We start from the raw sequence: 115343 nt of genomic DNA, 5'->3' as shown, positions 1-115343 counted from the left end.
CCCGGAACGCGCTCACGTTGGCGTTCTCGAGCTCGGGGGCCAGCACCGGCGACTGGTGGCCGACCGTGGAGGCGCGCCAGACCTGCGACTTGCCGCCGGCCGTCTCGACCGCCCAGACCTGGCCCTCGCGGTCCCACGACGGCGGCGTGAGACGGCCCTGGGCGTTGATCCAGCGCTGCCACGGGCTGCCGGCCACCATCTGGGTGACCCAGACCCCCGTCTCGTCGCCCATCAGGGCGGCCACCTGGTCGCGGCCCTCGGCGGAGACCGCGCCGTGGTTGAACGGCCGGGTCGGCTGCCCGGCCGCGCCGAGCACCGCCGCCGGCTGCTCCTCGTCCTTGCCCGCGACCCGGAACATCCGGCCGTCGCGGACGAAGTATCCGGCGGCGTCGCCGGTGATCACCGACGGGTTGTAGGTCGGGTATTCGGTCGGCTTGAAGCGCATGCCGCCGCCGGGGAACGCCTCGCCGTTCACCAGGATCTCGATGTAGCGGCCGCCCACCCGGTCGGTGCCGAGCGACCAGGCGAGCTGCGCCTTCATCGCCTTGATGCGGTCGGGGCTGTTGCGCAGGGCCGCGATCGGCGAGGAGAAGTCGACGTAGAGCGTGTCGCCCTCGATCTCGATCCCGTTCAGCTCGGTGCCCTTGGGGTAGACGTTCTCGACCGCGCCGGACAGCGGGCCCGTCGGGCCGCGCAGCAGGGTCCGGATGAGCGACTCGGGCAGGCCCCGGCTGGGGTCGATCGGCACCCGCACCCGGTCGGCCACCAGGCCGTTGAACGACGGGTTGGGGAAGTAGATCTCCACGGGGGCGTACGCCCTCGTGAGGTCGGTGCGGAGCAGGATCAGGCCCTGGGGGGCCTCGGCGATGCGCCACTCGCCGTTGACCCGGACCAGCGTGAACGCCTCGTCGAGGGTGCCCTCGGAGGCCGCGCGGTAGCGGCCGCCCGCCTCCAGGGTGCCGACCTGGCGGCCCTTGAACGACACGATGAACTTCTCGGCGTCCTCTTCGGGCAGGTCGTCGGCGAAGCGGCAGTCGCAGACCCGCGTCGCGGCGGCCCAGGGTTGCCAGGACGCCGCCGCCGCGCCCGTCAGGTACTGCCGGGCGATCTTGCGCTGGGGGTCGTCGAAGCTGGCCATCGCGGCCTGGAAGCCGCGCACGATCTCCACGGCGGTCGCGTCGGGCCGGGGCGGCGAGGCCAGGATCCGTACGTAGGTCTGGCTGAGGATGTCGCCCCCGCGCTCCTCCTCGCTGGCCGTCGGCGGGTTGCCGCTGGCCGGCACGATCGTGCAGCCCGTGAGGGTGGCGAGCGTCGCCACCATCGTCAGCACACGTCGCTTAGTCGACATCGAACACCCCCGACTCCCCCGCCGCGGCCGACAGCACGGGCGTGGCGTGCCCGCGCCAGGTCCGCCGCATCTCGACCTCCGGCGGCACCAGGGGCAGCGGCGACCCCTTGAGCACGCTCCCGGCCGTACGCGGCAGCGAGAGCCGGAACTGGGTGCCCTCGCCCGGCGAGCCCCAGGCCTGCAGCCAGCCGCCGTGCAGGATCGCGTCCTCGCGGGAGATGGCCAGGCCCAGGCCGGTGCCGCCGATGGTGCGGGCGCGGGACGGGTCGGCCCGCCAGAAGCGGTCGAAGACCATGTTCTCCTCGCCCGCGCGCAGGCCCACGCCGTGGTCGCGGACGGCCACGGCCACCGCGTCGCGGTCGGCCCCGAGGGTGACCACGATGTCCTTGCCCTCGCCGTGCTCGATCGCGTTGAACAGCAGGTTGCGCAGGATGCGCTCGATCCGCCGGGTGTCGCACTCGGCCATGCACGGCTCGGTGGGCAGCCGCAGCTCGAAGCGGGTGGCGTGGCGTTCGGCCAGGGCCTCGGAGTCGCCGACCGCGCGCAGCACGACGTCGCGCATGTCGACCGACTCGAGGTCGAGGGTGGCCGCGCCGGCGTCGTAGCGGCTGATCTCCAGCAGGTCGGCCAGCATCGACTCGAACCGTTCGAGCTGGGCCTGCATGAGCTCGGCCGAGCGGGCGGCCATGGGGTCGAAGTCCTCGCGGGCGTCGTACAGGAGATCGGCGGCCATGCGGACGGTGGTCAGCGGGGTGCGCAGCTCGTGGGAGACGTCGGAGACGAACTGGCGCTGCACCTGGGAGAGCTCCTCGAGCTGGTGGATCTTGAGCGCGAGGTTGGAGGCCATCTCGTTGAACGAGGTGGCGAGGCGGGCCAGGTCGTCTTCGCCGCGGACCTTCAGGCGCTCTTCGAGGCGGCCGGAGGCCAGCCGCTCGGCGGCCTGGCGGGCCAGCCGTACGGGCGTGACGACCTGGCGGGTGACCAGCGAGGCGATCGCGGCCAGCAGCAGCACCAGGCCGGCGCCGACCAGCACGAGGAGCTGGAGGACCGAGCTGAGGGTCTCCTCCTCCTCGTTGAGCGGGAACAGGTGGTAGACCTCGTAGGTGCCGTTGGCGCCGCCGAAGACCCGCGACCCGATGACCAGCCCCGAGACGGTCTCACCGCTCAGGTAGCGCAGCGGGCTGTAGCGCGAGGCCGTCTGGTCGGCGGTGCCGGTGCGCACCTGCTCGCGGAACCCGCGCGGCACGCTCTTGTAGGCGTCGATGTTGAGGGTCGCCCGGTCCTGCCCGACGATGCCGTCGTTGAAGATGACCACCGCGTAGCGCGCCCCGGCGCGCTGGGCCAGCACGTTGATGGCCTGGTCGGCGGGGTCGAGCATGGTCTGCGTGGCGGGGTCGGACTGCTCGCCCGGGTCGGGCTCGGCGGCGCTCGACAGGTAGTCGGAGACCGTCAGCACGTTGGCGCGGGCCTCGGCGGTGGCGGCGTCGGTCCGGCCGGCCAGCATGGTCTTGTTGATCGACTGGAACAGGAAGACGCCCAGGACGGCCACGACGACCATCGAGATCAGCAGGGTGGAGGTGACCACCCGCATCTGGAGGGAGCGCCGCCAGGCCGAGCGCGCCCGGCCCGCGATCCGCCGAGCACGGCGACGGACCCCCCGGGCGATCTGCCGGGGAGTCCGTCGCTGCCGCTTCTTGACCATTCAGATCAGACGAGGATCAGGCTGGGCCGGCTTTGTACCCCACGCCGCGGACCGTCACGACGATCTCGGGGTGCTCGGGGTCCTTCTCGATCTTCGCGCGGAGCCGCTGCACGTGGACGTTGACCAGCCGCGTGTCGGCGGCGTGGCGGTAGCCCCAGACCTGCTCCAGCAGCACTTCACGGGTGAACACCTGGCGCGGCTTGCGGGCCAGCGCGACGAGCAGGTCGAACTCCAGCGGCGTGAGGTTGATCGTCTCGTCGAACCGCTTGACGGAGTGGCCCGCAACGTCGATCGTGATGTCCCCTATCTGCAGGATCTCGGGGGTCGGCTCGTCGGTGCGGCGCAGCCGCGCCCGGACCCGGGCCACGAGCTCCTTGGGCTTGAAGGGCTTGACGATGTAGTCGTCGGCGCCCGACTCGAGGCCCAGCACCACGTCGATGGTGTCGCTCTTGGCCGTGAGCATCACGATCGGGACGCCGGACTCGGCGCGGATGCGCCGGCAGACGTCGATGCCGTCGGCCCCCGGCAGCATCAGGTCGAGCAGCACGAGATCAGGGCGGGTGTCGCGGAACGCGTCGAGCGCCTTGTCGCCGTCTGAGACGAAGGACGGTTCGAAACCCTCCCCGCGCAAGACGATGCCGAGCATCTCGGCGAGAGCGGCGTCGTCGTCGACGACCAGCACGCGTCCTTTCATGGCCCCTCATTCGTTACTTCGGCGCAGCTAAGGAGGTATTTGGGCGATTTATCGGAAGGTTACCCGTGACCCTGTGGTAGATGAAACACGGCCGTGACAAAGGACGAAGTTTAGGCCCAAATAGCCGGGCGTGCCGCTACCGTAACGAGAATCCCAAGAACAGGTCACGTTCCAAGTGTGCTCCATGCCGACCTGCGGCGGGGGCCGCATCATGCCAGGATTGGGACATGACAGACGGCCCCGGCGATCGTGAGCAGCCGCCCCCCGGCTGGTCCCCCACGCAGCCCCCCGCTTACGGTTCGCCCGGCCCCTGGGCCGACCCCAACGCCCCCGGTTCCTATCCGCCGCCCGGCGGCGGCCACTATCCGCCCCCGCCGCCTCCCCCGCCCGGCGGCTACTACGGCGGCGGCCACTACGGCGCGCCGGTGCTCAAGCCCGGCATCATCCCGCTGCGGCCACTGCAGCTGGGTGACCTCTACAACGGCGCGGTGTCGTTCATCCGGGCCAACCCGAAGGCGACTCTGGGGCTGTCGGCGCTGGTGGTGACGATCGCCGAGATCATCACGCTGGCGATCCAGCTGCCCACGTTCGGCCCGCTCGCCGACGCTGCGCTCAGCACCGGGGCGACGACGGCCGACGACTTCGAAGCCCTCCTCGGCCCGCTGGCCGCGCTCGTCGGCAGCGCGCTGCTGAGCAGCGTCGTGACCGCGGTGGCCATGGTCGTGCTGACCGGCATGCTCACCGGGATCATCGGCCGGGCCGTCTTCGGCGAGCAGATCTCGATCGGCCAGGCCTGGAACATCGTCAAGGGCCGGGTGCCGTCGCTGCTCGGGCTGGCGCTGCTGCAGTCGCTGATCGTGTTCGGCGTCTTCCTGGGGCCGGTCGTCCTGCTGGTCATGCTGGCTGCGGCGGGAGCGCCGGAGGGCGCGGTGGCGCTGCTCGCGCTGGTCCTGATCACCGGCGGCGTCTGCCTCGCGGTGTTCCTCTACACCAAGCTCAGCCTGGCCGGCTCGGCGATCGTGCTGGAGGGCCTCGGCGTCGGCGCCGCGATGAGCCGGTCGTTCCGGCTGGTCAAGGGCGACTTCTGGCGGGTGTTCGGCATCCTGCTGCTGACCGCGATCGTGGTCGGCCTGGTCGCCGCGGCGGTGTCGGCGCCGTTCTCGCTCTTCACCTCGATCGGCGACCCCAACGCACCGGTCACCAACGGGCAGTTCTACATCGCCGCGATCCTCGGCGGCGTCGGCGCCATCATCGCCGGCACCATCACCAACCCGTTCTCCGCCGGGGTCACCACCCTCCTGTACGCCGACCGCCGCATGCGCGCCGAAGCGTTCGACCTGGTTCTCCAGACCGAGGCCGTGGAGCGCCAGCAGGGCGCCCCCGGCACCGCCCCCGAGAACCTGTGGCGCCCGCGCAACCCATGGTCATAGACGTCCCCGTCGAGATCGGCCGGGAGGCCGCCAGAGAGGCCGCCGTCCGCGAGCTCTCCGATCCGGCCTACCCGAAGCCGTCGTGGGTCGACCGGCTGCTCGACCGGCTCTGGGAGTTCATCAACGACCTGATCGAGCGGGCCACGGGCGTTCCCGGCGGCTGGCTGACGCTGACGGTGCTCGTGCTGATCCTGGCGGTCATCGTGTTCGCGCTGGTCCGGGCGGCCCGCAAGGCCCCACGCAGCCGGCGGCCGGGCGACGGCGGCCTGTTCGGGGAGACCCGGCTGGGAGCCGCCGAACACCGGGCCCTGGCCGAGCGGCACGCCGCGGCCGGAGAGTGGGCCCAGGCGATCCGGGAACGCCTCCGCGCCATCGCCCGTGAGCTGGAGGAACGCACGATCGTGGAACCCATGCCGGGGCGCACGGCCACCGAGCTGGCCGCCGAGGCGGGCCGGGCGCTGCCCGCGCTGGCCGCCGACCTCGATCAGGGCGCCCGGACGTTCGCCGACGTCACCTACGGCGAGCGTCCGGGCACCCCCGAGGGGTACGCCGCGCTCACCGACCTCGACACGGCGGTCCGCCGGGAGAAGGCGACCCTGCGATGACGTCCATCACCCCGACGATCACCGAGAGGTGGCGCTCCTGGCGCGGCGTGCTGGGCGCGCTCGGCGCGATCGTGGTCGTGGCCACGCTGATCGTGCTGGTCAGCGGCACCCGCAACGGCGGGCGGCTCGACGTCGAGGCGACCACGCCCCAGGGCGCCCGCGCGCTGGCCGAGCTGCTGCGCGCCCAGGGCGTCGAGGTGAACCAGGTGACCACGTTCGACGACGCCATCGAGCAGGCAGAGGGCTCGCTGCTGGTGGTGGCCCGGCCCGAGTTCCTGGTCGACGCCGCCAGGCTGGCCGAGCTCGCCGGGCGGCCGGGGCCCCGGCTGCTGATCGCGCCGACCCGGCCGGTGCTGCAGGCGCTGGCGCCCGGGGTGGTCGCGAGCCCCGGTTCGTCCGAGGTGGTCCGGGCGGCCGGCTGCGACCTGAAGGCCGCCGTGCTGGCCGGAGACGCCCTCCTCGGCGGCTGGTCGTTCGGCGGCGCCACCTGTTACCGGGGCACGGTCGCCGTGGTCGGCGACGCCACCCTGGTCGGGTCGGGGTCGTTCATGACCAACGAGAAGCTGGCGCAGAACGGCAACGCCGCGCTGGCGATGAACCTGGCGGGCACCCACCGGCGGGTCACCTGGTTCGCGCCCCGCTCCCCGCTCGGGGTGCCCGAGGGCGGCGGGAAGTCGATCGAGCAGCTGATCCCGGCGAACGTCGGCTGGTTCACCTGGGCGCTGGGCCTGGCGGTGCTGCTCACCGCCCTGTGGCGGGGCCGTCGTCTGGGGCCGGTGGTCGAGGAGCGGCTGCCGGTGGTCGTCCGGGCCGCCGAGACCGTCGAAGGACGGGGCCGCCTCTACCGGGCCCGCTCGGCCCGCGACCGGGCGGCGCTGGCCCTGCGCGAGGCCGCCCTGGCGCGGATGACGCCGCGGCTGGGGCTGGCCGCGACGGCCGGCCAGAACGAGATCGTTACGGCGATCGCCGCCCGGACCGGGCAGGATGGCGGACAGATTCACCGGATCCTCTACGGCGAGGCCCCCACGGGAGACGCCGCACTGGTCGCCCTCGCACGCGACCTCGACACCATCGAAAGGCAGGTACGGGACTCGTGACGACACCCGACACCTGCCCGCAGGCTTTGACGACGCTTTTCGCGAAGACCGCGGCAGGCCCGACCGAAAGGCAGGAACGAGACTCGTGACGACACCTGACGCCTCCAGGGAGGCGCTGGCGGCTCTACGCGCCGAGGTCGCGAAGGCCGTGGTGGGGCAGGACGCCGTGGTCTCCGGGCTGGTGATCGCGCTGCTGTGCCGGGGCCACGTGCTGCTCGAAGGCGTGCCGGGTGTGGCCAAGACGCTGCTGGTGCGGACGCTCGCGGCGGCGCTGTCGGTCGACTTCAAGCGGGTGCAGTTCACCCCCGACCTGATGCCGGGCGACGTGACCGGATCGCTGGTCTACGACGCGCGTACCGCCGAGTTCGAGTTCCGGTCGGGGCCGGTGTTCACGAACCTGCTGCTGGCCGACGAGATCAACCGCACGCCGCCGAAGACCCAGGCGGCGCTGCTGGAGGCGATGGAGGAGCGGCAGGTCAGCGTCGACGGGACGCCCCGGCCGCTGCCCGACCCGTTCATTGTGGCGGCGACCCAGAACCCGGTGGAGTACGAGGGGACCTACCAGCTCCCCGAGGCGCAGCTCGACCGGTTCATGCTGAAGCTGACCGTGCCGCTGCCGGGGCGCGACGACGAGATCGCGGTGCTGCGGCGGCACGCCGACGGGTTCGACCCGCGCGACCTGTCCCACGTGAAGGCGGTGGCGAGCGCGGCCGACCTGGCGGCGGGCCGAAAGGCGGTCGCCGAGACCCACGTGTCGCCCGAGGTGCTCGCCTACATCGTCGACCTGGCCAGGGCGACCCGGCAGTCGCCGTCGCTGGGGCTGGGCGTCTCGCCGCGCGGCGCGACCGCGCTGCTGGCGGCGGCTCGCGCATGGGGCTGGCTGTCGGGGCGCGACTACGTGACGCCCGACGACGTGAAGGCGCTGGCCCGGCCCGCGTTGCGGCACCGGGTGCAGCTGCGTCCGGAGGCCGAACTGGAGGGCGCGACCGCCGACGGGGTGCTCGACGGCATCCTGGCGTCCGTCCCCGTGCCGCGCTGATGGCGCTGACCGGGCGGGCCGCGCTGCTGGCGGTGGCGGGGGCGCTCATCGTGCTCGCCGCGCCCGCGCCCGCTCTCGCGTTCTGGCTGGTCGTCGCGGTGATCGTGCTGGCCGTCGTGGTCGACCTGGCGCTGGCGGGCAGTGTGCGGGCGCTGCGGTTCGAGCGGTCCGACGATCAGCGGGTACGTCTCGGGGAGACCGCCGAGATCACCCTGCTGGTGGCCAATCCGGGCCGCCGCCGGGTCCGGGGCCTGCTGCGCGACGCGTGGCCGCCGAGCACCCGTCCGGCCCCCAGGGAGCACGACCTCGACGTCCCGGCCGGAGAACGCCGCCGGGTGACCACGACCCTGCGTCCGCTCCGCAGGGGCGATTTCACGGCCGCCGCGGTGACCGTGCGGGCGCTGGGGCCGCTCGGCGTGGCCGCGCGGCAGGGGTCTCACCGGGTCGACGGGCGGGTCAGGGTGCTGCCGCCGTTCCTGTCCCGCCGCCACCTGCCGGCCAAGCTGGCCCGGCTGCGGGCGATCGAGGGGCTGAACCCGGTCCAGATCCGCGGCCAGGGCACCGAGTTCGACTCGCTGCGCGAGTACGTCGTCGGCGACGACGTCCGGTCGATCGACTGGCGGGCCACCGCGCGCCGGGCCGACGTCGTGGTGCGCACCTGGCGGCCCGAACGCGACCGGCGGGTGCTGATCGTCCTCGACACGGGCCGCACCTCGGCGGGACGGGTGGGGGTCGACCCGGCGTCGGGCGACCCGAGCGGCTGGCCCCGGCTCGACTGGGGCATGGACGCCGCCCTGCTGCTGGCCGCGCTGTGCGCGCGGGCGGGCGACCGGGTCGACTTCCTCGCCTACGACCGGACGATCAGGGCCCAGGTGGCCGGCGGCGGCCGGGGCGACCTGCTGCCCGGCCTGGTGACCGCGATGGCGCCGCTGGAGCCGGAGCTCGTGGAGGCCGACGCCCACGGGATGGTGGCCGCCGTGCTGGCCCGCGCGAAGCGGCGCTGCCTGGTGGTGGTGCTGACCGACCTCAACGCGACCGCGCTCGACGAGGGCCTGCTGCCGGTCCTCCCCCAGCTCGCCTCCCGGCACCTGGTGCTGCTGGCCGCCGTGGCCGACCCCCGGGTGGCCGCGCTGGCGGCCGGGCGCGACGGCGCGGCGGAGGTGTTCGAGGCGGCGGCGGCCGAACGCCAGCAGGTCGAACGCCGCCAGGTGACCGCGCGGCTGCGCCGTCACGGGGTCGAGGTCGTCGACGCCCTGCCGGGCGACCTGGCCTCGGCGCTGGCCGACGCCTACCTGAACCTGAAGGCGGCGGGCCGGCTCTAGGCCGTCGGCACGTAGTCGGGGGCGTCGGCGATGTCGCCCGTCTCGCCCGCCCTCGCGGCGCGGCGGCCGAAGTGGACGACGTACAGCAGGAAGGCGAGCTCGGCGGCGGCGCCGATCGAGACGCGGGCCCAGGTCGGCAGCGGCGAGGGGGTGACGAGGGCCTCGACGAGGCCCGAGACCAGCAGCACCACCGCCAGCCCGAGCACCACCGCGACCACCGCGCGCCCCTGTTCGGCGAGCACCTGCGCGCGGGGGCGCGGGCCCGGCGCGATCAGCGACCAGCCGACCCGCATGCCCGCCCCGGCGGCCAGGAACACCGCCGTGAGCTCCAGCAGCCCGTGGGGCGTGATCAGCCCGAAGAACACGTCGCCCCGGCCCGAGTCGATCATGATGCCGCCGACCAGCCCGAGGTTGGCGGCGTTCTGGTAGAGGATGTACGGGATGAGCACGCCCCCGATCGCCGCCGAGGCGATGCACTGGGCGGCCACCCACGCGTTGTTCACCCACACGTGCGCGGCGAACGACCCGGCCGGGTTCTCGCTGTAGTAGTCGGCGAAGTCGTGCTCGACCAGCTGCCTGATCTCCTCGGGGGTGCCCATCGCGGCCCGCACGTCGGGGTTGGCGGCCACCCACACCCCCACGGCCGCCGCGACGACCAGCGAGGCCACGGCCGCGCCCAGCCACCACCGCCACGACCGGTAGCAGACCACCGGGAACGAGACCGTCCAGAACCGGAGGAACTCCCGCCATGCGGGCGCGTGGGCGCCGGTGACGGCCGACCGCGCGCGGGCCACCAGCGCCGACAGCCGCCCGGTCAGCACGCCGTCTCTGGACGTGGAGCGGGCGATCGACAGGTGGGTGGACACCCGCTGGTAGAGCTCGACGAGTTCGTCGACCTCCGGCCCGGTCAGCCTGCGCCGCCGTTTCACCAGCTCGTCGAGCCGGTCCCAGGTCGGCTGGTGGGCGGCACGGAAGGCGTCGATGTCCACGATCGCGAGCCTAGTAGGGTCAGGACATGTCCGATGTGCCGCGCCCTGACCTCGTGACCGGCGACGCCGTGGCGCTCGACGTGCCGCTGGCGCAGTTGCCGATCCGGGTGGTCGCCTTCCTCATCGACCTCATCGTGCAGATCGTGCTGCTGGTCGGGGCTCTGCTGCTGATCGCGTTCGCGCTCGGCGACATCGACGAGTCGCTGGCCACCGCGCTGATCATCGTCTCGATCGTGGCGGTCGTGGTCGGCTACCCGGTGACCTTCGAGACCCTGTCGCGCGGCCGCAGCCTCGGCAAGATGGCCCTCGGCCTGCGGGTGGTCGCCGACGACGGCGGGCCCGAGCGGTTCCGGCAGGCGTTCTTCCGCGGCCTGACGTCCGTCGTCGAGATCTACATGCTGACCGGCGCCCCGGCGGTGATCTGCGCGCTGGTCAACCAGAAGGGCAAGCGGCTGGGCGACCTGTTCGGCGGCACCGTCGTCATCTCGGAGCGGGCGCCCAAGGACTCGGAGACCCCGCCCGAGATGCCGCCGCAGCTCGCCACCTGGGCGGCCACGCTGGAGCTGACCGGCCTCACCGACGACCTGGCCACGGTGGCCCGGCAGTACCTGACGCGGCTGCCGCAGCTCTCGCCGCACGCCGCTCACGAGATGGGTTTGCGGATCGCCTCACAGGTCTCCGCACGCGTCCAACCCCCGCCCCCACCTGGGGTTCCGCCCTACGCCTACCTGGCCGCCGTGCTCGCGGAACGCCGCCGCCGCGACATCGCGAGGTTTAGCCAAAGACGCCAGGGGCAGTTGTGACGAACGCAGGCATGGGGCACGCCTGCAGTGGGGTTGGGCGGGTACGTCCGGAGCGCAGAGGGAGAGGCGAACCGGTCGTACCCGCCCGTCATCTCGGCTCAGGTGACTGGCCTGGAGCGAGCCGAGTGATATGACCGTAGTACGGCAGATTGCCGGTATCCATGGGGTAACACAACTGTTTCTACGAACCTGAACGCCAGCTGTGCAGGTAGGCCTCCTGCTCGGCGGTCAGCCCGTCGATCGTGATCCCCGCCGCCGCCAGCTTCAGCCCGGCGACCCGCGCGTCGATCCCGTCGGGCACGTCGTAGACCCCCGGCTTGAGCGACGCGTGCTCGGCCGCCAGCCACGCCACCGCGAGCGCCTGGGCGGAGAACGACATGTCCATCACCGCCGCCGGATGGCCCTCGGCCGCCGCCAGGTTCACCAGCCGGCCCTCGGCCAGCAGCAGCAGCCGACGGCCGTTCACGACGAACTCGTCGGTGTTGGGCCGCACCTGGTAGTGGACCTCCTCGGCCATCGACTCCAGGGCCCGTACGTCGATCTCGACGTCGAAGTGGCCCGCGTTGGCCAGGATCGCGCCGTCTTTCATGACCGCCAGGTGTTCGGCCCTGATCACGTCGCGGTTGCCGGTGACCGTGACGAACACGTCGCCGATCTCGGCCGCCTCGGCCATCGTGGCCACGCCGTAGCCGTGCAGCGAGGCGTCGAGCGCCTTCACCGGGTCGATCTCGGTCACGATGACCCGCGCGCCCATGCCGCGGGCCCGCTCGGCCACGCCCCGGCCGCAGAAGCCGAACCCGGCCACCACGACCGTCCGGCCCGCGATCAGGGTGTTGGTGGCCCGCATGATGCCGTCGAGCGTCGACTGGCCGGTGCCGTAGCGGTTGTCGAACATCCGCTTCGTACGGGTGTCGTTCACCGCCACCATCGGGAACTTCAGCGCCCCCTCGGCGGCCATCTGGCGCAGCCGGATGATCCCGGTCGTGGTCTCCTCGCAGCCGCCCTTGACGACCAGGTCGGAACGTTCCGTGTGCAGGATGTTGACCAGGTCGCAGCCGTCGTCGAGGACGATGTCGGGCCCGATGTCGAGGGCCCGGTGGATGTGCCGGTAGTAGGTGTCGCGGTCGACCCCCGCCCTGGCGTGCACGGCGATGCCGTAGTCGGCCAGGGCGGCGGCGACGTCGTCCTGCGTCGAGAGCGGGTTGGAGGCGGCCAGCGCGATCTCCGCGCCGCCCGCCTTCAGCGCGCCCAGGAGCACCGCCGTCTCGGCCGTGACGTGGAGGCAGGCGGCGACCTTCAGCCCGTCGAGCGGGCGGTCGCCGCCGAACCCCGCGCCGATCGCGGTGAGCACCGGCATGGCGCGCGAGGCCCACCCGATCCGGCGCTCCCCGGCCTCGGCCAGAACGGCATCCATGATCAGTAGCGGTAGTGGTCGGGCTTGTAGGGGCCCTCGACGTCGACGCCGATGTACTCGGCCTGCTTCTTCGACAGCACCGTCAGCTTCACGCCGAGCGCGTCGAGGTGGAGGCGGGCGACCTTCTCGTCGAGGTGCTTGGGCAGCACGTACACGCCGATCGGGTAGTCGTCGGTCTTGGTGAACAGCTCGATCTGCGCGATCACCTGGTTGGTGAAGGAGTTCGACATGACGAACGAGGGGTGGCCGGTGGCGCAGCCCAGGTTCATCAGACGGCCTTCGGCGAGCACGATGATCTGCTTGCCGTCGGGGAAGCGCCAGGTGTGGACCTGGGGCTTGACCTCTTCCTTCTCGATGCCCGGGATGCGGGCCAGACCGGCCATGTCGATCTCGTTGTCGAAGTGGCCGATGTTGGACACGATCGCGTTGTGCTTCATCTGCGCCATGTGGTCGGCGGTGATGATGCTGAAGTTGCCGGTCGTGGTGACGAAGATGTCGGCGATGCCGACGACCTCCTCCAGAGTGGTGACCTGGAAGCCGTCCATCGCGGCCTGGAGGGCGCAGATGGGGTCGATCTCGGTCACGATCACGCGGGCGCCCTGGCCGCGCAGCGCGTCGGCGCAGCCCTTGCCGACGTCGCCGTAGCCGGCGACCACGGCCACCTTGCCGCCGATCAGCACGTCGGTGGCGCGGTTGAGGCCGTCGATCACCGAGTGGCGGCAGCCGTACTTGTTGTCGAACTTCGACTTGGTGACCGAGTCGTTCACGTTGATGGCCGGGAAGAGCAGCTGGCGGTTGTTGAACATCTCGTAGAGGCGGTGGACACCGGTGGTGGTCTCCTCGGTGACGCCCTTGATCGCCTCGGCGGTCTTGGTCCAGCGCCGGTCGTCGTTGACCGTGCGGCGGAGCAGGTCGAGGATGATGCCCCACTCTTCGGGGTCGTCTTCGGAGGCGGTCGGCACGACGCCGCCGGCCTTCTCGAACTCGGCGCCCTTGTGGACGAGCAGGGTGGCGTCGCCACCGTCGTCGAGGATCATGTTGGGGCCGGTGCCGTCAGGCCACTGCAGCGCCTGGTCGGTGCACCACCAGTACTCCTCCAGCGTCTCGCCCTTCCAGGCGAAGACCGGCACGCCCTTGGGCTCCTCGACGGTCCCCTCGGGGCCGACGACGACCGCGGCGGCGGCGTGGTCCTGCGTGGAGAAGATGTTGCACGAGACCCAGCGCACATCGGCGCCCAGGGCGACCAGCGTCTCGATCAGGACGGCGGTCTGGATGGTCATGTGCAGCGAGCCCATGATCTTCGCGCCCCGGAGCGGCTGGGAGGCGGCGAACTCCTTGCGCGTCGCCATCAGGCCCGGCATCTCGTGCTCGGCGAGGCGAATCTCCTTGCGGCCGAAGTCTGCGAGCGACAGGTCGGCGACCTTGAAGTCCATCTTGGGGTGTCCCCTCTCGTAGCGTCCTCTGCCACTGTAGAGGCGAACACCACCCGCGAGCGCCGAACCTGACACAAGAATGTAAGAATGGGCTCATGCGCATCACGGAGGCCGCCGCCAAATTGGGCATGTCGCCCAGAATGCTGCGATATCGGGAGGCGCTCGGGCTGCTGCCGCCCGTCCGCGACGCAGCTCCCAGGCAGATTCATGGCGCGAGCCATGGGCGGCCTCCGGCCGTCCACGTCTCGCGCTCACACCGCCGCTTCGGCGACGAGGAGCTCGCCGCCGTCACCCAGGCGATGGAGCTGGAGAAGAGGTTCGACGTCTCGCCCGGCGAACTCGCGTTCGCGCTGAGGGCGCTGTCGGAACCCGCCGTCGCCCAGGCCGTGCGCGACCTGGGCGTGCGGATCGGGCGCATCCAGGCGCCCCGCAGGGCGCTGGACTTCGAGAAGGAGAAGGCGCTACGCCTGCTGCGCGGGCGCTGACGACTCGATGGCCGGTTCGAGGTAGATGATCCGGGCGATCGGCACGGCCGCGCGGATGCGCTGCTCGGCCTCGTCGATGCCCCGGGCGACCTCGGCGGCGGTGTCGTCGTGCTGCACGGCGATCTTGGCGGCGACGAGCAGTTCCTCGGGGCCGACGTGGAGGGTGCGCATGTGGATGACCCGGGTCACCTCGGGCGCGCTCTCCAGGGCCTCGCGGATCTGCGCGTCGACCTCGGGGCCGGCGCTCTCACCGATGAGCAGCGACTTGGTCTCGATGGCCAGCACGATCGCGATGGCGCCGAGCAGGACACCGATCATCACGGTGCCGATGCCGTCCCAGACGCCGTTCCCGGTGACGACGGCCATGGTGACGCCGAAGAGGGCGAAGATCAGACCGAGCAGGGCGCCCAGGTCTTCGAGCACGATGACGGGCAGCTCGGGCGACTTCGACCGGCGGATGAACTGCCACCACGTCAGGTTGCCCTTGTGCGGCAGCGACTCCTTGATCGCGGTGCGGAAGGAGATCGTCTCGGCGATGATCGCGAAGATCAGCACGCCGAACGCCCACTGCGGCGACCTCAGGTCTTCGGGGTGCTGGAGCTTGTGGTAGCCCTCGTACAGCGAGAACAGCGCGCCGATCGTGAACAGCACGACCGCGACCACGAACGAGTAGAAGTAGCGCTCACGGCCGTAGCCGAACGGGTGCTGCTCGGTGCGTTCACGGGCCGCCCGCTTGCCGCCCAGCAGCAGCAGCGCCTGGTTCCCCGAGTCGGCCACGGAGTGGACCGACTCGGCGATCATGGACGACGATCCGGTGAACAAGAAGGCGACGAACTTCGCCACGGCGATCGACAAGTTGGCGACCAGCGCCGCGACGATCGCCTTAGTTCCGCCACTGGCGCTCACGATGACACTCCCTCAGGTTTTCGGCCAGAAGATCCTAACGGGCAATTCTGGCCTTCAACTCCCTGACCGCGCTCACCGGAGTGGGATCGATTCCATAACCAAGTGCCAGATAGACGCTGGCGAAGTCGGCCAGCCCGATGAGCGTCGCCAGCCGTTCAAGCGGATGACGCCCCTCGGCCATCAGCTCCGACACCCGCACGTCGCGGTTTTCGGCCAGCCGGACCGTGGTGCCCCGGGTGCGGGTCTCGCGCTCGTCTTCGTCGATGTCGCGGAGCACGAACAGCCGCAGCTGGCGGCCCTGTGTGTCGGCGAAGATGTCGCGCTCGGCGAGCGGGCCGTCGAACGCGGCCACCTGGTTGTGGGCCGCCTCGGGCAGCTCGCCGAAGATCGCCGGGTATTTGGCGTTCTCGTAGAGCTGGTGGACCAGCCGGTGGGCGGCGACGATCGGCAGGGCCGAGGAGCCCCACACCATCGGCACCGACTCGGCCAGCTCCATGGCCAGCGTCTTGCCGGGGTTGATGAACGTGTCGCTCGACGGGCGGCACCGGTGGGCCAGGTCTTCGAGCAGGGTGGCGGTGGCTTCGTACACCGGCTCGGGGACGTCGGCGAGGCCCAGCGACGACGCCGCCACGATGAGCGGGACCGTCAGCGCCCACAGCGCCGCGCGGGCATGGCCCTGCGCGGCCTCGACCGGGACGAACGGCGCCCCGCGCTGGGTGCACAGCGACTGGAGCGGCGAGCCGGGACGGCCGACCCCGACCAGACGGCAGCCGCGCCGGGCAGCCTCCCAGGCCAGGCCGAGGGTCTCCTCGGTGGCCCCGGAGGCCGACACGGCGAACACCAGGTCGTTGGCGCCGATCCAGCCGGGCAGCCGGTGGCCGCCCACGGTCGTGATCGGGATCGGCGCGCCGTTGCCGCAGATCGCCCGGAGGATCTCGCCCGACACGCCGCTGACGCCCATGCCGAGCGTCACGACGGCCCTCGGGCGACCCTCGGTGGCGACCACCCCCGCGCCCGCCTCGGCGGCCAGGCGGCGGCCGGTGCGGATCTGGGCGGCCGCCGAGGCGACCGCAGGAAGCATGCCCGAGGGATCGGCCGCGACCAGATGGCTCTGGTCGTCGAGCAGCTCAGGCTCCCAGATCATGCCTTCCGTGCCTCGTCGACCAGCAGCACGGGAATGTCGTCGCGAACCGGGTAGACCAGGCCGCAGCTCTCGGAGGTGCAGGCCAGTTCGTCGGCCTCGGCCCGGAGCGGGGACTTGCACGCCGGGCAGGCCAGGATCTCCAGCAGCCAGTCGTCGATCTTCAAATCCCTCGAACCTCTTTCAGAACGTCGTCGCGCACACCGGCCATGGTCACCTCGTCGTCGCCCTCGGCGTTGAGCCGGAGCAGCGGTTCGGTGTTGGACGGGCGCAGGTTGAACCACCAGGTCGGACCGGTGACGGTCAGGCCGTCCAGCTCATCGAAGGTAACACCCTCGCGGGACCCGAACACCTCGCGCACCTTGGCGGTGGCGGCGGCCTGGTCGGCGACGGTGCTGTTGATCTCGCCGGAGGCCGTGTAGCGCGCGTAGGCGGCCAGCACCTCCGACAGGGGGCGGTCCTGCTCGCCGAGGGCGGCCAGCACGTGGAGGGCGGCCAGCATGCCCGAGTCGGCGTACCAGAAGTCGCGGAAGTAGTAGTGGGCCGAGTGCTCGCCGCCGAAGACGGCGCCCGTGCGGGCCATCTCGGCCTTGATGAAGGAGTGGCCGACGCGGGTGCGGACGGGCACCCCGCCGTTCTCCTTGATGATCTCGGGGACGCCGCGCGAGGTGATCAGGTTGTGGATGATCGTGGCTCCGGGGTGCTTGGCCAGCTCGCGGGCCGCCACGAGCGCGGTGATCGTCGACGGGGAGACCGAGGCGCCCTTCTCGTCGATCACCCAGCAGCGGTCGGCGTCGCCGTCGAAGGCGATGCCGATGTCGGCCCTGTGCTCCAGGACGGCCTGCTGCAGGTCGACCAGGTTGGCCGGCTCGATCGGGTTGGCCTCGTGGTTGGGGAAGGAGCCGTCGAGCTCGAAGTAGAGCGGCACGAGGTCGATCGGCAGCCCGGCGAACACCTCGGGCACGGTGTGGCCGCCCATGCCGTTGCCGGCGTCGACGACGACCTTCAGCGGCCGGCTGCCGGCCAGGTCGACGAGCGACTTCAGGTGGTCGGCGTAGCCCCTCAGCAGGTCCTGGGTGGTGACGCCGCCGGTCGGGTCGTGGGCCGGGGCGCCCAGCAGGCCGAGCGCCCGGTCGCGGATCTCGGTCAGGCCCGTCTCGGAGCCGATCGGCACGGCGCCCGCGCGGCACATCTTCATGCCGTTGTACTGCGCCGGGTTGTGGCTGGCGGTGAACATGACACCCGGCAGGTTCAGGGTGCCGCTCGCGTAGTAGAGCAGGTCGGTGGAGCCGAGTCCGGCGTTGATCACATCGGCGCCCCGGGAGGTCGCGCCGCGGGCGAAGGCCGCCGCGAGCGGGCCGGAGGACTCCCGCATGTCGTGGGCGATCACGATCCGATCGGCCCCCACCACTTCCGCGAAGGCCGCCCCCACGGCCTCGGCGATCTCCTCGTCGAACTCGTCCGGTACGACACCGCGTACGTCATACGCCTTGAAGATCTTGGCGAGGTCGCCCAATTCCGCCCCTATATGTCGCAGATCCCTAGGGTTTGAAGCCTAGTGGCCGCGCGCCTTCAGCGGTCGCGATTGGACTTGAGGACCCGGAGGTGACCACGACGGCCGACCTCGACGGCCTGACCGGTCGGCTCGCCCGGCGCGGGGGCCGGACGGGCGGCCTCGCGGACGGCGTTGGCGAGGGCCTCCAGGTCGTCTCCGGACGGCGCGCCCGGCTCGTAGGGCAGCCGCACGACCTCCCAGCCGCGGGGCGCGGTGAGCCGCTCGGCGTGTTCGGCGCACAGGTCATAGCAGTGCGGCTCGACGTACGTCGCCAGAGGGCCAAGAACCGCGGTCGAGTCGGCGTAAACGTACGTGAGTGTGAAGACGGCAGGCTGCCTGCAGGCGGTACGGGAACAGCTGCGGACGGGGCTCACGGAGGGACCGTATCCGGTCCGCCCGCACATTGCCACCACCCCGCCCCTCTTAACGAGCGTGTCGCCACAATCCGGACACCACCTGAACATGGTCGGAGCCCTAAGCTGACCTGATGACTCCTCGACGACGGGACCGCCACGGGCGCGGCATGCGGGGCCCCCTCGCGCCGTCCCACGTGCCGATCGCCAAGTCGCGCGGCGAGCGGTTCGACGACCTCGTGCTCGACGCCGTCGACCGGCTGCGCGTGCGGTGGGCCAAGGAGCTCGCGGCGGTCGACTTCGGCGTCGAGGAGGTGCCCCCGGTCGCCGAGCTCCTCGACGGCCCGGCGCGGCTGGCCTCCGACCCGATCCCGTTCGGCCGGGCCGAGCCGGCGCTGCGCGGCGACCCGGCGATGGTCGTGGTCTACCGGCGCCCGCTGGAGGCCCGCGCGCGCGACCGCGAGAGCCTCGCCGCGCTGGTGCACACCGTCGTGGTCGAGCAGGTCTCCACGCTCCTGGGGCTGACCCCCGAACAGGTCGACCCCGGCTACGACGGCTGAGACAGCACCGCCGAGGGCTCCTCGGCGACCGGCGGCACCAGCGTCCAGGTGCGCGCCACGGCCAGCGGCTGCGCGGTGACGAGCTGCCCGCCGGCGGCGCGCTCCTCCATCACCCGCCCGCCGTAGACGGGCCCGGAGCCGGTCTTCGGCGTGACGACCACGCTGAACCCCTTGGCCGGGCCCTTCAGGATGATCTCCTTGGTACGCGCGGCGGGGATCGCGACCTCGATCGGCTCCGGCGCCTTCCCCTCGCGCGGCAGCAGCGTCACCGTGACGTCGGCGGCCTTGTCGGGCGCGCTCAGGATCAGCCGCGAGGTGACGTCCTTGGTCGAGCGGGCGTCGGCGACGACGCTCCCTAGGTCGATCGAGGGCGCCCCGGCGGTGAACGCGACGTCGGTCCGGCCGCCGGTGCCGACGATCTTCAGCCCGGCCACCACGGGGGTCTCGGAGGTCAGCACGATCGCGGCGGGCTGGCCGGTCACCCCGGTCGACAGGTCGAGGGTGACGACCGATCCGGCGGGCACCTCGACGGTCTCGCGGTTCTCCAGGGCGTAGGAGCCGTCTTTCAGCACGGCCTTGACGTGGACGACGGCGTCCGACTCGCCGGGGGCGGCGACGTAGAGCTCGCGGCGGCCGGCGCTGCCGGGCACGCCCGGCACCACGACCCGCTCGGCCGGCTGCGTGGTCTGCGGGAGCCAGTCGACGCCCTCGGGGGTGGCCGCCTCGACGGCGGCCGCGACGCGGCCCCGGCCGGTCGACACGTTCAGCGCCATGACCAGGGGCGAGGGCGCGACCTTCTTGAGGTCGACGACGCGGTGCTCGCCCGGCTTGAGGAGCATGCCGCTGGCCCGGTCGGCGATGACCTGGCCCTCGCCCGAGTAGACGACCAGCGCCACGTCGGCCGGGGCCGACTCGACGTTGGCCAGGTGGAGCTTGAGGTCTCCGGCGGCCGGGCCGGGCCCGACGAACCAGGCGTCGGCGCCGGGGTCGACGCAGCGCACCCCCGCCAGGCCCCGGGCCGCGCCGGTCAGCGCGCGCCGGGTCTGGGCGGCCTCCAGGCCGGCGGCCATCGCGCCGGTGGCGTGCACCCGCATCGGGTCGGTGCCGGAGGCCATGGTCTTCTGCCAGAGCTTGCCGGGCTCGTCGACGGTGGCCGGCTCGTCGCCGTCCTCGATGAGGGTCTGGCCGCCGCCCTCGGCATTGGGCGGCGTGACGGCGGTGACCGTGGCGCCGCCCGGGTCGGGGCAGACCGTGGAGACGGCCGCGATGGGCGCCCGCACCGGTTCGGCCTTCACCGGGGCCACGGGGGCGGGGCGGCTGACGAACGCGACGCCGTAGACCGCGCCGAGCGCGATCAGCACCAGCGCCAGCATGCCGAACCGGTTCTCGATGAGCCGTCTCACACCGCCACCCGCTCTCGGCCGGCCGGGATCTCCTCGGGCGCCTCGGCCTCGGCGGTACGCGCCCCCGGCGCCGCCAGGATCAGCACGATCACCACGAGCGCCCCCTGTCCGTAGAGCCACCATCGGTGCCACGCGTCGTCGGCCGGCGGCCGTTCGGGGGTGACCGTCCCGGTCATCCGCCAGAGTCCGGCCCGGTCCGTGAGGGTGACCCGGGCCATGGTCGGCTCGGAGTCGAGGGCCCGCCGCAGGGCGGGGTCGATCGGCGCCGGGACGCTCACGAACGCGATCCCCCGGCCCGCCAGCTTGGCCGCGTCGGTGCCGCCCCGGCCGGAGGCCAGCCCCGCCACGGCGTCGGTGAAGTCGGAGCCGTACGCGGCCCGCTCCGACTCCCCGATCACCGGCGTGCGGCCGTGCAGGACCGTGTAGGTCAGGCCGCCGGTCGATCCACCGGCGGCGGCGCGGATCAGCAGCGTGCCCTGACCGGGCTTCGACTGGGCCTCGGCGATGGCCGGAAGCGGCGACCGTACGCCGCGTTCCAGCGGCCCCTCCGCCCGGTCCATGATCCACAGGGTCGCGGCGGCGACCGGGGTCGCGAAGGCGACCAGCACGATGAGGAACGCGCCGGCCTTCCGCAGCCCGCCGGCTTTGCGGAACTCGGCGACCCGGTGGGCGGCCAGCGCGGTCGACACCAGCAGCCCGGTCGCGGCGAACGCCAGCGGCACCCCAGGCCAGGTCGACATGCGGCTCACCACGGTCGCCGCCAGCACGCCGACGATCGCCACCCCCCACCCGACGGCCACGATGAACTGGTGGCGGCGCAGCAGCAGCGCGCCCAGGGCGACGGCCAGCAGCCCGGCGGTGGCCCAGATCGGCGGGGTGCCGGGCCCGCCCGGGTTGAGGGTGAGCAGCGCCTCGGGGGCCAGCCGGGGCGAGGAGGTCATCGGCAGCCCGGCCTCCCGCAGGATGCGGACCGGATCGCGGACGATCGTGGCCAGCCAGGGGCCGAGCAGGAGCAGCGGGGCGCCCAGGGCGATGAGCAGGTTCCCGCCGACCCCGCGCTTGACTCCCCCGAACGACAGGGCGGCGAGCAGGCCGAGGACGGCGACGAAGACGTACAGGATCGGGGCGAACGCGGTGCCCACGGCCAGCAGCAGGCCCAGGCCCCAGGCCGCGCGGCGGGCCACGCGGTTGAACGACACAGGGCGCGTGTCGGCCAGCACCTTCGTGGCGAGTGAGGCGTAGACGGGCAGCAGGATGAACACCACCGCCGAGCCGATCCGCCCGCTCGCCACCACGCCGGTCGCGACCGGGAGGAGCGCGTAGGTGGCCGCCATCCACACCCGGGCGGGCCGGTAGGAGACGAAGCTCCTGGTGGCGAGGTAGGCGCTCAGCCCCGACAGCGGCACGCAGCCCAGCAGCAGGATCGACACCGCCAGCCAGGTCTTGCCCAGCGTGACGGTCGACAGCACGGCCAGCACCGCGACGTAGGGCGGCGCCCACTCGCCGGTGTAGAACGCCCACAGGTCGGAGGCGCCCCCGGCGACCGGCACCAGCGCGCCGCCGCCGAGCATGCCGCCGGTCAGCAGGTCTCGCTCGGCCGCGATGGCCACCGCCGTGAGCAGCACGAACAGCCGCACTCCCGGGCTGGCGAAGGTGCGCCGCAGGAACCCGTCGTCGTCGTTGAGCAGCTCGTCGCCCTCTTCGGCGCCCGGCTGCTGCACGGCGTGGTGCCGGCCGGCCGAGTCCATCGGGCCGCCGCCGGACAGCTGGTTCTGGACCATCTCCCAGATCCGCCGGAACGCCAGGCTCGGCGGGCTGAACATGGGCTTGACCAGCTGATATCCGGCCCGGCTGGCCTTGCGCGCCTTCCTGGCCCGGCGCAGCCGCAACGGATGGAACAGCACGGAGCCGATCGCGGCGAGTTCGTCGACGGCGTGCGCGGGCTGTTTGGCGACCAGGAACAGCACCGTACGGATCAGCGACCCGACCGTGTTGCGGACCAGCGACCAGAGCATCGTCCAGAAAGGCAGGTTGGCCATCAGCACGAACAGCGAATAGCGCCGGGCCAGCCGCCGGGGGTGGTCGTCGCTGGCGGCGATGCGGCGGCGGCGCTTGGACGACGCCTCGGCGTGCCAGGCCACCGCGGCGGTCACCGCGAGCACCCGGTGCCCGGCGGCGCGGGCCCGCCAGCAGAAGTCGAGGTCGTCGCGGAACAGCGGGAGCTTGGCGTCGAGGCCGCCGAGTTCGTCCCAGACGTCGCGGCGGATCAGCATCCCGGCCGACGACACCGCCAGCACGTCGCGCACGCCCCGGGGCTCGGCGTCGTGCTGGCCCTGGTCGTATTCGCGCGCCTCCAGCCCGGTCTCGCGGCGGCCCGAGCGGGCGACCGTGACACCGACCTCCAGCAGCAGCTTACGGTCGAGCCAGTCGCGCAGTTTCGGACCCAGGACGGCGGTCTCGGGGTACTCGTCGGCGGCGTGAAGCAGGAACTCCAGGGCGCGGGCGTCGGGGGCGCAGTCGTCGTGGATCAGCCAGATCCACTCGGTGTCGCCGGGCGCCTTCGGAAGCCGCCGGACGACCTCGTGCACGGCTTCGGCGAAGCCGCTGCTGCGCGGCATCTGCACGACGCTGTGTTTGCCGAACGCCTCACCGAGGAGGTCGCGACTGCCGTCGCGGCTGCCGTTGTCGACCCCGACGCCCCGGTCGATCGGCCGGGTCTGCGCGAGCACCGCCCGGAGGGTGTCCCGGAGCCAGCGGGAGCCATCATGGGCGACCACGATCGCGGTGACCGAGTGCACGGCGGGATCCTTGGGGGTATGTGCGGCTTTTGCGCGCCAACACTACGGCACGTCGCACCGGCCCCCGACCCAAATGACAAGCGGAGGCCACAAATGTGACCCCCGCGTGTCGTTGCCCTCAGCGCGCCACGTCCGGCCTTCGGCCGGCCGCGGCTCGCGTCTCTTGCGGCAGATTCCTAGCGCGAGCCACGTCCGGCCTTCGGCCGGCCGCGGCTCGCTTATTTATGCCTCAAACGGCCTGGCGCTTCATGCGTCGGCGCTCGCGCTCCGACAGTCCGCCCCAGATACCGAATCGTTCGTCGTGTTCCAACGCGTACTCAAGGCACTCCGCGCGCACTTCACACGCACGGCACACCTTCTTCGCCTCTCGGGTGGAGCCGCCCTTTTCTGGAAAGAACGCCTCCGGGTCGGTCTGAGCGCACAATGCGCGCTCCTGCCAACCCAGATCTTCACCGTCGAGCGCCTGTGCGATGACCAGCTCGGTCACGGCACACCTCCCTGTCGCCCGCCCGTCACCAACCCCGAAAGTTGGTGCCCCCCTATGGACGCCCTCCCCTTACCCACCTCGGAGAAGGCGTAACAACATGGCTGTAATTACACGCGTGTAAGTCGTGCCCCGTCAAGCGCCATGGGGATACCGGGGGAAAGGGCTGGTCTTGTCGCCCCCAGCTCGGATCAGCGTTCCCGGCGGTCCGGACTGTACCAATGAGCGGTGACGTCCGAATCGAGAGATGCCGGATCGGCAGGAAGACCTTCCCCGGTCTTTGCCGGGCGGTAGATGGCGACCGGGTCGATCGGGTCGAGCAGGTCTTCGGCGCGGAGCGGGTCGCTCAGCGGGTCACCCTGGTAGCGCTGCGGCTGGGCCGGCTGGGGGTACCCGAACGGGTTGCTCTGGCGGTAGGCGTCGGGGTGCTGCTGGTAGCTCTGCGCCTGCTGGTAGGCCTGGGCGAGCTGCTGCTCTCTTATGTCGCCCTCGTAGCCGGGCTCGTAGGGCGCGCCGTAGACGGGCGGCTGCGTCACGTAGGCGCTCTCGCGGGCCGGGGGCTCGTAGCTCGGTTCGAGCACCGGGGCGCCATACACCGTCTCGTTCGCGGACATGTCGTAGCCCGTGTCACGAGCTGGGATGTCGTAGACCGAATCCCGGACGGAACTTTCCCGGGCCGGCGGGTCGTACGCGGCCGCCTCGCGCCCCGAAACCTCGCGGACGGAACTGTCGAACGGCGTCTCGATGACGGGAAGACGCGGCGCGGGGGCCGCCTCCGCCGCCGGGGGCTCGTAGGCCTGACGGGCGAACTGCGGGCCGGAGAAGCCGGAGAACGGCGAGGAGTCCCACGAGGCCGGGGTGTCGTCGTAGACCGGCTCGGGGTAGGAGTAGCGCTCGGCCTGCTGGGCGACCGGCGTCACGGGGACGACCGGGGTCACCGGCGGCAGCGGCGTCTCCTCGACGACCTGCTGGCCCGCGTAGCCGTTCTGGTCGAAGACCGGGCCCTGCGGATAAGGGGAGTAGTCGGGCTCCGCCGGCGAGTTCTGCACCGGATGCGCGTCGCCGGTCTGCGGGAACGGGATGGCCGGGGGGACGACCGAGAGCCGCCGCGACTTCTTCGGTTTGGCCGCGCCCGCCGGCAGCGGCGACACCATGGTCAGCACATAGACCAGGGCGAGGCCGGTGATGGCGAAGGTCGGCACACCGAGCAGCAGCGTCTCGAGCTTGCCGCCGAAGCCGAGCCCGCTGAACAGCGAGCCGAGCAGGCTGATCGCGCCGAAGAGCGTGGCCACGGCGAGGGTGCCGGCCCCGCCCATGGTGATGAGACCGCTCTTGGGGGTGGGGGCGCCGCCGAAGCGGGTGGAGAGGAGGACCGCGCCGACGACCAGCGCGGCGTTGACCGGAGAGGTCAGTTCGGACAGGGCGACGACCGACCGGATGCCGAACTCGGCCGCTCCCCCGAGCGGTGACGAGTCGCCGAAGACGAGTCTGACGACGCCGACCAGAACGGTCGTGCCCGCGGCTGCCACAAGGAGCCACGCGGCGGGCTCTCTGAGCCTCACCGGGTCAACCTTCACCACAGTTACCCCCAGGAATTCATGCGGCTTATGGGAACTGAGTTTTGCATATGCCTGACATGGATGCCCGGCGACCCATCAATCTCGCGTTTCGCATGGAATGCCAGACTGTCAGGCATGCGCATCGTGTCCCTCGCGGGCGGAATCGGCGGGGCCCGGTTCCTCCGCGGCCTCAAGGCGGCGGCCCCGGAATCCGACATCACCGTCATCGGCAACACCGGCGACGACATCACCCTGTTCGGCCTGCGGGTATGCCCCGACCTCGACACCGTGATGTACACCCTCGGCGGCGGCATCAACGAGGAGCAGGGCTGGGGCCGCGCGGATGAAACGTTCACCGTGAAAGAGGAGCTGGCCGCCTACGGGATGCAGCCGCAGTGGTTCGGCCTGGGCGACCGCGACTTCGCCACCCACATCGTGCGCACCCAGATGCTCGCGGCCGGCTACGGCCTGTCGGCGGTGACCGAGGCGCTGTGCGACCGCTGGCGGCCGGGCGTGCGCCTGCTGCCGATGACCGACGACCAGACCGAGACCCACGTAGTGATCGAAGACGAGCGGGGCCGCCGCGCGGTGCACTTCCAGGAGTGGTGGGTGCGCCTGCGCGCGTCCACGCCGGCGCTGGAGATCGCCCTGGTCGGGGCCGCGTCGGCGACCCCCGCGCCGGGGGTGCTGGAGGCGCTGGAGCGGGCCGACGTGGTGATCCTGCCGCCGTCGAACCCGGTGGTGAGCATCGGGACGATCCTGCAGATCCCCGGCATCCGCGAGGCGGTGGCCGCCAAGACCGTGGTCGGCGTCTCCCCCATCATCGGCGGCGCGCCCGTACGCGGGATGGCCGACGCGTGCCTGACCGCGATCGGCGTGGAGACCTCGGCGCAGGGCGTGCTGGAGCTCTACGGCGCCGACCTGCTCGACGGCTGGCTGGTCGCGGAAGAAGACGCCGCGACGTCGCTGGAGGGGGTGGCGGTGGAGGCGCGGCCGCTGCTGATGTCCTCGCCCGAGGCGACGCGCGACCTGGCCGCCGCCGCGCTCGAACTGGCCGGGAAGGTGGCGGCGTGATCACCATCAGCGGGGTCCAGGGGCTGCCCGAGATCGGCTACGGCGACGACATCGCGGCCCTGATCGTCAAGGCCGTACCGGGCCTGGCCGACGGCGACGTGGTCGTGGTGACCTCGAAGATCGTGAGCAAGGCCGAGGGCCGGGTGGTCCGGGCCGACGACCGCGCGGAGGCGATCGAGGCCGAGACGGTCCGGGTGGTCGCGCGGCGGGGCGAGACCGTCATCTCCCAGACGCGGCACGGCTACGTGATGGCGGCGGCCGGGGTCGACGCGTCCAACACCGCGCCGGGGACCGTGCTGCTGCTGCCCGAGAACCCCGACGCGTCGGCGTCGGCGATCCGGCGGCGGCTGGCCGAGCTCACCGGAGCCCGGGTCGGCGTGATCGTCTCCGACACCTTCGGACGCCCCTGGCGGCACGGCCTGACCGACGTCGCGCTGGGCGCCTCGGGCGTCCGGCCGCTCGACGACCTGCGCGGCACCACCGACGCCTACGGCAACCCGCTGAACGCGACGGTGACCGCCCTGATCGACGAGATCGCGGCGGCGGCCGAGCTGGTGAAGGGCAAGCTGAGCGGGGTCCCCGTGGCCGTCGTCTCGGGGCTGGGTCACCTGGTGACCGACTCCGACGGCCCCGGCGGGGCGTCGCTGATCCGCCCCGCCGACCAGGACATGTTCCGCTACGGCTCGGCCGACGTCGTGTTCGCCCGGCGCACCATCAGGAAGTTCTCCGGCGAGACGGTCGACGGAGAGGCGGTCCGCCGCGCGGTCGCCGCCGCCATCTCGGCCCCCGCGCCCCACCACACGACGCCGTGGCGGTTCGTGCTGCTGGAGAGCGCGGCGGCCCGGCGCGAGCTGGTCGACGCGATGCGCGAGGCGTGGATCGCCGACCTGCGCGGCGACGGGTTCGCCGAGGAGTCGATCGCCAAGCGGATCAGGCGCGGCGACGTGCTCCGCGACGCGCCCTACCTGGCGGTGCCGTGCCTGGTCATGGACGGCTCGCACACCTACCGCGACGACCGCCGCAACGCCTCAGAACGGGAGATGTTCGTGGTCGCGACCGGCGCCGGGGTGCAGAACTTCCTGGTCCAGCTCGCGGTCGAGGGGCTGGGATCGGCGTGGGTGTCGTCCACGATGTTCTGCCGCCCGGTGGTGCGCGAGGTCCTCGGCCTGCCCGGCAACTGGGACCCGATGGGCGCCGTGGCCATCGGCCACGCGGCCGAACCGCCGAGACAGCGCCCGCCGAGGTCGGCCGAGGACTTCTACGTCACCCGTTAAACCACGGGCAGCACCCGCCGCACGCTCGCGCACACCCCGTCGCTCGCCTCCGCCGCCGCCAGGCGCTCGGGCGACGGGGCGCCGTAATCGGTGGTGCGCTGGCGCAGCGGACGTCCGCTGACCTCGACCATCGCGCGCAGTTCGGAGATGGTCTTGTACGACCCGTTCTCCGACCCCGCCATGCGGCTGATGGTCTCCTCCATCAGGGTGCCGCCGATGTCGTTGACTCCTCCGGCCAGCACCTGGCGGCACAGGTCGTCCTGCAGCTTCACCCACGAGCACTGGATGTTGTGGATCGCCCCGTGCAGCAGCAGCCGGGACACCGCGTGGACCGCGCGGTTCTCGGCGGCCGTCGGCCCCGGGCGGGCGATCCCGGCCAGGTAGATCGGGGCGCTGTGGTGCACGAACGGCAGCAGGACGAACTCGCTGAAGCCGCCGGTCTCCTCCTGGAGCCGCCGGATCAGCCGGATGTGCTTCACCCAGTGGGCGTGGTTGTCGACGTGGCCGTACATCATCGTCGAGGTCGTCGGGATGCCCACCCGGTGGGCCGTCGTGATGACGTCGATCCACTCGCGGGCGGGCAGTTTGCCCTTGGTCAGTACCCAGCGGACGTCGTCGTCGAGGATCTCGGCCGCCGTGCCGGGCAGGGAGTCGACGCCGGCCTCGCGGGCGCCGGTCAGCCAGTCTTCGATCGACAGGTTCATCCGGCTGGCCCCGTTGATGACCTCCATCGGGGAGAAGGCGTGCACGTGGATGCCGGGCACCCGGGTCTTGACCGCCCGCGCGATGTCGAAGTAGGCGCTGCCGGGCAGGTCGGGGTGGATGCCGCCCTGCATGCACACCTCGGTCGCCCCGGCCGCCCAGGCCTCCTCGGCGCGGTCGGCGACCTGGTCGAGGCTCAGGGTGTAGGCGTCGGCGTCGGTGCGCCGCTGGGCGAAGGCGCAGAAGCGGCAGCCGGTGTAGCAGACGTTGGTGAAGTTGATGTTCCGGTTGACGACGTAGGTGACGTCGTCGCCGTTGACCTCGCGGCGCAGGCCGTCGGCCAGGGCGCACAGTTCGTCGAGGGCCGGGCCGGTCAGGCTCAGCAGCGCCTCGGCCTGGGCGTCGGTCAAGGCCAGGGGGTCGCGGGCGGCCTGGCGGAGCGCCTCGGCGCCGTCGCCGGTCATCGAGACCGCCGTCGGGAGGCGGTCTTTGAGGGCGTCCCAGTCGCCGTAGACGTGGTCGAAGTCATCGCGCCGGTCGCTGGTGCGGCCCGTGGTGTCGACCTCGGTGTGCAGGTCGACCCGGCCGACCGAGACGAAGCCGCCGTCGGGCTCCTGCCAGGGGCGGCCCGTCGGATTCACGTCGAGCGCCATGCCGTCGCCGGAGGCCAGCGCCGACACGTGGGCGCTCAGGCGGGGGTCGAGCCAGGGTTCGCCGGCCCGGACGTACTCGGGGTAGATCGTCAGGCGTTCCCGCAGGTCGAAGCCTGCTTCGGAGGTGCGTTCTGCGAGGGCGTCGATCATCGGCCACGGGCGTTCGGGGTTCACGTGGTCGGGGGTCAGCGGGGAGACGCCGCCCCAGTCGTCGATGCCGGCGCGGATCATCAGGGCGTACTCGTCGCCGATGAGGTTCGGCGGGGCCTGCACGCGCATGCGGGGGCCGAGCACCATGCGGGTCACCGCGATCGTGGCGGCCAACTCCTGCAGGTCGGCGTCGGGCATGCCGCGCATCGCGGTGTCGGGCTTGGCGCGGAAGTTCTGCACGATGACTTCCTGGACCCCGCCGTACTCCCGGGCCACGCGGCGGATCGCGAAGATCGACTCGGCCCGGTCGAGGATCGTCTCGCCGATGCCGATCAGGATGCCGGTGGTGAACGGCACGTTGGAGCGGCCGGCGTCTTCGAGCACGCGCAGGCGGACGGCCGGGTCCTTGTCGGGCGAGCCGTAGTGGGCGCCGCCCTTCTCGGTGAACAGGGCCGTCGAGGTCGTCTCCAGCATCATGCCCATCGACGGCGCGACCGGCTTGAGCCGCTGGAAGTCGCGCCAGGTCAGCACCCCCGGGTTGAGGTGGGGCAGCAGGCCGGTCTCCTCCAGCACGCGGATCGCCATGGCGCGCACATAGGAGAGGGTGTCGTCGTAGCCGTGGGCGTCGAGCCACTCGCGGGCGGCCGGCCAGCGGTCCTCCGGGCGGTCGCCCAGGGTGAACAGGGCCTCCTTGCAGCCCATGGCCGCGCCCTCACGGGCGATGGCCAGCACCTCGTCGGGAGACAGGAACGCGCTCGGCAGTTTGGCGGGGGCGGTCGCGAAGGTGCAGTAGCCGCAGCGGTCGCGGCACAGCCGCGTCAACGGGATGAACACCTTGCGGCTGTAGGTGATCACTCCGGGGCGACCCGCCGCTTCCAGGCCCGCGTCGCGGACGCGGGAGGCGTGGTCGAGCAAGGCGTCCAGGTCGGCGCCGCGGGCCTCCAGGAGGATGGCCGCCTCGGCCACGTCGATCGTCTTGCCGTCGCGCGCGCGTGCCAGCGCCCGCCGCATTGCTGCCGTCATACCTGCACACTACGTTGATCAGAAATTGCGGTAGTCGCGGGGAGCCATGCGCGGGCCCCGGCCCGGCGGTCGGCGTCCGCTGAGCTCGATCAGGCGGACCACCCGGTGGCGGTGCCCGGCGAAGGGTTCGAGCAGCCGGAGCATGCCCTCGTCGTCGGTCTTCTCTCCGGTGAAGGCGAAGCCGACCAGGCCGGGAATGTGGAAGTCGCCCACGCTGGGGGCGTCGGCGTCGCCCCAGGCCCGCTGGCGGATCTCGGCGGAGGTCCAGACGCCGATGCCGGGCAGGGCTGTGAGCAGGCGGTCGGCCTCCCACGTGGTGCTCGCCGTCTCCAGCTTCCCTTCGTGGCGGGCCGCGTTGACGATCGTGCGGGCCCGTACGGCCTCCGCCCCCGCCCGGTGCCAGTCCCACGACGGCACGAGCCGCCAGGTGCCGGGCGACGGCGGCACCCGGAGCCCTTCGGGGCCCGGCCCGGGGGCGGGGTCGCCGTACTTGCGGACCAGCCAGCGCCAGGCCCGGAACGCCTCCCGGCCCACCACCTTCTGCTCCAGGACGGCGGGCACCAGCGCCTCGAAGACCCGCCCGGCCCGGCCGATCCGCAGCCCGGCCGCCCGCAGGTGCAGCCCTTTGAGGAACCCGGCGACCGGGTCGTCGCCCATCGCGTCGAGCAGCGCGCCGAACCCGGCCGGGTCGTCGGCCGCGCCGAGCAGGTCGGGCATCGTCTCCAGGAGCCATTCGGCCCCGAGCCCCCACGCCAGGCCGTGGACCTGACCTGCGACGACGGAGATCCTGAGCGTTCCGGGGCCTTCAGGGGTCCGGCAGGCGCGCCAGAGCGCCCCGTCGGGCGTGGTCTGCCAGACGGGGTCGCCCGAGCCGTGCCGGTGCGGCGCCACCGTCAGCCCCAGGTTCAGGGGGCCGTCGGGGCGCCAGCTTCGTTCAGGCATCGCTGGAGAATCTCACCGCGCATTCCGGCAGGTCGACGCCGGGCCAGACCCGCGCTCCCGCCGTCAGTTCGTTGCGCGCCCCGATGGACGCCCGGTCGCCGACGACCGCCTCACGCACCTCGGCCCCCTCGGCGATCACGGCGCCCGCCCCGATCACCGAGTCGATCACGGTCGCGCCGGGGGCGATGGACGCGTCGTCGGCCACCACGCTACCCCGCACGGTCGCCCCGGCTCCCACGGTGGCCCTGGCGCCGATCACCGAACCGCCGGTGACCTTGGCCTCCGGCGAGACGGTCGCGCCGTCGAGCAGCAGCGCCTCTCCCGGTGAACCCGGGAGGGCGGGGGAGGCCAGGAGGCCGCGTACGAGATCGGCGGAGCCCTGGACGAAGGCCGCCGGAGTGCCCACGTCGAGCCAGTAGGAGGAGTCGGCGAAGCCCAGGACCGTGTGGCCCGACTCGATCAGGCCGGGGAAGGTCTGCCGTTCGACCGAGACGACCTCGCCGAACGGGATCGTGTCGATCACCGACCGCGTGAAGACGTAGCAACCGGCGTTGATCCGGTTCGTCACGGGATTGGGGGTCTTCTCCAGGAACGCCGTCACCCGGCCCCGCTCGTCGGTCGGCACGCAGCCGAACCGCGACGGGTCGTCGACCTCGGTGAGATGGAGCGTGACAGCGGCGTCGTCGTCGACGTGCCGGGCGATCTGGGCGGAGATGTCGTGACCCGAGAGGATGTCGCCGTTGAGCACCAGCACCGGCGCGTCACCCGGAACGGTCAGCGCCTCGGCCGCGTTGCGGATCGCCCCGCCGGTGCCGAGCGGGGTCTCCTCGGTCATGTAGACGATCTCGAGACCGAACGCCGACCCGTCGCCGAAGGCTTCGGCGAACATCTCGGCCTTGTACGACGTCGCGAAGACGATGCGGGTCACCCCGCACGCCCGCGCCTTGGCGAGCTGGTGGGCGAGGAACGGCACTCCCGCCGTGGGCAGCAGCGGTTTGGGGGTGAAGAGGGTCAGCGGGCGTAGCCGCGTCCCCTGCCCGCCGACCAGGAGAATCGCCTCAAGCTGACCGGGTTGGGGCAAAGAAGGCTCCGTCACATGGGCGAGGCTAACTCAATGTTCCATCGCACGCTGATAGGAAACCAGATGTGCGTGCGCGGACATCTGCCACGTGAATTCACGGCTTCTCGCCAGCCCCGCGGCGCCCAATTCGACGCGTCTGGCGGGTGAATCGAGCAGCGCCCGCAGCGCCGCCCCGATGCTCTCGGAATCGGGTTCGGTGTAGGCCACCGCGTCCCCGCCGACCTCCGGGAGCGACGTGCGCCGCGTCGTCAGGACCGGGGCCCCGCACGCCATCGCCTCCAGCACGGGCATCCCGAACCCCTCGCACCGCGACGGGAACGCCGCCGCCAGCGCGCCGCCGTAGAATCCGGCCAGATCGCCGAACGGCAGGTAGCCGGTGCGCACGACCATGACGCCCTCGGGCAGCGACCGCATGGCCGCCTCGACCTCCCGGCCGCTCTCGGCGGGCCCGGCGATGACCAGGGCGGGCGGGTTCTCCCGGCCCTCGACGGCCCTGGCGAAGCCCCTGATCAGGTTGGGCGCGTTCTTGCGCGGTTCGGCGGGGCCGACGAACGCGATGTAGGGGCGGCCGTGGATGCCCAGCCGGCTGGTCACCCGGCGGATCTCGGCCTCGGCCGGCGGGTGGAACAGGTCGGGGTCGACGCCGTGGTAGGCGACGTCGATGCGGGTGGGGTCGGCGCCGACGACCCGGATGAGCTCGTCGCGGGTGGCCTTCGACGGGGTGATCACCCGTCGGGCGGCCCGGACGGCGGTCCTGGTGGCCGAGCGGAAGAAGGCGGCGCGGTCGGACTCGTACTGGTCGGCCTCGGTGAAGCAGGCGACGTCGTGGACGGTCACCACGCTCGGCACCTCGGAGCGCAGGGGCACCGAGTAGTAGGGCGCGTGGATCACGTCGGCGCCGACCTTCTGGGCCAGCAGCGGCACGCCGGTCTGCTCCCAGACCAGGCGGGCGCCGCGGTTGGCGATGGCGTGGGGGCCGGGCATGATCGTCGCGCCGGGGGCGAGCCGGGCGTACCGTTCGGCGTCGGCCCGCTGGCAGACGATGACGAGGTCGGCGCCCTGCTGGTCGAGCGCGGCGAGCAACCCGTCGACGTATCGGATCAGGGCGCCTCGGTCGGCCGGTACGGCCGCGGCGTCAACGAGCACTCGGGGTTTCAACGAGATCGCTCCCCTCAACGCGCGGCGAAGGAGGAACGTGACGGAAGGCCCCGATCTCCTTCGCCCTCGCCTCTCACTGTAGGCCGCCCGGAACGCCCATCCTGAGCGAAATCACACGATTCGCCGCGTTCCAGGAACGGATTCCGTAGCTATTCCACGGTTTTTTCCGTTTTGCCGGCCCGCCAACCCGCGAAGGCCGCACAGACCAGATCGCCCACCGAGACCACCACGCGTGACACCAGCGCCGCCGCGATGGCCGACCCCTGGTCGAGCACCGGGGCCAGCGCCGCCACCATCGCGACCTCGCGCACCCCGGCCCCGGCCGGGGCCAGCACGAACACGAACCCGAGGCACCAGGCGAGCGCGAACGCCCCGAAGCTGAGCACGACGGCCCTCGGCCCGGTCGCCCCCAGCCCGTGGACGATCACCGCGAGCTGCGCCCCGTAGGCGGCCCACCCCGCGAAGGCCCACCCGGTGGAGGTCAGCACCCCCCGGGCGGTCAGCGGCCGTTCCAGCGGCGACCGCCTGAGCAGCCGGAACCCCAGGTTCAGCACCCCGTTGACGACCTTCGGAAGCAGCCCCACCGCGAGCACCGGCAGCAGGAGCAGCAGCCAGGCGTACCCGGCGACCGAGTCCCCCGCGAAGGCGGGCAGGGTCGCGACGGCGACCAGCAGCCCGGTGGCGAGATAGATCGGGTACGTCAGGAAGAACGCCGCCGCGCTCCTGGCCCTCGGGATGCCGTGGTCCTTGCCCATCTCCATCTGGGCGAGCACGGGCCAGACCGACCCGGGGATGTACTTCCCGAGCTGCCCGATGAAGAAGATCTTCGCCGCGTCGGCGAGCCGCAGCGGCGACCCGAGATCGGCCAGCAGCGCCCGCCACATGAGCATCCCGGCCAGCAACGCCCCGACGACCGCCACCAGCGACACCCCGAGCAACGGCCACGAGAGCCGCGCCAGCCCGGCGCCGATCGCGTCCCACTGGGACACGACCGCCCAGACCCCGAACCCGAGGGCGACGGCGAGGAACCCGAACCGGACGACCCTTTTGAGCACCGGCTTCCGCGGTGGCGACACCTCGACGGTCTCGCCCTCGGCTTTCACGACGTCGAGGATCGGGTCGGGACCGACTCGGGCGGCTGGGGCAGCGCGATGCCCGACGGGCGGCGGGCCGACTTGGTCGCCACCCAGATGTACGTCGGCACGATCGGCAGCAGCGCCCGCAGCGCCGGCCGGGGCGCCTTCTCCAGGGTCGCCTTGGCCGCCCGCCCCGCCGCGCCCGCGAACAGCTCCCCGCCCTCGAACGCCTCAGGCGTGGCCAGGACCGGGAAGGTGTAGTCCCACACGTGGAAGTCGGCCAGCATCCGGCGCAGGCCGGCGCGCGTACGGAAGCGCTCGTAGTAGTTGTCGGCCCGGCCGAAGGCCCGGACGTACCGGTCGGCGGCGCGGGGCGGCAGGTAGGACAGGAACGGCAGCTTGTAGTGCGGTTCCATGATCCCCAGGCGGTTGCCGAGGCCCAGGTAGAGGACGCCGTCGTCGGCCAGCACCCGGTGCATGTCGGCGATCACCGCGTCGGGGTCGACCACGTGCTCGTAGATGTGGTTGAAGACCAGGACGTCCACGGAGCCGTCGGGGAACGGGAGCCGGGTCCCGTCGCCGCACACGAACGCCACCCGCTCACCGAACCGCCCGGCGGCCTTGCGCAGGCCCGGGACGTCGATGTCGATCCCGAACGTGTGCCGGGCCCCGGCCAGGGCCAGTTCGTCGGCGATGAACCCGGCCGAGCAGCCGATGTCGGCGACGGTCAGGCCCTCAAGCGGGCGGTCGCCCCGGCCCAGGAAATGGGCCAGCACCGCGATGATCTTGGCGGCCTTGCGGCGGCGCTTGGCCTCGTCGAGCATCGCCGACTGGAACTCGGAGTACTCCAGTTGCGCGGCGCGTTCGGTGCCCACGGGCGTCCTTCCTCTTGCTGAACCTGCTGAACGGTCAGAGCGCGGCCAGGTAGGCGGACCAGTACGGCTCGGGGTCGACCGCCTTGACCCCCGCCCGGAGACGCTCGGGGGTGCCCGGTTCGTAGAACCGGCGCAGGGCGTCGGCGAGCGCGTCGGCGGAGCCCGGCTCGACCAGCAGGCCGTCGACGTCGTCGGTCACATTGTCGGCCAACGCGCCGACTCGTGTGGCGATGACCGGAACACCGTGTTCGTGCCCGAGCCACACGTTCTGGGAGGCGGTCGCCGACCGGTAGGGCAGCACGAGCGCGTCGGCCCCGGCGAACAGCTTCGGCACGTCGTCGGCCGGGACGTAGCCGGGCCGCAGCTCGACCCGGTCGGTCAGGCCGAGCTCCCCGATCAGCGTCGTGGTGGCCTCGGTGCCGCCCCAGAACTCCCCGGCCACGGTCAGGCTCACGTCGGGAACCCGGGCCAGCGCCCGGAGCAGCAGGTCGAGGCCCTTGTACGGCCGGACGATCCCGAAGAACAGCAGCCGCCGGTTCAGCCCGCCCGCACCGGTGACCCCGGCCGACGGCAGGTGCGGCGGCAGGGGCGCCACCTTCACGAACGGCTGGCCCAGCTCCCGGGCCAGCGCCGCCTGCGCCTCCGAGTGCGCCAGCACGCCGTCGACCCGTTTGAGCAGCGCCTTCATCAGCGGCCGGTCGTAGGGTTTGGTCTCGTGCGGCAGCACGTTGTGGCAGAGCGCGATCACGCGCGCCCGCCGGCGCAGGCCGTGGAGGATGCCGAGGTAGGGCGGCACCTGGACCGGGCTCAGCACGGTGAGGATCACCAGGTCGGCGCCGCGCAGGCGACGGCCGCAGGCGATCCAGCCGTCGGGACGGCGCCAGTCGAGGATCCGCCGGGTGCCCGGGTAGGGCTCGCCCTCGGGGGTGTCGATCGTCTGCACGCCCGGATAGAGGAACGACGGATACTGCGCCTTCCACGACTCGATCACGACGTCGTACCCGGCCCGCGCGAGACGGTGGGCGAGCTCGGTCGTGTGCTGGGCGCCGCCGCCCTTGTAGGGGAAGGTCGGCCCGACGATCGCGACGCGCATCACTCGGTGCCGCGGGATCGCACGATCAGGTCGGCCAGCAGCGCGACCGAGCCGATGAGCATCCCGGACAGGAAGATCACGATGGCGTTGCTGGTCAGGTAGAAGCCGTAGTTGACCACGTCGTAGGCGCCCTTGACCAGGCCGATGCCGACCAGCCACAGGGCCGGCGGCATGAGGACCTTGAGCGGGTTGAAGTACATGATCATCCGCAGCACCTGCAGGATGTAGCGGTAGGCGTCGCCGAAGAAGCTGAACTTCGACTTGCCGGCCCGCTTGGCGTAGTCGATCGGCAGGTAGTAGACGTCGTGCTGGTTCGACAGGAACGCCAGCGTGATCGTCGTGACGCACGAGAACCCGGGCGGCAGCAGCCGCAGGTAGGGCTTGGCGACCGACTTGCGGAACGCCCGCAGGCCCGAGTTGAGGTCGGGGATCTTCTGCCCGGCCAGCCGCTCGGCGACCTTGCGGATCACCCACTTGGCCGGCACCCGGAGCAGCTTGTGCGAGCCCTCCTCGGAGGTGCGGGCCCCGACGACCTGGTCGACCGTCGGATCCTTCTCGAGGATCTGGACCAGCTCGGGGATGCGCTCGTTCGGGTAGGTCATGTCGGCGTCGGTCCACACGACGATCTCGCCGCGGGCCTCCTGCGAGCCGATGCGCCGGACCGTGCCCGAGCCGCCGTTGCGGTGGAAGGCGCGGATGCGCATGTTCGGGAAGCGCGGCGCGGCCTCGCGGAGCCGCTCCAGCGTCGCGTCGGTCGAGCAGTCGTCGACGGCGACCAGTTCGTAGGTGTAACCCGAGGAGTCCATGGCCGCGCTGATGCGCTCGACCTCGTCGATCACATGGTCCTGCTCGTTGTAACAGGGCAGCACGATCGTGACGTAGGGGTTGTCGCTCACCAAGGGTCCACTCTCCGGGGGCATGTCCACGTCGGAAGAGGGTACTCTGCCCAGTCGCACGCCGACCTATTACTTGAGTCAGATTCGATGCGCGAGCCACGGCCGGCCTTCGGCCGTCCGCGTCTCGCTTCAGGGCACGGCGAGCCAGACGTCGACGCTGAGCGACCACGTTCCGTCAGGGGCCTTGACAAGAGAACGCTCGTCCTGACGGGTCCGCAACGCCATGACCTGCCTGGGCGTGCCGTAGGCGGTGAGCTGGCCGGGTTCGGCCGCGAGCAGCACGGGGTCATGCGTTTTGGCGATGATCCGGCGGACGTCGGCTTCCAGCGGCAGGTCCGTCCCCTCCGGGTAGGCGACCCTGGCCGTCGGGAACCCGCACTGGCCTCTGACCACCTGGGTGAGCCGGTCGCCGGTGACCCGCTCGACGATCAGCACCGTCGAGCCCTTCGGGATCGCGTCGCACATCTTCTGTACGGCGGCCAGTTCGCCCCGCTCGATCGGGGTGAACGCGGTGCCGATCGAGACGATCACGGGCGGGATGACCAGCAGCCCGGCGGTCGCCCAGACGGGCAGCTTCCGCGCCCCCCACACGGCCAGCAGGATCAGCCCCGGGATGATCACCGGGACGAGGCGGCGGGCGGCGAACGGGTGGTCGGCCGTGATGGCCGGGCGGTAGAGCGTGGTGACGGTGGTCCACAGGATGATCGCCGTCGGCAGCAGCCACGGCTTCTCCATCCTGCGCGCCAGCGTGAAGACGCCGAAGGCGGCCAGGACGAGGGCCGGGAGGCCGACGTACCAGATGACCCAGTAGAGCGAATCCTCGTAATACAGACGTGTGGGATCGATCGGGAGCCCGTTGGCCTTCTGCACCGCTCCGATCAACTCGGCGGTGAGCGCGTCGTCGGGGTTGGTCACCGGCCGTCGCACGGTCTCGACCAGGGGCCTGACCGCGAAGGCCAGCACCCCGAGCACCACTCCGGCCGCCGCGACGTTGGGCAGCCATCGCGGGACCCTCCGCACGAACGGCGCCGCGACCAGCACGACCGCGCAGATCGCCAGCAGCGGCAGCAGCGATCCGCTCAGGTAGTCGAAGTAGGGCCGCGACAGCACGAACCCCGCGCCGAACCCGATCCCGCCTCCGACGAGCACCCCCGCCAGCAGCTTGCGCTGCGCGACCATCCCGAAGACCAGCACGGGCAGGATGTCTCTCAGCCCGTCGATCCGGATGAGCAGCGCCAGCCCGAACACCAGCCCGGCCACGAACATCCGCCGCCCGGCCAGCACCAGGGCGATCCCGCCGAACAGCAGGACCAGCGACGGGATCTCGCTGAACGTGGTGCGCGAGGTGTAGAGGATCGGCAGGGCGACCGCGAACGCCAGCGCCCCGATCCAGGCGAACCGCGCGTGGACGAGCCGGGCGGTCACCCCCCCGACGGTCAGCACCGCGAGGGCGCCGAGGATCGCCGGGGTGAACCCGGAGGCGTAGAGGATCGGCGCACCCGGCATGAACTGCGGCACGATCGCGCCCTCATGGGCGTAGAACCCCATGCTGGCGAACCTGAGCGCGGCGTCGCCGCCCCCGAAGGCCCCGGCGCTCTCGGGGATGGGCAGGCCGCCGTGCTCCCGCAGCCAGATGGCGTATTGCTGGTAGGTGGCCGGATCGCGGCGGACGATGTACTGCTGCGCGGCGTAGACGGTGTTGAACACCCCCGACGCGACGGCGACCAGGAACACCGACCCGGCCTGCCACCACGTCGACTCGACCGTGTCCTTCGGCCACCCCGCCCAGACGAACAGCGCCGCCGCCGGCACCCCGAGCAGGATCAGCTGCCAGATCCCGAACCAGCCGAGGAAGACCAGCAGCAGCCCCGCCAGCAGCCACCCCGACAGGGCCAGCGCGGGCAGGACGGAGCCGACGGCCAGCAGCCGCCCGGGTGACAGGTCGATCCTCAGCGCGCGAATGGGCCAGAGCCTAGCGGTGTACCGTGGCCGGGCGACGCGCCCCTCCGACCGGCCCTGACCTGGAGCCCGATGAACGACCACCGCCCACCCGGCCCCCCGGCACCCCCGGTGCCGGACCGCCGCGCGCCGACCGTCTCGGTCGCCGCTGCCCCGGGTCGGTCGCGTGACCACTGAGGATGTGAGCGCGGAGCGCCGGGTCGCGCCCGCGACGCCGTCGCGGGTCGGCCGGGTGCTCGGATGGGTGCGGGAGAACCCCTGGTTCACCGGGGTGCTCGGAGCCGGGGTGCTGCTGCGGGTGCTGGCCGTGGTCGGCTATCAGCCCGCGCTCTGGTTTCCCGACACCTACACCTATGTCGTGACGGCGATCAGGCCCCGGCCCGATCTCGTCCGGCCGGCCGGGTACTCCTTCTTCCTTCGTCTGTTCGAGCCGTTCCACAGTTTCGGGCTGGTCGTCGTCGTGCAGCACGCCCTCGGGCTGGCGACCGCGGTGCTGATCTACACCGCGATCCGGCGGAAGGCCCTCGGGGTGGTCGCGGCGGCGGTGGTGCTGCTGGACGCGTACCAGATCCAGCTCGAACACCTGCTCGTCTCCGACACGCTCTTCCTGTTCCTCGTGGTCGCCGCGACCGTGCTGGCGTCGCGGCCGGTCACGTGGCGTGCGGCGCCGGCCGTCGGGGTGCTGCTGGCGGCGGCGACGATCACCCGCACCGCCGGGCTGCCGTTGATCCTCGTCTTCCTGGTCTTGTACGGATGGCGCGCCCGGAGACTCACGCTGATGTTCGCGGCCGGGGCGCTGGTGCCGGTCGTCGCCTACGGGGTGTGGTTCCACGCGGCGCACGATCGGGTGGGACTCGTGGGGGCCAACGGGGCCTTCCTTTACGTCCGCGTCATGCCCTTCGCCGAATGTCAGGTCATGAAGCCGCCCGCCGACCTCGCCGTGCTCTGCGACGACCGCGACCCGAGGCCGCCCGCCCAGGACTACGTCTGGGACCCGACGTCTCCGCTGGTCAGACTGCCGGGCGAGACCTTCGCGGCCGAGAACGACGCCCTCGCGCAGCGGTTCGCGCTGCTCGCCATCACCCGGCAGCCGGGCGACTACCTCGCGGCGGTCGCCCGCGACCTGGTCAGGGCGTTCGAGCCGGGCCGGCCGGTCTACCCCAACCCCGAGGTGTACGCCGCCTACGAGTTCCCGGTGAGCGTCCCGGCCGAGCCGCAGACCCGGGACACACTTGGGGTCGAACTCGCCCGCCGATACGAAAATGGGCCGATATCCACGCAAGTGATCGAACCAGTGGCGGGCTGGCTCCGTAACTACCAGAGTGTGCTGGCGCTACCGGGGCCACTGCTCCTGCTCGTCCTGCTCGTACCCGTCATCGCGATGCGGCGTTCGGACGTCCTCATACCGTGGGCGGTCGCATGGGCGCTCCTGGTCGTCCCGGCCGCAACGGCGGTCTTCGATTACCGGTACGTTCTGCCCGCCGCCCCCCTGGCGTTCCTGGCCGCCGCGCTGGCCCTTTCACCTGCGACGTCAGTGAAATGCAAGTAAAGCTCAGTACAACCGCATACCGTGAAATGTCCGCAAATGAGTATGCTGTCCGCCAGCCCAAATCGGAGATCGCTGGGCCGGGCGACCGCATCGTGACCTAATCTCGAAGGCGCAATGAGCGAGCGAATCATCGACGACGCCTCCGCCTTCGACACGTTTTCAGTCGAGGAGACGGTATGAGCGACCACCGGCACGTCCCCTCCTCCGACCAACCCGGTTGGGGCACCGGTGCTTACTCCTATGGGGGCGGCAACCCCGGCCCCCCGCAGCAGCCCGCGTTCGAGCCGCCGCCCATGTACGGCGAGCAGTCCTCCCGCCGCCGCGAGACCGAGGGCGACCCCGACTTCGACGAGCACCGCTGGGGCGTCGGCGACCGCTGGGACGATGACGACGACGAGCCGCGCCGGTTCCGCTGGCTGAAGCGCCGCAAGAACGACGACGAAGACGACCTCGACGACGTCCCCGCCGCGATCGGCGGTCCGCCGGTCCCCTCCGCTCATCAGGCGGCCTACACCGCGCCCGCCGCGCATCCGGGCATGGGCGCGCCGCCCGGTCCCCCGCCCCAGGCCCCCAAGAAGGGCGGCGCGGGCGGCGGCCGGGCCAAGGCAGGCCTGGGCGCCCTGGGCTGGGTGAGCGTGGTGCTCACCACCGTGCTGGTGGCCGGCAGCCTCACCGCCTACACGGTCTACCGCCGCACGCTCGGCAACATCGAGACCACCAACGTCACCGACGAACTGGGCGAAGACCGCCCGCAGAACCAGACCGGCGCGCTCAACGTGCTGCTGGTCGGCTCCGACACCCGGCAGGGCGACAACGCCCGCTACGGGCAGAAGGCGGCCCGCGAAGACCACACCGAGCGCACCGACACGATCATGCTGCTGCACGTGTCGCCGCAGCGCGACCAGGCCCGGCTGATCAGCTTCCCGCGTGACTCGATGGTGCAGATCCCGGCCTGCAACAACGTGCAGACCAAACAGGAGATGCCGGCCCAGCTCGGGATGATCAACTCGGCGTTCAACCTGGGCGGCATCGTGTGCACGATCCGCACGATCGAGTCGCTCACCCAGATCCGCATCGACCACTTCATCAAGGTCGACTTCACCGGCTTCAAGAACATCGTCAACGCGCTGGGCGGCATCGAGATCTGCCTGCCCCAGGCCGTCGACGACCGGGCCTCCAAGCTCAAGCTGCCGGCCGGCCGCCAGATCGTGAAGGGCGAGGCGGCGCTCGGCTACGTCCGCATCCGCAAGATCGGCAACGGCAGCGACATCGAGCGCATCAAGCGCCAGCAGGTCTTCCTCTCGCAGGTCGTGAAGAAGGCCACCAGCAGCGACCTGGTCGGCGACTTCCCCAAGCTGGCCGAGTTCATCGGCGCCGCGACCAGCTCGGTCGAGATGGACGACCAGCTCAACACCGAGACGCTGATCCAGATCGCGCAGAGCGCCCAGAAGCTGACCGCCAAGGGCTTCAAGGCCATCACGGTCCCGTGGGAGGCCTACGTGGCCGACCCCGACCGGGTGCAGTGGAAGCAGCCGCAGGCCAACAACCTGTTCGCGGCCATCCGCACCGACAGCGAGGTCTCCACGTCCGCGCCGACCCCGCCTCCGTCGGCCGCCCCGCCCGCCCAGGGCGGGTCGAACGAGGGCGGATCGAGCGAGGGCGGCGGCGAGGCCAAGCCGTCGGCGCCGCCGGCGCCGAAGCCGACCGAGGCCGCGCAGGTGCGGGTCCAGGTCGTGAACGGCACCAACACGACCGGCAAGGCGAGCGAGGTCGCCGAGGCGCTGACCGCGCAGGGCTTCAAGGTCACCCAGATCGGCGACGGCCGCAAGGCCGACGGCTCCGACCAGGAGACCACCTCCGTCGCCTACAAGGGCGAGGGCTGGGAGGGCTCCAAGCTCCTCATCGCGTCGCTGCTCAAGACGGTCGCCCCGTCGACCACCCTGCTGCCGGTGGCCAACGTCAAGCCGTTCACCCCGACGACCCCGGCGCCGGGCCAGCCGAAGAAGGCCGTCGGCCCGATGATCCAGCTCGTCGTCGGCAAGGACTTCGAGGGCGTCAAGGTCCCGCTGTCCGCCGCCGAAGACGAGTCGACGGTCGACGCGAACACCGACATCTGCGCGACCTGAACCCGGGTTGTCGACCGGCTTTTCGGTCGCTGGAGGGCGGATTTTGGGATTTCCCAGAGATTCCGCCCTCCCGCGACATCCCGGCGACAAGACCGTTAAGGTGGAGTGTCCGGCCTGGGCGCCCCGGTCTTCCTTCTGCCACCCTGGGGGCGTTTGTCAGGCCTCGTCTGGTTCCGCCCTCTGACAGATAGCTGAGCGTTCTTCCGTGAGTGACACGTGAGCGACATCCGAAACCGCCCCCCGGTTCCGAATCCGGATGCTGAAGACGCACCAACGGGGGTGATGGGCCGGATCACCGACGACACCCACCTCGACCTCCCCGCCATCCAGGGCGCCGACCCGCTGGCCCCCGGTCAGCCGGTCGACAACCACGACCCGTCCGCGACGGGCCCCCAACGAGCGGTCGACCACGGCACCGGCCCCCAGGCCCACGGCGTGCACTCGACGGGCCCGCAGCAGGTTCCCCAGAACCCCTACGCCTCGGGCGGCCGCCTGGCCGACTCCTTCGCGCCCCCGGCCCCCCAGAGGCCCGGCCCGGACACCGGACAGTCCCCCTTCCCGGCCCCTTATGACGGCCCCGGGGCGTCCGGAACCCCCGGATCCTTCCCCGGCGGCGGCACATTAGCGTCACCCGGCGCTACGGGGGCCTTCCCCGGTGGCGGCGCACCCGGAACTCCCGGGCGGTTCCCCGGCTCAGGCGGGCCCGGATCCGCCTCGGGCACCGGCGCTTTCGGCATGCCCGGCTCCGGCGCGCCCGGGAACGGGCCGCTCTCCGCGCCCACCCACACCTCCGCCGACCCGCTGCCGCAGCGCAAGCCCCGCGACCGGCGGCCCAAGGCCGACGACGGCCCCGGCGAGGGGTTCGACTACTTCGGCGGCGGCGCCCCGAAGGCCGCGCAGCACCCGCAGTCGGCCACGCGCATCCCCCACAGGCCCGACCCGCAGCAGGGGCAGCGCATCCCGCACGCCGCCGCGCAGCAGGCGCCCCCCGGCATGGCGCCGGTCGACTATCCCGACCCGCCCGCCGACTGGAGCCCGTGGCAGCGCCGCCGCTCCCCCTACGACCCGCCGTCGGCGCCGCTGCCCACGCAGCCGCCCGGGTTCGAGAACTTCCAGACCGACACCTTCGCCGCCGTCGGCTCGCAGACGGGCGGCCACGCCGGGGCCACGACGGGCGGCTTCCCCGAGTCGCCGTCCATGCCGCTCCCCGCGTGGGCCGCGACCCCGCCGACGGCGACGCCGCCGACATACGGGGAGGAAGAGGAGCCCCAACCGGCCAAGAAGCCGCGCTCGCACCACCTCGACAACGTCAAGTTCGTGCTGATCGCGCTGGTCATCTCCAGCCACGCGCTCCGTGACACGGTCGGCGCCGACACGGCGAACAAGGCCGGGTACATCTGGGCGTTCGCGTTCCACATGCCGCTGTTCGTCATGATCAGCGGTTACCTGTCGCGGAACTTCTGGGACTCCCGGGGCAAGGTCAACAAGCTCGTCGACACGATCCTCATCCCGTATGTGATCGTGGAGGTCGGCTACGCCGTCCTGCGCTGGGCCCTGGGCGGCAAGTGGACGCTCACCATCACCGACCCCGCCTGGCTCAACTGGTATCTGGTCGCGCTGCTGCTCTGGCGGGTGACGGTCCCGGTGTGGAAGCGGGTGCGCTGGCCGTTCACCGTCGCGGTCGTGGTCTATCTGCTCTCGGGCTTCTCGCAGCTCGAACAGGACTTCAGCATGGACCGGTTCTTCGGCCTGCTGCCGTTCTTCGTGCTCGGCATGGTCCTCAAGCCGGAGCACTTCGAGTGGCTGCACAAGTCGTGGGTGCGCATGATCGGCGCGTTCGTCCTCGCGGCCTGGACGGCCGCCGCGATCGTGCTCGCGCCCCAGCTCGGGCTGAAGATCTTCTACAACCGGTACAGCTACGCCGACCTCAACATGAATGACTGGTGGTACGCCATCGGATTCCGCCTGGCGTTCCTGGTCGGCGTGCTGGCGCTGTGCTTCGCGGTGCTGGCGATCATCCCCAAGCGGGAGACCTGGTTCAGCGACCTCGGCGTCCGCACCCTGTACGCCTACCTCCTGCACGGCATCCCGATCCTGATCCTGAAGGACTTCGGGCTGCTCAAGCTGGAGTGGCTGCAGGGCCCGCTGGGCACCCTGGCGATCATCGCGAGCTCCTTCGTACTGGCGATAATCCTGTGCCTGCCGGTCACCAGGGCCGTCTTCAAGTGGCTGCTCGAACCGCGCCTGACCTGGCTCTACCGGAAACCGCAGGCGGAAGTTCAGCCGTAGTTCGGCTGCGGTTAACGCCCCGCATCCGGGCATGTCGGACCTGCCGGTCAGCCTCGCTGCATGAAGGTATGTGTCGGCACGGTCGTCCATCATCCGGAGGACGCCCGGATCATGCACCGGCAGATCCGGGCGCTGCTGGACGCGGGTCACCAGGTCACCTACGTGGCGCCGTTCACGCACTGCAACGTGACGCCGCAGCCGGAGATCCGGGCCATCGACGTGCCCCGGGCCGTCGGGCTGCGCCGGGCCAAGGCGCTGCGCGCCGCGCGGAGCGCGCTGAAGCGGGGGTGCGCCGACGCCGACCTTCTGCTGGTGCACGACATCGAACTGCTCCTGGCGCTGCCCAGGCGGCGACCGGTGACGGTGTGGGACGTGCACGAGGACACGGTGGCCGCGCTCGACGCGAAGCCGTACCTGCCGGACTTCGCGCGCACCACGCTGCCGCCGCTGCTGCGCAACCTGGAGGCGCGCGCGGAGCGGCGCCTGCACCTGATCCTGGCCGAGGAGTCCTACCGGGCCCGGTTCGCCGGCGACCACCCGGTGGTGCCCAACCACACCTACGTCGCCGAGACCGCGCCGCCCCCGCCGGGCGAGTCGCGGGTGGTGTACGTCGGCCACATCTCCCAGGCGCGCGGCGCCACCGAGATGGTCGAGCTGGCGAAACTGCTGCGCCCCCACGGCATCAGGCTCGACCTGATCGGCTCCGCCGACGCCGACGTGCGCCCGATGCTCCGCGACGCCCAGCGCACCGGCCTGCTCGACTGGTTCGGCTACGTCCCGAACCGGCACGCCCTGCGGATGGCCCAGGGCGCCCTGGCCGGCCTGTCGCTCCTGCACGACGTGCCGAACTACCGCGAGTCGACGCCGACCAAGGTGATCGAGTACATGGCCCAGGGCGTGCCCGTCGTCACGACGCCGCTGCCCAAGGCCGTGGAGGCGATGAAGGGCTGCGGCACGGTCGTGCCGTTCGGCGACGTGGACGCCGCCTACCGGGCGGTCCTGGAACTACGCGACGACCCCGCCCGCCGGGCGAAGGTGGCGGCCGACGGCCACGCCGAGGCCCGCGCCGCCTTCCACTGGCCCGACCGGGCCCCCGAGTTCGTCTCACTGCTGGAGAACTGGGCCTCGGCCCGCGGCCGGGTGACCGTCCGCGGCGGGCAGCGCGCCGTGGCGGTCTGAAGCGAGACGCTGACGGCCCCGTCAGTGGCTCGCGCCGCGAATCCGCCTCGTAGAAGCTGTACGGGCCGCCCTCCACGTTGATGTACTGGGGCTATGGCTAGCCATCTCATCCAGGGCCGCCGGGTGGACCTTCCGGTGGAGGTCAGGGACGCGACGGCGGGCGCGGCGACCTATCTCGTGCGGGCCGACGCGGCCCGTGCGGTGATCGCCTACTCGGGGCTCGACGTGACCGAGATCCTCCCGGGGAAGGCGCTGTGCACGCTCGTCTTCGCCGAGTACAAGGACTCCGACCTGGGGGCCTACCACGAGTTCGGGGTCGTCTTCTGGGTCCGTCCACCCGAGGCCGGGCCGCCGCCACGACGGTCGGCGCGGGCGGGGGTGCTCGACATCAGGGCGAGCGGGTCGGCGGCGTTCGTCCACTGGCTGCCGGTCGACCAGACCTTCACGATGGAGGCGGGCCGGGAGATCTGGGGCTTCCCGAAGGAACTGGCCGACATCGACGTCCGCCAGAAGACCCCCTACAAGCGCTGCGTGCTGCGCAAGGACGGCCGGCTGGTGCTCGACCTGCTGATCCGGCCGGGCGTGCCGCTGCCGAACGCGGGGCTGCCGGGGTTGGAGGCCTTCGCGCACCGCGACGGCGGGACGCGGCGTACTGGCTGGAGTGTGCGGGCCTCCGGGGTCAGGGCCCGGCCGGGCGGCGCGCTGATCCGGCTGGGCAACCATCCGATCGCCAAGGAGCTCAGCGAGCTCGGGCTGCCGAAGCGGGCGGTGGCCACGATGACGGCCGCGCACGTGTCGATGAGCTTCGGCGAGGCCTTCTAGAGGGCGTCTAGACGATGGGCGGGCGGCCGAGCTTGAGCATGTGCCAGGCCGTCCGCCACGCCATCGGGCGGCGTTCGCCGGCCGGCTCGCGCCAGCCTTCGGCGAAGCCGCGGAACCAGGCGCGGAGCGCGAACGGCGAGCGGTCGCGCAGGACCGTCAGCAGCATCCAGTTGCCCAGGTAGGCCAGCACCAGCGGCCAGGGCAGGTTGCGCCGGGCCAGCCAGACGCGGTTGCGCGCGTTGAGCCGGTAGAAGTCGGCGTGGCGGGTGGGCAGCACGAGCGGGTGGAACATGACCGTCTCGGCGTCGTACTCGATCCGGTAGCCCTCGCCGAGGAGGCGCCAGGCCAGGTCGGTCTCCTCGTGGGCGTAGAAGAACTTCTCCGGCAGGCCGCCGACCTGGAGGAACGCCGAGCGCCTGATGGCGCAGGCGCCGCCCAGGAACGTCGTGACGGGGGAGCTCCGCTCAGGGTCGCCGGCCCGCAGGCGGGGCACGTGGCGGCGCTGCACGACCCCGGCGTCGGGGTCCATCACCCGGAAGGAGATCACGGCCAGGTCGGGCTCGGCCGCGAAGCGTTCGCGGATGTGCGCGGCGACCTTGTCGTTGGCGTACCAGCCGTCGTCGTCGAGGAAGAGCACGACGTCGCCCGAGCACTCCTGCACGCCCCGGTTGCGTCCTTCGGGGATGCCGACGTTGTAGGCGAGGCGGACGGTCTTGACGGTGGCCGAGGACCCGGGCTGCGGTTCCACCGAGAGCGGCGGAACCTCGACCCCGTTGCCCACAACCACCACTTCGATATCACCGTCGACCTGCGTCAACGCCGATTCGACCGCGCGGTCGAGTTCCGGAATGCGATTACCCATCGTGAGGATGACACAGGAAATCTTCATGCGTCATCGCCCCGGCACGAGGTGGAAGACACACGATTTCATGATCACCGAGTCTATTCGGGCGGGCAAATCCGGACTAAGCGTATCGGAACCAGCGGCGAACACCCACCAAACACGAAGTGTCCGGGCAAGAGAGATCGCCGCTGAAATCAAGCGAGCCGCCGCGAGGCGAGAATGCTCACCAAGTGCAGAATAAGTTGCACACCGGCGATGATCGCGCAAGCCACGACGAGAATCCTGGTCGCGGGGAACCAGAAGTCGAGAACGGCCGCGACCACCACGATAAGTGACAACTCGACCGCTTGGATCACCCGGTGGAACCGCAGCGCGGCCGCCGCCCGGCGGGCCATGGCCAGCTTGCGCGACTGGAACTGGGTCGCCGACACCTCGGTCGCCGCGATGAGCCCCGAGCGGGCCCGCGCGACGTCGACCAGGTCGGTCTCCGACTTGATCAGGATCGCGCCGAGCGCGGCGGCGAAGCCGAGCACGGTGTACCAATCGGGCCACGTCTCGGAGGCCCGGAAGCCGAGCCCGATGAGGATCGCCGCCTCGGCGAAGTAGTGGCCCACCCGGTCGAGGTAGACCCCGGTCAGCGAGGTGCGCCCGGTCCACCGGGCCAGCTCGCCGTCGGAGCAGTCGAGCAGCAGGTAGACCTGCACCAGCAGCGCCGCCAGCACGGCCGCGGCCAGGCCCGGCAGCACCAGCACCGCGCCCGCGGCCACCCCGGTCACGATCATCAGGCCGGTGACCTGGTTGGGCGTGATGGGAGTGCGGGCCAGCGCCCAGGTGACGTAGATCGACAGCTTGCGCATGTAGAGCAGGCCGGCCCAGTGTTCCCCGTTGCGGCGCTCCAGGGTCATCTCGGGCTGCGCCTTGGCGCGGACTTCAGCGACCGACGGCGTGGACATAACCCTCAACTCGATCACGGATCTCGCCCTCGGTCAGGCGGAGATGCTCAAGGATGGTGTAACGACCCGGACGGGTCGACGGCGCGAGCGCGATCGCCTCGGCGAACTGCTCGGTGGTCAGGCCCACGTCGAGGTGGGTGACCGGCAACTGGTGGCGGCGAAGGCAGTCGACGATCTGGCCCAGCCGGGCCTCGTCGTCGCGCAGGTGGAAGCAGAACGCGGCGCCGATGCCGGCCAGCTCGCCGTGGTTGGAGGTGCCGGGAAAGAGCTGATCCACGGCATGCAGGATCTCATGATCGCCGCCACTCGACGGACGGCTTGACCCGGCGATGACCATCGACATGCCGGAAAGAATCAAAGCCTCCGCCAAGACGGTCAGGAACGCGTCGGACTCGATGGAGTCGCTGCGCCCCATGACGGCCTCGGCGGCCGTACGGGCCATGGAACAGGCCAGCCCGTCGATCGGCTCACCGCGCTCGGCGTTGCCGAGCTGCCAGTCTTCGATCGCCGACAGGTTGCTGATCACGTCGCCGACCCCCGAGCGCACCAGCGCCGGAGGGGCGTCGTGGACGAAGTCGAGGTCGACCATGATCGCCAGTGGCATCGGCACGCCGAACGAGCCCTTGCCGCTCTCGTGGGTGAGCGAGGCCACCGGTGAGCAGATGCCGTCGTGGGCCAGGTTGGTCGCCACCGCGACCATGGGGATGCCGGCCAGCGAGGCGGCGTATTTCGCGGCGTCGATGGTCTTGCCGCCGCCGATGCCCACCAGCGCCTCGTAGGCGCCCTTGCGCAGGTCGGCGCCGAGCGAGACGGCGGCGTCGACCGAGCCGTCGGGCACCCGGAAGACCTCCGCGTCGCCCAGCGAGGGCGCGATGACCTCGGTGATGCGGTCGCCGAGGCCCGCGCCCACGGCCACCGCCACCCGCCCGGAGGTCGCCACCCGGCTGTCGGCCAGCAGCGACCCGAGCTGCGCGATGGCGCCCCGGCGCACCTCCATGGTGATGGGTGCGGGGAGCATCCTCGCCAGAATCGGCATGTGCCCGCCTCTCAGTAGGTCGCGGCGATGACGCGGGCCTTGGCGAGGTCGTCGTGGTTGTCGACCTCGACCCACCGCACGTCGCCGATCGGGGCGACGTGGATGGCCTCGCCGCGCTCGACCATCTCCTGGTAGCCGTCTTCGTAGTAGAGCTGCGGGTCGCGCTCGAAGGTGGTGCGCAGCGCGTCGGCCAGGCGCTCGGCGGCGCCCGGCCGGATGAGGGTGGCGCCGATGTACTCGCCGTAGGCCTCGGAGGGCTCCATCAGCTTGGTGATGCGCTTGAGCTCACCGCCGCCGAGGGTGACCTTCATCTCCTCGTCGCCGAGCGTCTTCACGTCGTCGACCGCGAGCAGCACGTCGCTGGTCTCGGGAGCGTTCAGCAGGGTGTGCTCGACCGAGACGGGGTGGACGGTGTCGCCGTTGACCAGCAGCACACCGTGGGAGAAGTAGTCGCGGGCGCACCAGAGGGAGTAGGCGTTGTTCCACTCTTCGGCCTTGTCGTTGAAGACCAGCGTCAGGTTGACGCCGTGGCGGTCTTCGAGCGCCGCCTTGCGGTCGACGACGGCCTGCGCCTGGTATCCCACGATCACCACGACCTCGCGGAGGTCCACCGCGGCGAGGTTGCCCAGGGCGATGTCCAGGATCGTCGTCTCTCCGTCGACCGGCACCAGCGCCTTGGGCAGTGTGTCGGTGTAGGGCCTTAGACGGCGGCCGGCTCCGGCGGCCAGCACCATTCCCAGCAACGTGCGCTCCTTGGGGTCGAACTGCGTGTAACCCCACAGGTTAGTTGCCAACCGGACCTGATCGTGTAATCCGAATGAGGGCTGTTGTTCAGATTAATCATTGATGCCGAGATTGGCGGCCTCCGTACCGGAACGCGGAGCCGCCAGCCAGCAGGTCACGCTCTCCCAGCCGAACATGCCCCACAGGTAGAGCGCCAGGAGCACGAACACCGCCGTCACCCCGTCGAACCAGGCGCCGGCGGCGACCACGAGCATCCGGCCCTCCCAGCCGAACCCCGCCGCCGCGAGCCAGGCGGGCGGGTAGACGTGCTGGCGGACCCGGTAGACGAGGTCGTAATGGTGGAAAAGGATAGCGCCGAGGAGCAGGAAGATGATCACCGGGGGTACCCCGTGGGCGAACCCGACCGACGCCACGAAGCCGTATTCGGTGATCCGCAGGATCGGCGGCACCAGCCAGTCGAGCCGCCCGTCGTGGCGGTGGGAGGAGCCCGGCCCGGCCAGCAGCAGCGCGACCGCCGGGGCGAACACGGCCAGGCCGTCGGCGCCCGCCACCCCGAGGGCCAGCAGCACCCCGGTCACGAACATGCCCGCCAGGGCCGGCGGCAGCGGCGGGATCTGGCCGGAGACCATCGTGCCCATCGCGGCCGACAGCGGGCCGTCGTCGCGGTAGGCGACCACGTGGCCGGCGGGCACCGGAGACAGGTGAGCCGTCGTCATCAGAGCGACCTCGCGATCCGTCCGGTGAGCGTGTAGAGAGTGGCGACGCCGCCCCAGACCAGCAGGGCGACGAAGGTGACGTGGGCGTTGAAGAACGCCGCCGTGACGGCGATGAGCGCCATGCGCTCGCCGATCGGCAGCACCACGATCTTCTTGGCCCAGCGGGTGGCGGTGCCCTTCTCGAACTTCCCGGCCAGCTGCACCAGCCGGGCGCCATCGGCCGCCACGGCCAGCGACCGCCGCGAGTTCCCCCACGCCGAACCCACCTTCGCGGCGTCGGCGACGGCTCCGGCGTACGAGAAGTCGATCATGTGCCGGATCGCCTGCAGCAGCATCGCGGCGACCGCCAGGGCCCAGATGTTCTCGGGCCCGGTACGCCCCCCGACGATCCCCCCGGCGTAGCCGATGGCCAGCCCGACGTAGACGACGTACTCCTTGACCCGGTCGAACGTCGCGTCGAGCCAGGCGCCGATCGGGCTGAACCGGCGCGTGTAGCGGGCCAGCTGCCCGTCGACGCAGTCGAGCACGAACGACAGGTAGAGCGCGACCGCCCCGGCGAGCTGGGCGGCCCGGGTCCCGGTGGAGAACCAGATCGCGGCCATCGCCGCCAGGCCGACGGAGATGCCGGTCACCCCGTTGGGCGTCAGCCGCAGCCAGGCCGCCGCCTTCACGAGGTGGCGCGACCACGTGCTGACGGCGTAGGTGGCGAAGAAGCCGTCGTCCTGTTTGATCGCGGCGTCGAGCCGGGCGCGTTCCTCGTCGACCGTGCCGAGACGGCCGAACGCCGCGTCGGCGGCCTCCTGCCCGGTCACGCGTTCGGCGTGCAGGACGCCGAGCCGGACCGCCGCGACCGGCACCCCGGAGCGCACCATTCCGGCCAGCAGCAGATCGGCTGCCTCGTCGTCGCGGGCCTCGCCGAGCAGGTCTTCTTTGGCCAGGTCGCTCAGCTCGGCCGCGACCGCGGCCAGGCGCGGCAGGTCGGACGCGGCCACCTGGAGCACGCCGCGGAAAGTGGCGTTGGGGCCGACGAGCTGGTGGAAGGAGTTCCCGGCCGCCGCGACGCGGTCGTTCTCGACCCTGACCGGGCTCGCGCCGGGGCCGGGCTCGCCCGGCGCGACCAGCGCGCCGGTGCCCCGGGCCGGGTGCTCCAGCAGTCCGGCGATGGCCTCGGTGTGGGCGACCACGTCACCTGAGATGATGGCCAGCGGCGCGGAGCCGGCACGGGCCACGACGGCGATCTCCCTGAGGTCGTCGGCGAGGTCGCCGCCCGCGCGGCCGACCACTCTGACCGCGACCGGGATTGAGGTGAGCTGTTCGGTGAGCCGTCCGAGCACGGTGCCCCCGTCGCAGGCCAGCCGGGCCGCAGGGGTGTTGGCGAGCACGACCGCCACGGTCTGCGTGACCGTGTCGGGCTGAACCTGCATGTCAGACCCCACTTCACTCGACGCCCGCCGTAACCCGAAAAGTAACCGAGTGATCACTAATGGGCAATCACCCCGGCGGAAGCGAGACGCGGCCGGCCGAAGGCCGGTCGTGGCTCGCGTTGTGAATCTGCCCCAAGAACTCGAGACGCGGCCGGCCGAAGGCCGGTCGTGGCTCGCGATGTGAATCTGCCCCAAGAAGTATCGTGCGGGCGGGGAGGATCAAGATGATCGAATCACGGTTGCGCACGGTCGGCGTCGTCCTGGCCGGAGGCGTCGGGCAGCGGGTCGGGCTCAACACGCCGAAGCAGCTCCTCAAGATCGCGGGCCGGACCATCCTGGAGCACACCCTGGCCGTCTTCGACGGCCACCCCGACATCGACGAGGTCGTCGTGCTGATGACCCCGGGGTTCGGTGACGAGGTGCGGGCGCTCGTGGAGCGTAACGGTTTCACGAAGGTCAGCAAGGTGATCGACGGCGGAACGAGCCGGACCGAGTCGACCTGGCTGGCCCTTTCCGCCCTGGGAGACGAGGAATGTGACGTCCTGCTGCACGACGCCGTGCGGCCGTTGATCGAGCCCCGCATCATCGCCGAGTGCGTCGAGAAGCTGCAGGAGTTCCAGGCGGTCGACGTCGCGATCCCGTCGAGCGACACCGTCGTCGTGGCGGTTCCCGGGCCGTCGGGCGAGATCATCCGCGACATCCCCGACCGCGCCTGGCTGCGGCGCGGGCAGACCCCGCAGTGCTTCCGGCTGTCGGTGATCCGCGACGCCTACCGGCGCGCGATGGCCGACCCCGACTTCGACAGCCGGCCCGCCACCGACGACTGCGGCGTCATGCTGCGCTACCGCCCCGACGTGCCGATCTCGATCGTGCCCGGCAGCGAGCACAACATGAAGGTGACCCACCCGGTCGACGTCTACCTCGCCGACAAGCTGTTCCAGCTCGCCGCCGCCACCCCGCCCGACCCGCAGCCCGGCCTCGACCTCACCGGCAAGGTGATGGTCGTCTTCGGCGGCTCCTACGGCATCGGCGCCGACGTCGTCGACCTGGCCCGCAAGCACGGCGCCGACGTCCGCGTCTTCTCCCGCACCGCCGGCGCGGTCGCGGTGCAGAACCCGGCCGCGGTGGCCGAGGCCCTCCAGGGGGTGTACGCCGCCACCGGCCGCATCGACTTCGTGGTCAACACCGCCGCCGTGCTCCACATGGGCAAGCTGGCCGACACCGACCCCGCGACCATCGAGGAGACGGTCGGCGTCAACTACCTGGGCCCCGTCAACGTCGCCAGGGCGGCCTTCAGGTACCTCGCCGAGACGCGCGGCCACCTGCTGCTCTACACCTCCTCGTCCTACACGCGCGGCCGGGCCGACTACAGCCTCTACTCCTCGGCCAAGGCCGCCGTCGTCAACCTCACCCAGGCGCTCGCCGACGAGTGGGCGCCCCACGGCATCCGGGTCAACTGCGTCAACCCCGAACGCACCGCCACGCCGATGCGGCAGCGCGCGTTCGGCGACGAGCCGCCGACGTCCCTGCTCTCTCCCTACGCGGTGGCCGAGACCAGCATCGATGTGCTGGTGTCCCCTTTGACCGGACAGGTGATCGATGTGCGGCTGACTGGGTAACCCCCCCTCTATGGGGAAGAAAGTCCTGGTCACGGGCGTTGTGCTGGGCTCGTACCCGGCGCTGGTGGCGACCGCGCTGGCGCCGTCGCCGTGGCTGTTCGCGGCCGCCGTGCTCGTGTCCTACGCCGCCGAGCCGGTGCTGCCGAAGGCGGCGGCCGACCAGCTGAGCCGGGTGCACCTGGGGGTGACGGTCCGGTTCCTGGCTCGGGAGATGGCGGCGGTGCTGCTGCTGGCGCGGCTGGGGCTGCCGTTCGAGTTGCCGGCCGGCGGGCTGTTCGTCTTCCACGCGATGCGGGCGACCCAGACCGGGCTGGCGCTGTTCCTGCACCGGTGGCACCACCTGCGGCCGGTCGAGTCGCGCAACCTCCAGGTCACGCTGCCGAAGGCGCCGCCCGACCGGCTGCTCGGCCAGCGCGGGACCCGGCTGCTCTACTTCGACGTCCCGCCCGTCGTGCTGGCGGCGGTCGCGGGCCTGACGGGCGACACCTGGCTCGCGGGCGCCGGAGTGACGGCGACGCTGGCCGCCATGGCGGTGGTGACGGCGATGCTCGGCCTGGAGCTGCGCCGGGCCGCGCCGGTGGCCGACCGGCGCCGGGTCATCCATCTCGTCGACGAGCGGGTCAGGGCCTACGACCCGGAGGTCATCCTGTACTTCTCCGGCGCCGCCAACGCCGTCTACCAGGCGTCGATGTGGCTACCCGTCCTGGAGGCGCTGCCCCGGCGGGCGATCGTGGTGCTGCGCGAACGTCCCCTCTTCAACGCGCTGGCCCCGACGTCGCTGCCGGTGCTGTGCATCCCGTCGGCGGTCGACATGATGAACTTCCGCGGGCTCGACAGCGCCCGGGTGGCGCTGTTCGCCGCCAACGTCGGCAACAACATCCACATGCTGCGGGTGCCGGGCGTGGTGAGCGTGTTCGTCGGCCACGGCGACAGCGACAAGGAGGCGTCGTTCAACCCGTACACGAAGGTCTACGACCAGGTCTGGGTGGCGGGGCCGGCCGGCCGCGACCGCTACCGGCGGGCCGACGTCGGGGTGCGCGACGAGGCGATCGTCGAGGTGGGCCGGCCACAGCTGGCCGGGATCAAGCGAGTCGCGGACGGTCCGAGACCGGCCGTGGCTCGCGCCGGGAATCCGCCTCAGATGAACGAGAAGGGCCCGCAGACGCGGTCGGTGCTCTACGCCCCCACCTGGGAGGGGTGGACCGACGACCTGTTCCACAGCTCGGTGGCGGCGATGGGGCCCCATCTGGTCGACGCGCTGCTCGCCGAAGGGGTCAGGGTCGTCTACAAGCCCCACCCGCTGACCGGCCACCGCTCGATGACGGTCCGCCGCGCGCACGGCGCGATCATGGCCCGGCTGCGCCGCGAACACCCCGACTCGGGCACGGTGGTGCTGGGCCCCAAGCCGAGCCTGTACGACTGCTTCAACGACGCCGACCTGCTCATCAGCGACATCTCGAGTGTGGTCGCCGACTTCATGGCTTCGGGCAAGCCCTATGTCGTCACCAACGTGGCCGACCGGGAGCGCGCCGAATTCGTCACCCGCTATCCGTCGGCCGGAGCGGCCTACCTGCTGTCGGAAGACCTGCGGGAGCTGCCCGAGATCCTGGCCCAGCTGTCGAAGGACCCGGGAGAGGACGAGCTCGCCGACGCCCGCCGCGCCCTGCGCGGCTACCTGCTCGGCGACGGCGACCCGATGGCCCGGTTCGCCGCGGCCGTCGACGAGGCCTACGAGCAGGGGCTAATGAAGCAGGTCCTGTAGCCCGACCGTCTGGTGCTTCTTGCGCAGCCGCTTCGGGCTGGTGATGAAGCCGGTGCCCCATGACAGGTGCATGGCGGCGTAGACGACCGGAAGGCGGAGCAGGGCGGCCGGTTCGAGGTCGCGGCCGGTCAGCACCGAACCGGCGACGATGGCCAGCACGTAGCCGACCGGGATGACGAACGCGGGCGGCCAGAAGAACCCGGCGACCAGGCCCAGCACGATCAGCGAGACCGCGATCGGCGGGGCCAGGTAGCGGAGGTTGATGGTGCCCTGGTGGGTGCGGGCCACCACCCGCCGCCAGCGGCCGTAGTGGAAGTACTGGCTGGCCAGGGCTCCGACGGTGGCGCGCGGCCGGTAGGAGACCCGCATCTTCGGCTGGAACCACACCAGGCCGCCGGTCTCCCGGATGCGGTGGTTCATCTCCCAGTCCTGCGCGCGCTGGAAGTGCTCGTCGTAGCCGCCGACCCGCTCGAGCGCGGTGCGCCGGAACACGCCCAGATAGACGGTGTCGGCCGGGCCGCCCTCGCCGCCGACGTGGAAGGCGGCGTTGCCGACCCCGATCTTCGAGGTCATCGCCCGCGCGACCGCCTTCTCGAACGGGCTGACGCCCTCGGCGGCCATGATGCCGCCGACGTTGTCGGCGCCGGTCTGCTGGAGGGTCTCCACGGCGGTGCGCACGTAGTCGCGCGGCAGCATGGCGTGCCCGTCGACCCGGGCCACCACCTCGCCCTTGGAGGCGTTGATCGCGGCGTTGAGCGCGTTGGGGGTGCGGCCCGTGGGATTGGGCACCAGGGTCACCCGGGGGTCGGCCGCGGCGATCGCGTCGGCGACCTCCTGCGTGCGGTCGCGGGAGGGGCCGACTGCCAGGACGACGTCGATCGGGCCCGCATAGTCCTGGTCGAGGACCTGCTGGACCGCTTCGCGTAGATGCCGCTCTTCGTTGAGCACCGGCATGATGACGGAGACCGCGGGGGGCGCGTCGAGGAAGGGGTTCATGGCTGCGCTCACGCTACTGTACGAGGGGGCGTGGACGGCAACCTCAAAGGGGGAGCGCGTGGAGGACTCGGGTGTTCACGTGGGCGGGGACGCCTACGGAGGGGTCCGGGTAGCAGCTCCCCGCAAGGGCCGCCGGCACCGCCGGGCGAGCATGCGGTCCATCGTCCTGACCGGCACCCTGTCGAGCCTGGTGCTGGTCGGCTCGGGCCTCGCGTGGGCGCTGCCCAACTACGTCTCCGGCCGCATCACCTCGGTCGACGCCGGCACCGCCGGTTCGGCCACCCGCGGCGCGATGAACATCCTCCTGGTCGGCGTCGACAAGCGCGACGACCTGTCGCGCCGCCAGCAGAACCAGCTCCACCTGGGCCGCGAGGTGGGGCAGCGCACCGACACGATGATGGTCGTGCACGTCTCGGAGGACCACAAGAAGGTGACGGTGGTCTCGCTCCCGCGTGACACGTGGACCGAGATCCCCGGCCAGGGCAGCCACAAGATCAACAGCGCCTACCAGTTCGGCGGCGCCAAGCTCGCCGTCCGGGCCGTGCAGCAGGCCACCGGCATGCGCATCAACCACTACGTCGAGGTCAACGTGCTGGGCTTCATCGACGTGGTCGACTCGCTCGGCGGCATCACGGTCTGCACCCCGGTGCCCATCAACGACGACAAGACCAAGCTCGTCCTGACGGCCGGCACCCACAACCTCGACGGCGTCAACGCCCTGGCGTACGCCCGCACGCGCGCCACCGCCCGCTCCGACCTCGACCGCATCGACCGCCAGCAGCAGGTCATCTCGGCGATGCTGCAGCAGGCGCTGAGCGGCGGCACGCTCACCAACCCGGCCAAGCTGGGCGCCCTGGTCAACTCGACGCTGCGCACCCTCACGGTCGACGACGAGCTGTCGGGCAACATGCTCGACCTGGCCACCCAGCTGAAAGACGTGTCGACCGACGACGTGTCGTTCGCGACCGTGCCGATCGCCGACGTCAACTACACGACCCCGACGGGCGAGTCGGCGGTGCTGTGGGACAAGACGGCCGCCGCCGAGATGTTCCGCCGCATCGACAACGACGAAGACCTCGCCAAGCCGGCCAAGCCGTCGCCGTCGGCGACTCCTTCGGCCACGGCGTCCGCGACCCCGGCGCTGAGCCGGTCGGCCCCGCTCTCGGTGCCGCCGAACCGCATCCGGCTGACGGTGCTCAACGGCACCCTCGTCACGGGTCTGGGCGGGCGCACCCGCGACGCCCTGCTCGGCGCGGGTTTCCTGGTCCCCGAGCAGGCGGGCGACACCGGCCGCCGCGACTACAAGAACACGGTGATCCGCTACGCCGCCGGGCGCGAAGACTCGGCCCGCACGGTCGCCGCCGCGCTGCCCGGGGCCGAGATGCGCCAGGTCGACGTCGAGGGCATCGAGGTCATCATCGGGACCGAGAACAACAAGGTCGAGAAGGTGACCGTGCCGACGGCCGCGCCGACCCCGTCGAAGGCGCCGACCCCGGCGGCCCGCACGGCGACGCAGAACATCTGCAAGCCTCAGCCGTGAACGTACTCGTTGATCACCACGCCTGACTCGTAGGGCGTGCTGCGCTCCAGCCGGAAGGTGTGCGGGGCGTACGGGGCGGCGAAGAGCGGCACGCCGTCCTGGAGCACGACCGGGTTGACCTTGAGGACCAACCGGTCGATCTCGTCGACGAGGGCCCCGGCGAGCAGGCCGCCGCCGCAGAGCCAGATGCCGGTGCCCTCCTCCTTCTTGAGCCGCCGCACGACCTCCACCGGGTCCTCTCCGGTGAGGGTGATGCCGTCGGGGACGTCGCCGGGGGTCCGGGTGCGGGAGAAGACGTACTGGCGGGTGTGCGGATAGGGGTCGCGGGTGTGGGTGAAGCCCGCGGCGTAGGTGTTCCAGCCCATCAGGGTCGTGTCGAAGCGCGACCCGTCGGCGGTGAGGCCGAGCATGCGCAGCCCGACCTCCGGCAGGGTGTCGCGGTAGTCCCGCTTGATCATCTCGATGTGGTCACCCTCGACGGGGAAGGCCGAGAAGTCGTCGGCGGGGCCGGAGATCCGGCCGTCGAGCGAGACGGCGACGTAATAGGTGAGTTCTCGCATCCATGCTCCAACCACAGCAGTTGTAGTGATTGCCCAGAATGTACTACAGCCGTCGTGGTTGCGCTACTCTCGACGCCATGGCGCGGAACGCGGGACGACGGGCGGAGCTGGCCGACGCCGGCATCAGGGTGCTGGCCCGGGAGGGCTCGCGGGGTCTCACCCACCGGGCCGTCGACGCCGAGTGCGGCGCCCCGACCGGCACCGCGTCCAACTACTTCCGCTCCCGCGCCGACCTGCTCGAAGGCCTGGTCGCCCGGATCGGCGAACGCTTCGCGCCCGATCCCGAGGTGCTGGCCGAACTCGCCTCCCACCCGCCCGACCGCGCCTCGTTCGCCCGCCATGTGCGCGACATCGTGCGCCGGTTGAGCGCCCACCCCGAGGTCACGCTGGCCTGGTTCGAGCTGCGGCTGGAGGCGGCCCGGCGGCCCGAGGTCGCCGACCTGATGCGGGGCGTGCTGCTGGAGGGGTTCCGCGCCGACGTCGCGTACAACCGGGCGGCCGGGCTGCCCGGCGGCCCGGCGGAGATCGCGCTGTTCCACTACGCCGTCGACGGGCTGCTGCTCGACCGCTTGACCGTCCCGATCGACCCCGGCACCTCCACCGACGAGGTCGTCGAGGCGCTCGTCGAGGGGCTGCTCTAGTCGAAGTCGGTGCCCCGGCTCACCTTCTCCCAGGTCAGCAACTCCGCTTGCGAGCGGGCGTACGACGCGAGGACGTTGTCGGCCGCGTCGTTGCCCAGCGCCAGGCGCAGCGGGGTCGCCGGCGCGTCGAGCGCCCGCAGGATCGCGGCGGCCGCCTTGGCGGGGTCGCCCGGCTGCGCGCCGTCGGTGGCGGGCAGATCGGTGCGCAGCGGGCCGGTGATCTCGTCGTAGGCGGCGATGCGCGGCGAGTGGAGCAGGGCCGAAGGGCCGGCGAACGAGGTCCGGAAGGCCCCCGGTTCGACGATCATGACCTTGATCCCGAACGGGGCGACCTCGCCGTGCAGCGCCTCCGACCAGCCCTCCAGGGCGAACTTCGTCGCCGAGTAGCCGCCCACCCCCGGAAACGACATGCGGCCGCCCATGCTGCTCAGCTGCACGATCGCGCCCGTCCCGCGCTCCCGCATGTGCGGCAGGACGGCCCGGGTGAGCGCGGCCGGGCCGAAGAAGTGCAGGTCCATCAGGTCGCGCAGCTCGGCGTCGGTGGTCTCCTCGGCGGCCCCGACCAGGCCGCGCCCGGCGTTGTTGACCAGGACGTCGATCCGCCCGTGCCACAGCAGCGCCTCGGCGACGGCTCCGGCGACGCGGGGCCGGTCGGTCACGTCGAGGGCGATCGGGTGGACGTTCGGGTGAGGGGCGATCTCCCCGGGGCGCCGGGCGGCGGCCACGACCAGATCGCCGGCCGCGACGGCGGCCTCGGTCAGGGCCCGGCCGAAGCCCGAGCCGGCGCCGGTGATCATCCAGATGCGGTTCGTCATGCCTTCGGTTATGCCGGTCGGGCGGCCGGTGCGTCCAAGACGCGTCGGCGGCCGGGCGATAAGCCGCGCTTATGATCGCAGGGTGGAGCTGCGGCAGCTGCGATACCTGGTGACCATCGCCGAGACCGGCAACCTCGGCCGCGCCGCCGAACGGCTCTTCGTCAGCCAGCCCGCGCTGTCGCAGACCGTCCGGGCGCTGGAGCACGAACTGGGGGTACGCCTCTTCGACCGCCACCCTGGCGGGGTCTCCCCCACGGCGGTCGGGCGCGACGTCGTCGAGGCGGCCCGGCGGACGCTGGCGGCGGCCGAGGGCGTGCGGGCGGCGGCGGCCCGCGTGCTGCGGGTGGGGTTCGAGGCCAGCGGCGCGGGCGACCTGACGAGCCGGGTGCGGGCCGAGTTCGCCCGCCGCCACCCGGAGGCGCGGCTGGAGCCGAAACGCTACGACTGGGGCGGCGAGACGGCGGCGCTGCACGCGGGCCTGGTCGACGTGGCGTTCGTCTGGCTGCCCGCCGACCTGACCGGTCTCGCGCACGAGATCGTCCATCGGGAACCCCGGGTCGTGGGGCTGCCCGAGGGCCACCGGCTGGCCGGGCGCGCCGCCCTCACCGTCATGGACGTCAGCGACGAACCCCTCATGTGGACCGAGCGGGCCCCGCGTGAATGGGTCGACTGGTGGGCGGTGAACCCGCGCCCCGACGGGTCGGCGCCGAAGTGGGGGCCGACCAACGACAACGTCGAGGAGATGCTCGACCAGGTCGCCGACGGCGTGGCCATATGCTTCGGACCGGCCAGCATGGCGCGCTACTACACCCGGCCCGGCCTGGTGTGGGTGCCGCTCGCCGACGCCGAACCCCTGCGGGTGGCGCTGGCGTGGCCCGCCGGCTCGGCCAACCCGCTGGTGGCCGCGTTCGTGGCGGTGGTGCGGGAGCTCAGTCGTCCGTGACGACGGTACGCGGCACGTCGCCCTCGCAGTGGGTCTCCACCTCGACCTCGGTCTCGCCCCGCTCGAACTTGACCTTGGCCCGGCTGTCGGGGCCCGGCTCGACGTCGTCGGTCTGCCAGCCTTGGGCGGGGGTCCAGGAGGTGAGGTGCGCGCGGCCGGCCGTACAGGACACGACGACCGTGCCCCCCGCGGTCGACACGACTCTGCTCGCCGAGGCGGCGGCTGAAGGGCGGGGGGTCGGCGGGCCGGCGGTGGGCGCGGGCAGGGCGAGTTCGCGGCGGACCGCCTCGGCCGTGAGCGCCTGGTCGCCCGGCCCCCGGAACGCGTCGCCGAAGGAGCCGATGACGACCAGCCCGGCGACGGTCGCCGCGAGCGCCGCGACCACCCAGCCCGCGACCGCGAAGACGAGACGCCGATCCATGCCGCCCACCATCCCCCTCCCCGCCTTCTGTCTGGGCTAAGGCCGGGTTAACGCGACGCTAAGGCCCTTCGCCGCCGAACCGGACATTGACTAGCGTGTCGGGCACCATGGCCAGTCTGCTGCTCATCGAAGACGACGTGACGATCCGGACCGCGCTGGTCCGCGCCCTCCGCGACAAAGGACACGCCGTCGCGTCGGCGGCGTCGGCGCTCGACGGGCTGCGGATGGCCCTCGACGACCGCCCCGATCTGGTCGTGCTGGACCTCGGCCTGCCCGACCTCGACGGCGCCGAACTGCTGCGCATGCTGCGCGCGGTGTCGGCGGTGCCGGTGATCGTGGCGACCGCCCGCGACGGCGACGCCGAGTCGGTCCGGGTCCTGGACGCCGGCGCCGACGACTACCTGGTGAAGCCGTTCACGGCGGCCCAGCTCGACGCGCGGGTGCGGGCGGTGCTGCGGCGCACCGGATCGGTGGCCGGCGACCCGACGGTGACGGTCGGCGGCCTGCGCGTCGACCCGCGCGGCCGGGAGGCCCTGCTGGACGGGCGCAGGCTCGACCTGACGCCGCGCGAGTTCGACCTCCTCCTCTACCTGGCCGCACGGGCCGGGCAGGTGGTGACGAAACGGGAACTCCTCATCGAGGTGTGGCAACTGCCCTACGGCGGGACCGACAAGACGGTCGACGTGCATCTGTCGTGGCTGCGCAGGAAGCTGGGCGAGACCGCCCAGGAACCCCGCTACCTGCACACCATGCGCGGCGTCGGGGTCAAACTGGTGTCGCCGTGAGAAGCCGGCTCGCCCTGCTGGTGGCCGCGACGACCTCGCTCGTCCTGGTGGCCATGCTGGTGCCGCTGGCCCTGCTGGTCAGGGCGACCGCCGAGAACAACGCGATCACGCAGGCCACGGCGGAGGCGCAGTCGGTCGGGGCGGTCATCGGCACCGTCGACGAGCCGACGCTCGCGCTGGCCGTCAGCCGCGCCGAGGCGGCGGGCGGCCACGACGTCGCGGTCTTCCAGCCCGGCGCGGCGCCGGTCTCCGAGGCGGTCGAGCTGGCCCGGCGCGGCCGCAGCTTCACCGCCGTCTCGCCGTCCGGCGGGCGCGAGGTCCTGGTCGCGGTGCAGGGGCCCGGCGGGACGAGCGTCGTCCAGGTCGTCTTGACCCCCGACGACCTGACGCGCGGCGTCGGCGAGACCTGGCTCGGGCTGCTCCTGCTCGGAGTGGTCCTGATCGGGCTGGGCGTGGCCCTGGCCGACCGGCTCGCGGTCGCCATCACGCGCCCGATGACCGCGCTGGCCCGCGTGTCCCACCGGCTGGCCGGCGGCGACCTGGAGGCCCGCGCGGTCCCGGGCGGTCCGCCGGAGGTCCGGTCGGCCGGGCTGGCGCTCAATCACCTCGCCGGCCGCATCGGCGAACTGCTCGCCGAGGAACGCGAGATGGTCGCCGACATCTCCCACCGCCTGCGGACCCCGCTGACCGGCCTCCGCCTGGAGGCCGAGTCGCTGCGCGACCCGTCGGAGGCCGACCGCATCGCCGCCCGCGTCGACGCGCTGGAGAAGGCCGTGACCTCGGTCATCCTCGACGCCCGCCGCCGCACCCGCGAGAAGGGCTCCTGCGACGCGGCCGTCGTGGTGCGCGAGCGGGCCGAGTTCTGGTCGGTGCTGGCCGAGGAGCAGGAACGCGCCTTCTCCGTGACGGTCCCGCCCGTCCCCGTCGAGGTCCCCGTCTCCGCCCCCGACCTGGCCGCGGCCCTGGACGCGCTGTTCGAGAACGTGTTCGCCCACACCGACGAGGGAGTTCCCTTCTCGGTACGCCTGACGCCCCGCGAGCTGGTCGTGGAGGACGACGGCCCCGGCTTCGGCCCCGCCGCCCTGGAACGCGGCCACAGCGGAGCCGGGTCGACCGGACTCGGCCTGGACATCGTGCGCCGGACCGTACCGGAAACGCGCCTGGAGAGATCCCCGAACGGCGGCGCGCGGGTGGTGCTGACGTTAGTGACGTCTTAGCGTGGCGCTATCCGGACTCCCGCGAATCTGAGGGCATGAGAATCCGATACGCACTCGCCGGCGCGGTCACCGTTCTCGGCCTGACCGCCGCCGCCACCCCCGCCGCCGCCACGACCGCCTCCGTCACCAAGGCGCAGGCCGTGAAAATCGCGAAGAAGAAAGTCCCCGGCGCTTATGTGACCGACGTCGAGCGCGAATGGGAGCACGGCCGGCGGACGTGGAAAATCGAACTCGAGAAGGGCGACTGGGAGTACGACGTGTACGTCGCCGTGTCGAACGGCCGCATCATCAAGTTCAAGCGCGACTACGACGACTGACACCCTCGACGCCACCTGAGACGCGATCCACACTGGGAGCATGCCGAGCCCACGGTTGATCGGAGAACGGTTCAACCTGCCGTTGGTCCTTGACCGGCTCCCCGCCCCCGACGCCCATTCCCCGGACAACCCGGTCCTCATCAGCGTCTTCGCCGAAGACCAGGCCGACCGGGTCGGCACCGCCCCGGCCGAGGGTCACTTCGAACGCGACCAGGCCCGTCGCGCCAAGGTGATGCGACTGCTGGGGAGTGGGCACGTGCGGTCGGCGCGCGACTACTACAACGCGGCGATGATCCTGCAGCACTCTCACCTGGTGGAACATTTCCACCTGGGACACGTGCTGGCCCGGCTGAGCGCACTGGCCGGCTACGGGCCGGCCAAATGGCTGGCGGCGGCTTCCATGGACCGGTGGCTGATGCACCAAGGGCTCCCCCAGCACTACGGGACCCAATACGTGGAGGACGGCGAGGGGTTCCGGCTGTGGGACGTGGAGCCGGAGACGACCGACGAGGAAAGGGCCGAATGGAATGTGCCGCCACTGGGCGAGGCGGTGCGAATGGCGGCCGATTTCCCCGTCTAGGAACGACCGTAAACAGGGCGCTCGTCACCTTGTTTTACAGTTCGCGCGACACTGCTCCATAGGGCCCTGGACTCACTTAAGGTGAGCAGCCCACGGGCCGAATGGAGTTGTGGTGGTCTACCCGCGCGTGTTCATCTCCTATGCCCACGACGACGATGACCACGTGGAAAAGGTCCGGACTCTGTGGGCGTTCCTGCGCGCGAACGGGGTCAACGCCGGGCTCGACGAGTCGGCGGCCAGAGAACCGCAGTTCTGGCCCGACTGGATGAGCGCGCAGATCCGCGACGCGGATTTCGTGCTGGTCATCGCCTCCCCGGAATACCGCCGGGCCGCCGACGGGGAGACGCCGCCGACCGAGCGGCGCGGGGTGCGCTGGGAGGCCAGGGAGGTCAAGCACCAGTTCAACCGGCAACCCGACGACGCCGGGAGGAAGTTCCTGTCGGTGGTCCTCCCGGGCGGGCGGATCGACGACATCCCGGCGTTTCTCACGGCCGAATCCCGGACCTACTACACGGTTACCGAGTTCACGGTTGCCGGGGCGGAAGGGCTGCTGCGGTATCTGCTCGGCCAACCCCAGAACCCCCACGACCCGCCCATTCTGGCCGCCCCGGAGCTGCGGCCGCGTCCCTTGCCCGCCATCCCGCTCCGGCACGAGGTGGTTCTGCGAGTGCGGGCCGAGGGTGCGACGTTGACCTGCGAGACGACCGTCTCCGGGACGGTGTTGGGCACCGTCGAGAACCCGCGTCCCTACGGCATCGACGACGCCTGGCACGCCCTCCGGCTGAGGGGCGGCGAGGCCGAACAGCGACTCCTCCAGACGGGCGGCGCGCTCGCGCGGGCGCTGCTGTCCGAGGAGACGATCGACCACCTCACGACCCTGCTGACCGGCTCCGCTTTGGGCACGGTGGTGGAGGTCGTCTGCGACGTCGACGCCGGGTCGAGCACCCTGCCCTACGAGCTGATCACCCTCAACGGCGTCCCGCTGGTCACGATGCCGGGGGCCCAGATGCGCCGTCGGATGGCCGATGTCGGCCACACGGCGGTGGCGCCGCTTCCCGGCCCTTTGAAGATCCTCGTCGCCGTGTCGGCCCCCGACGAGAACACGACCCGGAACGCGCCCCTCGACGTCGAGGCCGAGATGCAGGCGGTCCTCGACGCGGTCGCCGACGTGCAGGAGATGGAACAGGTCCAGGTCAGGATCCTGGAAGTGCCGAGCTCGGCGGAGATCACGAAGGCGCTCCAGCAAGATCAGTACCACATCTTGCACCTGTCGGCCCACGGCAACCCTCTCGGGGTGGAACTGTCCGATGAGGACGGCAGCCCCGAGCCCGTCGACACCAACGGCCTGGTCGAGGTCCTCCGCGCCGGAACCTGCCCTTTGCCCTTGATCGTGGTGTCCGCCTGCGCCGGCGCCGCCCCCGCGCCCGACAGGGCCGAAGGTCTCGCGGCTACCCTTATCCGCCAAGGCGCCGATCGCGTCCTGGCCATGCAGGCGTCCGTCTCGGATGTGTACGCCACCGACTTGGCCCGACGTTTCTACAACGCCCTGGCCGCCAAGCCCGAAACCACGCCCTCCCACGCCCTTGCCGTCGCCCGACGAGAGTTGGAGGGCCAACGCCGCCGTGCCACCGCAGACAAAGGCCGCCCCGAATACGGGGTCACCACCCTGCTCTGCGCGCAGAACGACCCGCCGCTGCGAACGAACTCCGGCCCCTCGCAACCTTTGTCCCGCGCGATTCATCCGCCAGCGGGCGGCAGTGTGCGCGCCCTCCCGATCGGGTCGCTGATCGGCCGTCGGCCCGAACTCCGGGCCGTCATGAACGTGCTGCGCGGCCACCCGAGTGTGCGGGATCTCGGCGACATCTCCGGAGCCGTCCTCACCGGGATCGGCGGAATCGGCAAGACCGCCGTGGCCGGACGCGCGATGAGCCGACTGGGCAACGACGGCTGGACCACGGTCGTCCACGAGGGACTGTGGAACCCTCTCGGCCTCATCGGCAGCGTGGCCGGTGCATTCGAAGGCAACCCCGATGTCCAGCGGCACTTGGTGGACCTGACGACGGACGACACGACCAAGATCAGCATAATCGGCCAGCTTCTCCACCAGGCACGACTGCTGATCGTCTTCGACGACTTCGAGCAGAACCTTAGCCTTGACGGTGGCAGGTTCACCGACGACGGATTCGCCGAGATATTCACGCAGTTCTGCCAGCAGGCACACCGTGGGCGAATCCTGGTGACCTGCCGCTACCCCTTGCCAGACAACGACTTCCTCGTCGACATACCGATCCCACCGCTCAGCCCCGCCGAACTCCGCCGGATGCTGCTGAGACTGCCCGCCCTACGGGACCTGTCGCCCGAAGACCGCCGAACCCTGATGGTCACCATCGGCGGGCACCCGCGCCTGCTGGAGTTCGTCAACGCCCTGCTCAACAACGGTCGGGCCCAGCTCAAAGAGGTCACCACCAAGCTGCGCGAGCTGGCGAGAGACCACCACATCACCCTGACCGCGGAGCCGACGCTGGAGACGGCGGTCGACGAGGCGGTGCTGCTCGGAACGAGAGACATCCTGCTGGAGCAGCTCTTGGGGCTGCTCAGCACGGCGGAGAAGAACGTCCTGCTGCAGTGCGCGATATCCCGCGCGCCCATGAGCGTCGAAGACGTCGTCTGGGCGGTGCACGGCGAGACGCGTCCGGCGGAGGCCATCACCGTGGTGACCGCCGCAGTCAACCGACTCGTCGATCTGACGCTGCTGAGCTCGACCCCCGAGGGCGAGGTGGTCATCCATACGTGGATAGCCACGGCTCTTGCGGAGCACCGAACCGATGAGGTCGAAAGCCACCGACGCGCGCTGGCAATGCGTTTCAACCGACTGTCGCAGGGGCGGGGCGGATATCCGGACCTTCTTGAGATCGCCCACCACCTGGAAGCGACAGATCAAAGCGAAGAACTGGTGGGCTTCGCTCTTGCTGTGGCCGACATGCTCGCAAACCAATCCGGCGAGTTGTCAGTCGCGTCATTCCTCGGCGAGATCACGAGTAGCTTCACTGTGATCACGCGTCACCACATACACCTACTCGACCGAGAAGCACGGGCGCACATTCTCACGGGCGATCTCACGACTGCAGCGTCACGTCTCAACATCCTGATCAGCACCATTGAGCAACTCGCCGTGGCCGACCCCACCAACGCCCAAGCCCAACGCGACCTCAGCGTCTCCCACGAAAGACTCGGTGACCTTCTCACCACCCGGGGCGACCTCGACACCGCCCACCAGCACCACACCGCAAGCCTGCACATCCGCGAGAGTCTCGCGGCCGCCGACCCCAGCAACGCTGAAGCCCAACGCGACCTCAGCATCTCCCACGAAAGACTCGGTGACCTTCTCACCACCCGGGGCGACCTCGACACCGCCCACCAGCACCACACCGCAAGCCTGCACATCCGCGAGAGTCTCGCGGCCGCCGACCCCAGCAACGCTGAAGCCCAACGCGACCTCAGCATCTCCCACGGAAGACTCGGTGACCTGCTCGCCGCCCGGGGTGACCTCGACACCGCCCACCAGTACTACACCGCCGACCTGCTCATCGCCGAGAAACTCGCGGCCGCCGACCCCAGCAACGCTGAAGCCCAACGCGACCTCAGCGTCTCCCACAGCAGGATCGGCGAGTTGCTCGCCGCCCGGGGCGACCTCGACACCGCCCATCGGCACTACACCGCAAGCCTGCGCATCGCCGAGAAACTCGCCGCCGCCGACCCCACCAACGCCCAAGCCCAACGCGACCTCAGCGTCTCCCACAACAAGATCGGCGAGTTGCTCGCCGCCCGGGGCGACCTCGACACCGCCCACCAGTACTACACCGCCGACCTGCTCATCGCCGAGAAACTCGCCGCCGCCGACCCCAGCAACGCTGAAGCCCAACGCGACCTCAGCGTCTCCCACAGCAAAATCGGCGAGTTGCTCGCCGCCCGGGGCGACCTCGACACCGCCTACCGGCACCACACCGCCGACCTGCGCATCGCCGAGAAACTCGCCGCCGCCGACCCCACCAACGCCCAGGCCCAACGCGACCTCGAAATATCGCTTATGAAAATGGCCAACATCCAGGACGCGCTAGGTCACCCCGAAGAAGCTGCGCGCTACCGGCAGAGAATTCCCTCAAGAGACGGGACCGATGCCTGAGAACCCGACGCGATATTCAATTCATCGCAAGAGTTTCCGGCCCGCCCTACACCCCAGCCCCCTCAGGCCGCCGTCTTCTCCCTCCCCCGCTTTCGATAAGCCGCCGGCGACACCCCGTACTCCTCCAGAAACACCCGCGAGAAGTGCGAGCACGACCGGAACCCCCACCGCTGCGCGATTACTCCCACAGGCACCCCCGTCATCCCCGGCGCCACAAGTTCGTCCCGGCACTTCTCCAGCCTCCGCGACCTGATGTACCGCGCCGCCGACAGCCCCCTGGCCTCGAACATGCGATACAGCCCGCGGATCGACAAGTAGTGTGCCGCGGCGATGGTGGGCGGGCAGAGGTCCGGGTCCCCGAGGCTGTGGTCGATGTAGGCCACGATGCGTGCCATCAGGTGATCATCCATGGTCATCCGTGACATACGGCCCAACGTAGGACGCGCCTGTATAGCCGCCGTATATTGCCGCGTCGGCGACGGCTTGACCGCACCCATGATCGCAGCTGGTCAAACTCTTGTCCGTGCCGATCTGTGCCGGTTTGCGGCCACGGGGATAAGCACGTCATGTGCCGCCTCTTCGGGCTGTCCGCCGCCCCGCACCGCACCAAGGCCACGTTCTGGCTCCTGGAGGCCCCCGACTCCCTGACCGCGCAGAGCCACCGTGACCCCGACGGCGCCGGCCTCGGCTTCTACGACCACGGCGAGGCCCACACCCACAAGGCGCCGATCGCCGCCTACGAGGACCGCTGCTTCGCCCACGAGGCGAAGGAGGAGTGTTCGGCGACCTTCATCGCGCACGTCCGCTACGCCTCGACCGGCGGGCTGGAGCGCCGCAACACCCACCCTTTCAAGCAGGACAACCGGCTGTTCGCGCACAACGGCGTGGTCGAGGGGCTCGACCGGCTGGAGGCCGAGCTCGGGCCCGACCGGAATCTGGTCAAGGGCGACACCGACTCCGAGCGGGTGTTCGCGCTCATCACGCGGGAGGTCCGTGCCAACGGCGGCGACGTCAGCGCCGCGATCGTGTCGGCGGGCCGATGGATCGCCGACGAACTCCCGCTTTTCGCGCTCAACCTCATTCTCATTTCGGGCACGCAACTGTGGGCGCTACGTTATCCGGAAACCCATGAGTTGTACGTCCTGGAACGCCGCGCCGGCCTTCTCTGCCATGAGGGAACCGGCGGCAGAATCAGGGTGGAAAGCGCCGACCTGGCCGACCGGAAATGCGTCGTGGTGGCCAGTGAGCGAATGGACGACGACCCCGGCTGGCGTCTTATGGAACCGGGTGAACTCCTGCACGCCGACATGCGATCGGCCGTACACAGAAATGTCGTTCTGCCTGACCCGCCACGTCATCAGATGGCCCTGCGGGATCTGCGTCCGGAAGCGGCGGCTTCACAGCACGGCGCGTGATTTTCCACTAATCTGCCGCTGACGCCGACTATCGGAGGCACCAGTGGAGAAGCCCGAGATCAGGATCGGCAAGAATGTCTACGGCCCTTTGATCACGGGCGACGGAAACAGGGTCACCGTCACATCATCACCGCCTCGCCGGCCGTGGCTCTGGATCGTTCTCGTCCTCTTACTGATCATGGGCGCCGCGACGATTCTGCTCCTTCTCGACGGCGACGACGCGGAAGAGGCCGCCCCGGTGCAGACGCCGAGAGCGGGGCTCGGCGCCGGCACCTACACGGTGATCCTCGAAGGCAGCGTCGCCAACGGCTCGCCGTTCACCCGCCAGGGCGAGTTACGCGTCCGGCGGCCGTCCGACTGGTGTCTGCGGGTCGGCAATCCGGCCGGGGCGCCCGCTCCCGGGGCGATCTGGTTCGCGTCCGACGCGAGCTGTTTCGACGGCAGCGCCGACGACGTGTTCGCCGAGTGGGCGACCGACGGCGAGCAGACCGTGCTCACGCCGGTCAACCACGCCCGGAGCATGAACCTCTTCAACGCCGTCTCCGGCGTCACGGCCGCCGCCTACACCCCCGACCGGGGCGAGGTCCGCTTCCAGGCCGACGGCGCCCAGGTGACGGGCACCATCAACCTCCAGGGCGTGGACCTGATGGGCGGCACGGCCGAGCGCGGCGTCTTCACCGCGAAGTTCGAGGCCGCCCAGATCTCCGACGACCCCGAGGCGCTGATCTCCTCCCCCGAAGACCCGGCGGCCACGTCCGAGCTGACGCCCTCCGACGCCACCGGCGCCCGCTACTCGGTGAAGACCGTGATCTCCCTCGACCAGCTCCAGGGCGACCCCGGCAACCTCGACGCCGCCCGCGCGCGCATCGCGGGGGCGATCTTCGTGATCGACGCCCGCGACGGCGGCGACTTCCTCTACGCGCCCCCCGACTCCCGCGACGACCTCTTCCCCGTCGAGGGCACGGTCAGCGGCGCCGAACCCGCCTACGTGGTGTCGGGCGACCGCGCGGCCGACCAGGCGAAGGTCGCCGTGGGCGGCGCCGTCGACCTGAGCGGCGCCGAGCCGGTGATCCACCTGACCGTCACCACGACGGCCTTCTCCAAGGTGACCTCCTACGAGTTCCGGGCGGTCCTCCGGCCCGTCAGCTCGTGAGGATCACCAACTGCTGCGTGGCGCGCGTCATGGCGACGTACCGATCGACCGCTCCTTCGATCCCCTCGCCGAACCTGTCGGGGTCGACCAGCACGACCAGGTCGAACTCCAGGCCCTTCGACAGTTCGGGGGTCAGCGACCTGACCCGGGCGGTCGGCCGGAAGGCGGGGTCGCCGATCACACAGGCGATGCCGTCGCCCTGCCAGGCGTCGAGGATCGACGTGAGCTCCGAGACCGAGCCGTGGCGGACGGGCACGCCGCCGGTCCGGATCGAGGTCGGCACGTTGGCGTCGGGCAGCGCGGCGCGGATGACCGGCTCGGCCTCCGACATGATCTCTTCGGGGGTGCGGTAGTTGACCGTGAGCTGAGCGAGGGTGACCCGGTCGAGGCCGATCCGGCGGAGCCGCTCCTCCCAGGTCTCGGTGAAGCCGTGCCGGGCCTGGGCGCGGTCGCCGACGATCGTGAAGCTCCGCGACGGGCAGCGGAGCAGCAGCATCTGCCATTCGGCGTCGGTGAGTTCCTGCGCCTCGTCGACGACGACATGCGCGAACGGGCCGGCCAGGACGTCGGGTTCGACGCCGGGGGCGACGGTCTCGTCGACCAGGGCGTCGCGCATGTCCTGGTTGTGGAACATGGTGATCAGGCCCTCGCCGTCGTCGTCGGTGTCGAGCAGCCGGTCGATGACGTGTCCGGTCCGTTCCCGTTCGAGCGCGATGGCGGCCTGCTGGCGGCGTTTGGTCGCGGCGGCCTCCGGGTCGCCGAGGCGCTGGCGGGCGGCGTCCAAGAGGGGCAGGTCGGAGACCGTCCAGGCCTGGGCCTCCGGGCGCTGCAGGAGGCGGATCTGCTCGATCGTCAGCCAGGGCGCGCACAGCCGCAGGTAGGCCGGGACGGTCCACAGGTCGCCCACGAGGTCGGCCGCCTCGATCAGCGGCCAGGCCCGGTTGAACGTCTTGACCAGCTCTCGGTCCTGCAGCAGCGAGCGGCGCACCATGTCGCGGGAGGCGTCACCCTCGTACTTGTCGGTGAGGATCGTGAGCAGTTCCTGCCAGATGACGTCGCGCGCCTCGTTGTGGGGGGTGTCGGGGTCGGGGGCGTCGAAGGCCTCGGCCCAGTCGTCGGGGCTCAGCCAGATCTTCGCGTCGGTGACCTCCATGCCCTTGTCGGGCCGGTTCTCGTAGAACTTCACGGCCGGCTCGATGGCCTTGACCATCTCGGCCGAGGCCTTGAGCCGGGCGATCTCCGGATTGGTCTCGGTCGCGGCTGCGGCGCCCTCCTTGACGAGGTCGCGCAGGGTGCAGGTCCGCACTCCCTCCTCTCCCAGGCTCGGCAGTACGTCGGCCACATAGGCCAGATAGTGCTGGTGGGGCCCCACGAAGAGCACGCCGCCCCGGTGGTGGCCGAGTCGCGGGTCGGAGTAGAGCAGGTAGGCCGAACGGTGCAGGGCGACGACCGTCTTGCCGGTGCCGGGGCCGCCGTCGACGACGAGCGCGCCGCGTGACGACGCGCGGATGATGGCGTCCTGGTCGGCCTGGATGGTGCCCAGCACGTCGCGCATGCGGCCCGAGCGGTTGCCGCCCAGGCTGGCGATGAAGGCCGACTGGTCGTCGAGGGCGGCGGCGTGGCCGTCGAACCCGTCCTGGGTGAAGACCTCGTCCCAGTAGTCGTTGATCCGTCCGGCCGCCCAGCGGTAGCGGCGGCGGCTCGACAGGCCCATCGGGTTGGCGTGGGTGGCCCCGAAGAAGGGCTCGGCGGCGGGTGAGCGCCAGTCGAGCAGCAGCCGCCGCCCGGAGCTGTCGGTCAGGCCGAGACGGCCGATGTAGACGGGTTCCTGGTCGTCGTCGCCGACCATGTGGCCGAGGCACAGGTCGAGGCCGAAGCGGCGCAGGGCGCGGAGGCGGGCGGTCAGCCGGTGCACCTCCTGGTCGCGGTCGAACGCCGCGCGTCCCGCCCCGCCCGGGGCCCTCCGTTCGGCGTCGAGGCGGGCGGACAGGTCGGTGATCGACTGGTGGAGGCTCTCCGCGATGGCCGCGAAGTGCTTCTCGTCCCGGGCGATCAGGGCCGGGTCGGCCTTGGGCGCCAGATGGTCGGGCAGGTCGAACGCACTGGTGGTCAGTGGATTCACGTCTGCGTCCCCCGGATTTCGCAGATTGTGGGCTTGGCCGGTCGATTCTGCGGCATGACGGGGGGCTTGTGGCAAGCCCGGGGGTGCGCTATACGTTGAAAATGGAGGGGCCGCCTTCACGAGGCCGTCGTGGGCAGGCGCAGCACGAATCGTGCCCCCCGCTCACTGTCCTGAATCGTCAGGCTTCCGCCGTGCGCCTCGGCGATCTCCCGCGCGATCGACAGACCCAGCCCCGTTCCGCCCGCGTCGCGGGCCCGTGAGGCGTCGAGCCGGGTGAACCGGTCGAAGACGATCTCCCGGTGCTCGGGCGCGATCCCGGCCCCGTCGTCGAGCACCTCGAGGATCGCGCAGGTCCCGTCGGCCCGCACCCGCACCGTGATCTGGGAGCGGGCGTGGCGTTCGGCGTTGTCGAGCAGGTTGCCCAGCACCCGGGTGATCCGCAGCCGGTCGCAGTCGACCCGGACGTGCTCGGCGAGCTCGGTGACGATCTTCTTCCGGTACGCCCGGCGCTTCAGCTCCCCGTCGACCAGGGCGGCCAGGTCGGTCGGCGCGCGGTCGACCGGCGCGCGGGCGTCGAGGCGGGCCAGAGTCAGCAGGTCGGTCACGATCGCCTGGAGCCGTTCGACCCCGGCGAGGACCTCCGTGCTCATCGTGGGCCAGTCGGTGCTGTCGGGATGCATCAGCGCCTCCTCCAGCTGGGCCCGCATGGCCGTGATGGGGGTGCGCAGGTCGTGGGAGGCGTCCTGGGTGAAGCGACGGAGCTGCTGGTAGGCGACCTCCAGCCGGTCGAGGGTGGCGTTCACCGTCTCGGCGAGGAGCTGGATCTCCTCGTACTTGGTCGACACCGGGACCCGGCGGTCCAGGCCCGTGGCGGTGATCTCGGCCATCCGCGACCTGATGGCGTTCACGGGGGCCAGCGCCTTGGTGAGGTCGCGGAAGGTCCAGGCGGTGAGCACCGAGATGACCAGGAGCGACACCCCGACGGCCGTGATGATCGAGGTGACGCTGCCGTACCAGGCGACCACGGGCAGCGCCATGTAGAGCAGCCAGAACCCGCCCGGCTGGTAGACCTTGTACGACAGGACCGTCGCGCAGCCCGACAGACCGGCCGGCGGGCAGAGCGTACGGACCGCGCGCACGCTCGCGCGGTCGGCGTGGAAGTCGGCCATCGGGCCCTTGCCCGCCAACTGCGGCGTGGCTGCCACGACGTGCCCGTGCGAGTCCACCACCTGCACGGCGTTGACGGAGTTGTCCTCCAGCGTCTTCGGAAGCGGGCCCTCCCGGATGAGCGGGACCACATGACCCCACGTCATGGTGGCCCGCGCCTGGACACTGTCCATCTCCTTGTAGCCTGCGAAGAGCAGGAAGAGCACGCTGACCCCGACGCACACCAGGGTCGTCACCAGGGCCGTCGCCACGGTCCTCCGGACTCGGAAGGCTCGCGTCATCGAAGGGCCTTTCTGCTTCGCGGACAGGGGACGCGAAAAGCCCGGCCGAACCTCTGCCCGAAGTCGGCCGGTGTGCTGTCAGGTGATCGCGCGGTCTTTTCCGCTTTTGTGAGTGGCGTCCGGGCCGAGGCCGGAGTCGCGAGGACGTCGACGGCGATTCTCTGGGGAGGCGGACGACCTCCTGTTCACTTTTGAGTCTATGACGCGCAGTTCACCTGGACAAAACCTGTTGTGCCTGGTGAGGGCGGCGAACCCCGCCAATGCCGACGCCTGGCGGGGTTCACGTTGGGCAAAGCTTTTACTCCTCGATCGCTTGGTAGACAGTGGTCCAAAAATCATGGACGAGCCGGGCCGGATCCGGGACCGACATCCCGACCTGGGTGAGCAGGATCCCGACGAGCCCGTTGGCCGGATCGGCGTAGGTCGAGGTGCCGCTGCCGCCGTCCCAGCCGAACTGCCCGATCGGCGCGTAGTCGCCCCGGTACGTCCGCACCGCCATCCCCATGCCCCAGCCGCCGTGCTGGCCCTGGCCGAACGACACGTGGACGTTGTCGGCCGCCAGGGCGTTGCGGAAGGCGTTCTGCTCGGGCGTGAGCCGGTTGGTGGTCATCAGCTCGACCGCCGGCCGCGAGAGGATCCGCTCGCCCTCGTGGACCCCGCCGTTGAGCAGCATCCGGAAGTACGCGTGGTAGTCGTCGGCGGTGGAGACCAGGCCCCCGCCGCCGCCCTGGAAGGCCGGCGGAGCGCTGTGGCGGCCGCCCTCGGCCGGGTCCCACACGTGGAACTCCCCGCTCGCGGGGTCGGGGGCATAGAGGGGCGGCAGGCGGTCGATCTCGCCGGCGGGGACGTCGAAGCCGGTGTCGGTCATGCCCAGGGGGTCGAAGAGGCGTTCGCGCAGGAAGCTCTCGAACGACTGGCCGGTGACCCGGGCGACGAGCACGCCGAGCAGGTCGCTGCTGATGTGGTACTGCCAGCGCTCCCCCGGCTGGTACATCAGCGGCAGCGTGCCCAGGCGGCGCATCCACTCGTCCGGCTCGGGCATCTCCACGGGCAGGTTGGGCGTGAGGCCCTGCTCGAAGACCGCGTTCATGATCGGCGAGCCGAGCGCGGTCAGGTCCATGCCGAGCCCGAACGTGGAGGTCAGCACGTCGCGGACGGTGATCGGCCGCCGGGCCGGCACGGTGTCGTCGAGCGGGCCGTCGACGCGGGTGAGCACGCGCCGGTCGGCCAGTTCGGGCAGCCACGGGTCGACCAGGTCGTCGAGCCGCAGTCGGCACTCGTCGAGCAGGATCATCGCCGCCGCGACCGACACCGGCTTGGACGTCGAGGCCATCCGGAAGATCGTGTCCCGGCCCATCGGCGGGCCGCCGTCGTGGCGCATGGTCCCGACGGTCTCGACGTGGACCTCCTCGCCCCGGGCGACCAGGGCGACCAGCCCGGGGATCCGGCCCGACTCGACGTGCCCGGCCAGCACGCCGCGCAGCCGGCGCAGCCCTGATTCGGTGAAACGACCCATGATGCTCTCCTCAGCGTCCGGTGGTTCGGTTCGTGAGGATCACGGTCGCCGACCGCGCTGACACCGGGCCGTCGTGGTGCTGACACGGCCGCCGGGCTGGGTCAGGCCGCCACCTGGATGATCGTCTTCCCGGGCACGGCGGATTTGCGGGCGCATCCGTCGGCCGCCTCCGACAGCGGGCGCACGGCGCCCACCAGCGGCCTGAGCCGGCCGTCCCTGACCCGCTGGGCGAGGTCGGCCAGCCGGGCGCGGTCGGGTTCGACGACGAAGAACAGGGCCCGCCCGTCCTTGGGCCGCACGTCGGGCGGCATGGCGACGCTGACGAGGGTGCCGCCCGGCCGGATCAGTTCCGTCGACCGGGCCATGATCTCGCCGCCGATGACGTCGAACACCACGTCCACCTCACCGGCGTCCCGGACGTCCTCGGCGTCGAGGTCGAGGAAGGTCGTCGCGCCGAGGCCCAGCGCGACCTCGCGGTCGCGGGCCCGGCCGGTGGCGATCACGACGGCCCCCGCCTCCCGCGCGAGCTGGACGGCGATCGACCCGACGCCCCCGGCCGCGCCACTGATCAGGACGGTCTGCCCGGTCGTGAGGCGGGCGTGGTCGAACAGCCCCTGCCAGGCGGTCAGCCCGGAGATGGCCAGCGCGGCCGCCGTGGTGTGGTCGACGTCGGCCGGGAGGGGCGCCAGGTTTCGGGCCTCCACGGCGGTGAACTCGGCCAGGGACCCGTTCCTGGCCCAGTCGGTCAGGCCGAAGACCCGCTGGCCCACGGTGAGGCCGGTGGTCCCGTAGCCGAGTTCGGCCACGACCCCGGACAGCTCGTGCCCGGGGATGCTGGGCGTCCGGTCGCGCCCGGCCCGGTCGGTCCACGTGGCCGGCCAGTCGAGCTCGCCGGGGGTGAACCCGGCGGCGTGCACCCGCACGATGACATCGTTCTCGGCCGCGTGGGGATAGGGCATGTCGGCCAGGGTGAGGCCGTCGACTCCGGCGTCGCGCTCCCGCGCGATGACCGCGCGCATCAGCTCGGCCACTCGGAGTTCAGGATGCGCTCGACCGTCGTCGTCCGCCGGAAGCCGGGGACGAAGTGTTCGAGCACATCGGAGTTGACGGTCCCCACGGTGGTGTCCGGGCGGTCCTTCTGCCCGTCGACGTACTCGCGCAGGAACTCGTTCTTGAAGTCTCCCCGGGGATGGGCGGCGAGGATCTCGTTCAGCTGACCGTGGGCGAACCCGTCGAGCCCGAAGCCGACGATGTCGGTCAGCACGCCGAGGTGGACGGCCGCGATCTCCGGGGCCATCCGGCCCGGGATGCCTGGCGTGGTGTGCAGGGCGATGGCCGTCCAGACCGTGTCGGCGGCGGCCGCGGAGAAGCCCCGCTCGGCGAGGAACGCCCGCGCGTGGTCGGCCCCGTCGACCTCGAAGCGCTGCTCGACCTCGGAGAAGGGCGTCCGCAGGCCGGTGTCGTGGAACATGGCCGCCAGGTAGAGCAGCTCCGGGTCGGGCTTCACGCCGAGCCGGTTGGCGTGGATCAGCCCGAAGAAGTAGACCCGCCGGGAGTGGTGGTAGATGAGGGGACCGGTCATGTCCTGAGCGATCTTGGTCGCCTCGGCGACCGCCGTCGTCTCAGGGATCTCCAGCCCCGCGATGGCCTCTGGCATCGCCGCCGACCTTTCAGAAGGAGTGTCCGGCTTCCATGCTGCCCACGGATCAAGGCGCGGCGCCGCCCATATCCGGCCACAAATCCCTCATATGCCGACAAACACCCGGAGCTCCTCCAGCAGCCGACGGGCCATCACCATCCGCGCAGGTCTGGGTGATCCTCTCGCTGGGAACCGGCCACCTGGCAGGAGCGTCGCCCGAGAACGACGTAGGTGCGTTTGAGGGGACTACCAGCGTGAACATCCGTACAGAGGGGCCGATGCCGGCCCGTACCGTCGACCTTCCGCCCATGCCCGACGCCTGCCGCGGAGGCTGCCTTTTACGAGGCGAAGTACGACGGTTACCGGGCGCTGGCGGGGCTCGACGAGCACCGCGGCGTGCAGTTGGAATCGCGGCGTCAGGCGCGCCTGAACGAGAGGTTCCCCGAGGTCGTGACGGCGCTCCGGCAGCACTTGCCGCCGGGCACCGTCCTGGATGGGGAGATCGTGCGCTGGAGCGCGAACGGCCGGCTCGGTCGCCGGCGCGCTCCAACGCCGCGCCGGCGACTGAGCCCGGCACCTGGCCCGAACCGAGCCCTGTCACTACGTCGCCTTCGACCTGCTGGAAACCGATGGGACGGACCTGCGCGGCCATCCGCTGACCGAGCGGCGCAGACGCCTTGAGGAGTTGTTCGCCCACGTCCCGACCACAGGCCTACTGGCCCTGTCCATGCAGACTGCCGACCTCGCCGAGGCTCTGCTGTGGATGGAGATCCTGGCGCCCAAGGGCACCGAAGGCCTGATGATCAAAGCGGCGGCGGACCCCTACCGGCCCGGCGTGCGCGGGTGGTGGAAGTACAAGACCCGCATCACCACCGAGATGATCGTCGGCGGCGTCACCGGCACGCTCCCCCACCCCCAGGACCTCATCCTCGGCCGAACCAGTCGTCTCCACGATGGGCAAGCCGCCGAGCTGGCCGACCATCTGCACGCCGCACACGCCGATCACCCCTGGCCCGAGCTGCTCCCACCTCGATGGGCCGGGCTTTTCAGCTCGGCGACGCCCCTCTCGTACGTCCGGGTGCACCCCGATGTGGTGGTGGAGGTGCTGGCCGATGTGGCCCGCGACCACGGTCGCTGGCGGCATCCGCTGCGCTTCCTGCGACTCCGCCCCGACTTGTCACCGGAAGCGGTCCCCCACGGCTTCGATACCTAGCGTTACTGTCAGTAACTCTGGGTAAGAGTGGATTGTCCGAAGACTATGCCATATGTCCCGGTTAGGTAATCGTCGATGAATGCTCGGCCTACTGATGTGGTGGCCTTTCTGGTCCGCCAGCACGCAGAGATCAGAGACCTGTTCGCCGAGGTCGAGGCCTCCGAGGGGAGCGCCCGCGAGGAGGCCTTCCACCGGTTGGTCCACCTGCTCGCCGTGCACGAGACGGCCGAGGAGGAGATCGTCCATCCCTATGTGCGGCGGGTCGTCGACGGAGGCGACGCGATCGTCGACGACCGGCTGAGGGAGGAGAACGAGGCCAAGCAACTGCTGTCCGACCTCGACGAGATGGGCCCGCACCATCCCGACTTCCTCAAGCACCTGGAGGTGCTCCGCAAGGACGTGCTCATGCACGCCCGCGCCGAGGAGCGGTATGAGTTCATCCACCTGACCCGTGAGGGCGATCCCGCGCGCCTGGCGAAGATGACCGCGGCCGTGGAGGCCGCCGAGAAGATGGCGCCCACCCGGCCCCACCCGGGTGTCGAGTCGGCGACCAAGAACGTGCTGGTGGGCGCACCTATGGCGATCATGGACCGGGCCCGGGACCTCATCCGCAAAGTGATGGGTGAGGACAAATGACCTTCAACCCGCTGCGTGAGCGCGGCATCCCGTTGGACGACCAGCTCCGTACCTGGCGCGAGCTCGCGGTGATGCCGATCGACCCCGACGAGTCCGATCCCTACACCCGCTGCCGGATCATCACGATGAACGGCCTCGAGACCGAGGCGATCTTCTTCAGCCACAACATGGCCCGGCACTGCCCGGACGTGGAGATGAAGCAGCAGCTCGCGCGGGTCCGCTACATCGAGTCCCAGCAGCAGAAGGCGGTCAACTGGCTGCTGCCGGGGCTGGCCTCGGTACTGGAGACGACGATCGCCTACGAGCAGGTGGCGGTCGACCTGACCTCCTGGGTGGCCCGGATGGAGCCCGACCCGTACCTGAGGCAGGCCTACGAGTTCGGCGTGCTGGAGGACTTCGACCATCTCTATCGGTACGCCAACCTGTACGAGATGATCGAGCACCGCCGGGCCGAGAAGATCGTCGACGGGCTCACCGAGGTGATGCCGGGCCGCCCGACCTACCTCCAGCATCGCCACCCGGTCGACAACGTCCGGCAGAACTACGACCGGACCGTCGCATCGCCGATCTCCAAGCTGCACGCGCTCACGATCATGTCGACCGAGCAGCAGACCATGAACTTCTACATGAACGTCGGCCCGCTCTACATGGAACCGATCGCCCGGCAGCTCTACCAGGAGATCGGGATGATCGAGGAGGAGCACGTCACCCACTACGAGTCGCTCGTCGACCCGGGCGAGACCTGGTGGGAGATGCTGCTCAACCATGAGTACAACGAGTGCTACCTCTACCACTCGTTCATGGAGACCGAGAGCGACCCGAGGATCAAGGCGATCTGGGAACTCCACCTCAACATGGAGCTGGAGCACCTGGGACTGGCCGCAGAGGCGTTCAAGCGGTTCGACGGCCGTGACCCGGAGCAGGTGCTCGCGCCCGAACTGCCGGTCCCGGTGACCTTCGAGCCGAACAAGGCCTACCTGCGCGAGTTGCTGGCCACCCAGATCGACTACACGACGATCGGAACGGGCTACGTCCAGGAGGCGCACGAGCGCTTCGAGGCCATGCAGCGGGCCGTGCTCGACGACGAGAAGCCCGCCTCCGAGGTGGTCATCGCGGAGAACGCGATGAAGTCGGGGCACGAATACCGGCTGGAGACCGAGGGTCCGCACCCCGTGCAGAGCCTCCGGACGAACCGGCCCACCTGACGGGCCCAAACGGTCCTGGAAGCCCGCAGGGCTCCCGCCCGGCCAACCCACCGGGCGGGGAGCTCGGATGCGCGCGTTCTACCCCGTCATGCCCAGTTGGTCGGCGACCTCCTGGAGATTCTCGTATCTGCGGTCGGGGATCGAGCGGATGACGGCCAAGACCACGTCCGGCGCCCCTTCGGACTGGGCCTGCTTGAGCAGAGCCGCGCGATCAGCCGGGAACACATGCGTCCCGCTGATCCACTTGGCCAACTCACTGCGGCTGTCCACCTCGCCCGAGGTCATCCCCTCCGGCGAGCCGGGCTCGTGGGCGGCATCGGGTTGCATGTCAATGTCCTCTCATCGTGGTGAACATTGATCCCTACCCGCGATGACATGGGCAAACATCGGCTGAACGCGGGTTGGCCTCTGAAACCGGGGGTAGGGGAACCGACCTGGCCGAACAGCGTGCCACCTTGCCGGCTCCCCCTGAGGGCGCACCCAGCTCGCTGTCCCATCGGCACGCCGCCTGATCTCGCGCAAGGAACCGTCATGGACGAATCAAGCGTGCGATTCATCGGGAACGCGACCACGCTGATCCGCCACAACGGCTTCACCGTGCTCACCGACCCCAACTTCATGCACCGGGGACAGCGGGCCCATCTCGGATACGGCATCACCACCCGGCGGCTGCACGATCCCGCCATCGACGGGTCGAAGTTGTCTCCGCTGGACGCGGTGGTTCTCTCGCACCTGCACGACGATCACTGGGACCGGACCGCGAGGGACGGCCTCGAACGGATCACCACCTGATTTCCCGACATCGACCTGGCCATCGTCCACCTGGGCCACTGCACAAGCAGCCGTGAATCCGCCGGTCAGGGCTTTCCTGACCGGCCACCGGCGGACAACTCCCGGCCGATCTGGCAGCTTGGGGCGCGTCCCGTCGATCTCGGCGGGTGACGAGCACGCGCCGGATGCCGCCCGCTCAGCCCGCTGGTTCGTGGTGGGCCAGATCAGTGCGTACCGTCGGCACCACCGCACCCAGTTCCTCCAGGACCCGGGTCCTCTCGGGGGATGATGCGTTGGGGCGGCTGTTCGCCCAACAGACCGATTCGCCCGCCGGCCAGCATGACGACGCTCATGGCCCCGGTGGCCAGCAGGCCGCCGACCACACCTGCGCTGAATCTCCTCATCGGGTACCTCCCGGAGTTCGGCTCCTTGACGGGCGTGCGCTGGACGACGGCCGCGTCTCTTCACCATGTCCGAAGCCGGCTGCCCCGGGAACTGTGCGACCAGCTCGCCCTGCGGCTCGAACTGGCCGTCAGCTCACCCGATGCCTGAGGCCGTCGCAGGGGACGGCCAGCCGGCCCACGCTCGGCCCCCCTGAGCTGATTCCGCAGGTCGCCCCAGGGTAGTGCTCCGCATGGTGTTGATCTTCAAGAGACGGAGAGGGCCATGGTCGCTGCCACCGGACAGGTCAGAGCGGAGGATCACCCGGCCCGCCTGAGGTCGCCCGGGATCGTGCTCGGAGTGGGCTTGGGCGGGTTCGTCGACGGCATCCTGCTGCACCAGATCCTGCAGTGGCACCACATGCTGAGTAGCACGGACACCGACAACATCGGTGTGAAGTACTACTCGCCCCTCACCGTCCCCGGCCTGGAGATGAACACTCTCTGGGACGGCCTCTTCCACACCGTCTGCTGGCTGGCGGTGCTGACCGGCATCGCTCTCCTGTACGCCCGGGTCACCCACCGCAGGCGTCAGGTGTGGCGGTCCAGGGTGCTGTGGGGCTGGATGCTGGTCGGCTGGGGCTTGTTCAACCTCGTCGAAGGCGTCATCGACCACCACATCCTGGGCATCCACCACGTTCACGGCGGCCCCTACCAGCTCTGGTGGGACCTCGCCTTCCTCGTGCTCGGCGCGCTGCTGGTGGCCGGCGGGTACCTGCTGCAACGGGGCGGCCACGGGTCGGCCGAACCCCGGAGCACCTGATGCACGACCATGGCGGCGGCCCGTGGGAGATCCTGCTCCCCCTGGCCGGGGTGGCGCTGCTCATGGCCGCCTATCTGGTTCTGGCGGCGAGGGCGTGGCGGCGTACCGGCGTCCGCTCCGGAGATCGCAACCGTGCGCTGAGCTTCCTGCTCGGATGCGTCCTCCTCGGAGTGGCTCTGCTGCCTCCGGTGGCCTCCTTCGCGCACCACGACTTCCGCGGCCACATGCTCCAGCACCTTCTGATCGGCATGTACGCGCCCATCGCGCTGGTCCTGGGCGCGCCGATCACGGTGGCACTCCGGGCGCTGCCCACCGTCGCGGCCCGGCGGCTCACCGGCCTGCTGCACACCCGGCTCATCAGGTACCTGGCCCATCCGGTGACCGCCCTGCTCCTGAGCACCGGCACCATGGCCGCCCTCTATCTGACGCCGCTCTACACGGTCGCCACCGAGCATCCGGTTCTCCATGGGATCGTGCACGTCCATTTCCTGCTGTCGGGCGCGCTGTTCGCCTGGGCCGTCGCGGGGCCCGATCCCGCCCCGGGCCGCCCGGGGGTCCCGGCACGCCTGGTCGTGCTCGGCGTCGCCATCACCGCCCACGCGGTCGTCTCCCAGCTCATGTACGGCGGCTTCCTCGTCGACGTGCCGGTGCCCGTCGCGCAACTCCGCGGCGCCGGCGAGATCATGTACTACGGCGGGGACATCGCGGAACTCCTCCTCGCGGCCGCGCTGGTCACCACCTGGCGCCCAGCCCGCAAGCGGGCGGTGTTCGGCTCGCTCGCGTGCGACCACATTTCGTAGCCGGTCCGACGCGATGGGACACGACCTGACGGCTGGGCCCTAACCCTTAGGCAGGTCAGCGAGGCGTGGGGTGAGCTCCGAGAGGCTTGTTTCCGGTGCGGAGACGCTGGGCAGGGCCACTCGCAGACGCCGTGGACACGGATGGCATTCCTGCGGGGACAGAACTCACCCGTCCCTGAAGAACCGTCGCCAAGAATCATGGCCGGCGTCTTCGGAGCCATAGCGCTCATGGTCACTTCACTCGCATCACCTGCCGCAACCGCACATTCCGGCCGAAGCGGCACGCGGGCGCCATCTCGATCTCGCTTCAGAAGCGAGGAGTGGACGCAGAACACCGTCTTCCGCGCGCTTCGCCGCATGCCGCCACAGGCACGAACGCGCGCCACGTGAACCTCACAAGGAGAAGATCATGACCAGTACACGCGCAGAAGTCACCCGAACCCGCCTCCAACAGGCGTCACTGGCGGTCGGCGTCGTCTTTCTGATCATCGGCATCCTCGGCTTCATTCCCGGGATCACCACCCAGTACCAGTCCATGGAGGCCGCGGGCCACGAGTCCACGGCCATGCTGTTCGGCCTCTTCCAGGTGTCGGCGCTGCACAACATCGTCCACCTGATCTTCGGCTTCGCCGGCATCGCCATGGCGCGCACCTGGGACAGCGCCCGCCTCTTCCTCATCGGCGGCGGCATCATCTACCTCATCCTGTGGATCTACGGCCTCATCGTGAATCAGGAGAGCACCGCCAACTTCGTGCCCCTGAACACCGCGGACAACTGGCTCCACTTCGTCCTGGGCGTCGTCATGATCGCGCTGGGCGTCCTGCTGTCGCGGCACCCGAACCGGGCACGGGCGTAAAAGCACTCACCTCAGCGGCTACGTTCGCGCCGTCCTCCATCCCGAAGGAATGACATGACCCGAGTTCCTCGGCATCAGCTCTCCGCAAGAGGGACGGCTCACGGTCGGCGGGGCTGGGCCGGCACGTGGGCGTTCAGGGCATGGGGATAGGGGCCATCGTCAGGATGTCGATCAAGCCCGGGCGACCCGTGCCCGGCGACGCTGTTTCCAGGCCAGGGTCGCGGCCTGGATGACGAAGAAGGCGCCACCGGCCGCGGTGTACATGATCAGTGCGGTCAGGTCGGGGTCGTCGCTGACGGCGGCGATCAGGTAGGTGAAACCTGCGATGACCGAGAGGGCGCCGGCGATGAGCATCGGCCACTGACGGCCGAGCTCGGGGCTGCGGCGGCGGATGGCCACGGTCAGCTGAGCGGCACCGGAGACGACGGCCCAGAGGCCGAACACGAACAACACCGCGCCGACGCCGCTGATGGCGGCGAGGCCGAGACCGACGGCGGTCAGGGCGCTGAGCGCCGTGTTGAACACCTGCAACGTGCGGGCTGGAGTTCCAGGATCCTCGCGGACGTCGAACAGTGAGGCCACGACGTCGATGATCGGGTACGCGATGAGCAGGATCACCGAGACGGCCGCCAACGTGGTGTGGACGGCGGCGAAACCGGCCGACCAGGCGATCGCGACGAGGCCGCGGACGAAGTAGATGCGAAGGAGGGACGACATCGGAGATCTCCGCTTTCTTTCGGCTTTCCGGCTTTCCGAGGTACGGGAGTCACTGTGACCGCCCGTACCGGCCGACCGCCCCAGGGAGAGACCCTGGGCGGGACACTGGTTCCCGGCTCCCCAGGCCGGTCTCCGGCACGCCGGCATGGAGTTCCGGCACGTCACGAGGTCTGGTCCCATCTGTCCGTTGGGGACCGGGAGTGTTGTAGCCTCCCCGGCGGGGAGGTGGCGTGCCGATCAACACCAAGATCTCCGCGCTGCGGGGGCGGCGACGCGAGCAGGAGTCGCTCGACCGGCTGCTGCGTGACGTCCACGCCGGGCAGAGCCGAGTGCTGGTGCTGCGCGGCGAGGCCGGAGTGGGCAAGACCGCCCTGCTGGACTACCTGACCGAGGCCACGCCTACCGGCCAGGTGGCCCGCGCGGCCGGGGTGGAGGCGGAGACCGAGATCGCCTATTCGGCGCTCCAGCAACTCTGCGCGCCGCTGCTGGGCTGTCTCGATCGGCTGCCCGAGCCGCAACGGGACGCGCTCGCCACCGCATTCGGTCTCAGCACCGGTGACCCGCCGGATTCCCTGCTGGTCGGGCTCGCCGTGCTCGGGCTGTTCGCCGAGGCCGCGTCGGAGCGACCGCTGGTCTGCGCGGTGGACGACGTGCAGTGGATGGACCGGATGTCGGAGGTGATCCTCACCTTCGTCGCCCGCCGTCTGGACTCGGAGTCGGTCGCCCTCGTCTTCGTGACGCGCAGCCCCGGCGACGAACGGATCATGGAAGGACTGCCGGAGCTGCGCGTCGAGGGGTTGCCGGACGCGGACGCGCGGGCCCTGCTGGACTCGGTGCTGCCCGGGCCGGTGGATGCCCGCGTACGCGACAGGATCGTCGCCGAGACCCGCGGCAACCCTCTGGCCCTGCTCGAACTGCCGCGCGGTCTCACGCCGGCGGAGCTGGCGTTCGGGTTCGGCGGACACAGCGCGACGCCGCTGGTGAGCCGGGTCGAGGAGGGCTTCCAGCGGCGCATCGCCGCGTTGCCGGCGGACACTCGCACGCTGCTGCTCACCGCCGCCGTCGAACCGGTCGGCGACGTGCCGCTGCTGTGGCGCGCGCTCGAACGGCTGGGTGTCGGGCTGGACGCCGCCGCACCCGCGGCGGTCGCGGGCCTGATCGACATCGGGACCCGGGTCCGGTTCCGGCATCCGCTGGTTCGCTCGGCCAGCTGGCGCTCCGCCGAGTCCGCCGAACTGCGCGCGGTGCACCGGGCCCTCGCCGAGGTGACCGACCCCGAGCAGGAGCCAGACCGCCGTGCCTGGCACCGGGCGCACGCCGCGTTGGGGCCGGACGAAGAGGTCGCCGGCGAACTGGAGCGGTCGGCCGACCGGGCGATGGCCCGTGGCGGCCGGGCCGCGGCCGCCGCCTTCCTGGAGCGCGCGGCCGAGCTCACCCCCGATTCGGCGAAACGCGCCGGGCGCGCCCTGGCCGCCGCGGCGGCCCGATTCGCCGCCGGAGCACTCGCCGAGGTACCGGAGTTGCTGGCCGCCGCCGAACTCGGTCCGCTCGACCTGGTGCAGCAGGCCCGGGTGGAACGGCTACGCGCCAAGGTCGCGTTCGCGCTCAACGCCGGACGGGCAGCCGGGCCTCCGCTGCTCGTGGCCGCACGCCGCCTGGAATCGCTGGATCCCGCCGCGGCCCGGGAGACCTACCTGGCGGCGATCGGCGCGGCCGTGAACGCGGGGCGGCTCGGCGGCGCCGACCTGCGCCGGGCGGCCGAGGCCGCCCGCGGCCTTCCCCCGGGCGGGGAGCCGGCCTCTCTGCTCCTCGCAGGTCTGACGACGTGGAGCCTGGAGGGGCACGCGGCGGCGGTGCCGCTGTTCACCCGCGCCCTGGCCGCGGTCAGTCCGGAAACCGAACTGGACCTGGTCTGGCTGAGCGGAATGGTCATGCACGAGGTCTGGGACGACGTGGCATTTCTCACCAGGACCGAGCAGGCCGTCGGCTACGCCCGTGAGACCGGCGCGCTGTCCCTCCTGCCGAGTGCGCTGACCTTCCGCGCCACCGCGCTGATCTACGCCGGCCGCTTCGCCGACGCGTCGGACCTGCTCGACGAGGCCGAGGCTCTCGGGAACGCCACGGGCTCGCCACCGTATCCGGCGACCGCGGTCATCCTGGCCGCGTATCGCGGACGCGAGGAGCCGGCGCTGGAGCTCAACGAGGCTCTGGTCGGCCATGCCCGGGAGTCCGGCCTGGGCTGGTTGCTCGCCGTCGCCGGATACAGCAGAGCGTTGCTGTTCAACGGCCTCGGCCGGTATCCGGCCGCGCTGGAGGCAGCCCTTGAGGCGGCGCGGTACGAAGACCTCGCCGTCCTGCAGTGGACGCTCGGAGAGCTGGTCGAAGCCGCCGCACGCGCCGGGGCGGACACCGTCGCGGCCGAGGCGCGTGACCGCCTCGCCGCCCGGACACGTGTCGTCGACACGAGCTGGGCACGCGGCGCCCAGGCTCTCGCGGACGCGCTCGCGGGCCCGGCCGGGTCTGTCGAGGAGTACTACCGGGAGGCGATCGAGCAGTTCGCCGCGACCCGGCTCGGCCTGCAACTGGCGCGCGCTCGCCTGCTCTACGGTGAGTGGCTGCGACGGGAGGGCCGGCGGGCCGACGCCCGGGTGCAGCTGCGGATCGCGCACGAGACGTTCACCACGATCGGTGCGGACGGCTTCGCGGAGCGTGCGAGCCGGGAATTGGCCGCCACCGGCGAGACGGTGCGCAAGCGGATCCTGGGTGCACGGGAGGAGTTCACCCCGCAGGAGGCGCAGATCATGCGTCTGGCCGTGGCGGGGCGCACCAATCCGGAGATCGGCGCTGTGCTGTTCCTCAGTCCGCGTACCGTCGAATGGCATCTGCGCAAGATCTTCACCAAGCTCGGCATCGGCTCCCGCCGCGAGCTGGCCTCTGCCCTGCGCGACCGGTGACCCCAGGGCCGTCACCCAGGGCCGTCACCCAGGGTGTCACCCTGGGGCGACCGTCCTGCTCCGCAGGCGATCGTGAAGGCCAGATGCCGGACGGCATCGCCGAGATCGCGGAGGAGTGGAGACAGTGGTGGACTACCTGCTTGAGGTGATCGTGCTGCCGGTGGCCGACGTCGACCGGGCCAAGGAGTTCTACAAACGGATCGGTTTCCGCGAGGATCTCGACTACGTCGATGGTCAGGACTTCCGGGTCGTGCACTTCACCCCGCCGGGCTCACACTGCTCGATCGTCGTGGGCAAAGGCATCGGCACCGCCGCGCCCGGGTCGGCGGAGAACGTGCACCTGATCGTGCGCGACATCGAGGAAGCCCGGGCCGACCTGGTCGGCCGCGGCGTCGAGGTCAGCGAGATCTTCCACGACGCGGACGGCGTCTTCCACCACGCGGGCGACGAGAAGCGTGTTCCCGGCTTCTACCCCGGCCGCCTCTCGTACGGCTCGTTCGCCTCGTTCAGCGATCCCGACGGCAACGGCTTCCTGCTGCAAGAAGTCACCGAGCGCTTCCCCGGCCGCTGAAGCCGAACGATAGACGCGCCGACCGGGTGACGACGACAGACGATGCGCCGGGTCCTCACCGGACCTGGCGCATCGCTGTCGGCCGGCGGCGGCCTGAGGTCAGGCGGTGGCGCAGCGGTAGTTCGCGGCCGAGGCCGTATCGCCGTGGCCGGTGTAGCGGGCCACCATCGGGTAGCGGCAGATGTCACGCGTGACGGTCTTGCCGTCGGGGCCGGTGACCGAGGCTGCGAGGGTGGCCGGAGCCTGGCCCTTCTCCACCCAGTCGATTAGGGCGCCCAGGTCGTCGGTCGGGAACGGGCCGGTGCCGCCGATGCAGTGGGTCACGCCGGGCGGCAGGAACAGGCGGTAGAAGTCGTCGACCCGCTTGTCGCCGCCGAAGACCCGGTTGACCCGCTCGCGGTAGGCGACCGTGCCCTGGGTGGGCACCAGCTCGTCGCTCTGGCCGTGCCAGCTGAGCAACTTGCCGCCGGCCTTCGCGAACGCGGACAGGTTCGGGTCGTCGGCGCCGATGACGTCGTTGAACCGCAGCTGCGACGTCCGGAAGATCTGCGCGAACGACGCGTAGGTGAGCTTCGTGGTGTCGAACGACGGGTTCCGCGTCACGAAGTACTTGACCCAGCTGTCGGCGACGAAGAACGGCGCGCCGGGAGCGGCCAGGGCGGCGAGGCTCGCGCCCTTGTTCGGCCCGTACCAGAGCTTCTTACCGGAGGAGGAGACCGGTCCGGCCCAGATCTTGCGCACCGCGTCGGCGGTGGCACGGGAAATCGTGATCTCTTCGCCGTCACAGACGATCTTGGTGCCGGTCAGCCGCCGGGCGTCCCAGTGGCACTCCTGCGGGGAGTCGATGATGCCGTCCTTGACCCCGTCGAGGGTGTCACAGGCCTTGACCGCCGCGGTGGTGAACGCCGCCAGCTCACACTGGGTGGGCGCGACCTTCTCCTCGTTGAAGACGGCCTGCGACCAGAGCGTGGCGACCGCGAACCGGTCCCAGTTGATCGCCGGCGCCTTGGCCAGGATTCCGTCGAAGTCCGTCGGGTGATCCTGGGCCTCCTGGTAACCCTGACGGCCGCCGGTCGAACAGCCGTTCCAATACGAGTAGCTCACGGATCGGCCGTAGAACCTCTTCGCCACGTCCTTGCCGATGACGGCCATGTCGTGCACCGAGCGGGAGGCGAAGTTCTTCAGCAGCGGGGTGTCGACCTTGCCGTCCGGGGTGAGTGCCCAGCCGCTGACGTCGAGCGGGTTCGCACCGACACCGGCGTCGGTGGCCGCGGCGACGTAGCCGGCCTTCACCGCGCCGACCAGCGGAGCGCCGCTGAGGTCACCGGCGAGGTAGGCGCTGCCGCCGGTGGCCTGGAACCTTCCGTTCCACTTCTTCGCGTCCTGGGGCAGCGAGATCCTGATGTCGACGTGGTCGTTCGCGCCCGGGTGGCTCACCGTGACGGTGAAGTCGCACCAGGCCGGCACGTCGGTGAGCGTCTCCTCGGCGGGGTGCAGCGGAGGAGCGGCGGGGAACGTGACGGTTCCGCCGGCGTGGGCGACCGCCTTCACCGACTCCACCTTGGTGCCGGAGGGCGCGGAGACGGGAACCGTGGCACAGGTCGTGGCCGCTACGGGGCCGCTGCCGTGGGAGACGGCGTCGGCGGCCGTCGGCACCAGCACCACCACCGCCGATACTGCCGCCGCCATCAGGGCGATCAAGCGTCGTTTCATGCCCGACATACTCATCTTGGACCCGCGGGCCTCGCCCCAGGCAACACCCTGGGGTGCGACCCTGGCCGAGCCCGCGGGGTAAACCTGGTGCCGTGCCGGTCGACGCGGCGCAGCAGCCACACGCCGCCCTGCCTCTTGCGGTGATGGCCACCGGGTCGGCCTGGTCCAGGGCCTGGAGCCAGTCCAGCCAGACGGCGGCCACGCGATCCGCCGCGGCGGCCGCGAAGAGTCGTCCTGGCAGCCGGCCCGGGAGTGGCCGCCGTCGTGTGCCGACGAGGCGCGGCCCTTGCCCTGCTGATGAGACGGGATCGGCGGAGGGCGGCCGGCGTTGACGCAGTATTGCCCCTGCCTGTGCCGGGGCCCAGCCTGCGCGTGAACACCCGGCTGCGTTCCAGGTGCTCAACTGGTCGGGGGGATTGGGACATGAACACCTGGCACCGCATTTCGATCACGAAGCGGATCACGCTGTTCGCCGGCGTGCTCGCAGTGCTGCTCTCGACGCTTCTGGTCGTGACGGTCATGGCCGCGTTCCACCGGTACGCCACTGACACGCTCAAGAACGAGCTCTCGGCCACCGGCGGGCACCTGATCATGCATGTCGAGCGCGGGGAGGCGTTCACGTCGGCCGTCTCCCAAGTGGACCACAAGGTCCAGATCGTCGACTCCGGTGGCGTGGTGGTGGCGTCGACCCCACAGCTGACCGCCCGGCCGGTCATGGCCCCCTTCCCGACGGATGGCAGGAAGATGTTCTCCTCCGTCGTCTGCGGAGGAGCCTTCAAGCCTGGAGAGTGCAACCTTGTGGTCGCCCAGGAGGCGCAGCAGGGGGGCCGGGACTGGCTCGTCTACGTCGCCTCCCCCGCCATCCCGATGTATGTGGTCCCGTGGGTGGCGGCCACAGTGGTGAGCGTCGCGGCGGTGCTGGCCGCGGCGGTCACGTTCCTGGCCTACCGGGTCGTCGCCAGCTCCCTGCGTCCCGTCAGCCGCATCCAGAGCGAGCTCGACCGGATGAGCGACCTCACCCTCGACCGCCGGGTCCCCGTTCCCCACAGCAGGGACGAGATCCACGACTTGGCGGAGACCGTCAACCGGACGCTCGCCCGCCTACAGGCCGCCATGGCGCAGCAGCGCCATTTCACCTGCGACGCTTCCCACGAGCTGCGCACGCCCATCGCCGCGATCCAGGCCGAGGTCGAGGACGCCCTGTACGCGCCGGAGGAGACCGATGTCCCCACGCTGGGCGCCAAGGTCCTGCGCAGTCTCCGTAGGCTGCGGGTGATCGTGGACGACCTGCTGATCATCGCACGGCTGGAGTCCGAACGCCCGGTCGCGTGCGAGCCGACGGACCTTTCGGAGCTGGTGGCCGCCGAGCGTGAATGGCGGAATCACACCAGCGCCAAGACCGTCGAGTATCGGCTCGAACCTGGCGTGATGGTGATGGGCGACCGTGCCGCGCTGTCGCGTCTGCTGGCCAACCTGGTCGACAACGCCGAGCGATACGCCGCCACCACGGTGGCCCTCCAGGTTCGGCGCCTGCCCGTCGGCAGGCATGACCCCCATCGGTTTCCGCAGGGTGTCGCGATGCTGGAGGTGATCGACGACGGCCCGGGCATCGCGGTGGACAAGCGGGAGCTGGTCTTCCAGCGGTTCGCCCGGCTGGACACCGCGCGCGACCGGAATGCCGGGGGCACCGGTCTCGGCCTGGCGATCGCCCGGCAGATCGCCGCCGTCCACGGCGGCACCCTGCACGTCGAGGACGCCGGCAAGGGCGCTCGCCTCGTTCTCCGCCTCCCCGCCCTCTGCACGCGTGAGTCCTGACCTTCTACTACGGCGCCGAAGGCGTCGGCCACCCCCAGGTACCCGGCCCGATGACCATCCGGTCCCTCCAGCCCCCGGCATCGTTCCGGTGTTCTCGCGGCACGCCGCGGCCGGCGCTGCCGACGAAGCGGCTCAGGCGGACCGCACGATCTCGTCGATGAGGGCGGCCAGCCGGCGCGGCTGGGACAGGAAGGGGGAGTGACCGCTGGAGATCCGGCGGATCTCGGTGGCCTGGGCTGCCATCTGCTCCTGCAACGCGACCGGGATGGCCTTGTCCTCCCCGGTGACGATGTAGGTGGAGGGGATGTCCCGCCAGGCGGCCGCGTCGACCTTCTCCGCGAACGACAGGACGGTCTGATCGGCCAGCTCGCTCACCGCCTGCTCGGCCTCGGGTTCCGGCAGGTCGGCGTAGAGCGCCTCACGCGGGTCCTCCGGGAGCGGGAACAGGCCGCTCGTGTCCTCGGGGTCGGGAAGGCCGTGAAGGCTGTACATCGACTGCCCCTTGTCGGGCATGTACGCGGCGAGGTAGATCAGCCGCCGGACGTTGCCCGCTCCGGCGGCGGCCTCGGTGACCGGGATGCCGGCGTAGGAGTGGCCGAGCACTACGACCGGCCCCTCGACCGACGCGAGTTCCCGAGCCAGCACGGCGGCGTCGTCATGCACGCCCGCGGTGGGCTTGTCACCGGCGCTGGGCAGAGCGGGGGTACGCGTGGCATAGCCGAGGGCGTGCAACTCGGTCTCGAGCTTCGCCCAGGCCTTCGGCTGGTGCCAGGCGCCGTGGACGAGCATCACGGTAGTCATGATCTGTCTCCAGGGGTCTCGTGTGATGGGTGTGCAGCCCGTCTGGGGGGAAGACCCGGCGAGGATCACGGCGAGCGGCATGGAGGCGGACCACGCCGTTGAACGGGTGCGGCGGAACCGAGGCTAGGCGGTAGGAGTTGGACTTGGAATGATCCAGGCTCTAACGTTCTTGCGTGAGCGTCCAACTTACCGACCCTTTGGAAGGCATCCTCACACTTGTGGGCACGACTGGCCACATGTCCACCGGGCTCGTGGCGGGTGGCGAGTGGGCGTTGTCGTTCAGGCCACGGCCGGCGGTCAAGTTCAACGCGGTGCGCCGGGGCAGTTGCCTGCTGACCGTCGACGGCGTGCCGGAGCCGATCGAACTGGCGGAGGGTGACTGTTTCCTGCTGACCCGGCCACTCGGCTTTACTCTGGCCAGTGGTCCGGGGCTGCCGCCGATCCCGGCCGGTCCGTTCTTCGCGGCGGCCACTGACGGCGTGGCCCGGGTGGGGACCACCGAGGACGTGGTCTTCAGCGGTGGCCGGTTCGACTTCGGTGAGCGGGCCCAGGAGCTGTTGCTCGACGCGCTGCCGCCGGTGATTCACGTGCTCGGCGGCACGCCCGAGGCCGCGACCGTGCGCTGGGCGCTTGAGCAGATCGACGTGGAACTGCGCGACCGGCCGCTCGCCTCGACCCTGGTCACCCAGCATCTCGCCCTCGTGATGCTGATACACCTGTTGCGCCTGTCTCTGACCGCCGGTGGGCCGGGTATGGCGTCCGGCTGGCTGGCCGGGCTCACCGATCCGGTCGTGGCCCTGGCGCTGGGGGCGATGCACGCCCGACCGGCCCACGCCTGGACGGTCGCCCAACTGGCCCAGGTCGCCGCGGTGTCCCGGTCGACACTCGCCGCCCGCTTCAAGCGCACCGTCGGACAGGCCCCGCTCGACTACCTGACCGGCTGGCGGATCGAACTGGCCGCCGCGTGCCTGCGCCGCGGCGACGAGACCTTGTCAGCCATCGCCGACAAGGTCGGCTACGGCTCGGAGAGCGCGCTGAGCAGCGCGTTCAAGCGGGTCACCGGCGCGTCCCCGCGAGAGTACCGCCGCCGGGTCGCCCTGGCCGACGGCGGTCGCGGTCGGCAGCGGCCGTAAGGGCCCGCGCATCCTGCCCGACCTCGCCGGGTCCGGCTCCACCCGCCACTCAGCTGCGCCTGAGATCTACTCGCTCATCGAGCTGTCTTCACCACTCTGACGACGCCACCTCAAGAGGCCAGGCTGACAGCAGAGGGCCCAGATCGCGGATGATCCCGGCCAGTGCCCGGATGGGCTCGTTCTCCGCCCCGCTGCGCCAGCGCGTACGGCAGCGGCTCCATGTCGGTGACCGGCAGGTAGGCGATGTGGGCCGGGTCATGGCCTCTTCCGCGTCCCGGACCGCGGGCCGCGCTCGATCTGACGTCGGCGCCGGGTGAAGCGTGGAGCGCAGGCGTCATACCAAGTAGCCGGGCCCGGTGTCGGCGTGCGGGCGAGGGGATGGCGGACACTACGACTGCGACGGCCGCCCGTTCTAGGACCTGACTCGCATGGGCCCGCGCCACCACTGTGCATGTGGTTGCAGAGGGTGCCAGAACTGACCCCCACGATCGCAGGTCCCGCGCTGCCCGGATGATCTCGGTGGTGACGACGCTGGGCCGGCCGCTGACCCGATTCCGTCCGCGTTGTGGATCTCCAATAGACGTTTGTCGACGAGGTGAGGCCGTGGGCGACACGTCGGAGCTGCGGTCAGTCTCGAACGAACGCACTGGCTGAAGCGCGTAGCGCGGCGACGACAGCCATCACGGCAGGGTGTGCGGCGGCGCCACGGCGATACCCGATGCGGGTGCGCCGCCGGGTCGGCACGGCGATCAGCCTTACCGGGTGTTTCGATCCGGCCGCCAGTTGGGGCACTAGCGCGACCCCTTGATCGGCGGCGACCTGGGCGAGCACGGCGTCGAAGTCGTCGATGTGGTGGCGTGCTCGGGGGGTGAAACCGGCGGCCCGGCAGACCCGTAGAGCGGCCTCGTGACACAACGTTCCAGGGGTGGCCAGGATCCACTCGGTGTCGCGGGTGTGGGCGAGGGTACTGATCGGCGCATCCACCGCAACGGCCAAGTACACCGTCTCGTCGAGCAAGGCCACCGATTCCAGCATCGCGTCGGCGACGGCCGGCACCACGTCGTAGTCGTGCAACAACCCCACATCGAGTCGTCGGTCAAGCAGCGCGGCAGGCTCCGCGATGGGATCCAGCTCGCTGACCGACAGTTCCAACCCGGGATAGTCGCGACCTAGGGCAACCAGCGCCGCAGGCAGCACGGTACGTACGGCGGTGGGCTGGGCGCCGACGCGCGCCACGCCAGTGGGCTCCGAACTCACGGCGGCCAGCGCCGCGGTGGTTTCCTCCATGGCGTTCAGCACCACCGCTGCGTGACGAACCAGCACCCGCCCGGCCGCCGTGAATTGCACTCGGCGGCCATTGCGATGCAACAGCGCCACACCGGCTTGCGTTCCAACGCGGCCAGCTGCTGGGACACCGCCGAAGGCGTGTAGGCGTGGACGGCCGCGACGGCGGCGATCGTGCCGAGCCGGTCCAGGTCGCTCAGCAGCCGCAGCCGGCGTACGTCGAGCATCAGCTTCCCTTACGGATAAGCGAAGTAATCGGAGCTGGATCTTACGGTTTTTGATCGGCAGGCTGAGAGCCATGATGTTGACCGGCGTGCATGTTCCCTTGATCACTCCCTTCGACCGGACCGGGGCGGTCGCTCTGGGCGCACTGGAGAACCTCGCGCACGAGGTCCTTGCCGCAGGCGCCGCCGGTGTGGTGACCCTGGGCACCACCGCCGAGGCCGGCGCGTTGAGCGGCGCCGAACGGGCCAGCGTGCTAGACGTGCTGAACGCGGTGTGCCTGCGCCGGGACGTACCACTCGTGGCCGGCGCCAACACCGCCGAGGACCTGCGGTAACTAGCCGGTTACCCTACGGTGACCGCTGCGTTGTGCCTGGTGCCGCCCTTCGTACGGCCCGGCGAGGACGACGTGGTCGCCCACTTCGACGCGCTGGCGGCGGTGAGCCCACTGCCTCTGGTGGTGTACCACGTGCCACACCGCACCGGGCAGCAGTTGTCCGCCGAAGCGGTACGGCGGCTTGCCGCGATCGACGCGGTAATCGGCATCAAGTACGCGCCCGAGGCCATCGACGCCGACGCGGTCGATCTGCTCACCGACCCGCCCCCTCGGTTCGCCGTGCTGGCCGGCACCGACGGGCTGCTGGCGCCGATGCTGGCACTCGGCGCGCACGGCGCCATCGCGGCCTCCGCGCATCTGGCCACGGCGCAGTTCGTCGCGCTCACCAATGCCTGGCAGTACGGACATGCAGATCACGCGAAGTCGCTGGGACACCGGCTCGCCCGACTGTCCACCGCCCTGTTCGCCGAGCCGAACCCAACCGTGATCAAGGGGGTGCTGAACGCGCAGGGCCGGGTCCCCACCCCAGCAGTCCGGCTGCCGTTGCTGCCCGCCGCCAAGACGAACGTCGACACAGCGATGCAAAGCCTGTACGACATGGAGACTTCACCCGCCCCGCGACCGGCCGGGTCGCAAGACCCGGACCGCACCCGTGCGGGGTCACGTGGCTGACGTCGGTGCACCGAGGGCGAGCCTGGCTGGTCATGTCGAGCTTGACCTCGCCGTACGGGGCGACGTGGGTCCGGGACAGCGGAGTCAGGCCGCGCCGGTCGGCGTCGGTCAGCTGCGCCGCCCACTCATCCTCGGCGAGCGCATTCTGGATCATCAGGGTGCTGACATACACCAAGCTGCTGGCAGCACCCGCAGGCGTGATGCGCCGCGCCGGCGGGCCACCGTGGTGAGCGCCGTAACACGGCTGCGCGATACCAGCCCGTTCAACGATCGGAGTCGCTGGAGTGAATGTCGGCCAGTAGGTCCCAGTGGAGTGCGCGTGTGAGCCATGTACGGTAGATCCGCGCCGAAGGAGGCAAGGCCGACTTCGTCGCCGCCGATCTCGGCGACATCGACGTCCTGATCAACAACGCGGCTCTGTACACGTTCGCACCCACCCCGCAGGTGCCGGCCGAGGACTTCGACCAGATCCACGACGTCAACGTCAAAGCGCCGTTCTACCTGGTGGCCGACCTGGCGCCCGGCATGGTGCAGCGGGGCGGGGCGCGATCGTCAACCTGACCACCATGGTCGCCAACTACGGCCAGGTCGGCATGCCGGTCTACCGATTCCGGCATGCCGACCTGCGGCGTGCAGCGCCTTCTCGATGGCGGGCTCGGCGTCATCACGTTGTCGAGGACGTGCGTGCCTCCGCCGTCGACGGGATGCGCGGGTCTGGCTGAACCGTGTGCTGGGTCAGGGATCGTGACATTGATCCTCCGGGCACACAAGTGCGCGCGAATGGCGCGGGAGGAGTAAGCCTTGTCCGCCCGGACCACCTCCGGCCGGGTGCGAGGCGTCCAGGTTCTGGGGCGGGCAACCTTGATGGCGGTCAGGACGGGGATGAACTGAGGTGCGTCCCCGCGCTGGCCTGCGGTCACCACCAGAGGCGCCACAGATCCGGACACCCTCGGCGAAGGCTTCCGGCAATGCCAGGTCAGCGGTCCTTCCCGGTGACGAACGATCCGGCGCCACCGGACACCGGCCTCGCATTCGTCTATTTGGTGACGCTGCCGAAGGTTCGCCGTCCGGGTGGTCCTGACCGGCGCGGAAAGGCCGCCGGGCGGGGTGGCGGCGGAGCCGTCGCAGTTGACGCCCTCGATCCCGCCGCCGATGGCACCTGCTCACTGAGGAGCCGGGAGATCTCCTCCAACGGGCGGCAAAGACCAAGTCGGCACCAAAGTCGTGCCAAGCCTGTCCTGGCACTCTCGCACGGTTCGACCGATCAAGGAGTTACCGTGCGAAGACCCTTACGTTCCGTCGCGATCGCCGCGACGGTGGCCCTCAGCCTTCTGGCGGAGACCGCCGTGGTGCCGTCGGCCGGGCTGGCGGCGGCCGCGGCCGATCCGCTGCCGCGCGCCTACCAAGTAGACGCCCTCGACGAGGTGCCCGACCTCCAGTTCTACGCCGGCCCGCTCGCGTTGTCGGCCGACGGGAACACCGCCCTGCACCTGTCCACGAACGACGTCCTGGTGGCGAGCCCCACCGGCGAGGTCGTCGGCCTCGGCCTCGACGGGCAGCCGCTCTCCCAGGTGGTCGACGCCGCGATCAGCGCCGACGGCCGGAAGGTCGCCTTCGTGGCCCGGGGCGCGGACGCCGCAGAGCTGGGCCTGCCGCCCGAGGCCGATCCGGGCACCCGCGAGGCGATCTTCGTCCGCGACCGGCTCCTGGACGCCACCACGTGGGTGCCCGTCCCCGACGCGGACGCGGGCCTGCGCCTGGGCGATCTGGCGATGAGCGAGGACGGCGCCCGGCTGGCCGTGGGCCTGCGGACCCCGCCCGGCGTGCTGCTCGCCACGCTGTCCGACGCCGCCCCCGCCGTCCGCGTCGTCGGGCTGGCCGGATCGCAGACGCGCGGCACCGCCCTGTCGGGTGACGGGAAGGTGCTCGCCGTGCACGTCCGGCGCGACGACGAGCCCGTGCTGCTGCGCTTCGACGCCGCCTCGGGTGAGCGGCTGCCGGGCGAGCGCCCGCTGACCTCGGCGCAGGCGGCGGCGTGGTCGCCCCACCTCGACCGCGCCGGACGCCGGACCGCGTTCAGCGGCCTGGGCGAGGGCGTGGTCGTGGCCGACCTCGCCGGAGGGGCCGACGTGACGCTGGACGCCTCCGCGACGGCCCCCTATGCCTCGGGCGACCTGCCGTTCGATGTCGGCGACCTGCCCACCGCCGCCCGGCTGAGCGCGGACGGCGGGACGGTCGCATTCCTCCGCTCCGGCGCGCTGTGGACCCAGGCGGCGCAGGCCGGCCGGGCTCCCGTGCTGGCGTCTCCCGGCCTGGACGGCCGGATCGCCGACTCGCTCCCCGGTGAGACCGTGCTGTTCCCGGACGCGGTGCACTCGTTCGACATCGACGCGACCGGCTCGGCGCTGGCCTTCCTGTCCGCCAGTTCGGCCTTCGTGGCCCCCCGGACCGACGAGCCGCAGCCCTCCCGCCTGTACAAGGCCGTGCCGTCTGACACGCCCCCGCCTGCCTGGCCGGAAGACGCCGAACTGACGGCCACGCCCGGTACGACCAGCGTCGCCGCGTCGTGGCCCGCCGCCGGCGCGACGGCCGCCACATACGACGTGAGCGTCGACGGCGCCAGGGTCACGACCGTGACCACCACGCAGACCGTGCTGTCGGACCTCACCCCCGGCGCGACCGTCGAGATCGCGGTCGTCGCCCGGGACTCCGCAGGCCGCGCCTCCGCCCCGCTGACCAGAAGCGTCACGCTGCGGGAGGACCTGCCTCCCGGTGAGGCCCCGCTATCGGCGCTCGCCGGGCCGGGCGCCCGGGTGCGCCTGCAGTGGGAGCGCACCGACGCCACCGGCTACCGAGTGCTCCGGGACGGGGTGAAGCTGGCCGATGTGGGGGCGGACGTGACCTCGTACGAGGACACGAAGGTCGCCGCCGACACCGGCTACACCTACACGGTCGCGGCTCTGCGCGCGGGCGGGGAGGCCCCGTACACGCGGGCCGCCCAGGTGCGCGTCGACAAGCTGGCCGTCACCGAGGCCGCCGCCAGCCTCCCCCGCGTGGGCGGCTGGGTGGCGCTCGGCCGCGAGGCCACGTTCGCGCTGGTCGGCGCGGCGGGCTTCACCGGCACCGCCGACCTGGTGGTCCGCACGGCGGCCGATCCGGCCAGGAAGGTGACCGTGGCGCTGCCGGAGACCGCCGCGGGGCGCTACCAGGGCGGATGGACGCCGCCCGAGGGCACCGTGGAGGTCGTCTCGGCCACGCTCCGGCTGGCCGACGGCGTCGGCACCGCGATCGAGCGTCCCGTCGCGGGCCTGCCCGCCCAGGTGAGCGGCCTGGTGAAGGTCGCCGCCACGGTGCCCGGCGGGGACGGCGACGGGATGCGGCTGCAGGTCTGGAGCGAGAGCGCCGACACGGGATCGGTCACCACCTTCACCGAGAGCGGCACGGTCGCCGTGCCGGTCGTCCCTGCGGCCGACCACAAGGTCACCACGCGCCGCTCCGACGGTCTCGACGGCACCACGCCGCGCACCGTCGCGGTCGCCTCGGGGCAGGTCGTGGACGTGGCCGTCGCGCCGCACGCCGCCGCCTCGCTCATGGTGACCGTGGGGTGGCCCGACGTGCTGGTCGTGCTCGACACCCGGACCGGGCCCCGCTCGGGCCGGACCGGCGCGGACGGGCGGGTCGGCTTCGGCACGCTCGACGCGGCCACCGAGGTCACCGTCAAGGCCAAGTTGTCGGCCCAGCTCAGGGCCACGCGCGGGCTCGCCGCCGTCCCCGACCGCAGCCTCACCCTGGAGCCCGGCGGCAACGCCCTCTCCCTCACGCCCGAGGCGTTGCCCAAGGTGACCGTGCGGGGCACTACCGAGGACGCCGAAGGCCGTGCCCTGAGGGGAATGGTCACGGTGCGCCAGATGATCGACGGCTACGGGCTCTCCCAGCGGGTCGAGGCCGCCGCCGACGGCACCTGGTCGGCCGAGGTGTTCGGCGGCACGCCGACCGTCGCGGTGGCCACCCACGCCGGCCGGGTGTCGCCCGAGGCCGAGGTCGATCCGGACGGGCCCGTGCGGCTGGTGTTCCCCCTCCTGACCAACGCTGTCGTGCGACCGAAGCTGACCACCATCACGCTGGAGGGGCAGCGGGTCGAGCAGCGACTCGACCCTGTGTCGGCGGGCTACTACCAGCCGTACATCACGGCCGGAGGCAGGCGGATCTTCGCCGTCTCCCCCGAGACGCCGCTCGACCTGCCGGTCGGCTCGAAGGTGACCTTCTGCGCCGACGGCGGCGCGGTCGGCCTGACCCGGGCGTGCGCGGAAACGGTCACCGGCGACTCTCCCGACGTGCCGCTGTCGGTGGAGATCCGGGAGAGGGGCCGGGTCGTCGGACGGGTGCTCGACCCTTCCGGGGCGCCGCGGACCGGGCGCGGCTGCGCCCTGCTGGAGAACGCGGCCGAGCCGGTGCGCGCCTACTTCTCCGGTTCGGCGCTGAAGATCTCCGCCGCCGTCCCGGGCACCTATGTGCTGACCGTGACCGCCTGCGGGACGAACGACACCCCTCTTTCGGTACGCCGCCAGGTGACGATCAACGAGGGCCGCGTGCTCGACGTGGGTGACCTGCGGCTCAGCCCGGCGGCCGGGCTCCTCGAAGGCTCGGGCAGCGGATTCCGGGCGGTGAGACAGCACGTACCGGAAGGAGAGACGGCCCACCTGCGCGGCCAGATCGAGTTCACCGACCGGACCAAGGCGGGCAGCGCCCGCTTGGAGTTCCCGCCGGGGGTCACCGTGCCCGAGAACGGGGTGCTTCGCGACGGCCGGCCCGTGGAGTTCAGCCGCGTCGACGGCGCCGTGGTGATCCCACTCCCGGCCGCGCCCACCCGCACCCTGGACGTGTACGCCCGAACCTCCGGGACAGCCCGTTTCACCCTGTCGGTGACCTCCGGCGAGACCACGGAACTCCTCGGATCGGCGCAAGTCCAGGTCGACACGATCACCCTGGAAGTACCGGAGTCGAGCCGGACCGGCCGCTTCACCGCCACCGGCGAGGCCCCCGCGGGCGCCGACGTCGTCGTCCGCGACGGCGACAAGGTGATCGCGACAGCCGAAGCCGATGAGGGCGGACGCTGGCAGGCCGCCATCGACCTCGGCACCGCCGGCCACGACGTTTCACGCCACGTCCTGCGGGCGGGCGCGCAGACCGCCACCGTCGTGGTCGACCCGCACGCCAGCGTGGTGGAAGAGGTGACGATGTCCCAGGAGGGCACGACCAGGGTCTTCCACCCCGTCGACGGCGTCGCGAACTTCCCCTGGATCCACTATCCGTACCGCGAGATCACCATCCGGGCCCGTTTCACCGGGCCGGTCGCCCAGCCGCGCGCCCGGCTCGGCACCCTGGACCTCGCGCTGGCCCCCGTGCTCGGCGAGGACCACGTCTATGCCGCGAAGATCCTGCCGAAGGCCACCGAGGTCGGCGATCTCTCGATCACCTACGCGCCCGTCCAGGACCGGCCGCTACTGCCCGTCCCCCCGGCGCCCGTCTCGACTGCTCTCTTCGACCCGGCGGACGCGGCTGTCGAGGACCCGGTGACCACCGGCGACACCGTCAGCCAGCGGTTCACCGTGCCCGTGCCGCGACTGGGTCCCGACGCGCAGCTGCGCTACCGGCTCACGGTGCAGCCGCTGCCCGGCTACCGCCCCGACGCCGCCGGCGAGGCGGCGGTGCGCGCCTCCGGCGTGAAGGTCTACCAGGCCGAGACCACCGATGAGGGGGCGAGCGCGATCGTCGACCTCGCCACCCTGGCCGCCCGGACGAAGGGCACCGAACTGGGCAAGGCGCTCAGTGCCGCCGGATTCCTGACCGGACCGGCCAGGTTTGGCTTCGAGATCCTGTTCGTGAGCGTCTCCACCGGCGACAACATGTACTCGCTGGCCGAGGCCCCGGGCAAGTACGACGAGATCAACAGAATGCTCGAGATGGCCGCCCAGTGCCGGGACGGCGCCCAGGGCGAGATCTACAAGAACGCCGCCGAACGGCTCAAGCGGCGCGCCATCCAGCTCGACGTCTACCAAGTGACCTCCACCGGCGGAACCATGGTGTTCGCCCCCGCCACCTTCGGCCTCAGCATGGGACTGTGGGCGGTGACGTGGGCGATCGGCAAGGGCCTGGAAATCCCGCTCATGAACGACATCGACGCGCTGCGCCGCCAGATGAACAGCGACGAGACCTGCGACTGGCCGCCGTCGGCCCGGCCTTGGACCCGCGTCTCCCGGCCCAAGGCGGTCATCGGCTACCGCTTCGACCCGTCCGGTTTCGTGTACGAGGGCCTCACCGACCGCCGGATCTCCGGCGTCACCGCGACCCTCCTGCACGCGCCCACCGAGGACGGTCCGTGGCAGCCGTGGGACGCGGCCGTCTACGGCGACCTCAACCCGCAGATCACCAACGCCGAGGGCCGCTACGGCTGGGACGTGCCCGAAGGTTGGTGGAAGGTCATCTACACCAAGGACGGCTACCTGCCGGCCGAGTCGCGGGTGCTCAAGGTGCTGCCCCCGCACACCGACGTGGACGTCTCCATGCTCCGCGCCGACCTGGCGGCCGTCTCCCAGGTGCAGGCCGACGCGACCGGCCTCACGGTGACCTTCACCCAGCCGGTCCGCAGCGCGCAGGCCCTCTCCGGGGCGCTCCGCGTGACCACCTCCGACGGGCGGCCCGTGGGCGGTCAGTGGTCGACGGCCTCCCCCTCGGACGACCGGCTGGCCCTGGCGTTCCGGTTCACCGGCGAGAACCGGTCGGGCGAGGTGACGGTCACCGTCGACCCGCTGCTCCAGGACCACGGCGGCCGCGCCCTGGCCGCGGGCGTCGAACGACGGCTCCCGGTCGAGTGGGCCGGCCCCGACTCCGCCGCGCCGCAGGTCAGCGTGACAGGGGTGACCGACGGCGCGGTCTACCGGGTGCGCGCTGTACCGGCCGCCGGCTGCGCGACCGTCGACCAGGGCTCCGGTGTGGCCACCCCGGCGACCCTGACCCTGACCGGCCCCACCGGGGTCGGCGCCGTCACCGCGACGTGCGCCGGCGCGGTCGACCGGGCGGGCAACGCCGCCCCACCGGTCTCCGCGACCTACACCGTCGCCTACGTGTTCACGGGCTTCGCCGCCCCGGTGCGCAACGACGTGGTCAACACGGCCAAGGCCGGACAGGGCATCGCGATCAAATGGTGGCTGACCGACGCCTTCGGCGCCCCGGTCAACGACCTCAGGACGGCCGACCTGACCGTGACCCCGCTGAACTGCCAGACCGGCCTGCCGACCGGCGGCGAGCCGGTGCCCGCCGAGGGCGCCGAGCCCCTCCAGATTCTCGGGGCCGGCGCCTACCAGGTGATGTGGCGGACCCCGCGGTCCTACCTCGACACCTGCCTGACCCTGCACCTGGACATCGGGGAAGGAGGCATGACCCACACGGCCCGCTTCCGCTTCACCCGCAGCGACGCCCTCTAAGGAGCGCGGGCAGGTTCTCCAGGTTGGTCAGCGTCGACCACGCCCCCTCCGCCGTCTCCGGATCCCGCACACGGTCCAGCCAGACCCGTGCATCCCGTCGACGGCGGAGGCACGCACGTCCTCGACAACGTGATGACGCCGAGCCCGCCATCGAGAAGGCGCTGCACGCCGCTCTGACCGAAGCCGATTCGGCGGTGCTGCGGTCCGAGATCGCCGATGCGCTCCGCGAGATCGGGGCGGTCAGGGTTGCGCTCGACGCGGCGAACGACGACATCAGGGCCGATCTGGTGACCGGGTTCGCCGACCTGTCCGCAACCCTCGCCGTCCGGTACGAAGCCATCGTCCAAATCGCTGCCATCAACGACTGGCTCATCCGACTTCGAACACGTCCTAGAGCGGTGATGTGAATTGGGTAGTGGTCGTAGCGGATTGAAGCGGTCCGGGACTCATGGAGGCTCGATTTCTTGAGAGGATCGAGTCATGGCACGTCTGGTTCCCCTACCCTTCTGAGCTGCGCGACCGTGCGGTTCGTATGGTCGCCGAGGTGCGCCCGAACTACCCGACCGAGTGGGCGGCGATGAGGGCCGTCGCGGCCAAACTGGGTGTCAAGACGCCGGAGACGGTGCGGACCTGGGTGCCGTCCATCAGCCGGAGTGGTTCGTGCCAGGTCGGCACCTGGCGGGCCATCCACAAGGCGGCCGCATATCTGCGGCTAGGTCCCGCAACTGTCGGTTGCAGACCGGCTGGGACGGCGGTCGCGGGAACAGGTGACCGATCCGCGCCGCGGCCGTCCGTAACCAGTAGCGTTCCTGATCGCATCGCAGCAGCACTTGCCCCACTGCCACGACAAGCGCCTCGGCCGGGGTCAGCACCGGTGGCCGGCCCCGCCGCCGTGACGTTGGCGTGAAGGCATCACGCGATCGTCCAGGTGGCCAGACGGTCGGCGCGGGTGGCCTCGCGCCAGGAGCGTGGCACGTACCAGAAGTCCTGGCGGCGCGACCATTTGAATCCGGCACTGGTCAGCGCGTGACGGACCTGGGTGTCGTCCTTGCTGGTCCCGCTGACCCGCGTTCCGTCGGCGTCGTGGGAGATCGTGATCCCCGCCATCTCCGCGCCCTCTGACGGATCCGCCGACTCGAGAACGGCAGAGGTCGCAGCGGCGCGCCTGGCCTCAGCCTCCTGCTGCGCGCGAACCTCCTGCGACACCCGCCAGGACCTGATGGCCTCGGTGTGCAGGGGCCAGGCGTAGCTCGGCTGATCGGCGTGCGTGCGGGCGTACCAGGCCGCGTAGCCGGTGGCGTCGGGTGCGGCCTGGGATGCCCAGACCTGGGCGTGCATCAGCAGGAAGGAGCTCCGGTCGCGTGGTGTGGAGACCGGGACGGCCGCCGCCGCCGCGGCATCGGCCGGCGCCATCGGGCGATACAGGTCCTAGGTCTGCACAATCTCTGCGGGATAGAGCCATTCCTCGGGAGGAAGCGTTCCGAAGGCGCGGCCGTACCAGGAGGAGAAGGCGCGGGCCTCGACCTCACTGCGCCCCAGGCGCTGCAGCTCGTGGTAGGCGTAACGAACCAGGTCATCGGCGCTCTGCTCCAGCTCCTCGACGGGAACTTCAGCCACGGGGGGACAGGGGCGGGCTCACCGGTGGGCTCCGGAACCTCCGGCGCATGGCTGAACTGTCCGCTCCGGTCGCGGTGTCCTGGCGCTTATGCTCGGCCGCGCTCAGCGGTACCGGCGGCATCGTCCGGCCGTTCAACATCTACGGCCCCGGCACGTACGCCGAGAACCGCCGCGTCGTGCCCGCCTTCATCCGCCAGGCCCTCGCGGGGAAACACTGACGTTGCACGGCGGCGGCGCCCAGACCCGCTCCCTCTGTTACATCGACGGCTTCGTCGCGGGCCTTCTCGCCATGCTCGACTCCGCCGAAGCAGGCCCGTGAATGTGGGCTCGGATGAGGAGATCACCATTCGCGAACTCGCCGACCTGGTCGTGGACGCGGCCGGGTCCGGCGCGGTGGAGGTCGCGCGCAGGACTCCTCCGTCCGCTGCCCCGACCTCAGCAGGGCCCGCGAGCTTCTGCGCTGGGCCCCCACGACGACGCTGCGGACGGGCATCGAGCGCACCATCGCCTGGGCCCGCGAAGAACAGGCGGCCTGAGCCGTGACCGTCATCGTGAACCCGTCCGCATGGCGCACCGCCGCCTGGATCGGAGACCTGACGCTGAGGTGCGCCGCGGAAACCGTCGGCCAAGCCGTCACCTGGCTGGCGGAGACCTATCCACCGCTGCGGCAACGCGTGCTGGCGGAACCGGACCGGCTGGTGAGCTGGGTCAACGTCTTCGTCGATGGGGAAGACATCCGCGAACTGGACGGCCTAGACACCCTGCTGCCATCCGACAACCAGATCATCATGCTTCCGGCGCTGGCAGGAAGCTGACCATGACCAAGGAGAACATGGTCTTCATTCCGGCCTGCCAGGTGCCGATCGGCTCCCCCAGCGCTCACCTGGACCAGCTCGAACGCGCCCAGTCCTACCCGCGCTCCTGGTTCACCGACGAGACACCCCGGCATCTGGTCTCGATGGAGCCCTTCCTGCTCGATCGCCATCCCGTTACCAACGCCAGCTTCAGCCTGTTCGTGCAGGCCAGCGGCTATCAGACGGAGGCCGAGCGACGTGGCTTCGGTCTGGTGTACGGCGACCGCTTCTGGGAGGAACGCACCGGTGCCTGCTGGTCCTCACCCGCCGGACCAGGAAGCGACCTGGCGGGGTACGAGCATCACCCGGTCGTGCACATCGCCCGCGCTCCCCGGACACCGACATGCTCTTCACCTCGCCGAGTCCTGCGGAGCGGCCAGCCTCCTCGCCCAGGCCGTCCCGCCATACGAGGACATCTCCACCTTCATGTCCGAGGCGCGAGGCGAACGTCACTCCGAGGCGCTTCCCTGTCGCCATCGACTCCCCCACGTCTGCCTGGCTGGAGACCTGAACCGTGCGACATCGCTGTACGAACGCCGTCTGGCCGACTGTCTTCAGGTCCTACGCGAGGACGATCCACCCATCCAGGCGATCGGCAACAACATGGGAGAAAAGGCATGAGGCGCGAATCGCCCGGAAACAGCCAAATCCGGACACCCGCTCACAACACCAACCAGCGAAAAAGGATCTTCAGTTCCGTTTCAAACGGTCTGACCTTTTGTCCTATTTGCGGTTATCATTACATCTGTCTTGCGGGCGGAAATGCAAAAATCTTGGATTGTAACTCTATGTCCATCTTGGTAAAGATGTTAGGCAGACTGCGGGTGGAGGTAGAGGGCCGCGAGGTCGGTCTCCCGCCGAAAGCGATGGAAGTCCTGGCGTGCCTCGTTCTGGCCGAGGGCGAGTCGGTCATGACAAAAGATATATTTCGTACGGTATGGAGCGGAAGGCCCGACAATGGGCTGTACACCGTAGTCCATCAGCGGATCAGGGAGCTCCGCCAGGAACTGGGCGTCCGAGATTCCCTCGTCACCGAGGATCGAAGTTACCGACTTCGCCGTGACGACTATGACGCCGACGTGTTCCAGTTCCGCGACCTCGTCCACGAAGGGCTACGCGCCGCTCCCATGGACGCGATCGACGTGCTGACCAGGGCGCTCGCGCTGTGGGGCGGGCCACCCCTTCGGGACCTGTCCTTCGCCACGGCGACGGCTCGCGGGCTGGAGGAGTTGCGCGCCGGAGCCGGACAGGCCCTCTTCCGCAGCTACGCCGAACTGAACATGATCGAGCGCGCCATCGAGGTTGGTGAGGGGCTGCTGATCCAGGGCGTCGGATCCGCAGAACTGGCGGAGGATCTCGACCGCTTGAGAGAACGGCTGCGGTCGAGCCGCCGGACCGGTCAAGTGCTGCGGCGCGAGTCGGCTGCGCTGCAAACGTCGATCACTGTGGTAGTCGGTGACCTGTTCGAGCAGCACGACGCCAATCTGGTGGTCGGCTTCTCCGACACCTTCGACACCGTCGCCGACGGTGTGGTGATCAGCGCGCAGAGCGTGCAGGGGCAACTGGTCGACCGCTTGTACGGCGGTGATGCGCCCCGTCTCGGAAGGGAGATCAGCGCGGCGCTGAGACGCAAGCGGATTTCGCCGGTCGCCGAGGAGTCGCGGCAGGCCAAGCCGCACGGCCGGCGCAAACGTTATCCCATCGGTACGGTGGCCACGCTGCGCGCCGGCAACAGGTGTGTCTTCGCGGTCGCGTACAGCAGGATGACCAACGACCTGCTGGCCGAGTCGGATCTGGCCGGTCTCGGGCACAGCCTTGACCGGCTCTGGGACGCGGCCCGTCTCGATGGTCAGTTGCGACCACTGGCCATCCCGCTGGTCGGTTCGGGGCTGGCCCGCATCCCCGACGCAACCCCCGGCGCGCTGCTCCGATTGATCGTCCAGTCCTATGTGGCCCGCGCCGAGCAGCAGCCGTTCAGCACCGAGCTCCGCATCGTGCTTCGTCAGGGCGCGCTCGAACGCATTGCGCTGGACCTCATCCGCTCCCTCACCGATCTGCCCGAATTCACGAACGGAGGACGTTCCGATGTCAGATGGTCTTGACGACCTGCGAAAACTGCTGGCGGAGATCCCGACCCTGCGGCTCAAGGAAACGGTGTGGAAGGACGTCGCCGAGCTTCTCGCGGATGCCGACGATCCCGGCGAGATCCAGGGAGTAGCCGGCGGGTTGAGGATGGTCATCGACTCGAAACGGATCTCCCGGATCGGCGATCCGCCGGTCGTCCCCGCGCCGCCCGTCGTGAGGGAACGCTTGGCACGGCTGGTCATGAGGATTGGCGGGCCCGAGGACCTGCGGGACCCGGAGGACGGGCCAGTATGACCAGGCTCGACCAGCAGTTCGTGGTCCATACCTACCTGGCCGATCACGCGGCCACGCTCGACCTTTGGCACGGCGCGGCTCACGAGTTCGGTCTGGATCAGCCGGTCGGGCCGATCCTTCCGCAGACGCCGCAGGTCTCCTCGACCGACCTGTCCGGCGCCGTCCCAACCGGTCCCGAGACCGCGCTCGCGGCGCGGGGCCAGGCGGGGACGTCCTGCCAGATGATTCTCCGCCGCCATCACAACGTGCTGGTCCTGTCGGTCGGATTGGCGCTGCCCGGCGGTCCCGGCTGGCAGGGGTGGGACCGCCGATGGACCACCCTGACCGCAGGGCATCGTCCCGGTCTGATCGGCGAGGACCGTCTGTACCTCGCCGGGGTCGCGGACGGCGACCCAACGTGGGGGCCGGAGTTCGGCTGGCGCGCCGGTGCGCTGCTGCCAATGGAGGTGCCGGTCGAACGCTGGTGGGAGTCGGGCATCGGCGCCTCACCCGATCTCGGGATCTGGGAGCTCGCCGCCTCCCGCGACGACCGCGCGCGCCGCCGCTTCGTGGTCGGTTTCCCGGCCACGGCGGATGCGCGGACCAGCGCTCTCGTATGGTCACGCGGCGACGACGCCATTCCGCCGCTGGCCCGCTATCTGCTGTCGGCGGCCCGGCTCCGACACGCACTGAGGGTGTGGCAGGAGGCTCCCGAGACAGCCGACCACCATCGCCGGCGGCTGGACCTCGCCGAACTCCGCCAGACCGTGGAGATCGTCGCCGACACGATGCGGCGCTCGCTGCTCGCCTCCGGCCTGACCGTTCCCGGCGGGCCCTTCGCCGACGACCTCGACCTGGCCGGCTGGCTGCTGGCCCGGCTCGGCGACGAGATCGCCTATAGGTCGGTGGACGCCGAACGCGCCCGATTCCTGCCACGACCTCAGGAACCGGCCGACACCTCCGACGACCAGCGCCGCCGTGTCTTCGTCGTGCACGGGCGGGACGAGCGGTTTCGTGTTGCCGTCTTCGACCTCCTCCGCGCGCTCGGCCTCCAGCCGCTGGAGTGGGAGCACCTGGTGGCGGCCACCGGAAGCGCGCTGCCCACGCTCGCCGATGTGGTCGCCCAAGCGATCCCACTGGCCCAGGCGGCGGTCGTGCTGATGACCCCGGACGACATCGTCCGCCTGCACCCGGAACTGTCCGCCGGATCCGACGACCCCGCAGACGTCGGGCCGGGCATGCAGGCCCGCCCCAACGTGCTCATCGAGCTGGGCATGGTGCTCAACGCCTACCGGGATCGCACGGTGATGCTGGTGGCGGGTGGGCACCGCCCGATCTCCGACCTGGGCGGGCTGAATGTGATCGGAGTCGACGACGGCTCCGCCTGGCGTCGCAAGCTGGCCGACCGGCTTCGTGTGGCCCGATGCCGGGTCGACGACACGGGGCAGGACTGGCTCGACCCTGCCAGGTTCTCGGGGCTCTCCGCGTTCCGCAGGCGTGTCCCTAAACCGTCGGAAATCTGAAGCGCGTCTGAAGGGTTCCGTAACTTATCCCCGAAGGAAAGCCGCCGTTAGACTGCGCGCTCCCGGCAATACGTTCAGGTGGGAGCTTTTCCGAAATGAACTCCTTCTTCGACGATCCCGACGTCTTTAGTGAACAAGCGATCGAGTTCGCCCACGCATTCGAGCAGATCGGCGATATCCGCTTGCAGGAGAAAGCCATAGAGCTGTTCCGCATGGCGGTCAGCGCGGCCCCTCCCGGCAATCCCGACCGAGGCATGTATCTGTCGAATCTCGCCAACGGGCTCATCAATTTTTTCGAACGGACCGGCGACCTCGCCGCACTGAGGGAGGCGCTCCGCGTAGGGCTGGAAGCGGTCGACGTCGAGCCGCTGGAAGGGACCAACTCCTCGATCGTCTCCAACGCGCTCGGCCTTCTCCACGGGACGGACGGTGAGCCGAAGACGCTGGACGAGGCCGTCGCGTTCGGCCGCCGGGCGATCGAACTGACCCCCGCAGACGACGACCACCTGCCCACCCGGCTCTCCAACCTCGCGGCCCTCCTCCAGCAGCGGTACCTCGGGACCGGCGACACCGCTTCCGTCGCCGAGGGCATAGAGGCGGGGCGGGCGGCACATGCTCTGGTGGGCAAGGGCCATTACTCCTGGCAGGCCATCGTCGGAAACCTTGGCGTCCTGCTGCGCCACCGCTATGAGATCGACGACGATCCGGCCGACCTTCAGGAGGCCCTCGACCTGGTCGGCACCGCCGTCTCCACCACCCCGCGCGGGCACGTCGACCGGGCGCTCTACCTCGGCAACCTGGCCACGGTGTTCGGTCTCCGCTACGAACGGGACGGCCGGCAGGCCGACCTGGACGAGGCGTTCAAGCTCTGCCGGGAAGCCCTGGACCTCACCCCCAAGGGCCACCCCGGTGAGGCTGGTTGTCTGTCCGTGTACGGAAACCTGCTGCGACTGGGCGTGGAGCGCACCGGAGCCGCGGAGGAGCTCGACGAGGCCGTCGACCTCCTCCGCGAGGCGGCGCGCACCGGGCCGGAGCGCATCACGACGCGTGCCCTCAACCTCGCCACCCTCTCCCTCTGCCTTCGCCTCCGATACGAGCAGTTCGGCCGGATCGGCGACCTGACCGAGGCGATGGAGACGGTCCAGGCCGCGCTCGCGCTCACCTCCCCCGGCGATCCCGAGCGCCCGGCGCGCATCGCCGGTCTCGGCGTCATGAAGAGGCTCATGTACGAGCGGACCTCACGCACTGAGGTGCTGAAGGAGGCCATCGGCATCGGCAGGGAAGCCCTCGCGATCACGCCGCCGGGACATCGCTGGTACGTCGGCTTCCTGAACAGCCTCAGCAACGCATTGCGGGCCCTCCACCAGGTCACCGGCGACGGGGACTTCCTGACCGAGGCGATCACCCTGAACCGTACGGCCGCCGCCACCGTCCGGCCCGGTTCCCCCGACCACGCCGTCATCCTGAACGGGCTGGCGAACGCGCTGCTGACCTCCTTCGCACGAACCAACGACCTGAATGAGCTGAACGAGGCGATCGCCCTCACCACGATGGCGATCACCGGCATCCCGGAGGACCACCTCAGCCAGCTCCTCTATGTGAACAACCTAGGCAATCTGCTGCGCATCCGGCACGAACGGACCGGCGACGAGGAGGACCTGGCACACGCCCTCCGGATCGCACGGACGGCGGTGGACATCACCCCCCGTGACCACGCCATGCGCTCCTCCGCCCTGTCCAACCTCGGGGTCGCCCTCATGGCGACCTACCTCCTCACCGGCGACCTCGAGACCTGGGCCGAGGCGGTCGCGACCGGCCGGGACGCACTGGCCCTGACACCATCCGGTCACCACGATCAAATCGGCCTGCAGTGCAACCTGGCGCAGGTGCTGCGTGCCCGATTCGAGAAGGAGGGGAGGGGGCTGGACGAGCTGCGGGAGGCGATCGGCCTCCTCATCGAGGCCGCCCGGTCGGACAGTGATCCGCCGAGCCGAATCCTGCTCGCCCAGCGTCTGCTCGCCCAGTCGCTGATGCTGGCGGGCGACGGCGAACCGGCGCTGGCCGCGTACAGGAAGGCCATCGAGCTGCTGCCCCGGGTCACGACTCTAGAGCTGACGAGGAGCGACAGACGACACGGCCTGGCCGCGATGCCCGGTCTGGCCGGTGAGGCGGCCGCCGCGGCGATTGCGGCCGGGCTCCCAGATCTCGCGGTTGAACTGCTGGAGCAGGCCCGGGGGCTACTGCTGAGCGAGGTCATGATCGGCCAGGGAGAGCTGGCGCCGCTCGACGCCCACGCGCCCGCCGGACTGGTCGGCCGGTTCCAGCGCGTCCGGCAGGATCTCGACGAGATTGAGGCGGCGGCCGTGACCATGTTTGCCACCGATGATCCGGCACACGCCCTTTCGGCGGCGTCGCGTGCGGCCGCCCAGGACCTGGCCGAGCGGAGGAGAGGGTTCGCCAGGGAGTGGGACGACACGGTCGCCGAGATCAGGGCGATCCCGGCGCTGCGGGGCTTCCTCCGACCACCCTCCATACGAGAACTGGGCCGTAACGCCGCCGAGGGGCCGATCGTCCTGGTCAACACCAGCCGGTTCCGGTGCGACGCGCTGATCCTCACCGACGATCCCGACCGGCCGGTGATTCTGGTGGAGTTGCCCGCGCTGGCCCACCAAACGGTGATCGACCAGGTCAACCGCTTCCGGGCCGCGATCAAGGGCGAGGGACTGGCCGCGCAGAAGGAGATGCTGGCCGTCCTGGGCTGGCTGTGGGACGCGGTGGCCGGGCCGGTCATGACCGAGCTCGGCCTGCTCCCTGCCGCCGACAACTGGCCCAGGCTGTGGTGGTGCCCGGTAGGGGAAACGGCGTTCTTGCCGCTGCACGCAGCTGGCCGCCATCAGGTCGGATCGGACGCCACCGTGCTGGACCGGGTGATCTCCTCGTACACCCCGACGATCCGCGCCCTCCGCCACGCCCGCGAACGCGCGGCCGCCGCCCCCGGGCCCGCGCTGCTCATCGCCCAGCCCAAGACGCCGTTCGCCGAACCGCTTCCCGGCACGCTCACCGAGGTGCGGAAAGTGGCCGGGATGGTGCCCGGGTCACGCATCCTGATCGGCGAGGACGCCACCTGCGAGGTGGTGCTGAACGCTCTCCCCGCGCACCCCGTCATCCATCTCGCCTGCCACGGGCACAGCGACTGGAACGATCCCGGCCGCAGCAGGCTCCTGCTCCACGATCACACCAGCAGCCCGTTCAGCGTCGCCGCGATCGCGAGTCTGCGGCTGGCCGGAGCGGAGCTCGCCTACCTGTCCGCCTGCAACACCACCGTCGCGAACCAGCGCCTCGTCGACGAAGCGGTGCACATCACCACGGCCTTCCAGCTCGCCGGCTTCCGCCATGTGATCGGCACCCTGTGGCCGGTCGGCGACACCTACGCCACCTCGATGGCCCTGTCGGTGTACGGGGACCTCACCCGACAGGGCGCCACGCCCCCCGACCCGGCGCTGGCCGCCTCGGCCCTGCACCATGCCGTTCGCGCACGTCGCGACGAAGCCCGCCGATACCCGGGCGTCTGGGCCTCCCACATCCACGCCGGAGCCTGAACCTCCGAACAGTAAGGAGCCGTTGTGTTCGACTTCACCCCGCGACAACTGGCCTCGGTCAGAAGCAACAAGTTCTGGGAGTCCGGCGCGGAGTTCCCGGGCTTCACCCGCGTCTACGTTGCCGATCCCCGTTTCCCCGTCAGTGTCGCCGTTCCGAGCGGCTCGAAGACCGAGTACGAGTTCTGGGACGAGGATGCCCTCGCCGTCCAGGTGGAGGTGCGTGGCGACGGAACCCTGACCGTCTCCCAGATCAATCTCGCGCGGATGCCCGACCGGTTAGCGCAGGAGGTGCGCGCGGGCCGCCGGAACGTGATCGACTACGTCCGCTCCCAGGAGGAGTCGATCCGTGACGAGATATCGGGCCTGCGTTTCAAGATCCGCAGGAACGCAATCATGGTGAACGGCACCCCGGTGTCCGTCGTCGACATCGAGGACGGGACCCGGCGAGCGTTCTTCCTGAGCAGCGACAACGTGATCTGGAACATCATCGGCAGAGAACTGGCCGACCACGTTTACCAGCGGATCGCCGACAGTTTCCGCTTCATCCAGGTGTCCGCTATCCGCGAGGCACTGCG

The 115343-nt window shown here is 71.0% G+C and carries 98 protein-coding genes and 4 pseudogenes (2 of these 102 only partly in view); 53 read left to right on the top strand and 49 right to left on the bottom strand.

Going from position 1 to position 115343, the window contains the following annotated elements:
* The 3 genes in view from FDA94_RS14190 to mtrA are tightly spaced (at most 16 nt apart) and all read right to left on the bottom strand, a layout consistent with a single transcriptional unit that may run on beyond the window.
* On the bottom strand, positions 1 to 1348 hold the 5' portion of the coding sequence (locus FDA94_RS14190) for an LpqB family beta-propeller domain-containing protein (protein WP_137247517.1). The gene continues 416 nt to the left of window position 1, outside the view; 1348 of the gene's 1764 nt are visible here — the first part of the coding sequence; the start codon lies at positions 1346 to 1348; its stop codon lies off the left edge, out of view.
* A complete protein-coding gene (mtrB, locus tag FDA94_RS14185) occupies positions 1338 to 3050 on the bottom strand; it encodes an MtrAB system histidine kinase MtrB (RefSeq protein ID WP_137247516.1) in 1713 nt (570 codons plus the stop codon). Before mtrB ends, FDA94_RS14190 begins: the two co-directional genes overlap by 11 nt.
* 16 nt (positions 3051 to 3066) lie before the next feature.
* Positions 3067 to 3744 (bottom strand): MtrAB system response regulator MtrA, encoded by a 678-nt coding sequence (mtrA, locus tag FDA94_RS14180; RefSeq protein WP_030451251.1) that lies wholly within the window; start codon positions 3742 to 3744, stop codon positions 3067 to 3069.
* A gap of 227 nt (positions 3745 to 3971) precedes the next feature.
* On the opposite strand from mtrA, the gene FDA94_RS14175 reads away from it, so the two are divergent.
* The 5 genes from FDA94_RS14175 to FDA94_RS14155 all read left to right on the top strand — a co-directional run bounded on the left by FDA94_RS14175 (position 3972) and on the right by FDA94_RS14155 (position 9237).
* Complete coding sequence (locus FDA94_RS14175) at positions 3972 to 5174, top strand: DUF7847 domain-containing protein (RefSeq protein WP_137247515.1); 1203 nt, start codon at positions 3972 to 3974, stop codon at positions 5172 to 5174.
* A complete protein-coding gene (locus tag FDA94_RS14170; RefSeq protein ID WP_137247514.1) occupies positions 5165 to 5779 on the top strand; it encodes a DUF4129 domain-containing protein in 615 nt (204 codons plus the stop codon). Before FDA94_RS14175 ends, FDA94_RS14170 begins: the two co-directional genes overlap by 10 nt.
* Complete coding sequence (locus FDA94_RS14165; protein WP_137247513.1) at positions 5776 to 6876, top strand: DUF4350 domain-containing protein; 1101 nt, start codon at positions 5776 to 5778, stop codon at positions 6874 to 6876. Before FDA94_RS14170 ends, FDA94_RS14165 begins: the two co-directional genes overlap by 4 nt.
* Before the next feature lie 85 nt (positions 6877 to 6961).
* Positions 6962 to 7915: an AAA family ATPase gene (locus tag FDA94_RS14160; protein ID WP_137247512.1), complete on the top strand. Its 954-nt coding sequence runs from the start codon at positions 6962 to 6964 to the stop codon at positions 7913 to 7915.
* Positions 7915 to 9237, top strand: a complete 1323-nt coding sequence (locus tag FDA94_RS14155) for a DUF58 domain-containing protein (RefSeq protein WP_137247511.1) — start codon at positions 7915 to 7917, stop codon at positions 9235 to 9237. Before FDA94_RS14160 ends, FDA94_RS14155 begins: the two co-directional genes overlap by 1 nt.
* Here FDA94_RS14155 and FDA94_RS14150 read toward each other — a convergent pair.
* Positions 9234 to 10226, bottom strand: a complete 993-nt coding sequence (locus FDA94_RS14150; protein ID WP_137247510.1) for a stage II sporulation protein M — start codon at positions 10224 to 10226, stop codon at positions 9234 to 9236. The two genes, FDA94_RS14155 and FDA94_RS14150, sit on opposite strands and share 4 nt — an antisense overlap.
* A gap of 26 nt (positions 10227 to 10252) precedes the next feature.
* Here FDA94_RS14150 and FDA94_RS14145 point away from each other — a divergent pair, with 26 nt between their 5' ends.
* Entirely contained in the window at positions 10253 to 11029 is a 777-nt protein-coding gene (locus FDA94_RS14145; RefSeq protein ID WP_137247509.1) for an RDD family protein, read from the top strand.
* A 181-nt stretch (positions 11030 to 11210) separates the two neighbouring features.
* Here FDA94_RS14145 and FDA94_RS14140 read toward each other — a convergent pair whose 3' ends face one another.
* Both FDA94_RS14140 and ahcY read right to left on the bottom strand, forming a co-directional pair.
* Positions 11211 to 12443, bottom strand: a complete 1233-nt coding sequence (locus tag FDA94_RS14140) for an adenosylhomocysteinase (RefSeq protein WP_137247508.1) — start codon at positions 12441 to 12443, stop codon at positions 11211 to 11213.
* A gap of 2 nt (positions 12444 to 12445) precedes the next feature.
* Positions 12446 to 13876: an adenosylhomocysteinase gene (gene ahcY, locus FDA94_RS14135; RefSeq protein ID WP_137247507.1), complete on the bottom strand. Its 1431-nt coding sequence runs from the start codon at positions 13874 to 13876 to the stop codon at positions 12446 to 12448.
* A gap of 95 nt (positions 13877 to 13971) precedes the next feature.
* On the opposite strand from ahcY, the gene FDA94_RS14130 reads away from it, so the two are divergent.
* Positions 13972 to 14361 carry a MerR family DNA-binding transcriptional regulator gene (locus FDA94_RS14130; protein ID WP_137247506.1) on the top strand — a complete coding sequence of 130 codons (390 nt, stop codon included), beginning with the start codon at positions 13972 to 13974 and terminating at the stop codon, positions 14359 to 14361.
* Here FDA94_RS14130 and FDA94_RS14125 read toward each other — a convergent pair.
* The 5 genes from FDA94_RS14125 to FDA94_RS14105 are packed head-to-tail and all read right to left on the bottom strand — an operon-like array spanning position 14338 to position 18337.
* A complete protein-coding gene (locus FDA94_RS14125; protein ID WP_137247505.1) occupies positions 14338 to 15267 on the bottom strand; it encodes a cation diffusion facilitator family transporter in 930 nt (309 codons plus the stop codon). The two genes, FDA94_RS14130 and FDA94_RS14125, sit on opposite strands and share 24 nt — an antisense overlap.
* Positions 15268 to 15301: 34 nt before the next feature.
* Positions 15302 to 16411, bottom strand: coding sequence for an SIS domain-containing protein (locus tag FDA94_RS14120; RefSeq protein WP_137247504.1), 1110 nt, complete (start codon positions 16409 to 16411; stop codon positions 15302 to 15304).
* Positions 16408 to 16575: a Trm112 family protein gene (locus tag FDA94_RS14115; protein WP_083958892.1), complete on the bottom strand. Its 168-nt coding sequence runs from the start codon at positions 16573 to 16575 to the stop codon at positions 16408 to 16410. Before FDA94_RS14115 ends, FDA94_RS14120 begins: the two co-directional genes overlap by 4 nt.
* On the bottom strand, positions 16572 to 17924 hold the full coding sequence (locus FDA94_RS14110) for a phosphomannomutase/phosphoglucomutase (RefSeq protein WP_137247503.1): 1353 nt from the start codon (positions 17922 to 17924) through the stop codon (positions 16572 to 16574). Before FDA94_RS14110 ends, FDA94_RS14115 begins: the two co-directional genes overlap by 4 nt.
* A gap of 56 nt (positions 17925 to 17980) precedes the next feature.
* Positions 17981 to 18337 carry a DUF3499 domain-containing protein gene (locus tag FDA94_RS14105; RefSeq protein WP_030451265.1) on the bottom strand — a complete coding sequence of 119 codons (357 nt, stop codon included), beginning with the start codon at positions 18335 to 18337 and terminating at the stop codon, positions 17981 to 17983.
* Positions 18338 to 18450: 113 nt separating this feature from the next.
* Between FDA94_RS14105 and FDA94_RS14100 the strand changes: the two genes are divergently transcribed.
* Complete coding sequence (locus FDA94_RS14100) at positions 18451 to 18876, top strand: metallopeptidase family protein (protein ID WP_030451266.1); 426 nt, start codon at positions 18451 to 18453, stop codon at positions 18874 to 18876.
* Here FDA94_RS14100 and FDA94_RS14095 read toward each other — a convergent pair.
* From FDA94_RS14095 to FDA94_RS14080, 4 genes are all read right to left on the bottom strand, one after another.
* Complete coding sequence (locus FDA94_RS14095; RefSeq protein ID WP_137247502.1) at positions 18864 to 20279, bottom strand: DUF5719 family protein; 1416 nt, start codon at positions 20277 to 20279, stop codon at positions 18864 to 18866. The genes FDA94_RS14100 and FDA94_RS14095 overlap by 13 nt on opposite strands.
* Positions 20276 to 23077 (bottom strand): glycosyltransferase family 2 protein, encoded by a 2802-nt coding sequence (locus tag FDA94_RS14090; RefSeq protein WP_137247501.1) that lies wholly within the window; start codon positions 23075 to 23077, stop codon positions 20276 to 20278. The genes FDA94_RS14095 and FDA94_RS14090 overlap by 4 nt, the downstream gene beginning before the upstream one ends.
* A 229-nt stretch (positions 23078 to 23306) precedes the next feature.
* The gene (locus FDA94_RS14085; protein WP_030451269.1) at positions 23307 to 23564 is read right to left on the bottom strand and encodes a WhiB family transcriptional regulator; all 258 of its coding nucleotides are present in this window, start codon (positions 23562 to 23564) and stop codon (positions 23307 to 23309) included.
* Positions 23565 to 23752: 188 nt separating this feature from the next.
* Complete coding sequence (locus tag FDA94_RS14080) at positions 23753 to 25123, bottom strand: hypothetical protein (protein WP_137247500.1); 1371 nt, start codon at positions 25121 to 25123, stop codon at positions 23753 to 23755.
* Between the two features lie 132 nt (positions 25124 to 25255).
* Between FDA94_RS14080 and cofD the strand changes: the two genes are divergently transcribed.
* Together cofD and FDA94_RS14070 are read left to right on the top strand one after the other, a co-directional pair.
* Positions 25256 to 26194 (top strand): 2-phospho-L-lactate transferase, encoded by a 939-nt coding sequence (gene cofD, locus FDA94_RS14075; RefSeq protein WP_137247499.1) that lies wholly within the window; start codon positions 25256 to 25258, stop codon positions 26192 to 26194.
* Positions 26191 to 27468 (top strand): coenzyme F420-0:L-glutamate ligase, encoded by a 1278-nt coding sequence (locus tag FDA94_RS14070; RefSeq protein ID WP_137247498.1) that lies wholly within the window; start codon positions 26191 to 26193, stop codon positions 27466 to 27468. The genes cofD and FDA94_RS14070 overlap by 4 nt, the downstream gene beginning before the upstream one ends.
* On the opposite strand, the gene FDA94_RS14065 is transcribed toward FDA94_RS14070, so the two are convergent.
* The 9 genes from FDA94_RS14065 to FDA94_RS14025 form a co-directional block, all read right to left on the bottom strand.
* Entirely contained in the window at positions 27465 to 29984 is a 2520-nt protein-coding gene (locus FDA94_RS14065; protein ID WP_137247545.1) for a bifunctional FO biosynthesis protein CofGH, read from the bottom strand. The two genes, FDA94_RS14070 and FDA94_RS14065, sit on opposite strands and share 4 nt — an antisense overlap.
* Positions 29985 to 30014: 30 nt before the next feature.
* Complete coding sequence (locus tag FDA94_RS14060; protein WP_137247497.1) at positions 30015 to 30938, bottom strand: DNA-3-methyladenine glycosylase family protein; 924 nt, start codon at positions 30936 to 30938, stop codon at positions 30015 to 30017.
* Entirely contained in the window at positions 30931 to 32019 is a 1089-nt protein-coding gene (gene manB, locus FDA94_RS14055) for a mannose-1-phosphate guanylyltransferase (protein WP_137247544.1), read from the bottom strand. Before manB ends, FDA94_RS14060 begins: the two co-directional genes overlap by 8 nt.
* Positions 32020 to 32049: 30 nt before the next feature.
* A complete protein-coding gene (locus FDA94_RS14050; protein ID WP_246059876.1) occupies positions 32050 to 33165 on the bottom strand; it encodes a glycosyltransferase family 4 protein in 1116 nt (371 codons plus the stop codon).
* Positions 33166 to 33326: 161 nt separating this feature from the next.
* The gene (locus FDA94_RS14045) at positions 33327 to 34280 is read right to left on the bottom strand and encodes a lysylphosphatidylglycerol synthase transmembrane domain-containing protein (RefSeq protein WP_246059874.1); all 954 of its coding nucleotides are present in this window, start codon (positions 34278 to 34280) and stop codon (positions 33327 to 33329) included.
* Positions 34277 to 35128 (bottom strand): class I SAM-dependent methyltransferase, encoded by an 852-nt coding sequence (locus FDA94_RS14040; protein WP_246059872.1) that lies wholly within the window; start codon positions 35126 to 35128, stop codon positions 34277 to 34279. Before FDA94_RS14040 ends, FDA94_RS14045 begins: the two co-directional genes overlap by 4 nt.
* Before the next feature lie 34 nt (positions 35129 to 35162).
* Positions 35163 to 36221, bottom strand: coding sequence for a glycosyltransferase family 4 protein (locus tag FDA94_RS14035; RefSeq protein WP_137247495.1), 1059 nt, complete (start codon positions 36219 to 36221; stop codon positions 35163 to 35165).
* Positions 36221 to 37141, bottom strand: a complete 921-nt coding sequence (locus FDA94_RS14030) for a glycosyltransferase family 2 protein (RefSeq protein ID WP_137247541.1) — start codon at positions 37139 to 37141, stop codon at positions 36221 to 36223. Before FDA94_RS14030 ends, FDA94_RS14035 begins: the two co-directional genes overlap by 1 nt.
* A gap of 105 nt (positions 37142 to 37246) precedes the next feature.
* Positions 37247 to 39160 carry a hypothetical protein gene (locus FDA94_RS14025; protein ID WP_246059871.1) on the bottom strand — a complete coding sequence of 638 codons (1914 nt, stop codon included), beginning with the start codon at positions 39158 to 39160 and terminating at the stop codon, positions 37247 to 37249.
* An 82-nt stretch (positions 39161 to 39242) separates the two neighbouring features.
* Here FDA94_RS14025 and FDA94_RS14020 point away from each other — a divergent pair, with 82 nt between their 5' ends.
* The 5 genes from FDA94_RS14020 to FDA94_RS14000 all read left to right on the top strand — a co-directional run bounded on the left by FDA94_RS14020 (position 39243) and on the right by FDA94_RS14000 (position 47041).
* The gene (locus FDA94_RS14020; protein WP_246059869.1) at positions 39243 to 40625 is read left to right on the top strand and encodes a hypothetical protein; all 1383 of its coding nucleotides are present in this window, start codon (positions 39243 to 39245) and stop codon (positions 40623 to 40625) included.
* Positions 40626 to 40801: 176 nt separating this feature from the next.
* Positions 40802 to 42751: an LCP family protein gene (locus tag FDA94_RS14015; RefSeq protein ID WP_246059867.1), complete on the top strand. Its 1950-nt coding sequence runs from the start codon at positions 40802 to 40804 to the stop codon at positions 42749 to 42751.
* A gap of 282 nt (positions 42752 to 43033) precedes the next feature.
* Positions 43034 to 45040, top strand: coding sequence for an acyltransferase family protein (locus FDA94_RS41100; protein WP_137247494.1), 2007 nt, complete (start codon positions 43034 to 43036; stop codon positions 45038 to 45040).
* Positions 45041 to 45100: 60 nt separating this feature from the next.
* Positions 45101 to 46219, top strand: a complete 1119-nt coding sequence (locus FDA94_RS14005) for a glycosyltransferase family 4 protein (RefSeq protein ID WP_137247493.1) — start codon at positions 45101 to 45103, stop codon at positions 46217 to 46219.
* 93 nt (positions 46220 to 46312) lie between these two features.
* Entirely contained in the window at positions 46313 to 47041 is a 729-nt protein-coding gene (locus FDA94_RS14000; RefSeq protein ID WP_137247492.1) for an acetoacetate decarboxylase family protein, read from the top strand.
* Between the two features lie 7 nt (positions 47042 to 47048).
* Here the strand turns inward: FDA94_RS14000 and FDA94_RS13995 are convergent, their stop codons facing one another.
* From FDA94_RS13995 to FDA94_RS41090, 6 genes are all read right to left on the bottom strand, one after another.
* A complete protein-coding gene (locus FDA94_RS13995) occupies positions 47049 to 47930 on the bottom strand; it encodes a glycosyltransferase family 2 protein (protein ID WP_137247491.1) in 882 nt (293 codons plus the stop codon).
* 149 nt (positions 47931 to 48079) lie between these two features.
* Positions 48080 to 48838: a CDP-alcohol phosphatidyltransferase family protein gene (locus FDA94_RS13990; protein WP_137247490.1), complete on the bottom strand. Its 759-nt coding sequence runs from the start codon at positions 48836 to 48838 to the stop codon at positions 48080 to 48082.
* Positions 48816 to 49856 (bottom strand): iron-containing alcohol dehydrogenase family protein, encoded by a 1041-nt coding sequence (locus FDA94_RS13985; RefSeq protein ID WP_170990928.1) that lies wholly within the window; start codon positions 49854 to 49856, stop codon positions 48816 to 48818. The genes FDA94_RS13990 and FDA94_RS13985 overlap by 23 nt, the downstream gene beginning before the upstream one ends.
* A 29-nt stretch (positions 49857 to 49885) precedes the next feature.
* Positions 49886 to 50617 (bottom strand): phosphocholine cytidylyltransferase family protein, encoded by a 732-nt coding sequence (locus FDA94_RS13980; protein ID WP_137247537.1) that lies wholly within the window; start codon positions 50615 to 50617, stop codon positions 49886 to 49888.
* Positions 50618 to 50710: 93 nt separating this feature from the next.
* Entirely contained in the window at positions 50711 to 51334 is a 624-nt protein-coding gene (locus FDA94_RS41095) for a DUF5941 domain-containing protein (protein ID WP_137247488.1), read from the bottom strand.
* Positions 51334 to 52758: a CDP-alcohol phosphatidyltransferase family protein gene (locus FDA94_RS41090; protein WP_137247487.1), complete on the bottom strand. Its 1425-nt coding sequence runs from the start codon at positions 52756 to 52758 to the stop codon at positions 51334 to 51336. Before FDA94_RS41090 ends, FDA94_RS41095 begins: the two co-directional genes overlap by 1 nt.
* A gap of 224 nt (positions 52759 to 52982) precedes the next feature.
* On the opposite strand from FDA94_RS41090, the gene FDA94_RS13965 reads away from it, so the two are divergent.
* Together FDA94_RS13965 and FDA94_RS13960 are read left to right on the top strand one after the other, a co-directional pair.
* Positions 52983 to 54377 (top strand): bifunctional cytidylyltransferase/SDR family oxidoreductase, encoded by a 1395-nt coding sequence (locus FDA94_RS13965; RefSeq protein WP_137247486.1) that lies wholly within the window; start codon positions 52983 to 52985, stop codon positions 54375 to 54377.
* 10 nt (positions 54378 to 54387) lie between these two features.
* Positions 54388 to 56139 carry a CDP-glycerol glycerophosphotransferase family protein gene (locus FDA94_RS13960; protein WP_137247485.1) on the top strand — a complete coding sequence of 584 codons (1752 nt, stop codon included), beginning with the start codon at positions 54388 to 54390 and terminating at the stop codon, positions 56137 to 56139.
* Here the strand turns inward: FDA94_RS13960 and FDA94_RS13955 are convergent.
* Positions 56119 to 57135 (bottom strand): glycosyltransferase family 2 protein, encoded by a 1017-nt coding sequence (locus tag FDA94_RS13955; RefSeq protein ID WP_137247536.1) that lies wholly within the window; start codon positions 57133 to 57135, stop codon positions 56119 to 56121. The two genes, FDA94_RS13960 and FDA94_RS13955, sit on opposite strands and share 21 nt — an antisense overlap.
* A 151-nt stretch (positions 57136 to 57286) precedes the next feature.
* Here FDA94_RS13955 and FDA94_RS13950 point away from each other — a divergent pair, with 151 nt between their 5' ends.
* The gene (locus FDA94_RS13950) at positions 57287 to 58675 is read left to right on the top strand and encodes an LCP family protein (RefSeq protein WP_246059865.1); all 1389 of its coding nucleotides are present in this window, start codon (positions 57287 to 57289) and stop codon (positions 58673 to 58675) included.
* On the opposite strand, the gene FDA94_RS13945 is transcribed toward FDA94_RS13950, so the two are convergent.
* Positions 58666 to 59235, bottom strand: a complete 570-nt coding sequence (locus FDA94_RS13945; protein ID WP_137247483.1) for a dihydrofolate reductase family protein — start codon at positions 59233 to 59235, stop codon at positions 58666 to 58668. The genes FDA94_RS13950 and FDA94_RS13945 overlap by 10 nt on opposite strands.
* A gap of 77 nt (positions 59236 to 59312) precedes the next feature.
* Between FDA94_RS13945 and FDA94_RS13940 the strand changes: the two genes are divergently transcribed.
* Entirely contained in the window at positions 59313 to 59876 is a 564-nt protein-coding gene (locus FDA94_RS13940) for a TetR/AcrR family transcriptional regulator (protein ID WP_137247482.1), read from the top strand.
* Here the strand turns inward: FDA94_RS13940 and FDA94_RS13935 are convergent.
* Positions 59873 to 60691: an oxidoreductase gene (locus FDA94_RS13935; protein WP_137247481.1), complete on the bottom strand. Its 819-nt coding sequence runs from the start codon at positions 60689 to 60691 to the stop codon at positions 59873 to 59875. The two genes, FDA94_RS13940 and FDA94_RS13935, sit on opposite strands and share 4 nt — an antisense overlap.
* A gap of 82 nt (positions 60692 to 60773) precedes the next feature.
* Between FDA94_RS13935 and FDA94_RS13930 the strand changes: the two genes are divergently transcribed.
* Positions 60774 to 61634: a LysR family transcriptional regulator gene (locus FDA94_RS13930; RefSeq protein WP_137247480.1), complete on the top strand. Its 861-nt coding sequence runs from the start codon at positions 60774 to 60776 to the stop codon at positions 61632 to 61634.
* Here the strand turns inward: FDA94_RS13930 and FDA94_RS13925 are convergent.
* Positions 61621 to 62055, bottom strand: coding sequence for a hypothetical protein (locus FDA94_RS13925; protein WP_137247479.1), 435 nt, complete (start codon positions 62053 to 62055; stop codon positions 61621 to 61623). The genes FDA94_RS13930 and FDA94_RS13925 overlap by 14 nt on opposite strands.
* Before the next feature lie 107 nt (positions 62056 to 62162).
* Between FDA94_RS13925 and FDA94_RS13920 the strand changes: the two genes are divergently transcribed.
* From FDA94_RS13920 to FDA94_RS13900, 5 genes are all read left to right on the top strand, one after another.
* Positions 62163 to 62840: a response regulator transcription factor gene (locus FDA94_RS13920; protein WP_137247535.1), complete on the top strand. Its 678-nt coding sequence runs from the start codon at positions 62163 to 62165 to the stop codon at positions 62838 to 62840.
* Positions 62837 to 64057: a sensor histidine kinase gene (locus FDA94_RS13915; RefSeq protein WP_137247478.1), complete on the top strand. Its 1221-nt coding sequence runs from the start codon at positions 62837 to 62839 to the stop codon at positions 64055 to 64057. The genes FDA94_RS13920 and FDA94_RS13915 overlap by 4 nt, the downstream gene beginning before the upstream one ends.
* Positions 64058 to 64092: 35 nt before the next feature.
* Complete coding sequence (locus tag FDA94_RS13910; RefSeq protein WP_137247477.1) at positions 64093 to 64374, top strand: PepSY domain-containing protein; 282 nt, start codon at positions 64093 to 64095, stop codon at positions 64372 to 64374.
* Positions 64375 to 64414: 40 nt separating this feature from the next.
* The gene (locus FDA94_RS13905) at positions 64415 to 64954 is read left to right on the top strand and encodes a hypothetical protein (protein WP_137247476.1); all 540 of its coding nucleotides are present in this window, start codon (positions 64415 to 64417) and stop codon (positions 64952 to 64954) included.
* A 112-nt stretch (positions 64955 to 65066) separates the two neighbouring features.
* Positions 65067 to 69137: a CHAT domain-containing protein gene (locus FDA94_RS13900; protein WP_170990927.1), complete on the top strand. Its 4071-nt coding sequence runs from the start codon at positions 65067 to 65069 to the stop codon at positions 69135 to 69137.
* A gap of 62 nt (positions 69138 to 69199) precedes the next feature.
* Here the strand turns inward: FDA94_RS13900 and FDA94_RS13895 are convergent, their stop codons facing one another.
* Positions 69200 to 69532, bottom strand: a complete 333-nt coding sequence (locus FDA94_RS13895) for a helix-turn-helix domain-containing protein (RefSeq protein ID WP_170990926.1) — start codon at positions 69530 to 69532, stop codon at positions 69200 to 69202.
* 171 nt (positions 69533 to 69703) lie between these two features.
* Here FDA94_RS13895 and FDA94_RS13890 point away from each other — a divergent pair, with 171 nt between their 5' ends.
* Both FDA94_RS13890 and FDA94_RS13885 read left to right on the top strand, forming a co-directional pair.
* The gene (locus tag FDA94_RS13890; protein WP_137247473.1) at positions 69704 to 70552 is read left to right on the top strand and encodes a class II glutamine amidotransferase; all 849 of its coding nucleotides are present in this window, start codon (positions 69704 to 69706) and stop codon (positions 70550 to 70552) included.
* Between the two features lie 178 nt (positions 70553 to 70730).
* Positions 70731 to 71705 (top strand): hypothetical protein, encoded by a 975-nt coding sequence (locus FDA94_RS13885; protein WP_170990925.1) that lies wholly within the window; start codon positions 70731 to 70733, stop codon positions 71703 to 71705.
* Here FDA94_RS13885 and helR read toward each other — a convergent pair.
* The 5 genes from helR to FDA94_RS13860 form a co-directional block, all read right to left on the bottom strand.
* Positions 71695 to 73827, bottom strand: coding sequence for an RNA polymerase recycling motor ATPase HelR (helR, locus tag FDA94_RS13880; protein ID WP_137247471.1), 2133 nt, complete (start codon positions 73825 to 73827; stop codon positions 71695 to 71697). The two genes, FDA94_RS13885 and helR, sit on opposite strands and share 11 nt — an antisense overlap.
* A gap of 116 nt (positions 73828 to 73943) precedes the next feature.
* Positions 73944 to 75245, bottom strand: a complete 1302-nt coding sequence (locus tag FDA94_RS13875; protein ID WP_246059863.1) for a sensor histidine kinase — start codon at positions 75243 to 75245, stop codon at positions 73944 to 73946.
* 328 nt (positions 75246 to 75573) lie between these two features.
* Complete coding sequence (locus FDA94_RS13870) at positions 75574 to 76791, bottom strand: serine hydrolase domain-containing protein (protein ID WP_137247469.1); 1218 nt, start codon at positions 76789 to 76791, stop codon at positions 75574 to 75576.
* Positions 76792 to 76892: 101 nt separating this feature from the next.
* On the bottom strand, positions 76893 to 77822 hold the full coding sequence (locus tag FDA94_RS13865) for an NADP-dependent oxidoreductase (protein WP_246059861.1): 930 nt from the start codon (positions 77820 to 77822) through the stop codon (positions 76893 to 76895).
* Positions 77810 to 78448 (bottom strand): HD domain-containing protein, encoded by a 639-nt coding sequence (locus FDA94_RS13860; protein WP_137247468.1) that lies wholly within the window; start codon positions 78446 to 78448, stop codon positions 77810 to 77812. The genes FDA94_RS13865 and FDA94_RS13860 overlap by 13 nt, the downstream gene beginning before the upstream one ends.
* 351 nt (positions 78449 to 78799) lie before the next feature.
* Here FDA94_RS13860 and FDA94_RS41085 point away from each other — a divergent pair, with 351 nt between their 5' ends.
* The 4 genes from FDA94_RS41085 (at position 78800) to FDA94_RS13845 (ending at position 81484) form a co-directional block, all read left to right on the top strand.
* Positions 78800 to 79111, top strand: coding sequence for a DNA ligase-like domain-containing protein (locus FDA94_RS41085; protein WP_281286588.1), 312 nt, complete (start codon positions 78800 to 78802; stop codon positions 79109 to 79111).
* Positions 79008 to 79643, top strand: coding sequence for an ATP-dependent DNA ligase (locus FDA94_RS13855; RefSeq protein WP_342778477.1), 636 nt, complete (start codon positions 79008 to 79010; stop codon positions 79641 to 79643). Before FDA94_RS41085 ends, FDA94_RS13855 begins: the two co-directional genes overlap by 104 nt.
* A 99-nt stretch (positions 79644 to 79742) precedes the next feature.
* The gene (locus tag FDA94_RS13850; RefSeq protein ID WP_246059860.1) at positions 79743 to 80279 is read left to right on the top strand and encodes a hemerythrin domain-containing protein; all 537 of its coding nucleotides are present in this window, start codon (positions 79743 to 79745) and stop codon (positions 80277 to 80279) included.
* Positions 80276 to 81484: a hypothetical protein gene (locus FDA94_RS13845; protein WP_137247466.1), complete on the top strand. Its 1209-nt coding sequence runs from the start codon at positions 80276 to 80278 to the stop codon at positions 81482 to 81484. The genes FDA94_RS13850 and FDA94_RS13845 overlap by 4 nt, the downstream gene beginning before the upstream one ends.
* 78 nt (positions 81485 to 81562) lie before the next feature.
* Here the strand turns inward: FDA94_RS13845 and FDA94_RS13840 are convergent, their stop codons facing one another.
* Positions 81563 to 81811 carry a DUF2795 domain-containing protein gene (locus tag FDA94_RS13840; RefSeq protein WP_137247465.1) on the bottom strand — a complete coding sequence of 83 codons (249 nt, stop codon included), beginning with the start codon at positions 81809 to 81811 and terminating at the stop codon, positions 81563 to 81565.
* Between the two features lie 204 nt (positions 81812 to 82015).
* On the opposite strand from FDA94_RS13840, the gene FDA94_RS13835 reads away from it, so the two are divergent.
* The 5 genes from FDA94_RS13835 (at position 82016) to FDA94_RS13815 (ending at position 85114) form a co-directional block, all read left to right on the top strand.
* Positions 82016 to 82276: an MBL fold metallo-hydrolase gene (locus FDA94_RS13835; RefSeq protein ID WP_137247464.1), complete on the top strand. Its 261-nt coding sequence runs from the start codon at positions 82016 to 82018 to the stop codon at positions 82274 to 82276.
* Positions 82277 to 82594: 318 nt separating this feature from the next.
* The gene (locus tag FDA94_RS39140) at positions 82595 to 82807 is read left to right on the top strand and encodes a hypothetical protein (RefSeq protein WP_170990924.1); all 213 of its coding nucleotides are present in this window, start codon (positions 82595 to 82597) and stop codon (positions 82805 to 82807) included.
* A 114-nt stretch (positions 82808 to 82921) separates the two neighbouring features.
* Positions 82922 to 83458, top strand: coding sequence for a DUF2243 domain-containing protein (locus tag FDA94_RS13825; protein WP_137247462.1), 537 nt, complete (start codon positions 82922 to 82924; stop codon positions 83456 to 83458).
* A complete protein-coding gene (locus FDA94_RS13820; RefSeq protein ID WP_137247461.1) occupies positions 83458 to 84258 on the top strand; it encodes a cytochrome c oxidase assembly protein in 801 nt (266 codons plus the stop codon). Before FDA94_RS13825 ends, FDA94_RS13820 begins: the two co-directional genes overlap by 1 nt.
* 409 nt (positions 84259 to 84667) lie before the next feature.
* Positions 84668 to 85114, top strand: coding sequence for a DUF4383 domain-containing protein (locus FDA94_RS13815; protein ID WP_137247460.1), 447 nt, complete (start codon positions 84668 to 84670; stop codon positions 85112 to 85114).
* 171 nt (positions 85115 to 85285) lie between these two features.
* On the opposite strand, the gene FDA94_RS13810 is transcribed toward FDA94_RS13815, so the two are convergent.
* Positions 85286 to 85831 (bottom strand): DUF308 domain-containing protein, encoded by a 546-nt coding sequence (locus tag FDA94_RS13810; protein ID WP_137247459.1) that lies wholly within the window; start codon positions 85829 to 85831, stop codon positions 85286 to 85288.
* Positions 85832 to 86061: 230 nt separating this feature from the next.
* On the opposite strand from FDA94_RS13810, the gene FDA94_RS13805 reads away from it, so the two are divergent.
* Both FDA94_RS13805 and FDA94_RS13800 read left to right on the top strand, forming a co-directional pair.
* Positions 86062 to 88785 (top strand): helix-turn-helix transcriptional regulator, encoded by a 2724-nt coding sequence (locus tag FDA94_RS13805; protein WP_137247458.1) that lies wholly within the window; start codon positions 86062 to 86064, stop codon positions 88783 to 88785.
* 127 nt (positions 88786 to 88912) lie between these two features.
* A complete protein-coding gene (locus FDA94_RS13800; RefSeq protein ID WP_137247457.1) occupies positions 88913 to 89356 on the top strand; it encodes a VOC family protein in 444 nt (147 codons plus the stop codon).
* 99 nt (positions 89357 to 89455) lie between these two features.
* On the opposite strand, the gene FDA94_RS13795 is transcribed toward FDA94_RS13800, so the two are convergent.
* Positions 89456 to 91069, bottom strand: coding sequence for a tannase/feruloyl esterase family alpha/beta hydrolase (locus FDA94_RS13795; RefSeq protein ID WP_137247456.1), 1614 nt, complete (start codon positions 91067 to 91069; stop codon positions 89456 to 89458).
* Between the two features lie 423 nt (positions 91070 to 91492).
* On the opposite strand from FDA94_RS13795, the gene FDA94_RS13790 reads away from it, so the two are divergent.
* Positions 91493 to 92884 carry a sensor histidine kinase gene (locus tag FDA94_RS13790; RefSeq protein WP_170990923.1) on the top strand — a complete coding sequence of 464 codons (1392 nt, stop codon included), beginning with the start codon at positions 91493 to 91495 and terminating at the stop codon, positions 92882 to 92884.
* A gap of 132 nt (positions 92885 to 93016) precedes the next feature.
* Here FDA94_RS13790 and FDA94_RS13785 read toward each other — a convergent pair whose 3' ends face one another.
* Positions 93017 to 93685: an alpha/beta hydrolase gene (locus tag FDA94_RS13785; protein WP_137247454.1), complete on the bottom strand. Its 669-nt coding sequence runs from the start codon at positions 93683 to 93685 to the stop codon at positions 93017 to 93019.
* Positions 93686 to 93858: 173 nt separating this feature from the next.
* On the opposite strand from FDA94_RS13785, the gene FDA94_RS13780 reads away from it, so the two are divergent.
* Positions 93859 to 94818: an AraC family transcriptional regulator gene (locus FDA94_RS13780; protein WP_137247453.1), complete on the top strand. Its 960-nt coding sequence runs from the start codon at positions 93859 to 93861 to the stop codon at positions 94816 to 94818.
* Positions 94819 to 95445: 627 nt separating this feature from the next.
* Here the strand turns inward: FDA94_RS13780 and FDA94_RS13775 are convergent.
* Both FDA94_RS13775 and FDA94_RS40495 read right to left on the bottom strand, forming a co-directional pair.
* Positions 95446 to 96117 (bottom strand): LysR substrate-binding domain-containing protein, encoded by a 672-nt coding sequence (locus FDA94_RS13775; protein ID WP_246059856.1) that lies wholly within the window; start codon positions 96115 to 96117, stop codon positions 95446 to 95448.
* Positions 96111 to 96329 carry a helix-turn-helix domain-containing protein gene (locus FDA94_RS40495; RefSeq protein WP_246059854.1) on the bottom strand — a complete coding sequence of 73 codons (219 nt, stop codon included), beginning with the start codon at positions 96327 to 96329 and terminating at the stop codon, positions 96111 to 96113. Before FDA94_RS40495 ends, FDA94_RS13775 begins: the two co-directional genes overlap by 7 nt.
* 71 nt (positions 96330 to 96400) lie before the next feature.
* Between FDA94_RS40495 and FDA94_RS13770 the strand changes: the two are divergent.
* The 5 genes and pseudogenes from FDA94_RS13770 to FDA94_RS13750 form a co-directional block, all read left to right on the top strand.
* A pseudogene (locus FDA94_RS13770) lies at positions 96401 to 97333 on the top strand (dihydrodipicolinate synthase family protein).
* A 339-nt stretch (positions 97334 to 97672) separates the two neighbouring features.
* Positions 97673 to 97894: an SDR family NAD(P)-dependent oxidoreductase gene (locus FDA94_RS41080; RefSeq protein ID WP_170990930.1), complete on the top strand. Its 222-nt coding sequence runs from the start codon at positions 97673 to 97675 to the stop codon at positions 97892 to 97894.
* A 716-nt stretch (positions 97895 to 98610) separates the two neighbouring features.
* Positions 98611 to 104817: a PxKF domain-containing protein gene (locus FDA94_RS13760; RefSeq protein WP_137247452.1), complete on the top strand. Its 6207-nt coding sequence runs from the start codon at positions 98611 to 98613 to the stop codon at positions 104815 to 104817.
* 23 nt (positions 104818 to 104840) lie between these two features.
* Positions 104841 to 105224 carry a hypothetical protein gene (locus FDA94_RS13755; RefSeq protein WP_137247451.1) on the top strand — a complete coding sequence of 128 codons (384 nt, stop codon included), beginning with the start codon at positions 104841 to 104843 and terminating at the stop codon, positions 105222 to 105224.
* Positions 105225 to 105265: 41 nt separating this feature from the next.
* Positions 105266 to 105454: pseudogene (locus FDA94_RS13750) on the top strand (hypothetical protein); the annotation flags it as partial.
* Here the strand turns inward: FDA94_RS13750 and FDA94_RS41525 are convergent.
* The 3 genes and pseudogenes from FDA94_RS41525 to FDA94_RS13740 all read right to left on the bottom strand — a co-directional run.
* Positions 105442 to 105730, bottom strand: a pseudogene (locus FDA94_RS41525) (IS982 family transposase); the annotation flags it as partial. The pseudogenes FDA94_RS13750 and FDA94_RS41525 sit on opposite strands and share 13 nt — an antisense overlap.
* Positions 105730 to 106230 (bottom strand): hypothetical protein, encoded by a 501-nt coding sequence (locus tag FDA94_RS13745; protein WP_137247450.1) that lies wholly within the window; start codon positions 106228 to 106230, stop codon positions 105730 to 105732. The gene FDA94_RS13745 and the pseudogene FDA94_RS41525, both read right to left, overlap by 1 nt.
* Positions 106231 to 106245: 15 nt before the next feature.
* Entirely contained in the window at positions 106246 to 106434 is a 189-nt protein-coding gene (locus FDA94_RS13740; protein ID WP_137247449.1) for a hypothetical protein, read from the bottom strand.
* 47 nt (positions 106435 to 106481) lie between these two features.
* Between FDA94_RS13740 and FDA94_RS13735 the strand changes: the two genes are divergently transcribed.
* The 8 genes and pseudogenes from FDA94_RS13735 to FDA94_RS13705 form a co-directional block, all read left to right on the top strand.
* Positions 106482 to 106652 (top strand): NAD-dependent epimerase/dehydratase family protein, encoded by a 171-nt coding sequence (locus tag FDA94_RS13735; RefSeq protein ID WP_137247448.1) that lies wholly within the window; start codon positions 106482 to 106484, stop codon positions 106650 to 106652.
* Positions 106653 to 106973: 321 nt separating this feature from the next.
* Positions 106974 to 107249, top strand: a complete 276-nt coding sequence (locus FDA94_RS13730; RefSeq protein ID WP_137247447.1) for a MoaD/ThiS family protein — start codon at positions 106974 to 106976, stop codon at positions 107247 to 107249.
* Between the two features lie 2 nt (positions 107250 to 107251).
* A pseudogene (locus FDA94_RS41520) lies at positions 107252 to 107599 on the top strand (SUMF1/EgtB/PvdO family nonheme iron enzyme); the annotation flags it as partial.
* A 477-nt stretch (positions 107600 to 108076) separates the two neighbouring features.
* A complete protein-coding gene (locus FDA94_RS40480; RefSeq protein WP_246059852.1) occupies positions 108077 to 109390 on the top strand; it encodes an AfsR/SARP family transcriptional regulator in 1314 nt (437 codons plus the stop codon).
* Positions 109374 to 109667 carry a CATRA system-associated protein gene (locus FDA94_RS13720; RefSeq protein ID WP_137247445.1) on the top strand — a complete coding sequence of 98 codons (294 nt, stop codon included), beginning with the start codon at positions 109374 to 109376 and terminating at the stop codon, positions 109665 to 109667. The genes FDA94_RS40480 and FDA94_RS13720 overlap by 17 nt, the downstream gene beginning before the upstream one ends.
* Entirely contained in the window at positions 109664 to 111169 is a 1506-nt protein-coding gene (locus tag FDA94_RS13715) for a CATRA conflict system CASPASE/TPR repeat-associated protein (protein WP_137247444.1), read from the top strand. Before FDA94_RS13720 ends, FDA94_RS13715 begins: the two co-directional genes overlap by 4 nt.
* A 95-nt stretch (positions 111170 to 111264) precedes the next feature.
* Positions 111265 to 114768: a CHAT domain-containing protein gene (locus tag FDA94_RS13710; RefSeq protein WP_137247443.1), complete on the top strand. Its 3504-nt coding sequence runs from the start codon at positions 111265 to 111267 to the stop codon at positions 114766 to 114768.
* 24 nt (positions 114769 to 114792) lie between these two features.
* A protein-coding gene (locus FDA94_RS13705) for a hypothetical protein (RefSeq protein ID WP_137247442.1) crosses the window boundary here: on the top strand, positions 114793 to 115343 show its 5' portion. The gene runs 16 nt beyond the window's last position; 551 of the gene's 567 nt are visible here — the first part of the coding sequence; its start codon is at positions 114793 to 114795; its stop codon lies beyond the right edge, outside the window.

The sequence above is a fragment of the Herbidospora galbida genome, from assembly GCF_005233835.1.
Lineage (GTDB): Bacteria > Actinomycetota > Actinomycetes > Streptosporangiales > Streptosporangiaceae > Herbidospora > Herbidospora galbida.
Note: the sequence above shows the minus strand (reverse complement) of the source record. Positions and strands in the feature narration are given on the sequence as shown.

Excerpts from the sequence above, each read along its gene's own strand:
- FDA94_RS13995 (WP_137247491.1), bottom strand. The coding sequence starts at position 47,930 with ATGAAGATTTCCTGTGTCATCCTCACGATGGGTAATCGCATTCCGGAA.
- FDA94_RS13895 (WP_170990926.1), bottom strand. The coding sequence starts at position 69,532 with ATGGCACGCATCGTGGCCTACATCGACCACAGCCTCGGGGACCCGGAC.
- FDA94_RS13795 (WP_137247456.1), bottom strand. The coding sequence starts at position 91,069 with ATGAAACGACGCTTGATCGCCCTGATGGCGGCGGCAGTATCGGCGGTG.
- FDA94_RS40480 (WP_246059852.1), top strand. The coding sequence starts at position 108,077 with ATGTCCATCTTGGTAAAGATGTTAGGCAGACTGCGGGTGGAGGTAGAG.
- FDA94_RS14170 (WP_137247514.1), top strand. The coding sequence starts at position 5,165 with ATGGTCATAGACGTCCCCGTCGAGATCGGCCGGGAGGCCGCCAGAGAG.
- FDA94_RS13785 (WP_137247454.1), bottom strand. The coding sequence starts at position 93,685 with ATGACTACCGTGATGCTCGTCCACGGCGCCTGGCACCAGCCGAAGGCC.
- FDA94_RS39140 (WP_170990924.1), top strand. The coding sequence starts at position 82,595 with ATGACGACGCTCATGGCCCCGGTGGCCAGCAGGCCGCCGACCACACCT.
- FDA94_RS13840 (WP_137247465.1), bottom strand. The coding sequence starts at position 81,811 with ATGCAACCCGATGCCGCCCACGAGCCCGGCTCGCCGGAGGGGATGACC.
- FDA94_RS14120 (WP_137247504.1), bottom strand. The coding sequence starts at position 16,411 with ATGATCTGGGAGCCTGAGCTGCTCGACGACCAGAGCCATCTGGTCGCG.
- FDA94_RS13990 (WP_137247490.1), bottom strand. The coding sequence starts at position 48,838 with ATGTCCACGCCGTCGGTCGCTGAAGTCCGCGCCAAGGCGCAGCCCGAG.
- FDA94_RS13710 (WP_137247443.1), top strand. The coding sequence starts at position 111,265 with ATGAACTCCTTCTTCGACGATCCCGACGTCTTTAGTGAACAAGCGATC.
- FDA94_RS14130 (WP_137247506.1), top strand. The coding sequence starts at position 13,972 with ATGCGCATCACGGAGGCCGCCGCCAAATTGGGCATGTCGCCCAGAATG.
- FDA94_RS13890 (WP_137247473.1), top strand. The coding sequence starts at position 69,704 with ATGTGCCGCCTCTTCGGGCTGTCCGCCGCCCCGCACCGCACCAAGGCC.
- FDA94_RS13950 (WP_246059865.1), top strand. The coding sequence starts at position 57,287 with ATGCGGTCCATCGTCCTGACCGGCACCCTGTCGAGCCTGGTGCTGGTC.
- FDA94_RS13940 (WP_137247482.1), top strand. The coding sequence starts at position 59,313 with ATGGCGCGGAACGCGGGACGACGGGCGGAGCTGGCCGACGCCGGCATC.
- ahcY (WP_137247507.1), bottom strand. The coding sequence starts at position 13,876 with ATGGACTTCAAGGTCGCCGACCTGTCGCTCGCAGACTTCGGCCGCAAG.
- FDA94_RS13810 (WP_137247459.1), bottom strand. The coding sequence starts at position 85,831 with ATGTCGTCCCTCCTTCGCATCTACTTCGTCCGCGGCCTCGTCGCGATC.
- FDA94_RS13825 (WP_137247462.1), top strand. The coding sequence starts at position 82,922 with ATGGTCGCTGCCACCGGACAGGTCAGAGCGGAGGATCACCCGGCCCGC.
- FDA94_RS13845 (WP_137247466.1), top strand. The coding sequence starts at position 80,276 with ATGACCTTCAACCCGCTGCGTGAGCGCGGCATCCCGTTGGACGACCAG.
- FDA94_RS13965 (WP_137247486.1), top strand. The coding sequence starts at position 52,983 with ATGATCGAATCACGGTTGCGCACGGTCGGCGTCGTCCTGGCCGGAGGC.
- FDA94_RS13955 (WP_137247536.1), bottom strand. The coding sequence starts at position 57,135 with ATGAACCCCTTCCTCGACGCGCCCCCCGCGGTCTCCGTCATCATGCCG.
- FDA94_RS13790 (WP_170990923.1), top strand. The coding sequence starts at position 91,493 with ATGAACACCTGGCACCGCATTTCGATCACGAAGCGGATCACGCTGTTC.
- FDA94_RS14060 (WP_137247497.1), bottom strand. The coding sequence starts at position 30,938 with ATGCCTGAACGAAGCTGGCGCCCCGACGGCCCCCTGAACCTGGGGCTG.
- FDA94_RS14005 (WP_137247493.1), top strand. The coding sequence starts at position 45,101 with ATGAAGGTATGTGTCGGCACGGTCGTCCATCATCCGGAGGACGCCCGG.
- FDA94_RS14165 (WP_137247513.1), top strand. The coding sequence starts at position 5,776 with ATGACGTCCATCACCCCGACGATCACCGAGAGGTGGCGCTCCTGGCGC.
- mtrB (WP_137247516.1), bottom strand. The coding sequence starts at position 3,050 with ATGGTCAAGAAGCGGCAGCGACGGACTCCCCGGCAGATCGCCCGGGGG.
- FDA94_RS41095 (WP_137247488.1), bottom strand. The coding sequence starts at position 51,334 with ATGACGACGGCTCACCTGTCTCCGGTGCCCGCCGGCCACGTGGTCGCC.
- FDA94_RS13860 (WP_137247468.1), bottom strand. The coding sequence starts at position 78,448 with ATGCCAGAGGCCATCGCGGGGCTGGAGATCCCTGAGACGACGGCGGTC.
- FDA94_RS14015 (WP_246059867.1), top strand. The coding sequence starts at position 40,802 with ATGAGCGACCACCGGCACGTCCCCTCCTCCGACCAACCCGGTTGGGGC.
- FDA94_RS13905 (WP_137247476.1), top strand. The coding sequence starts at position 64,415 with ATGCCGAGCCCACGGTTGATCGGAGAACGGTTCAACCTGCCGTTGGTC.
- FDA94_RS13920 (WP_137247535.1), top strand. The coding sequence starts at position 62,163 with ATGGCCAGTCTGCTGCTCATCGAAGACGACGTGACGATCCGGACCGCG.
- FDA94_RS13985 (WP_170990928.1), bottom strand. The coding sequence starts at position 49,856 with ATGCTCCCCGCACCCATCACCATGGAGGTGCGCCGGGGCGCCATCGCG.
- mtrA (WP_030451251.1), bottom strand. The coding sequence starts at position 3,744 with ATGAAAGGACGCGTGCTGGTCGTCGACGACGACGCCGCTCTCGCCGAG.
- FDA94_RS13720 (WP_137247445.1), top strand. The coding sequence starts at position 109,374 with ATGTCAGATGGTCTTGACGACCTGCGAAAACTGCTGGCGGAGATCCCG.
- FDA94_RS14065 (WP_137247545.1), bottom strand. The coding sequence starts at position 29,984 with ATGCGGCGGGCGCTGGCACGCGCGCGCGACGGCAAGACGATCGACGTG.
- FDA94_RS13735 (WP_137247448.1), top strand. The coding sequence starts at position 106,482 with ATGGCTGAACTGTCCGCTCCGGTCGCGGTGTCCTGGCGCTTATGCTCG.
- FDA94_RS14140 (WP_137247508.1), bottom strand. The coding sequence starts at position 12,443 with ATGGATGCCGTTCTGGCCGAGGCCGGGGAGCGCCGGATCGGGTGGGCC.
- FDA94_RS40495 (WP_246059854.1), bottom strand. The coding sequence starts at position 96,329 with ATGCTCGACGTACGCCGGCTGCGGCTGCTGAGCGACCTGGACCGGCTC.
- FDA94_RS14030 (WP_137247541.1), bottom strand. The coding sequence starts at position 37,141 with ATGCCCCCGGAGAGTGGACCCTTGGTGAGCGACAACCCCTACGTCACG.
- FDA94_RS13820 (WP_137247461.1), top strand. The coding sequence starts at position 83,458 with ATGCACGACCATGGCGGCGGCCCGTGGGAGATCCTGCTCCCCCTGGCC.
- FDA94_RS14155 (WP_137247511.1), top strand. The coding sequence starts at position 7,915 with ATGGCGCTGACCGGGCGGGCCGCGCTGCTGGCGGTGGCGGGGGCGCTC.
- FDA94_RS13925 (WP_137247479.1), bottom strand. The coding sequence starts at position 62,055 with ATGGATCGGCGTCTCGTCTTCGCGGTCGCGGGCTGGGTGGTCGCGGCG.
- FDA94_RS13910 (WP_137247477.1), top strand. The coding sequence starts at position 64,093 with ATGAGAATCCGATACGCACTCGCCGGCGCGGTCACCGTTCTCGGCCTG.
- FDA94_RS14145 (WP_137247509.1), top strand. The coding sequence starts at position 10,253 with ATGTCCGATGTGCCGCGCCCTGACCTCGTGACCGGCGACGCCGTGGCG.
- FDA94_RS14000 (WP_137247492.1), top strand. The coding sequence starts at position 46,313 with ATGGCTAGCCATCTCATCCAGGGCCGCCGGGTGGACCTTCCGGTGGAG.
- FDA94_RS14100 (WP_030451266.1), top strand. The coding sequence starts at position 18,451 with ATGACTCCTCGACGACGGGACCGCCACGGGCGCGGCATGCGGGGCCCC.
- FDA94_RS13945 (WP_137247483.1), bottom strand. The coding sequence starts at position 59,235 with ATGCGAGAACTCACCTATTACGTCGCCGTCTCGCTCGACGGCCGGATC.
- FDA94_RS14035 (WP_137247495.1), bottom strand. The coding sequence starts at position 36,221 with ATGCGCGTCGCGATCGTCGGGCCGACCTTCCCCTACAAGGGCGGCGGC.
- FDA94_RS13715 (WP_137247444.1), top strand. The coding sequence starts at position 109,664 with ATGACCAGGCTCGACCAGCAGTTCGTGGTCCATACCTACCTGGCCGAT.
- FDA94_RS13835 (WP_137247464.1), top strand. The coding sequence starts at position 82,016 with ATGGACGAATCAAGCGTGCGATTCATCGGGAACGCGACCACGCTGATC.
- FDA94_RS13745 (WP_137247450.1), bottom strand. The coding sequence starts at position 106,230 with ATGGCGCCGGCCGATGCCGCGGCGGCGGCGGCCGTCCCGGTCTCCACA.
- FDA94_RS13960 (WP_137247485.1), top strand. The coding sequence starts at position 54,388 with ATGGGGAAGAAAGTCCTGGTCACGGGCGTTGTGCTGGGCTCGTACCCG.
- FDA94_RS14175 (WP_137247515.1), top strand. The coding sequence starts at position 3,972 with ATGACAGACGGCCCCGGCGATCGTGAGCAGCCGCCCCCCGGCTGGTCC.
- FDA94_RS13870 (WP_137247469.1), bottom strand. The coding sequence starts at position 76,791 with ATGGGTCGTTTCACCGAATCAGGGCTGCGCCGGCTGCGCGGCGTGCTG.
- cofD (WP_137247499.1), top strand. The coding sequence starts at position 25,256 with ATGCGCATCGTGTCCCTCGCGGGCGGAATCGGCGGGGCCCGGTTCCTC.
- FDA94_RS13885 (WP_170990925.1), top strand. The coding sequence starts at position 70,731 with ATGGGCGCCGCGACGATTCTGCTCCTTCTCGACGGCGACGACGCGGAA.
- FDA94_RS13815 (WP_137247460.1), top strand. The coding sequence starts at position 84,668 with ATGACCAGTACACGCGCAGAAGTCACCCGAACCCGCCTCCAACAGGCG.
- FDA94_RS13935 (WP_137247481.1), bottom strand. The coding sequence starts at position 60,691 with ATGACGAACCGCATCTGGATGATCACCGGCGCCGGCTCGGGCTTCGGC.
- FDA94_RS41100 (WP_137247494.1), top strand. The coding sequence starts at position 43,034 with ATGGGCCGGATCACCGACGACACCCACCTCGACCTCCCCGCCATCCAG.
- FDA94_RS41090 (WP_137247487.1), bottom strand. The coding sequence starts at position 52,758 with ATGCAGGTTCAGCCCGACACGGTCACGCAGACCGTGGCGGTCGTGCTC.